Consider the following 113,471-nt stretch of genomic DNA (forward strand, 5'->3'; position numbering starts at 1 on the left):
GGCGTCCAGGTGCCCGGCGGCCGGATGCCCGGCGCGTGCTTCAAGGTGACTCATGTACGCTTATTTTCCGTATTGTTCACAAATCTGGTTGATGGCGTCGACCACGCGACGCACGTCGCCGTCCGTCATCTGCGTGAAGAGCGGCAGCGTGACGGTCGACGCGCCGTACCGTTCGGCGTGGGGGAACATGCCCTCCTTGAAGCCGCGTGCACGGTACAGCGTGAAAAGATGGATCGCCGGGTAGTGGATGCCCGTGCCGATGCCGCGCTCCTTCATCTGCGCCATGAACTCGGCGCGGGTGATCGTCAGGCGCTCGAGCGGCAGCGTGATCAGGAACATGTGCCAGTTGCCGTTCTCGAATTCGGCGATCGGCAGGCCGACGCCGAGCTTCACGGCTGCACTGCCGTCGAATGCGGCGAAGTAGGCACGCGCAAGCGCGCGGCGCTGCGCAGTGAAGCGTTCGATGTGCGGCAGCTGGCCGAGGCCGACGCGCGCGGCCACGTCGGTCAGGTTGTACTTGCCGCCGAGCACGTCGCAGTCCATCCCGTCGAAGCCCGTGCGCGTGATGCCCTGCAGCCGGTACTTCTGCGCGAGCGTCGCTTCTTCCTCGTTGTTCAGCACGAGTGCGCCGCCTTCGATCGTCGTCAGGTTCTTGTTCGCGTGGAAGCTGAACGACACGATGTCGCCGATCGCGCCGATGCGCTTGCCGTTCCACGTCGAGCCGAACGCCTGCGCCGCATCCTCGATCACGCGCAGCTTGTGCGCGCGCGCAATGGCGTACAGGCGGTCCATGTCGACCGGCAGGCCGGACAGGAACACGGGGATGATGGCCTTCGTGCGCGGCGTGATCGCCTGCTCGAGCTTGTCGAGGTCGATATTGCGCGTGACGGGATCGATGTCGGCGAACACGGGTGTCGCGCCCGTCTCGAGGATCACGTTGCTGGTCGAGACCCACGACGCCGGCGTCGTGATCACTTCGTCGCCAGGGCCGACGCCCGCGATGCGCAGGCCGATTTCCAGCGTGCAGGTGCCCGAATTGAACGCGCGGACCGGACGGCCGCCGCAGTACTCGGACAGCGCCGCCTCGAATTTCTGGCTCTGCGGGCCGGTGGTGATCCAGCCCGAGCGCAGCACGTCGACGACGCCCTGGATGGTTTCCTCATCGATCTCGGGGCGGGTGAACGGCAGAAACGGAGCGGTAGTCTGGCTCATGTACGCTTTTGGCCTGTAATGGCGTGTAATAAAAGGGTCGGGCGATCCCGGCCGAAACCGGCATTAAAACACCGGTTGGCGGAATCGCACCGTGATTTTTTGTAGGCAGACGCTTAATGCGCGCGGCGGGCGTGCTCAGCTTCGCGCGAGCACCAGCACGCCGATCAGGATGATGCCGATGCCGACGAGCCGCTGGACCGACAGCACTTCGCCGAACAGGTACCAGGCCGCGAATGCGTTGACGACGTAGCCGAGCGACAGCATCGGGTACGCGATCGACACGTCGACCCGCGACAGCCCGACGATCCAGACCACGACGCTCAGCACGTAGCAGCCGAGGCCGCCGATGATCGGCAATTGGGTCGCGATCTTCAGGCCGACCGGGATAATGTTCGCACGGCTGAATTCGAAGTGTCCAACGGCGTTGACGCCGGCTTTCAGCAGAAGTTGCGCACAGGCGTTGAGCATCACGCCGGTGATGATGCAGACGAACGAAACGGGATTCATGCAGCGGGCGTCCTTACGATTGCGGTTTCTCGACGATCACGCGGCGGTTGTCGCGTGCAACCACGCGCATCGGCACGCCTTGCTTGACCAGGTTGTCGTACTCGCCGGGCGGCATGATCGCGAGCGCATGGGTTTCCTGCTTCCAGCGCGTGATCCACTCGTCGACGGTCGGAATCCACTTGTTCGGCTCCATCGAGATCCCGAACGCGAGCTCGTCCTGGCGCTGGACCATGATCGTCGTGTGGCCCATGTAGAACGGGAACGTGTGATCGAGCATCTCGATCGAGTAGAACGGCGTGTCGGCCGGCAGTTTCGCCAGTTCGGCGCGCACGGTGGGCGCGAGCAGTGCGCCGGAGCTGTAGCGGCCGAATTCGTCGTGACCGGTGCCGCCGATCGTGCCGAACGCGAGCCACGCGGCGCCGAAGGCGGCGAGCGCGGCGGCCGCGTCCGCGCGGCGGTTCAGCCATGCGGCCGCGAGGGTCAGCACGGCCGCGACCGCGAGGCCCGCGTACAGCCACATCTGGAACGCGCGGTACAGCGCGTTCGGCGTACGGGCATCGCCCTGATACGCAAGGAAGATGATCCCGAACGCCGCGACGACGAGGAACACGAGATAGCCGAGCAGGTGGCGGCGGAACCGGTCGGCGCTCATCAACGGCAGGTACGCGCCGATGATCAGCGCGAGCGCCGGCGCGACCGGCAGCACGTACGAGATCAGCTTCGAATGCGACGCGCTGAAGAACAGGAAGATGAATGCGCTCCAGATCAGCAGCACGAGCATCGGCGAGAAGCCGTTCGGCTGGCGCGGCATCCGCAGCGCATGGCGGATGCTCTGCCACGCGACCGACAGCCACGGCAGGAAGCCGACCAGCAGCACGGGCACGAAGTAGTAGAGCGGGCCCGGGCGGTTCTGTTCCGGGGTCAGGTACCGGCGGAACTGCTGGACGATGAAGAAGAAGTTGAAGAACTCGGGGTTGCGCTGCTGGACGAGCACGAACCAAGGCGTGACGATCGCGAAGAAGATCACGAGTCCGCTCACCAGGTACAGGCGCTTCCACAGCGCCCAGTCGCGTGCGATCAGCGTATAGAGCACGAGCACGGCACCGGGCAGGATCAGGCCGACGAGGCCCTTCGACAGCACCGCGAACGCCATCGCGGCCCAGCATGCCCACATCCAGCCGCGTGCCGCGGCCGGGCGCAGCCCGGGCCGCTGCGCGAGCAGCAGCGAGCACAGCGACAGCGCCATCCAGAACGCGAGCCCCATGTCGAGCGCGTTGAAGTGGCCCATCAGGTTCCAGTACGGCGACGACGCGAGCACGACGGCGGCGAGGAAGCCCGACAGCGGGTTGAACAGGCGCGCGCCGGTGTAGCCGACCAGCAGGATGCCGGCGAAGCTCGCGACGGCCGTGTAGAGGCGCGCCTGCCATTCGCCGATGCCGAACCACGCGAACGTGAGCGCGTTCAGCCAGGTCTGCAGCGGCGGCTTCTCGAAATACTTGTAGCCGTTGTAGCGCGGCGTGATCCAGTCGCCGGTGACGAACATCTCGCGCGCCATTTCCGCATAGCGGCCCTCGTCGCTCGGGATCAGGTGGCGCAGCCCGAGCGGCGCGAACCAGACGATCGCGAGCGCGATGACGAGGAGGACGAGCGTGATGCGATTGAGCGGTAGCCTCGACGGCGTATCGTTCATGGATTTTCAGCCTGTTGGTTATTGTGACGGGCCGCCGGCGGGTTGCGCCGGGGGCGGGCGGCCTGGCCGGGCCGATCCGGGGGATCGACCCGCTGCGCCGGCCCGAGTTTTACCGCATCCGGGATTAACGTTCAATTAAGAGCGCGGCGGCGACTTTGCGGCCCTCGGCCATCAGGATGTTGTAGGTGCGGCAGGCCGCCTGGAAATCCATCGTCTCGACGCCGATCCGCTTCGCCGTGAGCGCCGCGACGAGCCGCGGGTGCGGGAAGCGCAGCCGCGCGCCGCTGCCGAAGATCACGAGTTCGGGTGTCGGGTCGAGCAGCATCGCGAAATGCTCGGGCGCGAGCGCGTCGAACGACGACACGGGCCATGCCTGGACCGGCGCGCCGGGCAGCACGATGACGCTCGTTTCATGGCGTTCGAGATTGACGTCGACATAATCGGGGCCGTAGCCGGTGACGGTGTTGAGCGCGCCGCTCGTGTCCTGGTGCAGTTTCAAATCGGTATTCCGCGGTTCCGTAGGGGGAAGGTATCGCAGGGCCACACGGGCCCGGATGGCCGGTTTCGCTTGCCCGGGCACGCGGGACGCCTGACGGCGCGGGCCCGGCGCGGCTTTGGTGCATTGCGAAAGTCAGCCAAAATCCGCTAAATTATAACTTTTTGGTCGCCCCCGGGCGCCACTTGCGTCGCGCGTCGCCACAAGCCGCGCCCGACCGCCCGCTTTTTCCCCAGTCTAGACAGCGCGCACAGACCGGCCGCTTTCCAGTTTTGATCCCGTCCCCCGGCCGCAAGGCCAACCCAGGAACCGTGTCGTCGTGAAACCGATTCAGAAGTCGAACAAGCTGCTCAACGTCTGCTACGACATCCGTGGCCCGGTGCTCGAGCACGCGAAGCGCCTCGAGGAAGAAGGCCACCGCATCATCAAGCTGAACATCGGCAACCTCGCGCCGTTCGGTTTCGACGCGCCGGACGAGATCATCCAGGACATGATCCGCAACCTGCCGACGTCGTCCGGCTATTCGGATTCGAAGGGCGTGTTCTCGGCGCGCAAGGCCGTGATGCACTACACGCAGGAAAAGGGCGTCGTGGGCGTCGGCCTCGACGACATCTACATCGGCAACGGCGCGTCCGAGCTGATCGTGATGGCGACCCAGGCGCTCTTGAACGACGGCGACGAAGTGCTGCTGCCCGCGCCCGACTACCCGCTGTGGACGGCGGCGGTCAGCCTGTCGGGCGGCACGCCGGTGCATTACGTCTGCGACGAGCAGAACGCGTGGATGCCCGATCTCGACGACATCCGCCGCAAGATCACGCCGAATACGAAGGCGCTCGTCGTGATCAACCCGAACAACCCGACGGGCGCGCTTTATTCGGACGAATTGCTGCTCGAACTGCTCGAGATCGCGCGCCAGCACGGGCTGATCGTGTTCGCCGACGAGGTGTACGACAAGATCGTCTACGACGGCCTCGAGCACACGGCGCTGGGTTCGCTGTCGGAGGACGTGATCACCGTCACGTTCAACAGCCTGTCGAAGAGCTATCGCTCGTGCGGCTATCGCGCGGGCTGGATGGCCGTGTCGGGCCTCGGCGGTGACAACCGCCGGCACGCGAAGGATTATCTCGAGGGGCTCGGCATCCTGTCGTCGATGCGCCTGTGCGCGAACGTGCCCGGGCAGTTCGCGATCCAGACGGCGCTCGGCGGCTACCAGAGCATCAACGAGCTGATCGTGCCGAGCGGGCGCCTGTACAAGCAGCGCGAGCTCGCGTACGACATGCTCACGTCGATCCCGGGCGTGACCTGCGTGAAGCCGCAGGCCGCGCTGTACATGTTCCCGCGCCTCGACCCGAAGCTCTATCCGATCCAGAACGACCAGCAGTTCATTCTCGACCTGCTGCTCGAGGAGCGCGTATTGCTCGTACAGGGCACGGGCTTCAACTGGACGACGCCGGATCACTTCCGCGTGGTCTTCCTGCCGAACCTCGACGACCTGACCGATTCGATCAACCGTATCGCACGCTTCCTCGACGGCTACCGCAAGCGCCATTCGGCCTGAGCGGCACGGCCACACGGAACTCACTAATTCTTACTCATTCGATCACACGCAGCATGGAACCGATCAAAGTTGGCCTGTTGGGCTTCGGCACGGTGGGCAGCGGCACCTTCACGGTGCTGGGCCGCAACCAGGAAGAAATCAAGCGACGCGCGGGGCGCGGCATCGAGGTGACGCGCATTGCGGTGCGCAACCCGGCGAAGGCGCTGGCCGCGCTCGGCGGCGATGCCGGCGCCGCGCAGATCACCGACGATTTCAATTCGGTCGTCGATGATCCGTCGATCGCGATCATCGCCGAGATGATCGGCGGCACGGGCATCGCGCGCGAGCTCGTGCTGCGCGCGATCGCGAACGGCAAGCACGTCGTGACGGCCAACAAGGCGCTGCTCGCGGTGCACGGCACCGAGATCTTCGAGGCCGCGCGCGCGAAGGGCGTGATGGTCGCGTTCGAGGCGGCCGTCGCCGGCGGCATCCCGATCATCAAGGCGCTGCGCGAAGGCCTGACCGCGAACCGCATCCAGTACATCGCGGGCATCATCAACGGCACGACCAACTACATCCTGTCGGAAATGCGCGATCGCGGGCTCGACTTCGCGACCGCGCTGAAGGCGGCGCAGGAGCTCGGCTACGCGGAAGCCGATCCGACCTTCGACATCGAAGGCGTCGACGCCGCGCACAAGGCGACGATCATGAGCGCGATCGCGTTCGGCGTGCCGGTGCAGTTCGAGCGCGCGTACGTCGAGGGCATCAGCAAGCTCGACGCGACCGACATCCGCTACGCGGAAGAACTCGGCTACCGGATCAAGCTGCTCGGCATCACGCGCCGCGCCGAAAACGGCATCGAGCTGCGCGTGCATCCGACGCTGATCCCGGAGAAGCGCCTGCTCGCGAACGTCGAAGGCGCGATGAACGCGGTCGTCGTGCACGGCGACGCGGTCGGCACGACGCTGTACTACGGCAAGGGCGCGGGCGCGGAGCCGACCGCATCGGCCGTGGTCGCGGATCTCGTCGACGTCACGCGCCTGCACACGGCCGACCCCGAGCATCGCGTGCCGCATCTCGCGTTCCAGCCCGACAGCCTGTCGAACACGCCGATCTTGCCGATCGAGGAAGTGACGAGCGGCTACTACCTGCGCCTGCGCGTCGCCGACCAGACCGGCGTGCTGGCCGCGATCACGCGCATCCTCGCCGAATCGGGCATCTCGATCGATGCGTTGCTGCAGAAGGAGTCGGAGCAGGTCGACGGTGCGAACGGCGAAACCGACATCATCCTGATCACGCACGAAACGGTCGAGAAGAACGTCAATGCGGCGATCGCGCAAATCGAGAGCCTCGCGACGGTCGTGTCGAAGGTGACGAAGCTGCGCATGGAAGCGCTGAACTGAGCTGAGGGCGACATGAACTACATCTCCACGCGCGGCGCCGGCATCGGCGAGCGCCACACGTTCTCCGACATCCTGCTCGGCGGTCTTGCGAAGGACGGCGGGCTCTACCTGCCGGCCGAGTATCCGACGGTGTCCGCCGACGAGCTCGCGCGCTGGCGCACGCTGTCGTACGCGGATCTCGCGTTCGAGATCCTGTCGAAGTTCTGCGACGACGTGCCGGCCGACGACCTGCGCGCGATCACGCGCCGCACGTACACGGCCGACGTGTACCGCAACACGCGCCATGGCGAGAACGCGTCCGACATCACGCCGCTGAAGACGCTCGGCACCGAGAACGGCGCGCCGATCTCGCTGCTCGAACTGTCGAACGGCCCGACGCTCGCGTTCAAGGACATGGCGATGCAGTTGCTCGGCAACCTGTTCGAGTACACGCTCGCGAAGCACGGGCAGTCGCTGAACATTCTCGGCGCGACGTCCGGCGACACGGGCAGCGCGGCCGAATACGCGATGCGCGGCAAGGCCGGCGTGCGCGTGTTCATGCTGTCGCCGCACAAGAAGATGAGCGCGTTCCAGACGGCCCAGATGTTCAGTCTGCAGGATCCGAACATCTTCAACCTCGCGGTCGAAGGCGTGTTCGACGATTGCCAGGACATCGTGAAGGCCGTGTCGAACGATCACGCGTTCAAGGCGCAGCAGAAGATCGGCACGGTCAACTCGATCAACTGGGCACGTGTCGTCGCGCAGGTCGTGTACTACTTCAAGGGTTACTTCGCGGCCACCCGGTCGAATGACGAGCGCGTGTCGTTCACGGTGCCGTCGGGCAACTTCGGCAATGTCTGCGCAGGCCACATCGCGCGGATGATGGGGTTGCCGATCGCGAAGCTCGTGGTCGCGACCAACGAGAACGACGTGCTCGACGAGTTCTTCCGCACGGGCGCGTATCGCGTGCGCAGCGCCGAGAACACCTATCACACGAGCAGCCCGAGCATGGACATCTCGAAGGCGTCGAACTTCGAGCGCTTCGTGTTCGACCTGCTCGGCCGCGATCCGGCGCGCGTGATGCAGCTGTTCCGCGACGTCGAGGAGAAGGGCGGCTTCGATCTCGCGGCGAGCGGCGATTTCTCGCGCGTCGCCGAGTTCGGTTTCGTGTCGGGCCGCAGCAGCCACGCGGATCGCATCGCGACGATCCGCGACGTGTTCTCGCGCTACGACACGATGATCGACACGCATACGGCCGACGGCGTGAAAGTCGCGCGCGAGCATCTCGACGCGGGCGTGCCGATGGTCGTGCTCGAGACGGCGCAGCCGATCAAGTTCGGCGAAACGATTCGCGAAGCACTCGATCGCGAAGCCGAGCGGCCGGCCGCATTCGACGGTCTCGAGGCGCTGCCGCAGCGTTTCGAGGTCGTGAAGGCCGACGCGCAGCAGGTGAAGGACTTCATCGCCGCCCATACGGGCGCATGACGCACGGCCGGGCCTGCGGGCCCGGTTGAGCAGGACGGCCGGAACGCCGATTCGTCGAACGGATCGGGGTTTCGGCCGTTTCGTTTGGCGGTGCCGCGCGGCTATCGACGCGCTACACCGAAACAAGTGTCAGACCGGCGTGCTCGCGCGAATCACAGTTTCCGCATGTCGGCCATATCGCGCGCCCGCGCGACGGCGTCGCTACAATGACGTATTGAATCCAACGATCCCCGATTCCATCGATGTCGAACCCGAATCCCGCGGCGCCGCGCGCGCCGATGCTGTCGACCGCCGAGGCGCTCGCCGCGCTGCTCGATGCCGCGAAGCCGTTGCCCGGCGCCGAAACCGTCGCCACGCTCGACGCGCTCGGCCGCGTGCTGACGGCCGACGTGAGCTCGCCGCTCGACGTGCCGCCGATGCATACGAGCGCGATGGACGGCTATGCGGTGCGCGTCGCCGACCTGCTGCATGGCGAGCGGCGCTTGCCGGTGTCGCAGCGTATTCCGGCCGGTCATCCGGCCGCGCCGCTCGCAGCCGGCACGGCCGCACGGATCTTCACCGGCGCGACGGTGCCGCCGGGCGCCGACGCCGTCGTGATGCAGGAGCAGGCGTCGGCCGACGGCGATGCGGTCGAGATCCTGCACACGCCGAAGGCCGGTGAATGGATCACCGCGCAGGGCGCGGATATCCGGCAGGGCTCGGTGATCCTGCCCGCCGGCACGCGGCTCACGCCGCAGGCGCTCGGCCTGGCCGCGTCGGTCGGCTGCGCGCAGTTGCCGGTTGCGCGGCGGATTCGCGTCGCGGTGTTCTTCACCGGCGACGAACTGACGATGCCGGGCGAGCCGCTGAAGCCCGGCGCGATCTACAACTCGAACCGCTTCACGCTGCGCGGGCTGCTGGAGCGGCTCGGCTGCTACGTGACCGACTACGGGATCGTGCCCGATTCGCTCGCCGCGACGCGCGACACGCTGCGCGAGGCTGCACGCGATCACGACGTGATCCTGACGAGCGGCGGCGTGTCGGTCGGCGACGAGGATCACGTGAAGCCGGCCGTCGAGGCCGAAGGGCGGCTCGCGCTGTGGCAGATCGCGATGAAGCCCGGCAAGCCGCTTGCGTACGGCGCGGTGCGCCGTGGCGACGAACGCCCCGATGCGCACTTCATCGGACTGCCCGGCAACCCGGTGTCGAGCTTCGTCACGTTCCTGCTGTTCGTGCGGCCGTTCCTGCTGCGCCTGTCCGGCGTGCGCGACGCCGCACCGCGCGCGCTGTCGCTGCGTGCCGACTTTTCGCAACACAAGGGCGACCGGCGCAACGAATTCCTGCGTGCGCGCGTCAACGCGGCCGGCGGCCTCGACCTGTTCCCGAACCAGAGCTCGGCCGTGCTGACGTCGACGGTGTGGGGCGATGGCCTGATCGACAATCCGCCGCAGCACGCGATCAGCGCCGGCGAGACCGTGCGTTTCATTCCGTTTTCCGAACTGCTGTCGTAACGCGACGGCTTCCCGAACCATGAAGATTCAACTGAAATTTTTTGCAAGCGTGCGCGAGGCACTGGGCGTTGCCGACGAGCAGGCCGACGTGCCGGACAGCGTCACGACCGTCGGCGATGTGCGCGCGTGGCTGCGCGTGCGCGGCGGGGCGTGGGCCGAGACACTCTCGGAAGGGCGCGCACTACGCATGGCGTGCAACCACGAGATGACCGATCCCGATACGCGGCTGACCGAAGGCTGCGAAGTCGCGTTCTTTCCGCCGGTGACGGGCGGTTGAGGCACCGGCGATGGCAACGGTACGAATCCAGACCGACGACTTCGACCTGAACGCCGAGGTCGCGGCATTGCGTGCGCGCAACCCGAAGATCGGCGCGGTCGCGTGCTTCGTCGGCACGGTGCGCGACCTGAACGAAGGCGATTCGGTGGCCGCGATGGAGCTCGAGCACTATCCGGGGATGACCGAGAAGGCGCTCGAGAAGATTGCCGCCGAGGCCGGCCGGCGCTGGCCGGGCATCGACGTCGCGATCGTGCACCGCGTCGGCAGGCTCTTGCCGCTCGACCAGATCGTGATGGTCGCAACGGTGGCGTCGCACCGCGGCGATGCGTTCGCGTCGTGCGAGTTCGTGATGGACTACCTGAAGACCGAAGCGCCGTTCTGGAAGAAGGAAACGACGCCGGATGGCGAGCGCTGGGTCGATGCGCGCAGCACCGACGATGCCGCGCTCGCGCGCTGGGGCATCGAATCGGGCAATACGCGGCGCTGAGCACAGCGTCGGGGGCGTGCGGCGCTATGCCGCATAAGCGCCAAGCGTCGCGCGTGACGGCTGCCCGTTACGCGTCCGGATCGCTGGTGCGCCCGATGATCTTCGTCGGAAACGGCTCGCCGCGGGCACGCGAGGGCAACGCGTGCGGATCGTCGCCTGCATCGCGACGGCGCGGCGCGATCGCGTCGAGCAGCGCCTGCTGCTCGGGCGGAATCGGGTAGTCCCAGCCGAACCGGCTCAACTGGAGGCTCTGCGCGATCCGCAGCGCCGGCTCCATGAAGCGGATCGCCGCGGGCGGCGCGTAGCGCGTCTCGACGGTCTTCAGGAACAGCGACAGCCAGCGGCTGAAATGGGCCGGCTCGATCCCGTCGAGCGGCTGGTGCGCCTGCTGCACGTTGCCGCGATAGCCCTTGGTGCCGAGCACGAGGCTCGACCAGAACGTGACCATCTTCGGCAGGTGGTCGTCCCAGCGGCCGGCCAGCTTCGCGTCGAACACGGGCCCGAGCAGCGGATCGGCGCGCACGCGGTCGTAGAACGCGTAGACGAGATCGCGGATGTTCGCTTCGGTCGGCTCGGTGTCGCGTGGGCGGGCCGGTGCGGTATCGGGAGAGGCGGGCAGGACGGTCATGGCAAAAGGGCCGGCAGAAATAGGCAACGACAGCGGCGGCGCGGGCATCGAGTAGGACACCGGCCGAATTTTGACGCAAAATAGCGTCCAACACCCCTGAAAAACGTGTAAGTGTCACGCATCTTATTGCGCGCGCGCCATCCCGGCAACCCGGGGCCGCGGAGCAGGGCCGTCAGCCGGCCTCGTGCGCATCCCGGTCGGCCCGGCTCACGTCATCGGGGCACGATCGATTTTTTCCGTATTCGCCCATGAGACTCACCGACTACACCGACTATTCGCTGCGCGTGATGCTGTACCTTGCCGTGCGCGGCGAGGGGCTCGCTACGATCCAGGAGATCTCGGACGCCTACGGCATCTCGAAGAACCATCTGATGAAAGTCGTGCAGCAGCTCGGCGAGCTGGGGTGGGTCGACACCGTCCGCGGTCGCAATGGCGGGCTGCGGCTGTTCCCGGAATCGTTGCAACTGACCGTCGGCGAGGTCGTGCGTGCGACCGAGAGCGATTTCGCGCTGGTCGGCTGCTTTTCGGCCGAGGGCGAATCGCGCGGCTGCGTGATCGAGCCGCATTGCCGGCTGAAGGGCGTGCTGGCGGCCGCGCGCGATGCATTTTTCGCCGAACTCGACCGTCACACGCTCGGCGAACTGATCGAGCCCGCTTCGCCGCTCGCCGCGTTGCTCGGCATCCACCCGGTCGTGCGCCTGCGCGCCGAGCCTTTGCCGGAAGACGCACCAGCGTCCGTCGAGCCGCCGTCGACGGCCGGCTGATACGCGCTCGCCGAGCGTCTCGATCCGGCCATGGCCCGTGCCGGGGCCGCTTCAAGGTTATCCATCGATTTTTGCGCTGAATCAACCCGAATTTCGCTTGAAAGCCGCATAACCATCCTCATCTTGGTGGTAATCGAAAATTGGAGGTCTCGACTAAATGAGAATCGACAAGCTCACCACCAAGTTCCAGGAAGCACTCGCGGACGCGCAAAGCCTCGCGGCAGGCCGCGACAATCAATACATCGAACCCGTTCACGTTCTCGCGGCGCTGGTCGCGCAGCAGGACGGTTCAGCCCGCTCGCTGATGTCGCGCGCGGGCGTTCACATTCAGGCGCTGCAAGGCGCGCTGAACGAGGCCATCTCGCGCCTGCCGCAAGTGACGGGCACGGGCGGCGACATCCAGATCGGCCGTGAACTGGCCGGGCTGCTGAACCAGGCCGACAAGGAAGCGCAGAAGCTCAACGACACGTTCATCGCGAGCGAGATGTTCCTGCTCGCCGTGTCCGACGACAAGGGCGACGCCGGCAAGCTCGCGCGCCAGCACGGCCTCACGCGCAAGGCGCTCGAAGCCGCGATCGCCGCGGTGCGCGGTGGCTCGCAGGTGCACAGCCAGGACGCCGAAAGCCAGCGCGAGGCGCTGAAGAAATACACGGTCGACCTGACCGAGCGCGCCCGTGCGGGCAAGCTCGATCCGGTGATCGGCCGCGACGACGAAATCCGCCGTTCGATCCAGATCCTGCAGCGCCGCACCAAGAACAACCCGGTGCTGATCGGCGAGCCGGGCGTCGGCAAGACGGCGATCGTCGAAGGGCTCGCACAGCGGATCGTCAACGGCGAAGTGCCCGAGACGCTGAAGGGCAAGCGCGTGCTGTCGCTCGACATGGCCGCACTGCTCGCCGGCGCGAAATATCGCGGCGAATTCGAGGAGCGCCTGAAGGCGGTGCTCAACGACATCGCGAAGGACGAAGGCCAGACGATCGTCTTCATCGACGAAATCCACACGATGGTCGGCGCGGGCAAGGCCGAAGGCGCGATGGATGCGGGCAACATGCTGAAGCCGGCGCTGTCGCGCGGCGAACTGCACTGCATCGGCGCGACCACGCTCGACGAATACCGCAAATACATCGAGAAGGATGCCGCGCTCGAGCGCCGCTTCCAGAAGGTGCTCGTCGACGAGCCGAGCGTCGAGGCGACGATCGCGATCCTGCGCGGGCTGCAGGAGAAGTACGAACTGCACCACGGTGTGGACATCACCGACCCGGCGATCGTCGCCGCGGCCGAGCTGTCGCACCGCTACATCACCGACCGCTTCCTGCCGGACAAGGCCATCGACCTGATCGACGAAGCCGCTTCGAAGATCAAGATGGAAATCGATTCGAAGCCCGAAGAGATGGACAAGCTCGACCGCCGCCTGATCCAGCTGAAGATCGAGCGCGAAGCCGTGAAGAAGGAGCAGGACGAAGCGTCGCAGAAGCGCCTGCAGCTGATCGAGGAAGAGATCGAGCGTCTCGGCCGCGAATATGCGGACCTCGAGGAAATCTGGACCGCCGAGAAGGCCGCGGTGCAGGGCAGCGCGCAGTTGAAGGAAGAGATCGAGAAGGTGCGGGCGGACATCGCGCGGCTGCAGCGTGAAGGCAAGCTGGAGAAGGTTGCCGAGCTGCAGTACGGCAAGCTGCCGCAGCTCGAGGCGCAGCTGAAGCAGGTCACGCAGGCCGAAGAGCAGGAGCAGCACAACCCGACGCGGCCGCGCCTGCTGCGCACGCAGGTCGGTGCGGAGGAAATCGCGGAAGTCGTGTCGCGTTCGACCGGGATCCCGGTGTCGCGGATGATGCAGGGCGAACGCGAGAAGCTGCTGCACATCGAGGAAAAGCTGCACGAGCGCGTGGTCGGCCAGGACGAGGCGATCAGCGCGGTGGCCGACGCGATCCGTCGTTCGCGCGCCGGTCTCGCCGATCCGAACCGTCCGTACGGCTCGTTCCTGTTCCTCGGCCCGACCGGTGTCGGCAAGACCGAGCTGTGCAAGGCGCTGGCGTCGTTCCTGTTCGACTCGGAAGAGCACCTGATCCGCATCGACATGAGCGAGTTCATGGAGAAGCACAGCGTCGCGCGGCTGATCGGCGCGCCGCCGGGCTATGTCGGCTACGAGGAAGGCGGCTACCTGACGGAAGCCGTGCGCCGCAAGCCGTACAGCGTGATCCTGCTCGACGAGATCGAAAAGGCGCATCCGGACGTGTTCAACGTGCTGCTGCAGGTGCTCGACGACGGCCGCATGACGGACGGGCAGGGGCGCACGGTCGACTTCAAGAACACGGTGATCGTGATGACGTCGAACCTCGGCTCGCAGGTCATCCAGGCGATGACGGGTGCGCCGCAGGAAGAGATCAAGGACGCCGTGTGGCTCGAGGTGAAGCAGCATTTCCGCCCCGAGTTCCTGAACCGGATCGACGACGTCGTCGTGTTCCATGCGCTCGACCGCAGCAACATCGAGTCGATCGCGAAGATCCAGCTCGCACGCCTGCACGATCGGCTCGCGAAGCTCGACATGGCGCTCGACGTGTCGCCGGCGGCGCTCGAACAGATCGCGAAGGTCGGCTACGACCCGGTGTTCGGTGCGCGGCCGCTGAAGCGCGCGATCCAGCAGGAGATCGAGAACCCGGTCGCGAAGCTGATCCTCGCGGGCCGCTTCGGTCCGAAGGACGTGATCCCGGTCGACGTCAACGACGGCCAGTTCGTGTTCGACCGCGTCGTTCACTGATCGCAGGCCTTCGGCCGCCGCCCGGTTCGCGCCGGGCGCGCAAAAACAAACACCCCGCCTCGGCGGGGTGTTTGCTTATGGCGCGTCGCAACGACGCAGCGCGTCAGCCCTGCTTGTTGCCGCCGAACATGCCGGCGATCTGCGACAGCGAGCCGAGCACGTTCGACGGGTCGACCTGTGCCTGGCCATCGGCCGGCACTGCACCGTCCGGCGTCGCGTGGTTGACGACGTGCGGCAGCACTTGCGCGAGGACGGTCGAGGCCATCGACGGATCGACACCGAACTTGCTCGCGAGCGCACCGATCGCGTCCGAGCCGAGCACGTTCTGCAGTGTGTCCGGCGAGATCGGCTGGTTCTGGCCGGTGCCGACCCACGAGCCGATGATGTCGCCGGCGCCGCCGGCCTTGAACTTCTCGATCAGGCCATTCAGGCCGCCCGGCTGGTTGTTGATGAATTCGAGCGCGGTCGTGATCAGCGCGCTTTGCGAGTTGCCGCCGGCCTGGCCGCCGAGCAGACCGCCAACGATGTCGAGGAGACCCATGGTTCTTCACCTTTACCGATAAGGGCGCCACGCCGTGGGCGCCCGTTGAACGAATGCCGCGCGCACGCCGTCGCGCGCGCGGCGCACATCAGGCGCCCGACGCCGCGGCGGCGGAGGCTGCCTTGTCCTTCTTGCTTTTCTTCTTCGAACCCTTCGTCGCTTTTGTCGACGACGCGGCGGCCGGTGCGCTCGCACCCGCATCGGCGGATGCCGCCGCTGCTGCGGCCGCTTTTTCCTTCTTCGTCATGCGCTTGGCCTTGGCCGGTTTCGCCGCCGTATCCGGCGCGCTTGCCGCCGGTGCCGCCGGTGCCGGCGCGGTGGCCGTCGTGCCGGCCGTCGCGGTCGTGGACGTCGACGCCGTGCCTGCCGACGTCGTGGCCGACGTGGTAGCCGATGTCGTCGCGGCCGGCTTCGACAGCTTCACGCCCTTCGGCGGCGTCGACGCGCCGCCGATCGTCAGGCCGTTTTCCTCGAGATGCCCGACCGACTTCGTGCCGAGGCCCTTGACGCGATTCGCGAGATCGTCCGCGTCCTTGAACGGGCCGTTCTTGGTGCGTTCGTCGATGATCGCCTTCGACTTCACGGGTCCGAGACCCTTTACGGACTCGAGCGCGGCCTGGTCAGCCGTGTTGACTTCGACGGCCGCGGCAAGGCCTGCGGCGAGCGACAGCGATAGCGCGACGAACAGCATCAGCAGCTTTTTCAGCATGGCAAAGGCTCCCTGGTTCTGACGGATGAATGGCTGTTGCAACGGACGGCGGCGTGACGCCCGGCCGGGCGTCGCCGTTAAGCATAGGACAAATGCGTGCCCTTTTTAAGACAGGCTGACCGAATCTTGCTGAAGGCTTGCGGCGCTGTAAAGACCGAAACCTGCGCCGGGCGGCGGTTTTGACCATTCTTTACGGTGTCGCCGGGGTGTCGCCGATGATCGTCGTACTGGCTGTTCGATAGCGCTTGACTTAGAGTGAACTCTAACTCCTAACCTTGTTCCTGCCATGTCGAAAACCGTAACCCAACCTTCCTCTGCCTCTGCCGGTCCGCTGACGATCGGCCAGGTCGCCGAAATGACCGGCCTGTCGACGCATACGCTGCGGTACTACGAGCAGGCCGGCCTGCTGCGCGCGATTTCGCGCACGGCGGCCGGGCACCGGCTCTATGCGCCGGCCGACCTGGACTGGCTGGCCTTCGTGATGCGCCTGAAGGCGACCGGCATGCCGATTGCGCAGATGCAGGCGTTCGCGGCGCTGCGCGCGCAAGGCGAGTCGACCTTCGGTGCGCGGCGCAGCCTGCTCGTCGCACATCACGAGGCAGTGCGCGCGCATATCGCGGAGCTGCAGGCGAGCCTCGATGTGATCAGCGACAAGATCGTGAACTATGAGGCACAGGAGCGGGAGATGGCACGACGGGCAAGACCTTCTCACTCTTTCTCGGAACAGGACGGACACAATGGAACGACTGGTTGAAGACCGCTACACGCGTGGCTGGAACAAACTGAAGGAAATCGACGGCGAAGTGGGCGAGCGCGTGATCGCGGCGCTCGCGCCGATCGCGCCGGACTTCGGGCGACTCCTGGTCGAATTCAGCTTCGGCGACATCTACAGCCGGCCGCAGCTCGACCTGAAAGCGCGCGAGATCGCGACGATCGCGGCGCTGGCCGCGCTCGGCAATGCGCAACCGCAGCTGAAGGTGCATATCGAGGCCGCGCTGAACGTCGGCTGCACGCGCGACGAGATCGTCGAGGTGTTCATGCAGATGGCCGTGTACGCGGGGATGCCGGCCGCGCTCAACGCGCTGTTCGCCGCGCATGAAGTGTTCACGCGGCGCGATGAAGCGGCCGGTGACGCGGCAGGCGCGAACGAAGCGGCCGGGCAGCCCGCATGACGAAGCGCGCGCCGGCGCGTCACGCGCGGTGCGGCGCGACGATCCGGTGCTTCGCGATGCGCCGGTACAGCGTCGCGCGCGAGATGCCGAGCGCCTGCGCGGCCGCGTCGGGCCGCCAGCGATGCGCGGTGAGCGCCGCGACGATGCGGCCGCGTTCGTCGTCGGGCAGCGTGCCGGGTACGACGCCGCCGAGTTGCGCGGCGATCTCGGCCGGCAGATCTCGCCGCGTCACGCGCGCGGCGTCGCACACCGCGCACGCATAGCGCAGCACGTTGCGCAATTGCCGCACGTTGCCGGGCCACGGATACGCGGCGAGCTGTTCGGCGAGCGTCGCATCGAGCGTCAGCACGTGGCCGGTGGCCTGCGCTTCCTCGGCGAATACGGCGGCGATCACGTCGCGCACGTCGGCACGCTCGCGCAGCGGCGGCAGTTCGAACGTCGCGCCGCTCAGCCGGTAGTAGAGGTCCTCGCGGAACGTGCCGTCGGCCACCATGCGTGCGAGATCGCGGTGCGTCGCGCAGATCACGTCGAGATCGACGCGCACGGGCGTATCGCTGCCGAGCGGCATGACTTCGCCATCGGCGAGCACGCGCAACAGGCGCGTCTGCAGCGCGAGCGGCATGTCGCCGATTTCATCGAGGAACAGCGTGCCGCCGTCGGCGAGCGCGATCTTGCCGCGTGCGCCATGCTTGCGTGCGCCGGTGAACGCGCCGGCCGCATAGCCGAACAGTTCGCTCTCGATCAGCGCTTCCGGCAGCGCGCCGCAGTTGACCGCGACGAACGGCCGCGCACGCCGCGCGCCGGCATCGTGGATCGCACGCGCGAATACTTCCTTCCCCGCACCGGTTTCGCCGAGTACGAGAATCGGCAGCCGCTTGCTTGCGACACGCAGTGCGAGTTCGGCCTGCTGCGCGATATGCGCATCGCTGCTGTGCAGAAACGGCGTCAGCGCGCCGACGTGGCGTTGCGCGCTTCCCGGGCGGCGCGAGGCCGTGCCGGGCTCGCGGCCGGTGCGCCGTAGCGGCGCACGCAGCCGCGCATAGAGCGGCGCGCCGGTCGCGCGCAGCCGCAGCGCGACGATCGCATCGAGCCGCGCGGCATCGCGCAGCGGCATCTCGGTCGCATCGAAGATCTCGTCGATATGGCGCGGTTCGCGCAGCGCCGGCAGCGCGTCGCGCGCCTGCCGGTTCGCGGCGACGATGTTGCCGCATTCGTCGAACGCGATCAGCCACTCGGGTTGCGCTTCGACGTAGTGACGATTCGGATGCCCGAACAGGATCCAGTGCTGCGTGGTGCTGTGCACGAAGTAGCCGTCCTCGATCAGCGCCGCGCTCTGCCGCACGAGCTGATAGACGAGACGCTGGCTGTCGCGGCCGTCGGGCGAATGAACGGCCGACGCGTCGAGCACGCCGATCAGCTCGCCGCCCGGCGAGAAGATCGGCGCCGCGCTGCAGGTGAGCGTCGTGAACGCCGCGCGAAAGTGATCCGTCTTGTGCACGGTGATCGGCGCGAGATCGGTCAGCACGTTCGCGACACCGCAGGTGCCTTCCTCGCTTTCCGACCAGCACGAGCCGATGTGCAGCCCCGCATGGCGGAAGTCGTTACGGCGCTCGCGGTCGATCCGGTAGTCGATCGTCACGCCGTGCGCGTCGGTCAGCATCACGCAGTAGTCGGCGACGCGGATCATGTCGTGCAGCCGCGTCAGGCACTGGCCCGACGCGCGCAGGAAGGCCTCCTCCTTGTCGCGCACTTCGCGCAGCTCGGCCGCGGTCAGCACGCGCGGGCCGATCGACGAAGCGGGGTCGAGGCTGTAACGCTCCAGCGACCGCTGCCACGACGACACGAGGCGCGTGGAGTCGGCCGGCGCGGGCAGGCGTCCGGCGAGCGCGCCGAGCACGCGGTCGGCGTGCTGGGTCTGGGGGACGGCGTAGGGCATGGTCGGCTCCGGTTCCGTACGGCGGGGATGCGATGTTCTTGTAGCACATCCCGTTCGACGGATCACATTGCATCGCAGCACGCGGCGAGCCTGAGACGTTCGTCTCACGGTATCGGGGGCTGTCTCGTGTCGTTGAGACGCGTTCATGTGCGACAGGCGGAGACCGTCCGGCATGACGCGGCCTGCGCGGCACCGCGATATGGCGGGGTTTGCGGGCAGGGCGGTGCGCTTGTGCCGGCGTCGCGGCGGCCGTTTCGTCGTATCGACGCGGTGAGACGAGCGGGCCGAATGGCCGCGCGCGCCGTCCTTCCCGCGGCGATTCCGGAACACCGGCATCCCCGTCGCGTCAGCATTCACAAGGGTTTCACGTTCATCGCACGCAGGGTGGCACGCCGCTTGCAGAGATCACGGGCAAGTCGGCGCGGTCGCGTCGACGACGATCCGCCGCCCGGCGATGGCAGCGGACGAGACAGGCAGAGTCGCGGCACGCCAACGCGCCGCGACAGGCCAACTGGATGGAGACGAACCCGTGACGATGCCCGTTACCGTCGGCGTGATCGCGAACCCCGCATCGGGGCGCGACATCCGCCGCCTCACGACGCATGCCTCCGTGTTTCCGACGGCGGAGAAGGCAAACATGATCGTGCGCCTGCTGGCCGGCCTCGGCGCGATGGGCGTCGAGCGCGTGCTGACGCTGCGCGACCGGACGGGCATCGCGACGCTGCTGCTGCGTGCGATCGACACGCACCGTGCGGTCGCGCCGCACGAGCGCTGGCCCGAGGTCGAATTCGTCGACCTGCCGATCACCGACACCGTCGCCGACACCCAGGCCGGCGCCGCGTACCTGCACCGGATGGAAGTCGCGCTGATCGTCGTGCTCGGCGGCGACGGCACCCATCGTGCGGTTGCAGCGCACTGCGGCGCGACGCCGCTCGTCGCGCTGTCCACCGGCACCAACAACGCATTTCCCGAGCATCGTGAAGCCACGGTCGCCGGCGTCGCGGCAGGACTCGCCGCGACCGGCGCGGTGCCGGCCGAAGTCGCGTTCACGCGCAACAAGCGGCTCGTCGTGCGCTGCGTGGCGGGCGCGCAGCCGGGGCGCGAGGAGATCGCGCTCGTCGACGTATGCGCCGCGCGGCAGCGCTTCATCGGCGCCCGCGCGATCTCGGGGTCCGCCGACATCGATTCGCTGTACCTGACATTCGCGGAACCGGACGGGATCGGTCTGTCCGCGCTCGGCGGCGCGTGGGCGCCGCTCGAACGCAGCGCGCCGCACGGGCTTGCGATGCGCTTCGCGGCCGATGGCGAGACCGCCGGCACGCCGCTCGTCGCGCCGATTGCACCGGGCCGCGTGGACCGCGTCGTGATGCGCAGTTGCGAGCGGCTCGAGCCGGGTGCGTGGCAGACGATTCCGTTCGAGCACGGCACGCTCGCGTTCGACGGCGAGCGCGAGATCGAGGTCGCGCGCGGCGATCGCTACGAGATCTCGCTCGACTGGTGCGGGCCGTTGACGGTCGACGTCGGGCGCACGCTGCGCTACGCGTCGTCACGCCAGCTGCTACGCGATGCCGGCGAGTGGCGCTATTGAGCAATGTTTTACCGAGTGACATTTCGACATCCATAACGATCGACAAGGAGACATCGCGATGACAGCCCCACTCGAAGGACAGGTCGCCATCGTCACGGGCGGCGCGCGCGGCATCGGCCGCGGCATTGCCCTGACGCTTGCCGGTGCGGGCGCCGACATCCTGCTGGCCGACCTGCTCGACGACGCACTCGACGCCACCGCGCGCGAGGTACGCGCGCTCGGCCGCCGGGCGGCGGTTGCGAAGGTCGACGTCACGCAGGCCGCGCAGGTCGACGCGATGGTTGCGCAGGCGCTCGCCGACCTCGGCCGGCTCGACATCCTCGTGAACTGCGCGGGCGTGATCAGCATTCATCCGGTCGGCGAACTGACCGAGCGCGACTGGGATTTCGTGATGGACGTGAACGCGAAGGGCACGTTCCTCGGCTGCCGGGCGGCGCTCGCGCCGCTGAAGGCGCAGGGCCGCGGCCGGATCATCAACGTCGCGTCGATCGCCGGCAAGGAGGGCTTTCCGAATCTCGCGCATTACAGCGCATCGAAATTCGCGGTCGTCGGCTTCACGAACGCGCTTGCGAAGGAGGTCGCGCGCGACGGCGTGACCGTCAACGCGATCTGCCCCGGCATCGTGCGGACGTATATGTGGGACCGGCTGTCCGACGAATGGAAGACCGACGGCGAATCGGTCGAGGAATCGTGGCAGCGGCACCAGTTGACGCTGATTCCGCAGGGCCGTGCGCAGACGCCGGAGGACATGGGCCGGCTCGCGCTGTTCTTCGCGACGATGGACAACGTGACGGGCCAGGCCGTGAACGTCGACGGCGGCTTCACGTTCCACTGACGGCCGCCGGCCGTGCAATCCGTCGCCGCGGCCCGGCCGCGGCGGCATTCGCAGTCAGACCTACTCAGGAGACACACATGACCGCTTCGACACAGCTCAGCAGGGACAAACTGCTGGACGCCTACCGGCTGATGCGCACGATCCGCGAATTCGAGGAGCGCCTGCACGTCGAATTCGCGACCGGCGAGATTCCCGGCTTCGTTCACCTGTATGCGGGCGAGGAGGCGTCCGCGGTCGGCACGATACTGCACCTCGGCCTCGACGACTACGTCGCGACCACGCACCGCGGCCACGGGCATTGCATCGCGAAGGGCGTCGACGTGCACGGGATGATGGCCGAGATCTACGGCAAGAAGACGGGCGTCTGCCACGGCAAGGGCGGCTCGATGCACATCGCCGACCTGTCGATGGGGATGCTCGGCGCGAACGGGATCGTCGGCGCGGGCGGCCCGCTCGTCTGCGGCGCGGCGCTCGCGGCGAAGCACAAGAATACCGGCGGTGTCGGCGTGTGCTTCTTCGGCGACGGCGCATCGAACCAGGGCGTGATCTTCGAATCGATGAACCTTGCGTCGGTGTGGCGGCTGCCCGCGATCTTCGTGGCCGAGAACAACGGCTATGCGGAAGCGACGTCGTCGAGCTGGTCGGTCGCGACCGACAACATCGCCGATCGCGCGAACGGGTTCGGGATGCCGGGCGTGATCGTCGACGGCTTCGACTTTTTCGCGGTACATGAAGCGCTCGGCGAAGCCGTCGAACGCGCGCGCAATGGTGGCGGTCCGACGCTCGTCGAGGTGAAGTTCACGCGCTATTTCGGCCACTTCGAAGGCGATGCGCAAACCTATCGCGCACCGGGGGAAGTGCAGAAGCTGCGCGACGAGAAGGACTGCCTGAAGCATTTCGAAACGCGCGTCGTGCGGGCCGAGGCGCTGACGACCGCCGACCTGCGCGCAGTCGATGCCCAGGTGAAGGCCCTGATCGACGATGCGGTCGCGCAGGCCAAGGCCGCGCCGGTACCCGACGCCGCCGACCTGCTGACCGACGTCTACGTGTCGTACCCGTGAGCGCGGCCTGATACCGCGGCCGGCACGGCGAACCGAACATTCCAGGAGACAGACATGGCAAGGAAGATCACTTATTCGCAGGCGATCAACGAAGCGCTCGCGCAGGAAATGGCGCGCGACGACAGCGTGATCGTGATGGGCGAGGACAATGCAGGCGGCGCGGGCGCGCCGGGCGAGGACGACGCGTGGGGCGGCGTGCTCGGCGTGACGAAGGGGCTGTTCCACAAGTTTCCGGGCCGCGTGCTCGATACGCCGCTGTCGGAGGGCGGCTACATCGGCGCGGCGGTCGGTGCTGCCGCGTGCGGGATGCGGCCCGTCGCGGAGCTGATGTTCATCGATTTCATGGGCGTGTGCTTCGACCAGATCTTCAACCAGGCCGCCAAGTTCCGCTACATGTTCGGCGGCAAGGCCGTGACGCCGGTCGTGATCCGCGCGATGTACGGCGCAGGCCTTCGCGCGGCCGCGCAGCATTCGCAGATGCTGACGTCGCTGTTCACGCACATTCCTGGGCTGAAGGTCGTGTGCCCGTCGACGCCGTACGACGCGAAGGGGCTGCTGATCCAGGCGATCCGCGACAACGATCCCGTGATCTTCCTCGAACACAAGCTGCTTTATACCCGCGAAGGCGACGTGCCGGAGGAGTCCTATGCGATTCCGTTCGGCGAAGCGAACGTGATGCGCGACGGCGACGACGCGACGATCGTCACGTACGGCCGGATGGTGCATCTCGCGATGGACGCGGCCGCGAAGCTCGCGAAGGACGGGATCCAGGTCGACGTGATCGACCTGCGCACGACGTCGCCGCTCGACGAAGAAACGATCCTCGAAAGCGCGGAGCGCACCGGACGCGTGGTGGTCGTCGACGAAGCGAACCCGCGCTGCTCGATCGCGACCGACATCGCCGCGCTCGTCGCGCAGCGTGCGTTCCATGCGCTGAAGGCGCCGATCGAGCTGGTGACCGCGCCGCATACGCCCACGCCGTTCGCGAGCGTGCTGGAAGACCTGTATATCCCGTCCGCTGATGCGATTGCGCAGGCGGTCCTGAAGACGAGGAGCTGACACGATGTCGATTCACATGATCACGATGCCCAAGTGGGGGCTGTCGATGGAGCAGGGGCAGGTCAACGGCTGGCTGAAGGCGATCGGCGAACGCGTGACGAAGGGCGATGAAGTGCTCGACGTCGAGACCGACAAGATCTCGTCGGGCGTCGAATGCGCGTTCGACGGCACGCTGCGCCGGCAGGTCGCGCAGGAAGGCGAGACGCTGCCGGTCGGCGCGCTGCTCGGCGTCGTCGCGGCCGCCGACGCGAGCGATGCCGACATCGACGCGGCGATCGCCGAATTCCAGCGCGATTTCGTGCCGAGCGCGGCGTCCGACGAAGCCGCGGGCCCGCAGCCCGAGAAGGCGCAGATCGGCGGCCGGACGGTGCGCTTCCTGAAGCTCGGCGAAGGCAGCGGCACACCCGCCGTGCTGATCCACGGCTTCGGCGGCGATCTCAACAACTGGCTGTTCAATCACGCCGATCTCGCCGCGCACCGGCCGGTGTGGGCGCTCGACCTGCCCGGTCACGGCGAGTCGGGCAAGGCGGTCGAGACGGGCAGCCTCGATGAACTGGCCGACGCGGTGCTCGCGCTGCTCGATGCGAAGGGCATCGACCACGCCCACCTGATCGGCCATTCGATGGGCGGTGCGGTCGCGATGGCGGCGGCCGAGCGCGCGCCGCAACGGGTCGCGTCGCTGACGCTGATCGCGAGCGCGGGGCTCGGCACCGACATCAACCGCGCTTACATCGACGGCTTCGTCGCCGGCAACAGCCGCAATACGTTGAAGCCGCACCTTGGCGCGCTGTTCGCGGACAACGCGCTGGTCACGCGGCAGCTCGTCGAGGATCTCGTCAAGTACAAGCGCCTCGAAGGCGTGCAGGCCGCGCTGGAGAAGATCGCGCATGCCGCGTTCGACGGTGCCGCGCAGCGGCGCGTGTTCCGCGACCGGCTCGCGACGCTTGCGCCGCGCACGCTCGTGATCTGGGGCGAGCACGACCAGGTGATCCCGGCGCAGCACGCGCAGAGCTTGCCTGACGGCGTGCGTGCCGAGGTGATCGCCGGCAGCGGGCACATGGTGCAGATGGAGGCGGCCGCCGACGTGAACCGCCTGATCGTCGCGTTTCTCGGAGACTGACGGTGGCCGCCGCGCTCGAACGACCCAGCCTTACCGCGCTCGGCCAGCCGGGCGCGAGAAGCCGTGACAAGCTCGCGCGCATTCCGGTGCGCGTCGAGCCCGCGGCCGGTGCGGCGTTGCCGAAGCCGCCGTGGCTGCGCGCGCGGCCGATGATGAGCGCGGCGGTCGCCGACATGGCGGCCGTGCTGCGCGATCATCGGCTGCATTCCGTCTGCGAGGAGGCGATGTGCCCGAACATCGGCGAATGCTTCGCGCAGCGCACGGCGACTTTCATGATCATGGGCGGCCTGTGCACGCGGCGCTGCCCGTTCTGCGACGTCGCGCACGGCCGTCCCGAACCGCTCGATGCCGACGAGCCCACGCGGCTGGCCGATGCGGCCGCGGCGCTCGGGCTGCGCTACGTCGTGATCACGTCGGTCGATCGCGACGACCTGCGCGACGGCGGCGCCGCGCATTTCGCCGCATGCATCGCGGCGGTGCGCGCGAGCGTGCCGGGCATCGGCGTCGAAGTGCTGACACCGGACTTCCGCGGCCGCGTGGCCCGCGCACTCGATGCACTGTCGACGGCCTGGCCCGACGTGTTCAACCACAACATCGAGACGGTGCCGTCGCTGTATCGCGCGGCGCGGCCGGGCGCCGACTATCGCGGCTCGCTCGAACTGCTCGCGCAGGCGAAGCAGGCACGGCCGGAGTTGGTGACGAAATCGGGGTTGATGCTCGGCCTTGGCGAGTGCGACGACGAAGTGCGCGACACGCTGCGCGACCTGCGTGCGCATGACGTCGACGTGCTGACGCTCGGCCAGTATCTCGCGCCGTCCGCGCACCATCTGCCCGTGCGGCGCTACGTGAGCCCCGACGCATTTGCCGCGTGGCGCGACGAGGCGCTGTTGCTCGGTTTCAGGGAAGTCGTCGCCGGCCCGCTGGTGCGGTCGTCGTATCACGCGGCCGACGTGCTGGAGGAGACGTAGCGGGCGGCGCGTCAGGCGGACGTGGAAGCAGCGGCGTGCGCACGACTGACGCGGCGCAGGTACAGCACGAGCCCGGCGCCCGCGAGCATCAGGCTGATCGTGTTCGCGAACCAGAAGCCGCGCGCGCCGGTCAGCCATGCGGGCGCGATGCCGCCCACGTCGAAACCGAGCACGTAGCCGCCGCTGAGCCCGACGCCCCACAGCGCGACCGCATAGATCACGGTCGGCACGACCGCGACCTTGTAGGCGCGCAGCACGAACGCCGACGTGACCTGCAGCGCATCGAAGACGTGGTAGCACGCGACGATCGCGACGAGCGGCATCGCGGCCGCGGCGACGGCCGGGTTCGGCGTATAGCCGCCGATGATCAGCGGGCGCAGCACGAACACGAGCAGGCCGTAGGTCGCGGCGATGCCGCACGCGAAGATCACGCTGTGCCGGCCGAGCAGCCGGGCTTCCTCGGGCCGTCCGGCGCCGAGCGCGCGCGCGACCAGCGTCGACGCCGCCACGCCGATCGACAGCGGCGTCATGTACAGCACCGCGCCGATGTTGCCGGCGATCTGGTGGCCGGCGAGCGTCGTCGTGCCGAACTGCGCGATGAACAGCGCCATGCACGTGTACGACGTGACCTCGATCAGGTACGACAGGCCCATCGGCACGCCGAGTTTCAGGATCGCCTTCTGGCGCTCCCAGACCGGCCAGCAGAAGCGCGAAAAGATCGCGAGCGGCGCGAACACGTCGAGCTTCGCGAGCAGCGTGTAGCCGATCAGCGCGAGTGCCCAGTTGATCAGCGTGCTCGCGAGCCCGCAGCCGGGGCCGCCGAGGGCCGGCACGCCGAACCCGCCGAAGATGAACCACACGTTGAGCGGGAACTTGAGCAGCAGCGCGCCGATCTGCAGGATCATCGCGAGGCGCGGCTTGCCGGCCGCGTTGGTCAGCGCGTTGTAGATGCGGAAGACGAGGCTGGCGGGCAGCCCGTACGACAGGATGCGCAGATAGTCGACGGTGCGGTCGTGCAGCGCGGCAGGCGTGTGCGCGACGCGCAGCAGCGGTTCGGGAAAATGCAGCAGGAGAAAGCCGGGCACCGCGAGCAGCAGCGCGAGCCACAGCGCCTGGCGCACTTCCTCGCCGATCTCGGCATAGCGCCGCGCGCCGTACAGCTGCCCGGTGATCGGCTGCAGTGCGGACAGGATGCCCGTCAGGCCGATATAGATCGAAATGTAGATCGACGAACCGAGCCCGAGCGCGGCGAGATCGACGGCCGAGTAGCGCCCGACCATCGCGGTGTCGATCACGCCGAACGCGATGATCGCGAGCTGGCCGACGAGCACCGGCCACGCGAGCCCGACGATCCGGCGGATGTCGCCAAACATCGTCAATCGGCCGGCTGGCGGCGCGGCGGACGCCGCTTGACGGGCGTCTTCGGCCGTTCGATGCGCTCGTACAGGCGGAAGCGCTCGTCACGGTCGGCGGCGCGGCGGCCTTCCCACACGAGACGCCACACGTATTGCGACATCGAGCTCGGCTCGCCGAAGTCCGAGCGGTCCTGGCGCAGGATCACGTCGCAGTCGCCGGAGAAATCGAAGCGCATGTTGCCGAAATACGCGAAGGTCGCGATCTGCGCGTCACCGAGCCGTACCGGCGAGATGCACTCGTAGTCGGACGGCAGATGCACCGCGATCTGCTGCGCGACGTCGCGATAGGTCCGGCCGTAGTTGACGATCGGCAGCCACAGCGTCATCAGCAGCACCCACATCAGCGTGGTGCCCGCACCCGACAGCACGACGCTGCGCCACAGCACTTTCGGCTGCCGCGAGATGCGCCAGCGCACCAGGAAGCACCAGCACACGGTGGCGATCACCGCGCAGATGAACGACAGGATCTTGAAGTGCGGCTCGTAGCCGGGCACGAGGCGGGCGAGGTTGCGCGCGAGCGGATGCGGGAAGCCGGTGATCGATGCGAGCCACACGAGCCACACGAAGGTGCCGAGAATGGTGAAGCTCAGCACCGCGAACCAGTCGATCGCGTTGATCGCGCCGCGCTTGAGGGTCGGCAGCGCGAACGTCGCGAGCACCGCGAGCGGCGGCAGCAGCAGCATGTACATGCGGTTCGACTGCTGGCTCTGCAGGATCACGAGCGCGACGAGCGGTACGGCGACCGACAGCGGAATCGCGACGTGCGCACGGCGGCGCATGCCGGCCCAGCTCCACCATGCCCAGATGGCGAGCGGCCACGCGGGCCACGTGAACAGCGGCAGGTTCTTCGCCGCATAGCCGAGCACCGCGGTCGGCGGACCGGAAAAGCGCATCAGGCTGCCGTGGATCCACTGGTTGAAGAACCATGCGGCATCGTCGGGCGCCGCGACGAATGCGGCCAGCGGCCACAGCGCGAAGATCGCTGCCGCGAGCGGCACGCCGACCAGCGGCAGGCGCAGGTTGCGCATCTCGGGCGTGACGAGCCACAGCACGGCCGTGCCGGCGAGCAGCGCGACGACCAGCACCGGATTGCCGGATAGCGCGACGAGGCCCATCGCGAGGCCCCACCACAGCGCGCCCTGCATCGGCTTGTCGATGCCGCGCACGATCCCGTAGACGAGCATCGCGATCCACGCGAACTGCGCGAGCTGCGGCGTCGTTTCGTGCCCGCGCTCCGCGAGACCGAAGCAGGCGACGAGCACCAGCAGCGCGCCGTCGGCGAGCGTGCGGCCGTAGTCGCGCGGCTCGGGCTCGCCGCCGAATGCGTACTTGAACGGCTGGACCTCGGCACGCCGGCCGAGCAGGTAGGCCGCGTACCAGACGAATGCACACGCGACGCAGAACAGCACGCCGGTATCGACGCGCGACGCGTTGCTTGCGTCGACCCACGGGCCGAGGCCGCGGATCGACAGCGCGCCGAGCCAGTAGCCGAGCGGCCCGTCGGTCGTGATGAACTTGCCGACCAGGTTCGGCAGCAGCCAGTCGTGCCAGCCGCCCTTGGCCATCGTCCACATCACGCCAAAGCCTGCCGCGTCCTCGTTCTTCCACGGGTCGCGGCCGAACAGGCCGAACGCGGCGTAGACGAAGCAGAGCGTGAGCAGCAGCCAGCGCGGCAGCGCGCGCGTGGCGGAGGCGGTGAGACGGACGACAGGCTTCATGCAGATGAGCGATTTGTTATGGGCGGGTGGCCGGCGCGGATGCGCGCGGTCGAGCCGGTTTCGAGCATCCGGCATTGTAGACGCGCCCGCTGTTGCGCGTCAGGTCGATGCCCGGGCGCCGGCTGGCGCCTGCCGGGCGAGCAGAGACAAAAAAGGGCAGCCTGGGCTGCCCTTTTGTGCGGTACCGGTGCAATGCAACCACCGGATGCAGTGCGAAGCTTACTTCGCCTTGCCGCTGGCGCGAACGCCGAACTTGTTCTTGAACTTCTCGACACGGCCTGCCGTGTCCATGATCTTTTGCTGACCCGTGTAGAACGAGTGCGATTCCGACGACACTTCGATCTTGGCGAGCGGGTAGGTCTTGCCGTCGAGTTCGATGTTTTCGCGCGTCTGGATCGTCGAGCGCGTGATGAACTTGAAGCCGTTCGACATGTCTTGGAAGACGACTTCGCGGTAGTTCGGGTGGATGCCTTCTTTCATGGTCTTTCCTTGGTGAGAGCGGTAGCCAACCCGCCGCTTGCCGTGCCGGAACGCGCACATTGCGCAAACCAGACGACGCCAAGCCCGGCGCGAGCCACTTGCCTAAGGTCGAAAAACGGCGATTATGCCAGAAAATCAGATGGTTGACGAATAATTTTCACGGTGCGTCGAGCGCGCCGGTGCCGGCCGGATCCTGCCGGTAGTAGCGCGCGAGCAGCCGGTACAACTCCGGAAATTCGGACTCGAACGCCTTCGGCCGGACGAACAGCGCTTCACTGCATACCGCGAAGAATTCCGACGGGTGGTCGGCGGCATAGGGATCGATCAGCGAGTCCCGCTCGAAGCGTGCCCACGCACGGTCCGGCACCGCGTCGACGCGCGCGCAGAACTGGTCGTACGCGTGCTCGAACACGTCGGCCCAGGCCTGCGCATCGAGGTGGGGCGCGTGCCAGCGGCGAAATAGGGGCGGATAGCCATCGGCCGCGCCGTTGACCATGTCGATCTTGTGCGCGAACTCGTGGATCACGACGTTGTACGCGTCGTGGCCGTCCGTCATCTGCGCGTCTTCCCAGGACAGGATCACGGGGCCGCCTTCCCAGGCCTCGCCGCTTGCGTCCTGCTCGACTTCGTGCACGACCCCGTCCTCGTCCTGCACCGTCTTGCGTATCACGAATTCGCCCGGATACACGACGACGCCGACCCAGCCGTCATACAGCGACAGATCGAGATTCAGCACGGGCAGGCAGGCCTGCGCGGCGATCGAGACGATCATCGCGTCGGTCAACTCGAGCCCGTGCGCGGTCGAGAACGATTTCTTCGCGACGAACAGGCTCGTCAGTTCGCGCAGCCGGCCGAGCGCGTCGGGCGGCAGTGCCGCAAGGAACGGCAGGCGCTCGACGGTTTCCTGCCACAGCGCGTCGGAGATCGGGTGGCTGCGCAGCGCGCGGTCGCGGCGGCGGTCGTCGAACCAGCGGGTCAGTTTCGAGAGCATGAAGGCGGCTCGCGGAAATCCAAAGCCTGTCTTTTAACTCAATCGATCTCTTTTTGCCATGCCGCAAAAAGGCCGCCGACGAGCGCCACGCCCGCCAGGAAGTAAAAGCCGTCGAGCGACGCGAGGAACGACGCCTGTTGCGCGACCATGCGCGCGATCGACGCGATCGCGAGGCCGTGCGCCTCGTTCAGCGCATGGCCGGCGGCGGCATAGCTGTGCGTCAGCGCATCGACGGTCTGCTGGAACAGCGGATCGAACACGTTTGCACGCTCGACGAGCCGCGTCTGGTGCACGGCCACGCGGTGCTGTTCGACGATGATGACCGACGACGTCGCGAACGAGATCGTCAGTTGCCGCACGATGTTCTTCAACCGGTAGCCGTGCGTATATTCGTCGATCGCGAAGATCCGGAATGTCAGGTTGGCCACCGGCAGCACGATGAAGAGCAGCAGCAATCCGCGCAGCAACAGCGGGACGATCAGCGCGGCTTCGCCGACCTGCGGCGTCATCCGCGTCATCCACAGCGCGGCCGTGATGGCGATCGCGAACCCCGGCACGACGAACCACTTCTTGTGCGTGACGAATTTCGCGTAACGCAGGTACGCGAACAGCGCAGTGGCTGAAATCAGCGACATCGTGCCCACCAGCCGCCCGGCGTTCTCGACCGGATAGCCGAGCCCGCTTTCGAGAAAACGCGACGTCAGGTAACTGAAGCCCGTCGACTCGTAGTAATAGAACATGTAGAGCAGCAGCCCGACCTGGAACGTCCGTTCGCGGAACGCGTGCAGGCGCACGAGCGGCGTCGGATGATGCCACTGGTGATACGCGAACCACGCAAGCGCGCCGATCCCTGCGATCGTCAGCAGGATCAGCATCGGCGAGCCGCTATAGAGCTGGTAATGCACCTGCTGCAGCACGATCTGCAGCGCGCCTTGCGCGAGCGCGAACACGACATACGGCCAGAAGTGTCCGGAGCCGCGTTCGTCGTCGGGTGTCCGGCCCGAATCGGGCAGCGTGAGCAGCGCGAGGATCGCGAACGCGATGCCGGCTGGCGCCGAGCACGCAAACAGCGCGCGCCACGTTGAATGTGCGACGAGCAGGCCGCCCACGATTGGCGCGAGCGCGCTGCCGAGCAGGATCATGATCAGGAACGCGCGTGTCGCGGGCGGCCGTTCCTGCGGCTTGAAACTGATCTGGATCAGGATCCGGCAAGCGCCCATCATCGGGCCGATGAAATAGCCCTGAAAGCCGCGCGCGAACGCGAGCTCGAGCGACGTGTCGGCGAGCGCGGCCGCGATCGCGCCGAACGAGAACATCAGCATGCAGCCGGCGACGTAGCGGCGATGGCCGAGCCGGTCGACCCACCATTGCTGCTGCAGGATGCCGAGCACGGCGGTGACCGCGTAGGCGCTCGACGACCACACGAGTTCATCGGGCGATGCGTTGATGCCACCCGCGATGTAGCTCGCGAAGAACGAGAAGATCGCGTTGTCGAAGTAGTCGATGCCGGTAACGAGCGCGAGCGCCCACGGGAACAGGTCCGCGCGCAGGTTCGCGCGGCTCCACAGTGGCGAGCGACCGGGCATCGCGCTCACTCGCGCGCCTTGCGCGTGCGCCGCGTGCCGGCTTCGGCCTGCCGCTGCGCGATCAGCGCATCGGCGTTTTCGCCGGCAAGACGCCGTTCGACGTAGTCGATGTCGTGCTGCAGTTCCTTGCGCAGCGCGACGGCTTCCTTCAGTTCGCGCTGGACGGCCGCGATCCGCCGGTCGAGTGTGTCGACCTGGTCGGCCAGGCCGGTCCGGATGTCGCGCAGCGACGCGTCCGAATAGCGGCGCCGGCCGTCGCCCGTTTCTTCCAGCGGGCGCTTCAGCATCTCGGTGATGCCATGCAGCGAGAAACCGAGCGCGCGCAGCCGCAGGATGCGGGCGAAGCGCTCGAGGTCGGCCTCGTCGTAGAGGCGGTAGCGGCCTTCGCTGCGCGACGGCGTGACGAGCCCGCGCTCTTCGTAATACTTCAGCGTGCGCGGCGTGACGCCGAGCCGTGACGCCGCATCGCTCACGGTCAGCAGCGGGGTGGAGGTGTCATTCGGCATCGGGAGGACGAGGGAGTTCGGACGATGACGCGATTATAGATCAACCTGTACGTTCACGTTCAGGTTGGCACCGAAAAACGGCCGCCGGGCAGGATGCGCGGGCGGCCGTTTTTGGAGTGCGGGGTGACGGTAATCAGCCGCCGCGGCGCATCAGGTCGAAGAACTCGGAGTTGCTCTTCGTCTGGCGGATCTTGTCGAGCAGGAATTCCATCGCTTCGACTTCGTCCATGTCGTGGATGAACTTGCGCAGCACCCAGATCTTCTGAAGGATCTCGGGCTTGATCAGCATTTCTTCGCGACGCGTGCCCGACTTGTTCAGGTTGATCGACGGATACACGCGCTTTTCCGCGAGACGGCGCTCGAGGTGCACTTCCATGTTGCCGGTGCCCTTGAACTCTTCGTAGATCACGTCGTCCATGCGGCTGCCGGTTTCGATCAGTGCGGTGCCGATGATCGTCAGCGAACCGCCTTCCTCGATGTTGCGCGCCGCGCCGAAGAAGCGCTTCGGACGCTGCAGTGCGTTCGCGTCGACACCACCCGTCAGCACCTTGCCCGATGCCGGGATCACGGTGTTGTACGCGCGTGCGAGACGCGTGATCGAGTCGAGCAGAATCACGACGTCGTGCTTCATTTCGACGAGGCGCTTGGCCTTCTCGATCACCATTTCGGCGACCTGGACGTGGCGCGTGGCCGGTTCGTCGAACGTCGATGCGATCACTTCGCCGGCGACCGAGCGCTGCATTTCGGTCACTTCTTCAGGGCGCTCGTCGATCAGCAGCACGAACAGGATCACGTCCGGGTGGTTCTGCTTGATCGCGTGTGCGATGTGCTGGAGCATCACGGTCTTGCCCGACTTCGGCGACGCGACGAGCAGGCCGCGCTGGCCCTTGCCGATCGGCGCGATCATGTCGATGATGCGGCCCGTGACGTTTTCCTCGCCGCGCATTTCGCGTTCGAGCGACAGCGGCTTGTTCGGGTGCAGCGGCGTGAGGTTCTCGAACATGATCTTGTGTTTCGAGGCCTCGGGCGGCTGCCCGTTGACTTTGTCGACCTTCACCAGCGCGAAGTAGCGCTCGCCGTCCTTCGGCGTGCGGACTTCACCTTCGATGGTGTCGCCGGTGTGCAGGTTGAAGCGGCGGATCTGCGACGGGCTGATGTAGATGTCGTCGGTGCTCGCGAGGTACGACATTTCCGGCGAGCGCAGGAAGCCGAAGCCGTCCGGCAGCACTTCGAGCGTACCGTCGCCGAAGATCGTCTCTCCCGTCTTGGCGCGCTTTTTAAGAATGGCAAACATCAACTCCTGCTTGCGCAGGCGGTTCGCGTTTTCGATCTCCAGGCCATTGGCCATTTCGATCAGTTCGGAGACGTGCAGAGACTTGAGCTCGGATAAATGCATACGGAGAACCCGCCAGGGAGGAGACGACGAAAGAAATAAAGGGAGGAGGGCGAGCGGAAGCGCTCAGAGACTTAAATGCGTCTTGTAGACGTTTTTTAATTCTAGCATAGGCCGATTCGCGCTTGAGCGAGCGATCGGCGGCTTGTCGACGGACGTGTTGCCGGCTGACAACACGTCCGCGGAACTGCCTGTATTACAGGTGGCTGTCCAGGAATGCGGTGAGCTGCGACTTCGACAGCGCGCCGACCTTCTGCGCGGCGGCCGCGCCGTTCTTGAACAGGATCAGCGTCGGGATGCCGCGCACGCCGAATTTCGCGGGCGTTGCCTGGTTGTCGTCGACGTTGATCTTCGCGATCTGCAGCTTGTCGCCGTAGTCCTTCGCGACTTCGTCGAGGATCGGGGCGATCATTTTGCACGGGCCGCACCATTCGGCCCAGAAATCGACGAGCACGGGCTTGTCGGATTTGACGACGTCCTGTTCGAACGATGCGTCGCTGATGTGTTTGATCTGTTCGCTCATTGGGTCAATACCTCTTACGGTTCGGGGACTGCCTGCTTGCGCGTTGCGGCGTACCGGCTGCCGTGGGCGGCCGGCCGCTGCGGCAGGTCACTCCACTCTCCGGAAAGGAGGCGTGTAAGCGCTGCATGCCGCGGCTCGCGGGTCGTTCGGGCGTCATATTAGCCTAAATTGCTATCTGCTGCGGGCGGCGATAGTAGCCGCTACGCGAGTAGGGGTACGACGCGACGTTCGACCGTTGTGTCCAGCAGGTGGAGGCCGGCTCGCAAATTACAAGGGGGGACGTGCAGGCCATCGGCGTCGGGTGAGCTTCGTGGCCCGGTGCGCGTCGGTTTGTCGGGTCATATTCGCATTGGTGCGAACAAACGGTCGCATTCATCCGGAAGCGGTGATAGAATATGCCGTGACGGGCCTCCTCGCATGGTGGGGCGGTGAACCTGGTCAGGTCGGGAACGAAGCAGCCACAATCGTTTTCCGCCAGTGCCGAGGGTTGGGCTCGTCACCTTCCATCTCGCCCCGTTCGCCGGGCGTTTTTTATTTCTGCATCCCACTCCGTTTTACCTGCGCGTTTGCCTGTCTTCCGCACCGTTTCGCGTGTCGGCGCGACGCAGCGTTACTGATACAATTTCCCGATGACCTATCAAGTTCTCGCACGCAAGTGGCGTCCGAAGGATTTCGCTTCGCTCGTCGGCCAGGAGCACGTCGTCAGGGCGCTCACGCACGCGCTCGACGGCGGGCGTCTCCATCACGCCTATCTGTTTACCGGAACCCGCGGTGTCGGCAAGACGACGCTGTCGCGGATCTTCGCCAAGGCACTCAATTGTGAAACCGGCGTCACGTCGCAGCCGTGCGGCGTGTGTCGCGCCTGTCGCGAGATCGACGAAGGGCGTTTCGTCGATTACGTCGAGATGGATGCCGCAAGCAACCGCGGCGTCGACGAAATGGCCGCGCTGCTCGAGCGCGCGGTGTACGCGCCCGTCGATGCGCGCTTCAAGGTCTACATGATCGACGAAGTGCACATGCTGACGAATCACGCGTTCAACGCGATGCTGAAGACGCTCGAAGAGCCGCCGCCGCACGTCAAGTTCATCCTCGCGACCACCGATCCGCAGAAAATCCCCGTCACCGTGCTGTCGCGCTGCCTGCAGTTCAACCTGAAGCAGATGCCGGCCGGGCACATCGTGTCGCATCTCGAACGGATCCTCGGCGAAGAGCAGATCACGTTCGAGCCGCAGGCGCTGCGCCTGCTCGCGCGCGCCGCGCAGGGCAGCATGCGCGACGCACTGTCCCTCACCGACCAGGCGATCGCCTATTCGGCCAACGAGGTGACCGAGTCGGCCGTGTCCGGCATGCTCGGCGCACTCGACCAGACTTACATGGTGCGCCTGCTCGACGCGCTCGCCGCGGGCGGCGGCCCGGAAATCCTCGCGATTGCCGACGAGATGTCGCTGCGCAGCCTGTCGTTCTCGACCGCGCTGCAGGATCTCGCGAGCCTGCTGCATCGCATCGCGTGGGCGCAGTTCGCGCCGGGCTCGGTGCTCGATGAATGGCCCGAAGCGGGCGACCTGCGCCGCTTCGCCGAGATGCTGAGCCCCGAGCAGGTCCAGTTGTTTTATCAGATCGCGACGGTCGGTCGCGCCGAGCTCGGCCTGGCGCCGGACGAGTACGCCGGTTTCACGATGACGCTGCTGCGGATGCTTGCGTTCGAGCCGGCGGTTGCCGCCGGCAGTGCGCCGGTCGGCCAGCCGTCCGCGCCGCGTGCGGTGCCGGGCCCGCGCGTGGCGGCGGCATCGGCCGCTGCGGCGAAGCCGGTATCGGCTGCACCTGCCGAAGCAGTGCGGTCGCAGGCTATTGCCCCGGCAGCGCCCGCGGCACCGGTTGTGCGTGCGGCGCCGGTGCAGTCCGGCGACGAAACAGATCGGCCGGCCGTGAAACCGGCTGCCGTCGAAGCAGCCGCGCCGGCCCCGGTTGACGCGCCAGTCATCGAAACGCCGCAGCCGCAGACGGCCGCAGCACCGCAAGCGGAGCCGGCCGGCGATCCCCCGACGCCTGTTCGCAAGGAACCCGAGCCGCCTGCTGCCGTTGCGCAGCGAAGTGACGAGCCGGCTGCGCCGGCCGAACCGATGCCGCGTGCTGCGCCGCCCGAGCCCGTCGCGCGTCCGGCGGCGCGTTCCGGAGGCGCCGCCGCCGCGCTCGACGTGTTGCGCAATGCGGGGATGCGCGTGTCGTCCGACCGCGGGCGTGCAGGCGCCGCCGCCGTGAAACCGGCAGCCCAGCCGGCCGCCGAGAAGCCGGCTGCGCCGCGTCCCGCCGCCGTCCAGGTGCCGACGCCGCGCGCTGCGGCCCGTGCGCCGCAGGCGGCCGATTCGCGCCAGGCGTCGCCGCCGTGGGAGGACATCCCGCCCGACGACTACGTGCCCCTCAGCGCCGACGAAATGTTCGGTGGCCCGTCCGACGATGGCTTCGTGCCGGTGTTCGACAGCGGCCCCGACGACGTGCGCGTCACGCCTCGGCCGGCGGAAACCCGTCCGTCCGCACCGGTCGACACGCGTCCGTTGCCGCCCGCGATCGCACTCGATCCGGTCGGTTTCGACGGCGAATGGCCGGCACTGGCCGCGCGGCTGCCGCTCAAGGGCGTCGCGTACCAGCTCGCGTTCAACAGCGAACTGACGGCCGTCGACGCGACGACGTTGAAACTTTCCGTGCCGGTGCCGCAATATGCGGACGCCGCGCAGGTGGCGAAGCTGAAGGCCGCGCTGGCCGATGCGCTCGGCAAGCCGGTCGAGGTGGCCGTCGAAGTCGGGCCCGCACGGCGTACGGCGGCGGCGCTCGATGCGGCCGCGCGCGCGGCGCGCCAGCGCGAGGCCGAGCAGGAGATTCACGGCGATCCGTTCGTGCAGCAGCTCGTGCGCGATTTCGGTGCGCGTATCGTCGAGGGTTCGGTGCGCCCGCTCGCCGACGCGGCGCCGGACGGGCCGCCGCCGACGCTGCATTGAACTGAGCGCCCCGCGACAGGCACAATCACGCCCACACATTGGCCGGCACGCGCCGCGTGCCGGTTTTCACACGATCAAGAAGGAGTATTCCCATGTTGAAAGGCAACCTCGCCGGACTGATGAAGCAAGCGCAGCAAATGCAGGAAAACATGAAGAAGATGCAGGAGCAGCTTGCGCTGATCGAAGTCGAAGGGCAGTCGGGCGCCGGTCTCGTCAAGGTGACGATGACGTGCCGCAACGAAGTGCGTCGCGTGTCGATCGACCCGAGCCTGCTCGCGGACGACAAGGACATGCTCGAGGATCTCGTCGCGGCCGCGTTCAACGACGCCGTGCGCAAGGCCGAAGCGACGTCGCAGGAAAAGATGAGCGGCATGACGTCGGGCCTGCCGTTGCCCCCGGGCTTCAAGCTGCCGTTCTGAGCGTAGCGTCCGTGTCATTTTTTGCTGCCGTATGAAACAGCCGTCCGCCCTGTCCGCGCTCGTCGAAGCGTTGCGCGTGCTGCCCGGCGTCGGGCCGAAATCCGCCCAGCGCATGGCGGTCCACCTGATGCAGCACGATCGGGAGGGCGCGGAGCGGCTCGGCCGGTCGCTGTTGTTCGCGACCGAGCACCTGCAGCACTGCGAGAAGTGCAACACGTTCACCGAAGCGCAGATCTGTGAGGTCTGCAGCGACGAAGAGCGTGATCCGACGCTGCTGTGCGTCGTCGAGACGCCTGCCGACCAGATCATGCTCGAGCAGACGATGACTTACCGCGGGCTGTATTTCGTGCTGATGGGCAGGCTGAGCCCGCTCGACGGGATCGGCCCGAAGGAAATCCATTTCGACCGCCTCGTGCGGCGCGCGTCCGATGGTGTTGTCAAGGAAGTCGTGCTCGCGACCAACTTCACGAACGAAGGCGAAGCCACCGCGCACTACCTCGGCCAGACGCTGAAGGCGCGCGGGCTCGCGGTCACGCGCCTCGCGCGCGGCGTGCCGGTGGGCGGCGAACTCGAGTACGTCGACGCGGGCACCATCGCCCGCGCGATGCTCGACCGCCGCACGATGTAAGCCGGGCGCCGCCGGCGGCGGCGCCGTTCCTCATGCCAGGGAGACACATGAGCACCAGCCAGGGCCCGCTCGCGGGCGTCAAAGTGCTCGAATTCGGAACGCTGATCGCGGGGCCGTTCGCGTCGCGGCTGTTCGCCGAATTCGGCGCGGAAGTGATCAAGATCGAGGATCCGAACGGTGGCGACCCGCTGCGCAAGTGGCGCAAGCTCCATCCGGAGCAGGGCGGCACGTCGCTGTGGTGGTCCGTCCAGGCGCGCAACAAGAAATCGGTCACGCTCAACCTGAAGGCCGACGCCGGCAAGGCGATCGCGCGGCAACTCGCGCGCGAAGCCGACATCGTGATCGAGAATTTCCGCCCGGGCCTGCTCGAAAAGCTCGGGCTCGGCTACGACGTGCTGTCGGCCGAGAACCCGGGCCTCGTGATGGTGCGCCTGTCCGGTTACGGGCAGACCGGCCCGTACCGCGACCGGCCCGGCTTCGGCGCGATTGCCGAATCGATGGGTGGGCTGCGTCACATCACCGGCTATCCCGAGCTGCCGCCGCCGCGCATCGGCATCTCGATCGGCGATTCGATCGCCGCGCTGCACGGCGTGATCGGCGCACTGATGGCGCTGCATCACCGCAAGGTCAACGGCGGTGCGGGGCAGGTGGTCGACGTTGCACTGTATGAAGCCGTCTTCAACATGATGGAAAGCGTGGTGCCCGAATACGGCGTGTACGGGATGGTGCGCGAGCGCACCGGCGCGTCGCTGCCGGGCATCGTGCCGTCGAATACGTATGCGTGCCGCGACGGCAGCATCGTGATCGGCGGCAACAGCGACCCGATCTTCAAGCGGTTGATGAAGGCGATCGAGCGCGACGACCTCGCCGACGATCCCGCGCTCGCGCAAAACGACGGGCGCGTGCCGCGCACACAGGAAATCGACGACGCGATTGCCGCGTGGCTTGCGCCGCGCACGATCGAAGAAGCACTCGTCGTGCTCAATGCGGCCGACGTGCCGGCCGGGCGCATCTACAGCGCCGCCGACATGTTTACCGATCCGCAGTTCGTCGCGCGGCAGATGATCCAGCGCTTCAAGCTGGCCGACGGCACCGACATCCCGCTGCCGAACATCACGCCGAAGCTGTCCGACACGCCGGGCGAAACGCGCTGGCTCGGGCCCGAACTCGGCGAGCATACGGACGAGGTGCTGCGCGGCCTCGGCTACGACATGCCGGCGATTGCCGCACTGCGCGAAGCGGGCGCGATTTGAGCATCCTCGGGCCTGTCGCTTCGCGCCGGGCTCCCGGAACTGGGCATTCCCCAACGGCGACCCGTTAGCGGGGGAAAACCCGGGGCGGCGCGGCGTTTTCCTGAGCACGGGGAACGCCGCGCCGCAACGCGGCGACGCAGCGTGTCCGGGTGCCCGCAGCCGTCCATCCGCAGTCGCCGGACTGTCGCTCTCGCGCCATCTTTCCTCGGTTACAATCGCCGGATGCGAATCCTACTCAGCAACGACGACGGCTATCTCGCCCCCGGTCTCGCCGCGCTCAGCGACGCGCTGCAGCCGCTGGCCGAGCTCACGGTGATCGCGCCCGAGCAGAACTGCAGCGGCGCGTCGAATTCCCTCACGTTGTCGCGGCCGCTGTCGGTGCAGCGCGCGGCGAGTACGGGTTTCTTCTACGTGAACGGCACGCCGACCGATTCGGTACACGTCGCGTTGACGGGGATGGCCGACGCCAGGCCGGACCTCGTCGTTTCCGGGATCAACAACGGCCAGAACATGGGCGAAGACACGCTCTATTCGGGGACAGTTGCGGCCGCCACCGAAGGCATCATGTTCGGCGTGCCGGCCATCGCATTCTCGCTGGTCGACAAGGGCTGGGCCCATCTGGCGGACGCCGCGCGCGTCGCCGCGGAAATCGTCGAGCACTCTCTCGCGCATCCGCTGCCGGGCCAGCCGCTGCTCAACGTCAATATTCCGAACCTGCCGTACGACGAACTGAAAGGCTGGAAGGTCACGCGCCTCGGCAAGCGTCATCCGTCGCAGCCGGTGATCCGCCAGACCGACCCGCGCGGCGAACCGATCTACTGGATCGGCGCGGCGGGCGAAGCGCTGGACGCCAGCGACGGCACCGATTTTCACGCAGTGGCAAACGGTTTCGTGTCGATCACGCCGCTGCAGCTGGACCTCACGCACACGCAGATGCTGCCCGCGACGCGCGAATGGGCGCGCGCCGGAGGGCGGGCTTCATGAGCGGCGAGCGCGCGAAGCGGTTCCCGCTCGCGCTCGAAGATCTCAAGCGAGCGCCACGCAAGTCGGACGGTCGGGCCGGCGAACGCCATGCGGCGGTTGCGGTATCGAAGGCCGCCGACAAGCCTGCGGCCGTGCTGAAACCGGTTGCGGTGAAGCCTGCTGCGACGCGATCGGCGTTGCCCGGCTCCGCCGCCGCGAAGCCGGCGACCGCGCCGAAGCCGACCGCACTGAAGCCCGCGATGCCGAAGCCGGCCGCACCGAGCGTCGCGCCGGCCGGCGCGTTCGCGCTCACGTCGGAACGTGTGCGCGAACGGATGGTCGAACGGCTGCGCGCGAACGGTGTGACCGACGCGCGTGTGCTGGAAGCGATGGCCGCGGTGCCGCGACACATGTTCGTGGATCCGGGGCTCGCAACGCAGGCCTACGAGGATTCGGCGTTGCCGATCGGCCACCAGCAGACCATTTCAAAGCCGTCGGTCGTCGCGCGCATGATCGAGCTTGCGATGGCCGGCCGCACGCTCGAGCGCGTCCTCGAGATCGGCACGGGCTGCGGCTATCAGGCCGCCGTGCTGAGCCACGTGGCACGCGACGTGTATTCGATTGAACGCATCAAGCCGCTCTACGAGCGCGCGAAGCTGAACCTGCGGCCGCTGCGCGTGCCGAACATCCGTCTGCACTACGGCGACGGGCGTGTCGGCCTGCCGTCCGCGGCCCCGTTCGACGCGATCGTGATCGCGGCGGCGGGGCTCGACGTGCCGCAGGCGCTGCTCGAGCAGCTCGCGATCGGCGGGCGGCTCGTCGCGCCGGTCGGCGCGCAGAGCGGGCAGCACCAGGTGCTCACGCTCGTCGAGCGCGTCGCGCATGCGCAATGGCGAGAGTCACGGCTTGATCGCGTTTTCTTTGTCCCTTTAAAATCCGGAGTAATTTGAAACCGATGAGTATGTTGCGCGCGATGCAAAACAACCGTTCCAGGGAACCGCTCACGCTCGCCCAGCGGGCGATCTGCGTAGCTGCGTTCTCCACGCTTCTGGCCGCCTGTGCGACGCGGCTCGACAACGCGCCCGTCGTCGATCGCTCCGGTTCGCTCGGCACGACCGGCACCGCGCAGCCCGCGGCGCCGCTTCCGCCGGCTCCGCCGGGTTACTACCGGGTGAAGCCGGGCGACACGCTGTACCGGATCGCACTCGAAAACGGGCAGAACTATCGCGACATCGCCGCGTGGAACAACCTGGCGAACCCGAATCAGATTGAAGTCGACCAGCTGCTGCGCGTTTCGCCGCAGGCCGGTGCCGCCGTTGCGGGCACGCAGGTCGCCGCACCGATCGCGGGCGCCGCCGTTGCGACCGCGCCGCTCAGCAGCGGCCCGGCAACGCCGGCCGCCGGCACGTCGTCGTCGGTCGCGACGCCGCCGGCCGCAGCAGCCGCATCGAGCGATACGGCTGCCGCGCCGAGCGGCCCCGTGACGTTCGCATGGCCCGCGCGCGGTCCCGTGCTGAACGGTTTCGACGACGCGAAGAACAAGGGCGTCAATATCGGCGGGTCGGCCGGCGAGACCGTGAAGGCGGCGGCCGACGGTCGCGTCGTCTACTCGGGCAATGGCCTGCGTGGCTACGGCAACCTCATTATCATCAAGCACGATGCAACTTACCTCACGGCGTATGCACACAATCGCGCTTTGATGGTAAAAGAGGGGGACGCGGTAACGAAGGGGCAGAAGATCGCCGAGATGGGGAACAGCGATTCCGACCGCGTGATGCTGCATTTCGAGGTTCGCCGGCAGGGTAAACCTGTCGATCCGCTGAAGTATTTGCCGCCTCAATAACCGAGACGACCATGCCGAAATCGAAGCGCCACGAGCCGCAAGCCGAGTCTGAGAAAATCAGTCGAGCCACGCAAGCATCGGTGGGGCGAGCTGGTGCTTCGACGGACGACGAAGACGACGTCGCGGACAACGAGCGTGACCTCGAGGCACGCGACGCCGACGCGGACGGTGGCGACGACGAGCGCGAAGGCCGTGCCGAGGCGGCGCCCGATGTCGACGATTTCCGCACGATGCTGCAGGCCGAGCTCACGGCCGACACGATCCAGCATTACCTGAACCGCATCAGCGTGAAGCCGTTGCTCACCGTCGAGGAGGAGCAGCGCTATTCGCGTCTGGCCAAGGCCGGCGAATTCGAGGCGCGGCAGGTGATGATCGAGCGCAACCTGCGTCTCGTCGTCAGCATCGCGAAGGGGTATCTGAACCGTGGCGTGCCGCTGCTCGACCTGATCGAGGAAGGCAACCTCGGCCTGATGCATGCCATCGAGAAGTTCGACCCGACGCGCGGCTTCCGTTTCTCGACCTACGCGACGTGGTGGATCCGGCAGAGCATCGAGCGCGCGATCATGAACCAGGCCCGCACGGTGCGCCTGCCGGTGCACGTGATCCGCGAACTGAACCAGGTGCTGCGCGCGAAGCGCCACCTCGAAAAGAACTCGATGTCGACGGGTGAAGCGGCTGAGCGCCGCGAAGCCAGCATCGACGACATCGCCTATCTCACCGGCAAGACCGCCGAGGAAGTCACCGACATCCTTGCGCTCAACGAGCACACGGCGTCGCTCGACGCGCCGCTCGACCTCGATCCCGCGAGCAGCCTGCTCGACCTGCTGCCCGACGACCAGAGCCAGTCGCCCGACGCGGAGGTTCAGCACCGCGAGCTCGAGACGCTGACGCGCGCGTGGCTGTCGCGGCTGTCCGACAAGCATCGGCATGTGATCGAGCGCCGCTTCGGCCTGAACCACATCGAACCGGCAACGCTCGAGGAGCTGGCCGACGAAATGGGGCTCACGCGTGAGCGCGTGCGCCAGATCCAGCAGGAAGCGCTGGTGCGCCTCAAGCGGTTTTTCGCCTCCAACGGCGTGCGCAAGGACGCCGTTCTGTAACTGATGACTCCGATTCTTGTTTTTGACATCGAGACGATTCCCGATGTCGACGGCATTCGCCGTCTGGAAGACCTGCCCGCGACACTCGACGATGCCGCGGTGGCCGAGCATGCATTCGCGGCCCGCCGCGAGAAGACCGGCGGCGATTTCCTGCCGCACCACCTGCAGCGCATCGCGGCGATTTCATGCGTGTTCCGCGACAACAACGGTTTTCGTGTGCGCTCGCTCGGCACGCCGCAGGACAACGAAGCGACGCTGATCCAGTCGTTCTACCGCGTGATCGAGAAATACACGCCGCAGCTCGTGTCGTGGAACGGCGGCGGTTTCGATCTGCCGGTGCTCCATTACCGCGCGCTCGTACACGGCATCCCCGCGAGCCGCTACTGGGATCTCGGCGAGGACGATCGCGATTTCAAGTGGAACAACTACATCTCGCGCTACCACTCGCGGCACACCGACCTGATGGATGTGCTCGCGATGTATCAGGCGCGCGCGAATGCGCCGCTCGACGCGCTCGCGAAGATGTGCGGCTTTCCGGGCAAGCTCGGCATGGACGGCAGCCAGGTGTGGCCGGCGTTCCAGGCCGGGCGGATCGAGGAAATCCGCAACTATTGCGAAACCGACGTCGTCAATACCTACCTGCTGTACTGCCGGTTCCAGTTGATGCGCGGCGGCCTGACGCCGAGCGAGTATGCGGACGAGATCCTGCTCGTGAAGAACTCGCTTGCACAGGAGCCCGCGTCGCACTGGGCCGAATACCTGGCCGGTTTCGACGCATAGCGCGGGCGAGGTGCGCTGCGGCCGGCGGCGCGATCATGCCAGGTCGAGCAGCACCGGCTGGTGATCGGACGCGCGCACGTCGCCGTCGATTTCACAGCGCGTAACGCGCGGCAGCAGCGTATCGGTCACGAACACGAAATCGCACGCGAGCGGCCCCTCCGACCATTGCACCGTGTCGTAGACACCCGCCGTCGGCGGTGGCATGCGGCCCGGGTGTCGCGCGACCCATGTGTCGATGAAGCACGGCGCGTCCGGGATCGGCTCCAGGAGTCGGCAATAGGCGTCACTGCCGAACGCGCTGTTGAAGTCGCCGCAGACGATCGCATCGCATGGCTGGCCGGTTGCGCTGAACGGCCCCTCGGCGGTTTCGGCGGGCGCCGGTCGTGCCGCATGCGCGCAGGCCTCGCGGTGCCGGTCGCGCAATGCGTCGACCTGGGCGAGCCGCTGGCGCGCCGAATAATATTCCAGATGCGTGGTGACCACCCGCAGTGGCCCGAAGGGCGTCTGCAACTCGACGTCGAGCGCGACGCGCGGCATCGACGGCGCGCCGGCGTCGGCCGGCCACGGCAGCAACTGGCGGAGCACGCGCCCGACCGGCAGGCGGGTCGCGATTGCGTTGCCGAACTGGCGGCGCGGTGCGCCGGTTTCAATGGGCGGCAAGTCGGCACCGATCGCGTCGACGATCGTATATCCGGGCAGCAGCGCCGCGAGTTCGGCGAACTGGTCGGCGCCGGGCCGCCCGGGCAGTGCGCCAAAGCCGCGCGTGACTTCCTGCAGGCACAGCACGTCGAAGTCGCCGAGCGCGCGGATCGCCGCGACGGTACGCGACAGATCGACGATGCCGTCCGCGTCCCGACCCCATTGGATGTTCCAGTCGATCAGTTGCATGGTCGAATCTCCTGTCGGGCGGATCTCGAGCCAGGGCGTACCTGAGTCGGCGCCGCGGTCCACGTGGCCGCTGGCGCTCTCGGGCCCGCCTGTCCGGCCGTTCCGGCGCCATCCCGGGCCGTCTATGCTTAAGTATCGGCGCTTGGCGCATGCAAAGCGGGCGATGCGGGCCCGCGTCGTCTACAATCTCGCCTTCTTCAACGTTTGTCAGGAAAAGCTGGTGTCCGAAGCCGCCCCCACTTCTGCGCGCAAATCAAGAAACGCGCCCGTCGCGCCCGGAATCGCCCCGGTCCTCGAGATCGAATCGCTCGACATGGAAGCGCGCGGTGTCGGCCGCACGATCACCGAGGACGGCGAACCGGGCAAGGTCATCTTCGTCGAGGGCGCGCTGCCGGGCGAGCGCGTGACCTATTCGAGCTTCCGCCGCAAGCCGAGCTACGAGCAGGCGACGGTCGTCGACATTCTGCGCCCGAGCGTGATGCGCACGAAGCCGAAATGCGCGTTCTTCGGCACCTGCGGCGGCTGCTCGATGCAGCATCTCGACATGCGTGCGCAGGTGGCGGTCAAGCAGCGCGTGCTCGAAGACAATCTGTGGCACCTGGCGAAGCTGCGCGCGGAAACGATGTTCGCGCCGATTCACGGCCCGTCGTGGGGTTATCGCTACCGCGCCCGCCTGACCGTGCGCAACGTCGCGAAGAAGGGCGGCGTGCTGGTCGGGTTCCACGAGAAGAAGAGCAGCTACGTCGCCGACATGACGAGCTGCGAAGTGCTGCCGCCGCACGTGTCGGCGATGCTCGTGCCGCTGCGCCGGCTGGTCGAGGGGTTGTCGATCCGCGATCGGATGCCGCAGATCGAGCTCGCGGTCGGTTCGGAAGTCACGGCGCTCGTGCTGCGCGTGCTGGAGCCGATCAACGCGGACGACGAAGCGCTGCTGCGCGCGTTCGCGGACGAGCACAAGGTGCAGTTCTGGCTGCAGCCGAAAGGGCCGGACACGGTGACGCCGTTCTATCCGCTCGACGTGTCGCTCGACTACACGCTGCCGGAATTCGGCATCCGCATGCCGTTCAAGCCGACCGATTTCACGCAGGTCAACCATCAGATCAACCGCGTGCTGGTGGGCCGCGCGCTGCGCCTGCTCGCGCCGTCGCGCGACGACCGCGTGCTCGACCTGTTCTGCGGGATCGGCAACTTCACGCTGCCGCTCGCGCGGCTGTCGCGCGAGGTGATGGGCATCGAAGGCAGCGATACGCTGACGACGCGCGCGCTGGCGAATGCGCGCGAGAACGGTGTCGACGGCCACACGACGTTCGCATGCCGGAACCTGTTCGAAGTGACGGGCGACGACATGCGTGCGCTCGGCGCATTCGACAAGTTCCTGATCGACCCGCCGCGCGAAGGCGCGCTCGCGGTGTCGAAGGCGCTGGCCGAGATCGCGCAGAGCGGCGAAGGTCCGCTGCCGAAGCGCATCGTGTACGTGTCGTGCAACCCGTCGACGCTGGCGCGCGACGCAGGCCTGCTCGTGCACGAGGCCGGCTACCGCCTGAAGGGCGCCGGTGTCGTGAACATGTTCCCGAATACGTCGCACGTCGAATCGATCGCGCTGTTCGAGCGCGACTGAGTCAGGCGGCGGACGTAAAAAAACCGGCCCGCGGGCCGGTTTTTTCATGGCGTGTAGCGAACGTCAGTTGCGGTTGCCGCCGAAGATGCCGAGCAGTGCGAGCAGGTTCGTGAACACGTTGTACAGGTCGAGGTAGATCGCGAGCGTGGCCGAGATGTAGTTCGTCTCGCCGCCGTTCACGACGCGCTGGACGTCGAACAGCATGTAGGCGGAGAAGATCGCGATCGCGAGCACCGACACGGTGAGCATCAGCGCGGGGAGTTGCAGGAAGATGTTCGCGACCGATGCGAGCAGGATCACGATCACGCCCATGAACAGCCACTTGCCGAGCCCCGAGAAGTCACGCTTGCTGACGGTGGCGATCGTCGCCATCGCGGCGAAGATGATGCCGGTGCCGCCGAACGCGAGCATGATCAACGACGGGCCGTTCGAGAAGCCGAGGATGAAGCTCAGCAACCGCGACAGCATCAGGCCCATGAAGAACGTGAAGCCGAGCAGCACGAATACGCCCGCTGCGCTGTTTTTGGTCCGCTCGATCGCGAACATGAAGCCGAACGCGATCGCGAAGAACGCGAGCAGGCTCATCATCGGGCTCGTGGCCGCGAACAGCGAGAAGCCCGTCGCGACGCCGACCCAGGCGCCCAGCACGGTCGGCACCATCGACAGCGCGAGCAGCCAGTACGTGTTCCGCAGCACGCGGTTGCGAACCTCGGCGGTGCTGACGGAACCGCCGCGGCCGAAATTGTACGGATAGTCGTTCATGGTTTCTCCTAACATTGAACGCGTGGGCGTCCGGGGCCGGTTCGGCACACGCGGTGTGCGGCGCAGCAAACCGGAGCAGCTATGGCTAAGATACGTTCCGTGCCGGGAGGTTTCAATGGCCAGGCGGCACAAAACATATGGATTCGGAACCTTTCACGTGTGTAAGGGTTCAATCGCAATGATACACGGGATCGTGCTACAATAGCGGATTCATTTGAACCTGTAACTTCTTAATTTTTTGGAGTTTTTATGGCAATCGAGCGCACCCTGTCGATCATCAAGCCGGATGCGGTGGCAAAGAACGTGATCGGCCAGATCTACAGCCGTTTCGAAGGCGCCGGCCTGAAGATCGTCGCATCGCGCATGGCACACCTGTCGCGTGCTGACGCAGAGAAGTTCTACGCGGTTCACGCAGCGCGTCCGTTCTTCAAGGACCTCGTCGATTTCATGATCTCGGGCCCGGTGATGATCCAGGTTCTGGAAGGTGAAGGCGCGATCCTGAAGAACCGCGACCTGATGGGCGCAACGGATCCGAAGAAGGCAGAAAAGGGCACGATCCGCGCCGACTTCGCCGACAGCATCGACGCGAACGCCGTGCACGGCTCGGACGCTGCTGAAACGGCAGCGGTCGAAATCGCGTTCTTCTTCCCGGAAATGAACGTTTACTCGCGCTAAGCCCTGGCTGGCAGCAAGTAGGCAGGATTCAGCGCACGCGGCAAGGCAGCACATCATGACGAGCGAAACTTCCGTCAATCTTCTCGACTTCGATGCCGAGGGTCTTGTCGCGTACTGCGGCAGCCTCGGCGAGAAGCCGTTCCGCGCCAAGCAGTTGCAGCGCTGGATCCACCAGTACAACGCTGGCGACTTCGACGGCATGACCGATCTCGCGAAGTCCTTGAGAGAAAAACTCAAGGGCCGCGCGTCGATCGGCATGCCCGAGATCGCCAGCGATCACGTTTCCGCCGACGGCACGCGCAAGTGGCTGATCGACGTCGGAAACGGCAATGCGGTCGAAACCGTGTTCATCCCGGAAGAGACGCGCGGCACGCTGTGCGTGTCGTCGCAGGCCGGGTGTGCGGTCAACTGCCGCTTCTGTTCGACGGGCAAGCAGGGCTTTTCCCGCAATCTGTCGACAGCTGAAATCATCGGCCAGCTCCGGATGGCCGAATTTGCGTTGCGAGCGTCCCTGGGCCGCGCGCCCGGCCCGAACGGCAAGGCCGAACGGGTCGTCACCAACGTGGTGATGATGGGCATGGGCGAGCCGCTGCTGAATTACAGCGCGGTCGTGCCGGCGATGCGGCTGATGCTCGACGACAACGCGTACGGCCTGTCGCGCCGCCGCGTCACGCTGTCGACGTCCGGCGTGGTGCCGATGATGGACCGCCTCGGCGCCGAGCTGCCGGTCGCGCTGGCCGTGTCGCTGCACGCGCCGAACGATCCGCTGCGCGACGAGCTGGTGCCGCTCAACAAGAAGTATCCGCTGCGCGAGCTGATGGCGGCTTGCCAGCGTTATCTGAAAGTCGCGCCGCGCGACTTCATCACTTTCGAATACTGCATGCTGGACGGCGTCAACGACACCGAAGCGCATGCACGCGAACTGCTGGCCGTCACACGCGACGTGCCGTGCAAGTTCAATCTGATCCCGTTCAATCCGTTTCCGGAATCGGGCCTCATCCGCTCGAAGCCGGAGCAGATCAAGCGCTTTGCACAGGTCCTCATCGACGCGGGTGTCGTCACGACCGTGCGCAAGACGCGCGGCGACGACATCGATGCCGCGTGCGGCCAGCTGGCCGGCGCAGTGAAGGACCGCACGCGCCTCGCGGAACGGACGGGCGCAGCAGGAAAAATCATCGAAGTTCGGGCGATTTGACAGGGATGCCTGGCCGGGGATGCCAGGGCCTTTAAGCGGTACAACACGCGAATAGCGATCGGTCGCGGCGCCTCGGCGTCGCGCATGGTATGGACAGTTGCGGGTGCCGGCCGGCGGGAACCGGCGGCGGCCGCCAGTGAAGAAGAATCGACGCGAGGACAAGGATGAGTGAGCCGCAGCCGTCTAACGGCGCAGAGACGAATGGCGCGAAGCCGGCACCGGCAGGGTTGGAATCGCTTGCGGCAGTCGGCAGCCGACTGGCGCAGCTTCGGGAGACGCGGGGTTGGACCGTCGACGACGTGTCGGCGCGACTCAAGGTCGCACCGCAGAAGCTGCGGGCGCTCGAGGCCGGTGACATCAGCCATTTGCCCGGCGTGACGTTCGCGCTCGGTGTCGTGCGCAGCTACGCGAAGATGCTCGGCGTCGATCCGGAACCGTTCGCGCAGGCGTTGCGCCGTGAGCGCGGGGTGCCGGAAGTCGACCTGTCGATGCCCGCGTCGTCGGGCACGGATCTGCCGCGCGGTCGCGTGTCGATTCCGCTGGGCGGGTCGTCGCGGCATCACCCGTGGCTCTGGGGCACGGGGATCGTCGTCGTCGCGGTGGTTGCCGTACTGATGTGGCACACTGGCGGCGATTCGTCGAGCCTGCTCGCGCGCTTCAAGAGCGGCGATGCGGAGCATGCGTCGGCCGCGAGCGCGCCGGCGGCATCGTCGTCATCCGTCGAAGGGGCGGTTTCGAGCGGTGCGTCTGCGGCAGTCGCGAATGAGGTTCCGGCCCCGGCTGCTGCGTCTGCAGCCCCGGCGCCGGCAGTTGCGTCGGCTGCTCCGGCGCCTGCGCCCGTGGCGCCGGTCGTGACGGCAGCCGCATCGCAGCCCGTCGTGGCAACGTCGGCGGCAAGCACCGCCGCGCCGGCCCAGCCGGCGAGCGTCGCGGTGGCGGCCGGCCAGTCGATGATCGAACTGAAGGTCAAGCAGGACAGCTGGTTCAGCGTGCGCGACAAGAGCGGCAAGGAGCTGTTCTCCGGGCTGGTGCACGGCGGCGAGGCGAAGCAGGTCGCCGGCGACGGTCCGTTCAAGGTCACGATCGGCAACAAGGCGGGCCTCGACGCGATCGCGTTCGACGGAAAACCTGTCGATCCGGCAAAATATTCGGCAGCGCGGGGTAATGTGGCGCGGTTCACGTTGCCCTGACGTCAAGCGCCGTGGCGAAGGCCTGTCGTCGATATCGGCAGGCCGCGAGGGCACGGCGCTTTTTCAATTCATGCGCCGCGTCGCGGCGCATTCCGCGTAAATGGATCTATCGATGCAATCCGAAGCTCAATCCCCACGCAGCAGTCAGATTTGTTCAACCGAGCCGGTGTTCGGCGGGCACCAGCCGCGCCGCGTATCGCATGCGGTGGATGTCCGCTGGGGCGGGCAGCTCGTGACGATCGGCGGCGACGCGCCGGTGCGCGTGCAGTCGATGACGAATACCGACACGGCCGACGCGATCGGCACGGCAATCCAGATCAAGGAACTCGCGAACGCGGGTTCCGAACTGGTGCGCATCACGGTCAACACGCCCGAGGCCGCGGCCGCCGTGCCGGCGATCCGCGAGCAGCTCGATCGCATGGGCGTGACCGTGCCGCTCGTCGGCGATTTCCACTACAACGGCCACCTGCTGCTGCGTGACTACCCGGGCTGCGCCGAGTCGCTGTCGAAGTACCGGATCAACCCGGGCAACGTCGGCCAGGGTGCGAAGCGCGATACGCAGTTCGCGCAGATGATCGAGGCGGCGGCCAAGTACGACAAGCCGGTGCGGATCGGCGTGAACTGGGGCAGTCTCGACCAGGACCTGCTCGCGCGCATGATGGACGAGAACGGTGCGCGTTCGCAGCCGTGGGATGCGCAGAGCGTGATGTACGAGGCGCTGATCCAGTCGGCGATCGGCTCGGCGGAGCGTGCGGTCGAGCTGGGCCTCGGCCGCAACCGCATCATTCTGTCGTGCAAGGTCAGCGGCGTGCAGGACCTGATCGCCGTGTATCGCGAACTCAGCCGCCGCTGCGGCTTTGCGCTGCACCTCGGGCTGACCGAGGCCGGCATGGGCTCGAAGGGCATCGTCGCGTCGACGGCGGCACTCGGCGTGCTGCTGCAGGAAGGGATCGGCGACACGATCCGTATCTCGCTGACGCCGGAACCGGGCGCGTCGCGCACGGGCGAAGTGATCGTCGGCCAGGAAATCCTGCAGACGATGGGCCTGCGCTCGTTCGCACCGATGGTGATCGCGTGCCCGGGCTGCGGCCGTACGACGAGCACGCTGTTCCAGGAACTCGCGATGCAGATCCAGACCTACCTGCGCGAACAGATGCCGGTCTGGCGCAAGGCGTATCCGGGCGTCGAGAAAATGAACGTCGCGGTGATGGGCTGCATCGTCAACGGCCCGGGCGAATCGAAGCACGCGAACATCGGCATCAGCCTGCCGGGCTCGGGCGAGAACCCGGCCGCGCCGGTCTTCATCGACGGCGAGAAGGTCAAGACGCTGCGCGGCGAGCGGATCGCCGAGGAATTCCAGCAGATCGTCAGCGACTACGTCGAACGCAACTACGGCCGCGCTGAGGCCACGAACTAATTCGTCCACACACACGATGACTGAACAAAAACGCAAGATCGAGAAGCTCACCGGCGTCAAGGGCATGAACGACATCCTTCCGCAGGATGCCGGCCTTTGGGAGTTCTTCGAAGCCACGGTGAAATCGCTGCTGCGCGCCTACGGTTACCAGAACATCCGCACGCCGATCGTCGAGCACACGCAGCTCTTCACGCGCGGCATCGGTGAGGTCACCGACATCGTCGAAAAAGAGATGTACAGCTTCACCGACGCGCTGAACGGCGAGAACCTGACGATGCGCCCGGAAAATACCGCGGCCGTCGTGCGCGCGTCGATCGAGCACAACATGCTGTACGACGGCCCGAAGCGCCTGTGGTACATCGGCCCGATGTTCCGTCACGAGCGTCCGCAGCGCGGCCGCTATCGTCAGTTCCACCAGGTCGGCGTCGAGGCGCTCGGCTTCGCGGGCCCTGATGCGGACGCCGAGATCATCATGATGTGCCAGCGCCTGTGGGACGACCTCGGCCTGACCGGCATCAAGCTCGAGATCAATTCGCTCGGCCTTGCCGAAGAGCGTGCCGCGCATCGCGTCGAACTGATCAAGTACCTCGAGCAGTTCGCCGACGTGCTCGACGAGGATGCGAAGCGCCGCCTGTATACGAACCCGCTGCGCGTGCTCGACACGAAGAACCCCGCGCTGCAGGAAATCGCGCAGAACGCGCCGAAGCTGATCGACTTCCTCGGCGACGAGTCGCGCGCGCACTTCGAAGGGCTGCAGCGCCTGCTGCTCGCGAACAACATTCCGTTCAAGATCAACCCGCGTCTCGTGCGTGGCCTGGACTACTACAACCTGACCGTGTTCGAGTGGGTCACCGACAAGCTCGGCGCGCAGGGCACGGTCGCAGCCGGCGGCCGCTACGATCCGCTGATCGAGCAGCTCGGCGGCAAGCCGACCGCCGCGTGCGGCTGGGCGATGGGCATCGAGCGGATCCTCGAGCTGCTGAAGGAAGAGGATCTCGCACCCGAGCAGGAAGGCGTCGACGTGTACGTCGTGCACCAGGGCGAGACCGCGCGTGAACAGGCGTTCATCGCGGCCGAGCGCCTGCGCGACACGGGCCTCGACGTGATCTTCCACTGCAGCGCCGACGGCGCGCCGGCGAGCTTCAAGTCGCAGATGAAACGGGCCGACGCAAGCGGCGCCGCGTTCGCGGTGATCTTCGGTGAAGAAGAGGTCGCAAACGGCACGGTGGGCGTGAAAGCGCTGCGCGGTGCGGGCGGAGACGGGGAAAAGAACGTTCAGCAGACCGTACCGGTCGAAGGCTTGACCGAATTCCTAATCAATGCGATGGTTGCATCCGCCGAAGACGGCGACGACTGATCGCGCTGGCATCCGCTCGACAAGAAAAGCCTGAACAGGAAGGAATCGCTCGCCGATGAGTTACCACGACGAACAAGAATCGATTGAAAGTGTCAAGGCGTGGTGGGCCCGCTGGGGCAACCTCACCACGTGGATCGTGCTCGCGGCGCTCGTCGTCGCGGCCGGTTTCAACGGCTGGAACTACTGGCAGCGCCGTCAGGCTGCCGAGGCGTCCGGGCTGTACGAACAGGTCCAGAAGGCCGCCGCCGCGAACGACAAGGCGACGATCGCTCGCGCGGCCGCCGACATGGAAGACAAGTTCGGCAGCACGCCGTATGCGCAGATGACTGCACTTTCCGCTGCGAAGACGCTGTACGCAGCCGGCGACTCGGCCGGTGCGAAGGCACAGCTGCAATGGGCCGTCGATCACGCCAAGGATGACGAGTACAAGCAGATCGCGAAGCTGCGTCTCGCGTCGCTGCTGCTCGACGAGAAGGCGTACGATGCGGGCCTCGCGCTGCTGTCGGGTACGCCGGTCGATGCATTCAAGGGCCTCGTGGCCGATCGCCGCGGCGATCTGCTTGCCGCGCAAGGCAAGACCGACGATGCGCGCGCGGCGTACAAGCTCGCGCTCGACGGCCTGTCGAAGGACGACCAGTCTGCGCGTCAGCTCGTGCAGTTCAAGCTGGACGCGCTCGGCGGCTGAACCCCGGTCCCCTCAACCTCTTAACTCTGCTTCGCTAACCGATGAATTTGCTGAAACGTTACGCTGTGCCCGTTGCCTGCGCGGCGGCTGTCCTCGCACTGGCGGCCTGCTCGTCGTCGAAGGACGCGCGCCGCGTGCCGACGCCGCTCACCGAGTTCAAGCCCGTGATGGACGTGCAACAGGTCTGGAAGGCGAGCGTCGGCAAGGGCGGGCGCTACCTGTTCTCGCCGGTGGCCGTGGGCGACGCCGTCTATGCAGCGGGCGAGAACGGTTCGGTCGAGAAGATCGACGCGAAGACGGGCCAGACGCTCTGGCGCGCGAAGGTCGGCTCCGACCTGTCGGCCGGTGTCGGCAGCGATGGCAACCTGACCGCGGTCGGCGCGCTGAAGGGCGGCGTGTTCGTGCTCGGCCCGGACGGCAAGCAACTGTGGAAGACCACCGTGCAGGGCGAGATCTTCTCGCCGCCGCTCGTCGGCAACGGCCTCGTGGTCGTCCGCACGATCGACGGCCAGGTGATCGCGTTCAATGCGCAGACGGGCGAGCAGAAGTGGAACTACCGCAACCGTGCGGTGCCGCTGAACCTGCGCGTGTCGGCCGGCATGACGTTCGCGGGTGACGCGGCGGTGCTGGCGGGCTTCCCCGGCGGCGGGCTGGTCGCGATCAACCTGCAGACGGGCGAGCCGTTCTGGCAGACGCCGGTATCGTTCCCGAAGGGCGTGACCGAGGTCGAGCGCATCAACGACGTCAGCGGTCCGCCGACGCTCGTGGGCGCGGAAGCCTGCGCGGTGACGTTCCAGGGGCAGCTTGGCTGCTTCGATGCGAACTCGGGCCGCCCGCTGTGGGAAAAGGCGTTCTCGAGCCGCAGCGGCCTCGCGCAGGACGATTCGGTGGTCGCCGGCGGCGACGACTGGTCGGTCGTGACCGCGTACGACGCTGCGTCGGGCAACCAGCTGTGGCGCAACGACAAGCTGAAGAGCCGTGACGTCGGCGTGCCGTATCTGCTCGGGCATGCGGTCGTGTTGGGCGACTACAAGGGCTTCGTGCACTTCCTGTCGCGCGAAGACGGCAGCTTCATCGCACGGATGAAGACCGACGGCAGCGCGATTACGGCGGCGCCGGTCCTCGCGGGCAATACGCTCGTCGTGCAGACGAAGGACGGCGGCCTGTACGGATTCCGTCCGCGCTGACGCGCAGGAAACATGCGCGGCCGCGGCGCGACGGGCTGGTCCCGTGCGCCGCGGCCGCGTGACTTGAAGGCGGCCGGTGCTCCCGGCCGCTCGGTATTTGAAAGGCAGTTCGAGACGAAAGACGATGGCGTGCAACGCGCGCCAGGCGCGCGCATCCGGCGCGGCGCGAATTCGTGATATTTTCATTCAGCGCAGCCGCCCGCAGCAGCGGGCCTCCCGCTGCTGCGCTTCACCGTAGAAAACACAGATGAAACCGGTCATTGCCCTCGTTGGGCGCCCCAATGTGGGGAAATCCACGCTGTTCAACCGGCTCACGCGCTCGCGCGATGCGCTGGTCGCCGACTTGCCGGGCCTGACGCGCGATCGCCATTATGGCGAAGGGCGCGTCGGCGAGCGGCCGTACCTGGTCGTCGACACGGGCGGCTTCGAGCCCGTCGCGAAGGACGGCATCCTGCACGAGATGGCACGCCAGACGCGGCAGGCCGTCGAGGAAGCCGACATCGTCGTGTTCATCGTCGACGGCCGCAACGGCCTCGCGCCGCAGGACAAGTCGATCGCCGACTACCTGCGCAAGACCGGCCGGCCGATCTTCCTCGTCGTCAACAAGGCCGAGGGGATGAAGTACACGGCGGTCGCGACGGACTTCTACGAGCTCGGGCTCGGCGATCCGCGCGCGATCTCGGCTGCGCACGGTGACGGCGTCACCGACATGATCAACGAGGCGCTGGATGTCGCCTATGCGGACCGTCCGGAGGAAGAGGACGAGAACGATCCTTCGCGCGGCATCAAGATCGCGATCGTCGGCCGCCCGAACGTCGGCAAGTCGACGCTCGTGAACGCGCTGATCGGCGAGGATCGCGTGATCGCGTTCGACATGCCGGGCACGACGCGCGATTCGATCTACGTCGACTTCGAGCGTAACGGCAAGAAATACACGCTGATCGACACGGCCGGCCTGCGCCGCCGCGGCAAGGTGTTCGAGGCGATCGAGAAGTTCTCGGTCGTGAAGACGCTGCAGTCGATCTCCGACGCCAACGTGGTCATTCTTCTGCTGGATGCGCAGCAGGACATTTCCGACCAGGACGCACACATCGCCGGCTTCGTCGTCGAACAGGGCCGCGCGCTCGTGATCGGCGTCAACAAGTGGGACGGGCTCGACGAGCATGCGCGCGATCGCGCGAAAGCGGATTTGACCCGCAAGCTGAAATTCCTCGACTTCGCGAAATCGCACTTCATTTCGGCGACGAAGAAGACGGGCATCGGCACGCTGATGCGCTCGGTCGACGACGCGTACGCGGCGGCGATGGCGAAGCTGCCGACGCCGAAGCTCACGCGCGCGCTGATCGAGGCGGTCGAATTCCAGCAGCCGCGCCGTCGCGGCCCGGTGCGTCCGAAGCTGCGCTACGCGCACCAGGGCGGCCAGAATCCGCCGATCATCGTCATCCACGGTAACGCGCTCGACGCCGTGACGGAAACGTACAAGCGTTACCTGGAAAACCGGTTCCGCGAAACTTTCTCGCTGACAGGGACTCCATTGCGCATAGAGTTCCGTTCGTCGAACAATCCGTACGCGGACAAGAGCTGAAGACGTCTGTTACACGCGTCACGCAAGGGGTTGGCCGCAAGGCCTATGCCCCGGGCGGGCCAGGCAAAATCGGCTATAGTGTAGCGATTGGCGCCGGATCTCTTTTTCTTCGCCGCCAGTCCAGATCAACCTGCAAAAAAAGATGGAGTACGCCATGAGCAACAAAGGGCAATTGTTACAAGACCCGTTTTTGAACGCACTGCGCAAAGAGCACGTTCCCGTTTCGATCTACCTCGTCAACGGCATCAAGCTTCAAGGGAACATTGAATCGTTCGACCAGTACGTCGTGTTGCTCCGTAATACGGTGACCCAGATGGTGTACAAGCACGCCATCTCGACGGTCGTGCCGGCGCGCCCGGTGAATTTCCACCCGGACGCGGAAGCCTCGTCCTAACCTATCGCAGCGGCCGGCATCCGGTCGCCGCGAGCGACCGATGCCAGCCGCCTTATCTTGACACCTGAAAATTTGATCAACGCAGCGCTCGTCGGCATCGATTTCGGCAAGACCGATTTCGAAGCCAGTCTCGAAGAACTCAGTCTTCTCGCCTCCAGTGCGGGGGCCCGTCCCGCAGTCACCCTCACGGGTCGTCGCTCCAGTCCCGATGCCAAGATGTTCATCGGCAGCGGCAAAGCCGAAGAACTCCGGCTCGCCTGCGACGCGCACAACGTCGAAATCGTCATCTTCAACCACGCATTGGCGCCGGCCCAGCAACGTAATCTGGAGCAGGCACTTAACAGGCGCGTGGTCGATCGCACCAGCCTCATCCTCGACATCTTTGCCCAGCGTGCCCGCAGCCACGAAGGCAAGCTGCAGGTCGAGCTCGCGCAGCTTCAGTACCTGTCGACGCGGCTCATTCGCGCATGGACCCACCTTGAGCGGCAGAAGGGTGGTATCGGCCTGCGCGGCCCCGGTGAAACCCAGCTCGAAACCGACCGCCGGCTGATCGGCGAACGCATCAAGATGCTGAAGTCGCGGCTCGACCGGCTGCGTCGGCAACACAGCACGCAACGCCGCCAGCGCGCGCGCAGCGGCACGATGTCGGTGTCGCTCGTCGGCTATACGAACGCGGGCAAGTCGACGCTGTTCAATGCGCTGACGAAAGCGCAGGCCTACGCGGCCGACCAGCTGTTCGCCACGCTCGATACGACGTCGCGGCGCGTGTACCTCGGCGACGAGGTCGGCCAGATCGTCGTGTCGGATACGGTCGGGTTCATTCGCGAGTTGCCTCACCAGCTGGTCGCCGCGTTCCGCGCGACCCTCGAGGAAACGATCCACGCGGATCTGCTGCTGCACGTGGTCGATGCGTCGAGCGCGGTCAGGCTTGAACAGATCGAGCAGGTCAATGGCGTGCTGCACGAGATCGGCGCGGACACGATCCGCCAGGTGCTGGTGTTCAACAAGATCGACGCCGTGCCTGAGCTGGCGGCCCGCGGCGACGCGGTCGAGCGGGACGAGTATGGTAATATTTCGCGCGTCTTTTTGAGCGCGCGCACCGGTCAGGGTCTTGACGCGTTGCGTGCCGCCATCGCCGAAATCGCCTCCGCGGAACACCTTTCCAGCGCGACGTTACCCAACGGCGCGCTCGACGGCGCCCCCGCTGAACCACACGAAGACCACACGATTTCCGAACACGGGCGCTAACCGGTCCCGGCCGGTTCGTCGGCGTCTAATCTGGTGAACAAACTCTGGTGAACGAATACAACGAGCGGAGTACCTGGCGGCGGATGCGCGCCTTGCTGTCGATCAACGATCCCCGCTGGGGACGCGGCGAAGGCAATGGCAAAGACGGATCCCGTCCCCGCCCGAACGAATCGAAGCGTCCGCAAGGCGGCGACGGCGATGGTCCGCCCGATCTCGACGAGATGTGGCGCAACTTCAACCGGCGGCTGAACGGCCTGTTCGGCGGCAAGGGCGGCAACGGCTTCCGTCCTGACAACGGGCGAGCCGCGCGCGTCGGCGTCGGCATCGTGATCGGCGTGCTGGTCGCGGTCTACGCGGGCAGCGGGCTGTTCGTCGTGCAGGAAGGGCAGACGGGCGTCGTGCTCCAGCTCGGCAAGCTGTCGGGCACGGTCGGCCAGGGCGTGCACTGGCGTGCGCCTTATCCGTTCGCGTCGCACGAGATCGTCGATACGTCGCAGGTCCGCTCGATCGAAATCGGCCGCAACAACGTCGTGCGTCTCGCGAACGTGAAGGAAGCGGCGATGCTGACGCGCGACGCCGATATCGTCGACGTGCGCTTCATCGTCCAGTACCGCATCCGTTCCGCGACCGATTACCTGTTCCGCAGTGTCGACCCCGAGCGCAGCGTCTCGCAGGCCGCCCAGGCCGCGGTACGTGCGATCGTCGGCACGCGCAGCGCGGCCGACGTGCTGAACCAGGACCGCGACGCGCTGCGCGAGCAGCTCTCCGCCGCGATCCAGCGCGATCTCGATCGCTACCAGTCGGGGCTCGAGGTGACGGCCGTCACGATGCAGAGCGTTGCGGCGCCCGAGCAGACGCAGGCCGCGTACGGTGAAGTCGCGAAGGCGCGTGATGAGCGCGAGGCCGCGAAGCGCGCCGCGCAAGCATATGCAAACGACCTGCTGCCGAAGGCGCAGGGCGATGCGGCGAAGCTGGTCGACGAAGCGAAAGCGTATGCCGATCGCGTGGTCACGGAAGCCGAAGGCGATGCCGATCGCTTCAAGCAGGTCTATGCGCAGTACTCGAAGGCGCCTGCGGTGATCCGCGAGCGGATGTATCTCGAGACGATGCAAGAAATCTATTCGAATTCGACGAAGGTGTTCGTCGGCAACAAGGGCGGCAACAGCGTCGTGTATCTGCCGCTCGACAAGCTCGTCGAGCAGGGGCGACAAAACGCCGCGACGTCCACGGGCGCATCTGCACCCGACGCCGCGTCGGCACCGGCGGCTGCCGCGCCGGCTGCGGCGGCGCCCGCGAGTGCGGCGTCGGCCGTGGCGGCGTCGGGCACCGACGTGCTGCGATCGCGCGAGGCGTTTCGCAGCCGGTCGCGCGAAGACGATCTGAAGTAACGGGAGCGCAGAACATGAACCGAATCATTGCGCTCGTCGTCGCAATCGTGATCGTTGCCTTCGCGGCATCGTCGACCGTCCTTACCGTCGATCCGCGCCATGCGGCCGTGCTGTCGGGGCGCGATGGCGCGCAACCCGAACTGGCGGGCCCTGGCATCCATTTCAAATTGCCGCCGCCGCTGCAGACGGCCACGCTGATCGACACGCGCCTGCAATCGCTCGAGTCGTCGGATCCGCTGCAACTGGCAACGGAAGACAAGCGCGACCTGCTCGTCGCCTACGCGGTGAAGTACCGGATCAGCGATCCGATGAAGTATTTCACGACGACGGGCGGTGACCCGTCGGCAGCCGGCGATCGTCTCGCCGGCGCGCTGAAGAGCGCACTCGGTGACGCGTTCGGCAAGCGCGCGCTCGACGACGCGCTCGGCGGCCAGCGTGCGATCGCCGATGCGGCCCGCGACGAAGTGAAGGCGAAGGCGTCCGGTTTCGGCGTCGACGTGGTCGACGTCCAGCTGACGCGCGTCGACTTGCCGGCCGCGCAGACCGATGTCGTCTATCAGCGGATGATCGGCGCGCTGCGCGATCAGGCGGCGCAGGTGCGTGCGCAAGGCGCGGCCGACGTCGAGCAGATCAAGGCGGACGCCGAACGCGAACAGCAGGCCGTGCTCGCGAACGCGTACAAGTCCGCGCAGACGATCAAGGGCGAGGGCGACGCGAAGGCCGCGACGATTGCCGCCGACGCGTTCGGCCGCGATCCGCAGTTCTACCAGTTCTACGCGAGCCTGCAGGCTTACCGGAACACGTTCAAGCGCAACGACATCATCGTCGTCGACCCCGACAGCGAGTTCTTCCGCTTCATGCGCAGCCCGACGGGCGGTGCCGCACCGGCGGCGCCTGCTCCCCGCAAACACTGACCTTGGGGCGCCGCGTCGAGCGGCGCCGTCGCTCGCATGGACCTGGCTGGCTCGTTGTTGCTCGCAGTAGCGCTGATGCTGATCATCGAGGGGGCGTTCCCCTTCGTGTTTCCCGTCGCCTGGCGCGACACGTTTCGTAGAATAGCTGAGCGGCCGCCGCATCATATCCGGATCGGCGGGCTGATCGTGATGGTGCTCGGGCTCATACTGCTGCTGCTCGCGACCTGACCGCAGACTTGATCCGGACGGCTTATCCGCCGTTCGTCCCGCCCGAATTCAGAATTTCCGATTCATATCGCGGCGCGCGTGTCGCGCGCTGTTTCCCGTCGTAGGACCGTACCGATGTCGACCTGGTTACTTCCCGAGAATATCGCCGACGTACTGCCGTCGGAAGCGCGCAAGATCGAGGAGCTGCGCCGCAGGCTGCTCGACCGCTTCCGTTCGTATGGCTACGAAATGGTGATGCCGCCGCTGCTCGAGTATCTCGAATCGCTGCTGACGAGCGGCGGTGCAGATCTGCGCCTGCGCACCTTCAAGCTGGTCGACCAGCTGTCGGGTCGCACCCTCGGCCTGCGTGCGGACATCACGCCGCAGGTCGCGCGGATCGACGCGCACCTGTTGAACCGCCAGGGCGTGACGCGCCTCTGCTATGCGGGCCACGTGATGCATACGCGTCCGCGCGGCCTGCACGCGACGCGCGAGCAGATCCAGATCGGCGCCGAAATCTACGGGCATGCCGGGCTGGAAGCCGACCTCGAGATCCAGCAGCTGATGCTCGACGCGCTGCATCTCGCGGGCCTGTCGCGCATTCGTCTCGACCTCGGCCACGCGGGCGTGCTCGCGGCGCTGCTGGCGCGCGATGCGCAGGCCGCCGAGCGCGGCGAGTCGCTGTACGACGCGCTGTCGGGCAAGGACGTGCCGCTGCTGAACGAGCTCACCGACGATCTCGGCGCCGATACGCGCGCCGCGCTGCGCGCGCTGCCGCATCTCTATGGCGACGCAAGCGTGCTCGCCGAGGCGCGCACACGCTTGCCGGTGCTGCCCGAAATCACGCGGGCGCTCGACGATCTGGCGCAGCTCGCGGCACAGGCGAAAGGTGCCGAAGTGGCGATCGATCTCGGCGACCTGCGCGGCTATGCATATCACAGCGGTGCGATGTTCAGCGCCTACATCGACGGCGTGCCGAACGCGATCGCGCGGGGCGGCCGCTACGACCACGTCGGCCAGGCGTACGGCCGCGCCCGTCCCGCTACGGGCTTCTCGCTCGACCTGCGTGAGCTCGCGCGGATTTCGCCGGTCGAGGCGCGCGGCACCGCGATTCTCGCGCCGTGGGCGCAGGACGACGCGCTGAGCGCGGCCGTCGCGGCGCTGCGCGATGCGGGTGAGGTCGTGATCCAGGCGCTGCCGGGCCACGATCATGTGCTCGACGAGTTCGCATGCGACCGTTCGCTCGTCGAGCGCAACGGCGCATGGGTGGTCGAACCCCGATAAACAGGCGTTCGCGGGACGTGCTTCGGCGTGCATATCGTTGAAGCGAAACGGAAAAATTCGGAATCGCCCGCGAACATAGGTAGAATACGTTTTTAACCAGCTAACGAATCAACATGTCTGCCAGCGCAGTGAACGTGACTCCCGGGCGCAATGTCGTCGTCGTGGGAACGCAATGGGGTGATGAAGGCAAGGGCAAGATCGTCGACTGGCTGACGGACCACGCTCAGGGCGTCGTGCGTTTCCAGGGCGGTCACAACGCCGGCCACACCCTCATCATCGGCGGCAAGAAAACGATCTTGCGCCTCATTCCGTCGGGCATCATGCGTGAAGGCGTCGCCTGCTACATCGGCAACGGCGTCGTCCTGTCCCCCGAAGCACTGTTCAAGGAAATCGGCGAGCTGGAAGAAGCGGGCGTGAACGTGCGCGATCGCTTGTTCATTTCCGAAGCCACGACGCTGATCCTGCCGTACCACATCGCGATCGACCAGGCGCGCGAAGCGCGCAAGGGCGCGGGCAAGATCGGCACGACGGGCCGCGGCATCGGCCCCGCGTACGAAGACAAGGTCGGCCGCCGCGCGCTGCGCGTGCAGGACCTGTTCGACGCGAAGACCTTCGCTGACCGCCTGCGTGAAAACCTCGATTTCCACAACTTCGTGCTGACCCAGTACCTGGGCGGCGCGGCTGTCGATTTCCAGGCCACGCTCGACACGATGCTGGGCTATGCAGACCGCCTGAAGCCGATGGTGGCCGACGTGTCGCGCCGCCTGTACGACGCGAACAATGCGGGCCAGAACCTGCTGTTCGAAGGCGCACAAGGCACGCTGCTCGACATCGACCACGGCACCTATCCGTTCGTCACGTCGAGCAACTGCGTCGCAGGTGCGGCATCGGCTGGCGCGGGCGTGGGTCCGCAGAAGCTCAACTACATCCTCGGCATCACGAAGGCCTATTGCACGCGCGTCGGCTCGGGCCCGTTCCCGAGCGAACTGTACGATGCGGACAATCCGCAGCGTCAGGACCAGGTTGGCGTCACGCTCGCCAACGTCGGCAAGGAATTCGGTTCGGTCACCGGCCGTCCGCGCCGCACCGGCTGGCTCGACGCAGCCGCGCTGCGCCGCTCGATCCAGATCAACGGCGTGTCGGGCCTGTGCATGACGAAACTCGACGTGCTCGACGGCCTCGACGAAGTCAAGCTGTGCGTCGGCTACAAGATCGACGGCAAGGATGTGGACATCCTGCCGCGCGGCGCCGCTGACGTGGCACGTTGCGAGCCGGTATACGAAACGTTTGCCGGCTGGAAGGAAAGCACGGTCGGCATCAAGACGTGGGAAGCACTGCCGGCGAACGCGCAGGCTTACCTGACCCGCGTCCAGGAAGTGGCTGGCGTGCCGGTCGACATGGTGTCGACGGGTCCGGACCGCGACGAAACGATCCTGCTCCGCCATCCGTTCAAGGTGTAATTTTCAGATGACGCAGCAAATCACGATGACGGCGGCAGACTTGATGACCGATCCGCGCAACGACGACAAGAACCTGTGGGTAGGCTGGGACGAGTATCACCGTCTCATCGAGCTGCTCGCGCTCCAGGTGCATGCATCGGGCTGGAAGTTCGACCAGATCCTGTGCCTTGCGCGCGGCGGTCTGCGCGTCGGCGATCAACTGTCGCGTATCTACGACGTGCCGCTCGCGATCCTCGCGACGAGTTCGTACCGTGAAGCGGCCGGCACGGAGCAGGGCGACCTCGACATCGCGCAGTACATCACGATGACGCGCGGCAACCTGGCGGGCAACGTGCTGCTGGTCGACGATCTCGTCGATTCGGGCGTCACGCTTGCGCGCGTGCAGGAGCATCTGAAGGAGCGCTATCCGTCGGTGACGGCCGTGCGCTCGGCCGTGCTCTGGTACAAGGGTTGCTCGAAGGTCAAGCCCGACTATCACACGCAGTTCCTGCCGACGAATCCGTGGATTCATCAGCCGTTCGAGGAGTGGGACACGGTTCGCCCGCACAACCTCGAGGCGTGGATCAAGCGCGGTCGCGCGCAGCGCGACGGCTCGGGCGCATAAGCGGCCGGCCAATCGACGAAAAGCCTTGTACGGCGCCGCTTGCGGCGCCGTTTTTCATTGGGGCGCCATCCTTGCCGGCACCGCGCGAACCGTGGATCCGGTAGGCAGGCGCCGCTGCCCCGGCTATGATTGGCAGCCCTGCCACAGCTCGCGCCGGATTGCATGCGCAGCGTGGATCACGTGGTGACAAGGCAACAGAGCAGGGCGGCGTTTCACGGGGGCGCGAGTAGAATAGCGCTCGTTTTGTCCGACCCGGACCCGATTATTACGCTTCATATGAACGACACGATCCACGCGACCGACGCAGCACACGCGCCGCATTCGACGCAACAACACTCGATGCGGGCGCTAGCGATAGCAGCCATCGGCGTCGTGTTCGGCGACATCGGCACCAGCCCGCTGTATTCGCTCAAGGAGGCGTTCAGCCCCGCACACGGCATTCCGCTCACCGAAGGATCGATTCTCGGCGTGATCTCGCTGCTGTTCTGGGCAATCATCCTGGTGGTCGGCATCAAGTACCTGCTGTTCGTGATGCGCGCGGACAACAACGGCGAAGGCGGCGTGCTCGCGCTGATGGCGCTGTCATTGCGGCCGCTCGACTCGAAGACCCGCGTCGCGGGCGCGCTGATGGCGCTCGGGATCTTCGGCGCGTGCATGTTCTACGGGGACGCGGTGATCACGCCGGCGATCTCGGTGATGTCGGCGGTCGAAGGTCTCGAAATCGCGACACCACACCTGTCCCATCTCGTGCTGCCGATCACGATCGTGATCCTGATCGCGCTGTTCTGGATCCAGCGTCACGGGACCGCGCTGGTCGGGAAGCTGTTCGGCCCGATCATGGTGCTGTGGTTCGTCGTGATCGCGGCACTCGGCGTGTACCACATCGTGCGCGTGCCGGGCATCATGGCCGCCATCAACCCGTATTACGCGGCGTCGTTCATGGCCGATCACCTGCTGCAGGCGTACGTCGTGCTCGGCTCGGTCGTGCTGGTGCTGACCGGTGCGGAAGCGCTCTACGCGGACATGGGCCACTTCGGCGCGAAGCCGATCCGCATCGCCGCCTACGGGCTCGTGATGCCGTCGCTCGTGCTGAACTACTTCGGCCAGGGCGCGCTGCTGATCCAGAACCCGAAGGCGATCGAGAACCCGTTCTTCCTGCTGGCACCCGAATGGGGGCTGCTGCCGCTCGTCGTGCTGTCGACGGTCGCGACCGTGATCGCATCGCAGGCGGTGATCTCGGGCGCGTATTCGCTGACGTCGCAGGCCATCCAGCTCGGCTACGTGCCGCGCATGAAGGTGCTGCACACGTCGGAACTCGCGATCGGCCAGATCTACGTGCCGGTCGTGAACTGGCTGCTGCTGTTCGTGATCCTCTGCATCGTCATCGGCTTCAAGAGCTCCGACAACCTCGCGGCCGCGTACGGTATCGCGGTGACTGCGACGATGGTGATCACGACCGTGCTCGCCGCGGTCGTGATGGTGAAGGTGTGGAACTGGAACCGGCTGCTGGTCGGCGCGATCATCGCGGTGTTTCTCGCAGTCGACCTCGGCTTCTTCGGCGCGAACCTGCTGAAGGTCGCGCAGGGCGGCTGGTTGCCGCTCGGCATCGGCGCGCTGCTGTTCTTCCTGCTGATGACCTGGTACAAGGGGCGTCACATCGTCAAGGAGCGCACGGCGGCCGACGGTATCCCGCTCGAGCCGTTCCTGCAGGGGCTGCTCGCGCATCCGCCGCATCGCGTGTCGGGTACCGCGATCTACCTGACCGGCAACGACAAGCTCGTGCCCGTCAGCCTGCTGCACAACCTGAAGCACAACAAGGTGCTGCACGAGCGCACCATTTTCCTCACGTTCGTCACGCGCGACTTTCCTTACGTGCGCGACGACAAGCGTCAGTCCTCGCGTGATGCGGGCGGCGGGCTGTATATCGTCAAGGCCGAGTACGGCTTCAACGAGACGCCGGACGTGAAGGCCGTGCTCGAGGAATTCGGCCGCACGCACGACATGACGTTCGAGCTGATGGACACGTCGTTCTTCCTCGCGCGCGAAACGGTCGTGCCGACGCATCTGCCCGGGATGTCGATCTGGCGCGAGCGCGTGTTCGCCTGGATGCACCAGAATGCCGCGAAGCCGACCGACTTCTTCTCGATCCCCGCAAACCGCGTGGTCGAACTCGGGACGAAGATCGAGATCTGACACAAGGTGTGGCGCGTAGGCCGTCGGGCCGCGCGCCGTGTTTGCCGAAGTCGTAAAAAAGCCCGCCTTTCGGCGGGCTTTTTTATCTGTCGCGCAGGGGCTTGCGGGTGCTCAGCGCTTCAGCTTCGCGAATGCCGCGGCCATCGCGCCTGCCGGTTCCGGCTCGCGCGAACGCTGCTGCGGGCGGGCCGCGCCGCGCCCCGCGTTGCCGCGATCCTGGCCGCCGCGCGACGACATGCCGGGCGCCGCCGCGTCGTCGTCGAGGCGCATCGTCAGCGCGATGCGCTGGCGCTTCACGTCGACGTCAATCACCTTCACCTTGACGACCTGGCCGGCCTTCACGACTTCGTGCGGATCCTTGATGAACTTGGTCGACATCGCGGATACGTGGACGAGGCCGTCCTGGTGGACGCCGATGTCAACGAACGCGCCGAACGCGGCGACGTTCGTCACGACGCCTTCGAGCGTCATGCCGGGCACGAGATCCGACACCTTTTCGACGCCTTCGCGGAACGTCGCGGTCTTGAATTCGGGGCGCGGATCACGGCCCGGCTTCTCCAGTTCGGACAGGATGTCGCGCACGGTCGGCAGACCGAAACGGTCGTCAACAAATTCCGTCGGGGACAGGCCCGACAGCGCTTCCCGGTTGCCGAGCACGTCGTCGATGCGCTTGCTGATCTTCGCGAGCATCCGCTCGACGACCGGATACGCTTCCGGGTGCACCGACGAGCGGTCGAGCGGATTCTCGCCGCCGTTGATGCGCAGGAAGCCTGCGGCCTGCTCGAAGGTCTTGTCGCCGAGGCGCGGCACCTTGCGCAGGTGCTCGCGCGACGGGAACGGGCCGTTCGCATCGCGGTAGTCGACGATGTTGCGCGCGAGCGTCGCGTTCAGGCCCGATACGCGGGCGAGCAGCGGGGCCGACGCGGTGTTCGCGTCGACGCCGACCGCGTTCACGCAGTCCTCGACGACCGCGTCGAGCGAGCGGGCGAGTTCGCGCTGGTTCACGTCGTGCTGGTACTGGCCGACGCCGATGGCCTTCGGCTCGATCTTCACGAGCTCGGCGAGCGGATCCTGCAGGCGGCGTGCAATCGAGACGGCGCCGCGCAGCGACACGTCGAGCTCCGGGAATTCCTTCGCGGCCAGCTCGGATGCCGAATAGACCGAAGCGCCGGCTTCCGACACGACGATCTTCTGCAGGCGCAGCTCCGGGTGTTTCGCGATCAGTTCGCCCGCGAGCTTGTCGGTTTCACGTGACGCCGTGCCGTTGCCGATGCTGATCAGCTCGGCCTGCGTCTGCGCGGCGATGCGTGCGAGTTTCGCGATCGAGCCATCCCAGTCGCGGCGCGGCTCGTGCGGGTAGATCGTGTCGGTCGCGAGCACCTTGCCGGTGCGGTCGACGACCGCGACCTTCACACCCGTGCGCAGGCCGGGGTCGAGACCGATCACGGCCTTCGGGCCGGCCGGCGCGGCCAGCAGGAGGTCGTTCAGGTTGCGTGCGAACACGCGGATCGCTTCCGTTTCGGCCGTTTCGCGCAATTGCGTGAGCAGCTCGTTCTCGATGTGCGGCTGCACCTTCACGCGCCAGCACCAGCGGCATACGTCGGACAGCCACTTGTCGGCCGGGCGGTTCTGGTTCGCGATGCCGAAATGGCGCGCGATCATCGCCTCGCCGGGATGCGGCACCTGCGCGTCGAGTTCTTCGCCGAGCCCGAGCTTGACCGTCAGCACGCCCGCGTTGCGGCCGCGGAACAGCGCGAGGGCGCGGTGCGACGGCACGGTCTTGATCGTTTCCGCGTAGTCGTAATAGTCGCGGAATTTCTCGCCTTCCTCGTTTTCCTTGCCCTCGACGACGGCCGACGACACGACACCCTGGTTGTGCAGATAGTCGCGCAGCTTGCCGAGCAGCTCGGCCGTCTCGCCGAACTGTTCGGACAGGATGTCGCGCGCGCCGTCGAGCGCGGCCTTGATGTCGGCGACGCCCTTGTCGGCGTCGACGTACGCGGCTGCCTCGGCCTGCGGGTCGAGCAGCGGGTTCGCGAGGAGCGCCTGGGCGAGCGGCTCGAGGCCGGCTTCGCGGGCGATCTGCGCACGCGTGCGACGCTTCGGCTTGTACGGCAGATAAAGGTCTTCGAGCACCTGCTTGCTGTCGGCCGCGTCGATCGCGGCGCGCAGTTCGTCGGTCAGCTTGCCCTGTTCGTCGATGCTCGACAGGATCGACGCACGGCGATCCTCGAGTTCGCGCAGATACAGGAGGCGTTCCTCGAGCTGGCGCAACTGCGTGTCGTCCAGGTTGCCGGTCACTTCCTTGCGGTACCGGGCAATGAACGGAACGGTCGAGCCTTCGTCGAGGAGTTGCACGGCCGCCGCGACCTGGCGCGGCTGGACGGACAGTTCGGTGGCGATGCGCTGTACGATCTTGAGTGCTACGGTTTCCGTCATGTCGTGGATGATCTGCCTGCTGAAATCGCGGCGGGGGCCGGCAGGCCCGAAGCGACGGGCTGCGTGGCGGGCCCGACGGGCCGGATGCCGCGGGTGAGTGAAGCGGGGCATTTTGCCATAAATGGCGGAGCGCCCAGCCGGGGGTGATAGAATTTGATACATGTCCCGCAGCTTTCCTACGACGTTGCCAACTTCCCGAATTTCTCTCGTCGCGCTCGGCGCAGCGCTCGCCGCGGCTTTGTCTGCCGGGCTTTCCAGCGCGTTCGCGCAAGCTTCGGACGCAACCGCGCCGGCCGCCGCCGCGGCGGCGCCCGTGACGGCCACGGCCGCACCGGATTTCGACGCCCGTCAAAAAGTGCTCAATCAACGCTCCGCAGAAAACGATTATCGTTATGCGGTGGCCGAGCACGATTGCTACAGCAAGTTCTTCGTCAATCACTGTCTCGGCAAGGCGCGTGAAAAGATGCGCGACGAGCGGGCGAGCATCCGCCAGGAGCAGCTCGCACTCAACGACGAGCAGCGGGCGGTGCGTGCGCAGCAGCGCGACCAGCAGCAGGCGCTGAAGGCGGCGCAGAACGCGGCGGAAGCACCGCAGCGCGCGGCGAACGATGCGGCAAACGAGGCTGCGTTCCGCGACAAGCAGGAGCAGAATGCGCTGAAGCAGGCGCAGCGTGGCGCGGAAGGGCCGCAGCGCGCGGCGAACAAGCAGGCATACGACCAGAAGCAGGGCGACTTCCAGCGCAAGCTCGACCAGGCGCACCAGCAGGCCGCGCAGAAGGCGCAGGAGCGGGCGGACAACGCCGCGCGCTACGAGCAGAAGCAGAAGGAAGCCGTGCAGCACAAGGCCGATGTCGAGCAGCGTCAGAAGGAAGCGGCCGAGAAGGCGCAGCAGAAGCAACAGCAGGGGCAGTAACGTGTTGGATTGATCGAGATCAGTCTCGGGCGCGCCGGCACGCCAGTCGGCGCGCTGCTTCGATGAGGAGGCAAGTATGCAAAACCGTCACACGGAACAGCAGCAGGAATTGCACAACCGTTTGGCTGCATTGCAGGAGCAGCACCAGCAGCTCGCTCGGGAGATCGAGCTGAAGGAAGGGCACTCCGACATCGACGACATCACGCTGCACCGGCTGAAGAAGGAAAAGCTGGCGGCCAAGGACAAAATCATTTTGCTGCAATCGCAGCTGGAACCGGATAAGCGCGCCTGAGCGCGGCCTGGCAAGCGCCGGCGCCGCCCGGGCGCTGGACACAGGAACGCTTGCCTTGAATTCACCGCTTGAAGCCACCCCCGATGCCCGGCGCGACGTGTCGCCCGCCGGGCGCGCTCGTGCGCCCGAAGGCACCTTTGAGCTCAGCCGCAAGCGCGTCGACGAACTCGACACGATCTTCGGCGAAGGCGGATTGCTGGCGCGTGCGCTCGACGGCTACCGGCCGCGACAGTCGCAGATCGAGATGGCGCGCGCCGTCGCGTCCGCGATGGAAGCGTCCGCGCGCCGGATGCCCGAACCCGAGATCTTCGAAACCCGCAAGCGGCCGGCACGTCGCCTCGGCGACGGCGGCAAGGCGGCCGAAACGGGCGCGGACGCCGCCGCGGCAGCCGAAGTCGACGGCGATGCCGGCGACAACACGCTGATCGTCGAGGCCGGCACGGGTACCGGCAAGACCTATGCGTACCTCGTGCCTGCGATGCTGTGGGGCGGCAAGGTGATCGTGTCGACCGGCACGAAACACCTGCAGGACCAATTGTTCGCGCGCGACATCCCGACCGTGCGCAACGCGCTGGCGGTGCCGGTGTCGGTCGCGATGCTGAAGGGCCGGGCCAACTACCTGTGCCACTACTACCTGCAACGCACGGCCGACAACGGCCGGTTGCCGTCGCGGCAGGATACGGCGTATCTGCAGGAAATCGTCCGCTTCGCGAAGATCACGAAGAGCGGCGACAAGGCCGAGCTCGCGAGCGTGCCGGAAACGGCGCCCGTGTGGTCGATGGTCACGTCGACGCGCGACAACTGCCTCGGCCAGGAATGCCCGCATTACAAGGATTGCTTCGTGATGCAGGCGCGGCGCGAGGCGCAGCAGGCCGACGTCGTCGTCGTCAACCACCACCTGTTCTTCGCGGACATCATGCTGCGCGATACGGGGATGGCCGAGCTGCTGCCGAACGCGAACACGGTCATCTTCGACGAAGCGCACCAGTTGCCGGAAACGGCGACGCTGTTCTTCGGCGAAACGCTGTCGACGACGCAGATCCTCGAGCTCGCCCGCGACACGGTGGCGGAAGGCCTGAGCCATGCACGCGACGCGGTCGAGTGGGTGAAGCTCGGCGGCGATCTCGAGCGCGCGGCGCGCGACTTGCGCCTGGCGTTCGCGAACGACCAGATCGTCCGCATGTCGCTCGCCCAGCTCGGCGACGATCACCCGATGTTCGGTGCGCTCGACGCGCTCGAGGCTGCGCTCGACGCGCTGGCGTCGGCGCTTGCCAGCCAGGCCGAACGGGCGGAATCGCTCGGCGCGTGCCTGCGGCGCGCACGCGAGCTGCAGGACCTGCTGGCCGGCTGGGTCGCACCCGGCGCGACGGAAGCGGCGGCGAAGGCCGACGCAACCGCGGCCGGCGACAAGGCGGCATCCGACGGCGATCCGAACGAGAAGGTGCGCTGGGTCGAAGTGTTCGCGCATACGGTCCAGCTGCACGAAACGCCGCTGTCGGTCGCGCCGATCTTTGCCAAGCAGCGCGCGGGCGTGCCGCGTGCCTGGGTGTTCACGTCGGCCACGCTGTCGGTGCGCGGTGACTTCACGCACTATGCGGCACAAATGGGCCTCAGCTCGCGTCGCTCGATGACGCTCGCGAGCCCGTTCGACTACCAGTCGCAAGGGTTGCTGTACGTGCCGCGCAACCTGCCGCAACCGTCTTCGCCGGCGTTTACCGATGCCGTCTTCGACGCCGCGCTGCCGGCGATCGAGGCGTCCGGTGGCGGCGTGTTCATGCTGTGCACGACGCTGCGCGCGGTTGACCGGATCGCGTCGAAGCTGCGCGACGTGATCGAATCGCGCGGCTGGAACATGCCGCTGCTCGTGCAGGGCGATGCAAGCCGCACCGAACTGCTCGACCGTTTCCGTGCGTATGGCAACGCGATCCTGGTCGGCAGCCAGAGTTTCTGGGAAGGCGTCGACGTGCGCGGTGACGCGCTGTCGCTCGTCGTGATCGACAAGCTGCCGTTCGCGCCGCCGGACGATCCGGTGCTGGCCGCGCGGCTCGACGCGCTGACGAAGAAGGGGCTGAGCCCGTTCGCCGTGCACCAGTTGCCGCAGGCCGTGATCACGCTGAAGCAGGGCGCGGGCCGGCTGATTCGCGCGGAGACGGATCGCGGCGTGCTGATGATCTGCGACACGCGGCTCGTCGACAAGCCCTACGGGCGCCGGATCTGGCAGAGCCTGCCGCCGTTCAAGCGGACCCGCGAGATCGCGGTCGTCCAGGACTTCTTCGACGAGCACCGTTCGGCAAAGCGCACGTGACGTTGCGTGCGGCGATCGTCGCGCGATTGCACCGGCGCCGCCCGAATGCGGCGCCAATAAAAAACCCGGCTCGATGGCCGGGTTTTTTGTTCGTGCAGCGCGTGCTGCACGCTGCTTGCGTCAGAACTGCCACCACGACTTCTTCGTACCGGGGCGCGAGTGGCCCGTGACGTACGGGCTGTCGGGGAACGTGCCGGCGAGCACGCGCTTCGTGTCCTCGGCGAGTTCCGGCTGGTTCAGCTTGCCGTACGACAGGATCATGATGTGCAGTGCGTCCTCGATCGCCGGGGCGCCCTTGTAGTCCTTGATCGCGAGCTGCGCACGGTTGATGGCCGCGACGTAGGCGCCGCGCCGGTAGTAGTAGTCGGCCGCGTGCACTTCGTGCGACGCGAGCGCGTTGACGATGTAGCGCATCCGCGCGGCGGCGTCGGGCGCGTACTTGCTCTTCGGGAAGCGGTCGACGACGACCTTGAACGCATCGTACGATTCGCGCAGTGCCTGCGGATCGCGCTCGCTCATGTCCTGGCCGGAGAAGCGGCCGAACAGGCCGAGATCGTCGTTGAAGTGGATCATCCCCTTCAGGTAGTACGCGTACGGGATATCCGGATGATCGGGGTGGAGCTGGATGAAGCGATCGACGGCCTGGTCGGCGGCGGCCGCTTCGTTATCCTTCCAGTTGCAGTATGCAACGTTGATCTGTGCTTGCTGCGCAAAATGGCCGAACGGATCGCGACCTTGCAGCGATTCGAAATATTTCGCGCACTTGCCCCAGTCGCCGCCGGACAGTGCGTCCTGGGCCTCTGAGTATAATTTGTTGTTCGACCAGGTAGCCGTCTCGTCCTGCTTCTGCGGCAAGCCGTGGCAGCCGGCGATGAGGGCCGCGGCCGCTACCGCCGCAGCCCGGGCGGCGACGGTTCTGGCCGTGCGTTTGGTCGAATTCATCATGCTCGCATGTCCTAGCTTCAAGTCTCGGTGACCCAGTCTAAATGACCCGTTCAAGTTCGCAGAATGCCCAGCCGGGCACACCAAATCGCGAAGATTATAGCCCAAGCGATCGGCCCGCCGACGCCGCCTCGGGGGATTCCCTCGATGACGATCTGATCGGCGACGCAATGCAGCCGCCCGTCGTGCCGTCCGCGGCGGTCGATGAAGCGCCGCGCGTCGTCGAAGTGCCGATGTCGCTCGCGGGCGAACGCCTCGACAAGGCGCTCGCCCAACTGTTCCCCGAATTCTCGCGCAGCCGCCTGCAGAGCTGGATCGAGGCGCAGCGCGTGCTCGTCGACGGCGCGCCGGCAAAGATCCGCCAGCCGGTGCCGCTCGGCGCGAAGATCGAACTCGTGCCCGACCTGCTCCCCGAGCAGCTTGCCTTTACGCCGGAGCCGGTGCCGCTCGACGTGATCTACGAGGACGACGCGCTCGTCGTCATCAACAAGCCGGCCGGCCTCGTCGTGCATCCGGCCGCCGGCAACTGGAGCGGCACGATCCTCAACGGGCTGCTGCATCGCTACGGCGACGCGGCGGCCGGCCTGCCGCGCGCAGGGATCGTCCACCGGCTCGACAAGGAAACGTCGGGCCTGATGGTGGTGGCGCGCACGCTGGCCGCGCAGACGGACCTCGTGCGCCAGCTGCAGGCGCGCACGGTGAAGCGCCGCTATTTCGCGCTCGTGTGGGGCACGATGCCCGAGGAAGGCACGATCGACGCGCCGATCGGCCGCGATCCGCGCGAACGCACGCGCATGGCCGTCGTCACGGGGGCATCGGGCAAGCCCGCGCGCACGCATTTCCGCACGGTTGACACATGCCTGTGGCAACGTCAGCCGGTTTCGGCGATCCAGTGCGATCTCGAGACCGGTCGCACGCACCAGATCCGCGTGCACTGCGCGCACGCCGGGCATCCGCTGCTCGGCGATCCCGTGTACGGCCGTGCGCGCGGCAAGCGCTCGGTCACGCCGCTGCCGGACGGCTTCGCGCGACAGGCGCTGCATGCGTGGCGGCTCGGCCTCGTGCATCCGGTCACGGGCAAGGCGATGCAATGGCGCTGCCCGCTGCCGGACGACATGAACACACTCGTCGCGGCGCTCGGCTTCGGGCAGGGCGACGAGGAATTCGACGACGATGACGGTGTCTACGACGATGACGATTTCGGCGGCGAGTATCACGATGACGAGCCGGACCTGGACGATGAGGAGGAGTGAGTGCCGATGACGAACCTGGCGCCGTTGACGTGGCAGGACTGCGTGCAGCCCGACTGGCAGGTGTCGCCGCGCGTGCGCGCGCTGATCACGACGCGTGACGGCGGCGTGAGCGAAGGCCCGTACGGGCGCTGGCAGCGCGGCGACGCGCTGCCGGGCGGGATGAATCTCGGCCTGCATACCGGTGACGACCCGGCCCATGTGGCAGGGAATCGCGCACGCTTGCTGGCGCTGGCAGGCCAGTCGAGCGCTGCGTGGCTCGAGCAGGTTCACGGCGCGCAGATCGTGCGTGCGGACGAGGTGATCGCGGCGGCGCCGATGGCGACGGCGCCGGTGCAGGCCGACGCGAGCGTCACCGACCGGGCGGGTGCCGTCTGCGTCGTGATGGTCGCGGATTGCCTGCCCGTGCTGCTGTGCGACACGCAGGGCCGTGCCGTCGGCGCAGCCCATGCGGGCTGGCGCGGGCTGGCGGCCGGCATCGTCGAGCAGACCGCGACGCGTGTCGCGGCACTCGCGGGCGGTGCGACGGACGCGCTGCATGCATACCTCGGGCCGGCGATCGGCCCGCGGGCGTTCGAGGTCGGCGCCGACGTGCGTGACGCGTTTCTCGACACGGCCCCGCAGTCGGAGCATGATGAAACCCGGCTTGCGTTCGTCGCGATCGATGGCGCGCCCGGCAAGTTTCTCGCCGATCTCTATGCGCTCGCGCGCCTGCGTCTCGCGCGTGCGGGCGTTGCGCACGTGAGCGGTGGGACGGCCTGCACGGTCACCGAGCAGGCGCGCTTCTATTCGTACCGGCGCGATCGCGTGACGGGCCGCATGGCAGCAGCGATCTGGCTGGCCGATTAACGGAATGCGCATGCGCGTGGATTTTGGTGCGCCGCAAAATCGGGTTATCTCGATATTTCGGCCGCTATGCCGCACTGGATGCGCGAGTGAATGAAAAATCCCGAAGTCAAGTCAACCAAAATGTTTTATGTTTCGCCGGAACCCTTGTCCCGTCTGTTGTGCGAGGATTATCTCCGTACGGAAATGTTCAGCGGTTTGACATGGCGCTTCACATGGGGAAAACGATAATGATAAAAATACCGCACTGCGGCAGAATCTGGAGACGCCTCTCCAGAGCATGACGGCCCGGCTCGCAGCCGGCACGCCGCGCGCGAGCAGGATTTCACGATAGACGCTCACGAATCACCGGTAAGGCAGGTAATGACAGCATCGAAAAAATCGTCGACGTCCGCTCAGGCGGGCACTTCCCCGGGCAGCATTGGTTTCGATCCGGCCGCCCAGCCGATGCAGCAGATGTTCGAGTCGTGGTTGAACGCGTGGCGCGGTTTTGCAGATCCGGCACGCGCCGCGACTGCGTCGGCCACCGTGAATCCGTTCGCGACATTCCAGTTTCCGACATCGTTCCCGTTCCAGATGCCGTCGATGCCCGATTTCGGCGCGATGGCGTCGCCGTTCGCCGGGTTGAAGCTGCCGGCCGCCGCGATTCCGCCCGAGCGGCTGCAGGCGCTGCAGGCCGACTACGCGCGTGACTGCATGGCGCTGATGCAGCAGGCTGCTGCGGCGAAGCTCGAGTCGCCCGAGCTGAAGGACCGCCGTTTCAGCGGCGATGCGTGGAAGGCGTCGCCGGCGCATGCGTTCGCGGCGGCCTGGTATCTGCTCAATGCGCGCTATCTGCAGGAACTGGCCGACGCGCTGCAGACCGATCCGAAGACGCGCGAGCGCATTCGTTTCACGGTCCAGCAGTGGACGGCCGCGGCCGCGCCGAGCAACTTCCTCGCACTCAATCCCGACGCACAGAAATCGATCCTCGAAACGCAGGGCGAAAGCCTGCGGCAAGGGATGATGAACCTGCTCGGCGACATGCAGCGCGGCAAGATTTCGCAGACCGACGAATCGCAGTTCGTGGTCGGCAAGAACCTCGGGTGTACCGAAGGTGCGGTCGTCTACGAGAACGACCTGATCCAGCTGATCCAGTACACGCCGAAGACGGACAAGGTGTTCGAGCGGCCGCTGCTGATCGTGCCGCCTTGCATCAACAAGTTCTACATCCTCGACCTGCAGCCCGAGAATTCGCTCGTCGCGCATGCGCTGTCGAGTGGCCATCAGGTGTTCCTCGTGTCGTGGCGCAACGCGGACGCATCGGTCGCGCACAAGACGTGGGACGACTACATGAACGAGGGGCTGCTCGCGGCGATCGACGCCGTGCAGCAGGTCAGCGGCCGCGAGCAGATCAACACGCTCGGCTTCTGCGTCGGCGGCACGATGCTCGCGACCGCGCTCGCGGTGCTTGCCGCGCGCGGCGAACATCCGGCCGCGTCGATGACGCTGCTCACCGCGATGCTCGACTTCACCGACACCGGCATTCTCGACGTGTTCGTCGACGAGGCGCACGTGCAGATGCGCGAGCAGACCATCGGCGGCAAGAACGGTACGCAGCCGGGGCTGATGCGCGGCGTCGAATTCGCGAACACGTTCTCGTTCCTGCGGCCGAACGACCTCGTGTGGAACTACGTCGTCGACAACTACCTGAAGGGCCGCACGCCGGCGCCATTCGACCTGCTGTACTGGAACAGCGATTCGACGAGCCTGCCGGGGCCGATGTACGCGTGGTACCTGCGCAATACCTATCTCGAGAACAAGCTGCGCGAACCGGGCGCGCTGACCGTGTGCGGCGAGTCGGTGGACCTGACGCTGATCGACGTGCCGACCTTCATCTACGGTTCGCGCGAGGATCACATCGTGCCGTGGCAGACGGCCTATGCGTCGACGTCGATCCTGTCGGGCCCGCTGAAGTTCGTGCTCGGCGCGTCGGGGCACATCGCGGGCGTGATCAATCCGCCGGCGAAGAAGAAGCGCAGCTACTGGGTCAACGACAGCGACCTGCCCGAATCGGCGGACGACTGGTTCGCCGGTGCAACCGAGCACCCGGGAAGCTGGTGGACGACCTGGGTCGAATGGCTCGACCAGTACGGCGGCCGCAAGGTGGAGCCGCCCACCCAGCCCGGTACCGCGCAGTTCCCGGTGATCGAGCCGGCGCCGGGCCGCTACGTATTGCAGCGCGATTGACGAAAACCGGACAGCGGCGCAGGCTGTTCGGCGCACCGCAGTTTTTTTAACAGGGCCGGTAGCGATGCGCCGTGTCGTGCGGGCCTGGAGGAAAGGGAAATGACGGACGTAGTGATCGTATCGGCCGCGCGGACCGCGGTCGGCAAATTCGGCGGCTCGCTTGCGAAGATTGCGGCGCCCGAGCTGGGCGCGACGGTAATCCGCGCGGTGCTGGAGCGTGCGGGCGTGAAGCCCGAGCAGGTCAGCGAAGTGATCATGGGCCAGGTGCTGACGGCCGGTTCCGGGCAGAACCCGGCACGGCAGTCGCTGATCAAGGCCGGGCTGCCGACGGCAGTGCCGGGGATGACGATCAACAAGGTGTGCGGCTCGGGCCTGAAGGCCGTGATGCTGGCCGCGAACGCGATCGTCGCGGGCGATGCGGAGATCGTGATCGCGGGCGGCCAGGAGAATATGAGCGCGTCGCCGCACGTGCTGCCGGGCTCGCGCGACGGGTTCCGGATGGGGGACGCGAAGCTGGTCGACACGATGATCGTCGACGGCCTGTGGGACGTGTACAACCAGTACCACATGGGCATCACGGCGGAGAACGTCGCGAAGGAATACGGGATCACGCGCGAAGAGCAGGACGCGTTCGCGGCGCTGTCGCAGAACAAGGCGGAAGCCGCGCAGAAGGCCGGCCGCTTCGACGACGAGATCGTGCCGGTGGCGATTCCGCAACGCAAGGGCGAGCCGCTGCAGTTCGCCACCGATGAATTCGTGCGTCACGGCGTGACGGCGGAATCGCTGGCCGGGCTGAAGCCGGCGTTCTCGAAGGACGGCTCGGTGACGGCGGCGAACGCGTCGGGGCTGAACGACGGCGCGGCGGCGGTGCTGGTGATGTCGGCGCAGAAGGCGGCGGCGCTGGGCCTGACGCCGCTGGCGCGGATCAAGGCGTACGCGAACGCGGGCGTGGATCCGAGCGTGATGGGGATGGGCCCGGTGCCGGCATCGCGCCGGTGCCTGGAGCGCACGGGCTGGACGCCGGGCGACCTGGACCTGATGGAGATCAACGAGGCATTCGCGGCGCAGGCGCTGGCGGTGCACAAGCAGATGGGCTGGGACACGTCGAAGGTGAACGTGAACGGCGGAGCGATCGCGATCGGCCACCCGATCGGCGCGTCGGGTTGCCGGATCCTGGTGACGCTGCTGCACGAGATGGCCAAGCGCGATGCGAAGCGCGGGCTGGCGTCGCTGTGCATCGGCGGCGGGATGGGTGTCGCGCTCGCGGTCGAGCGTCCGTAAGCGGCCCTCCGTAACCGGCAGTCCGTCAGCGGTCGTTCGCCACAAGCGAACCGAATTCGTGTGCCGGCCGATTGCGGCTTCGGCCGGCGTCACGTGAAGTCAGAGGGGGCCTCCGGCAGCTCTCGAAACCAAAAAATGGAGTGAGATTTATGTCTCAGCGAATTGCGTACGTAACGGGCGGGATGGGCGGCATCGGCACCAGCATCTGCCAGCGCCTGTCGAAAGACGGCTTCAAGGTGGTCGCAGGTTGCGGCCCGAACTCGCCGCGCCGGGTGAAATGGCTCGAGGAGCAGAAGGCGCTCGGGTACGATTTCATCGCGTCGGAAGGCAACGTCGGAGACTGGGACTCGACCAAGGAAGCGTTCGACAAGGTCAAGGCCGAAGTCGGCGAGATCGACGTGCTGGTCAACAACGCGGGCATCACGCGCGACGTCGTGTTTCGCAAGATGACGCACGAAGACTGGACCGCCGTGATCGACACCAACCTGACGAGCCTGTTCAACGTGACGAAGCAGGTGATCGACGGGATGGTCGAACGCGGCTGGGGCCGGATCATCAACATTTCGTCGGTGAACGGCCAGAAGGGGCAGTTCGGCCAGACCAACTACTCGACCGCGAAGGCCGGCATCCACGGCTTCACGATGTCGCTCGCACAGGAAGTCGCGACGAAGGGCGTGACGGTCAACACCGTGTCGCCGGGCTACATCGGCACCGACATGGTGAAGGCGATCCGCCCGGACGTGCTCGAGAAGATCGTCGCGACGATTCCGGTGCGGCGTCTCGGCGGGCCGGAGGAAATCGGTTCGATCGTCGCGTGGCTCGCGTCGAACGATTCCGGCTTCGCGACGGGCGCAGACTTCTCGCTGAACGGCGGCCTGCACATGGGCTGAGCGTCCGCGCTGCGCGGGCCGGGTGGCCGCGCAGCCGGGCGTTTTCCGAAGGCCCCCGCCTCCCGGATTCGGGCGGCGGGGATTCGTCACTTCCGCTACGCTGCACTCAAAGGCGTTACATGACTACTACAAAGAAGACGGCCGAACGGCTCATCAAGAAGTACCCGAACCGTCGGCTCTACGATACCGAGACAAGCACGTACATTACGCTGACCGACGTGAAGCAACTCGTGCTGGAGCAGGAGGACTTCAAGGTCGTCGATGCGAAATCCAACGAAGACCTCACGCGCAGCATCCTCCTGCAGATCATCCTCGAAGAGGAAAGCGGCGGCGTGCCGATGTTCTCGTCGTCGATGCTGTCGCAGATCATCCGTTTCTACGGGCATGCGATGCAGGGCATGATGGGCACGTACCTGGAAAAGAACATCCAGGCGTTCATCGACATCCAGAACAAGCTCGCGGATCAGTCGAAGAACCTGTACGAAGGCAATGCGATGAATCCGGAAGTCTGGTCGCAGTTCATGAACATGCAGGCGCCGATGATGCAAGGGATGATGACCAGCTACATCGAGCAGTCGAAGAACATGTTCGTGCAGATGCAGGAGCAGATGCAGAACCAGGCAAAGTCGATGTTCAGCACGTTCCCGTTCAAGCAGCCGGGCGCGTCGGAGCCGGAAAAGAAGTAACGGTTTCGCGGCGGACCGACCGCGGCGGCCAACCCGTCGGGCGTCGGCGCCGTGAAGCGGCGCGGGTCGGCCGATCGTGCATTCGGCGCGACGATGTGCGGCCGCCGCCTGCCGGATCCTCTCGCCGACGGTCGTTCATGACCGTCGGCACCGAATGCGCATGCCGGGTTCGGGCGTGCGTGGCCGTTGTCCAGTCGATCGAGATCCCGTCACTTGCGAAGGAACACCGGGACGTGTCGTGCCTGGTGGTGCGCGTTCGTGCAGGCGCGCGTACCATGAGCGGCGCTGCGCGGTGTGGCGTGGAAGCTGCGTTCGGCGAAATGCAATGACGCCGCCCGGGCACGACAGGCCATGATGCGCGATGCCGCATCGAGGCAACGCGACCAAGAAAAACCGACTGAGAGAAAGCATGCGTGGGATTCGAGTGGCACCAGCCCGCCGGCTGGCTGGCTTGGCTTCGATGTTCATGCTAGGCGTTGGCGTGGCGGTGCCTGCCTTTGCGATGGATTGCGCGAAAGCCGTGCAGTCGATCGAGAAGCGCATCTGCGCGAACTCCATCCTGCGCGCAGCCGACTCGCGGATGAATTCGGCGTACGCGGGTGCGCTGAAGGCCGCACCGGACACGGCGATCCGCGACATGCTGGTGCGCAGCCAGCGCCGCTGGATCAGCGCGCGCAACAACCGTCTCGACGCCGATTACGAAGGTCGTCCGCTCGCCGTCGACGAAGTGCGCAAGGCAATCGATCGGCGCACCGCCGTACTGGCCGATCAATCGAACAAAGGGCTGATCGCGCGTGCGCAGGCCGAGCGCCAGTGGCTCGCGAAATACACGGGCGGCCCGCTTACCGGTTTCGATGCAAACTGCGACTTCATTCCCGACGATGCGACTGGCGCGCACGTTTCCTACGCATGTTTCGGCGCGGTCCATGTGCAGCATCGTGCGCGGGTCTGCAGCCAGAGTGAGGACTGGGCGACCGGGGCGGTCTATCAGTACCGGTCGGTGAGCACGGCCGATGGCGGGAAGGTGCGACCCGTTGCGTACTGCGAAGCGCAGGCCCATGGGAGTGCGTGCGACACCGGTGGCGCGCACTCGGCGTGGATGCGTGCGGGGGCGTCCGGAGGCGATAACCGCGCGTCAGCGCCGGTAGCCGGGCTGCCGCAACTCGATGCGGAAATGTGACCGATCGGCGATGGAGACGATGCATTGTGGTTCGATCGATGCCTGAAGGCGTCGGTGTTTCCGGACACGCGGTGACGCATTCCTCGCACGAGCACGGCCCGCCATGGCGGGCCTTTTTGTTTTTTGAGCCCGAGCGTCGTGCGCAGCGGATGTCGATCAGGCGGCGCTTCGATGCCGGGTGCGAAAGGGCGGCAGGCAACCGCACAGCGGTGAAGCGGGGCGGACGGTATAGTCGGAACCCCGTAACGTTCGAATGTCACTCATGGGACACAACCTGCTGCGCGTCGTCGTGATCGGTGGTGGCATCGTCGGTGCATCCACCGCATGGCATCTTGCGCGATCGGGCGCACAGGTCACGCTGCTGGAACAGCAGACGGTGCCCGCGGGCGGCGTGACTCACTGGTCGTTCGGCTGGGTGGGTACCGGCAGCGCGCTTCCTTCTGAAAACCCGCCCGGATTCTCGCGCACGCTCGGAGCGCTCCCGGAGTTCGCGAGGCTCGAGCGTGAGCTGGGTTCGTTGCCGGTGACGACGCGCGGGGCACTTGTCTGGCTGGACTCGGATGCGCGGACCGCTGCCCTGATCGACGAGCAGCGCGCGGCGGGCGTGCACATGGAAGCGTTGGGGCGTCGGGAGGTGGCGCGGATGGAGCCGCGTCTTGCACGGCTTCCAGAGTTGATCGCATGGGCACCGGATGATTTCGTGGTCGAGCCGATCAACCTCACGCATCAGTTGCTGGCGGGTGCACAAGCGGCCGGCGCGGAGATCCGGTGCGGTTGTGCAGTCGAAGCGGTCGACACGCGCAATGGGCACGCTGTCGGTGTGCATACCGTGCACGGGCATGTGCCTGCGGATGTCGTCGTTCTGGCGAATGCGGCTTCCGCGGTTGCCATTGCCGCAGGCCTTGGTGTGTCGTTGCCGGTTCGCGAGGAGCCGGCCGTGTTGATGCGTTTTGCTGCCAAGCCCGGTCTCATCAGCCACTTGCTCTATGGACAGGATCTTGAAGTGCGGGTCGGCCCGTCGGGGAGCCTGCTGTCAGCCGCGGATCCTCCGGAAGAGGGGGACAGTGGGCTTGCAGCGCTTGCTGTGCGTACGGCCTCGGACATTTCGGCGCTGTTTGCCGAGCCGCCGACCCTCACGCCGCTCTCCGCGAAATTGGCGTTGCGGCCGATGACGAGCGACGGGGTGCCGATCAACGGATTTTTGCCCGGTGTTGCAGGCGTTTATGCCGTTGTCGCGCATCCCGGCGTGATCCTGGCGCCCCAGCTTGGGCGATTGGCGGCGAACGCGATCATGGATGCGTGACGGGGCACGCGTCTCGTCGTCCGTCAGTGCGTCTGATCGAAATCCTGCTCGCCGTCCGACGGAGGAAGGTCGAGCACGAGCTTGACGGCGCTGTAGTTGGCCTTGAGCGAAAACACGCGGCCGATCACGAGAAATGTCTGGCGCGAGTTCTCGAGCTCGACGAAGTCGCCCGGTTGCGGTACGTGCGCGCCTTGATCGTAGGAGAAGCTGGTGCTGGTTTGCTCGCCAATAGCTTCGGCTGCGTGTTCGGTGAATTCGATCGTGATGTGGGTGGTCATGCGAGCCCCGTTGGGTAATGGAAGAGAGGGAAGAGCGTGGACACTGCGATTTTCGCATAGCGACGGGGCGGTTCCGGCGGAATTGTCGGGAAGCGACGCGTGCGGGTGGATCCCCGTCACTTCGCCGATTTCCGGTCGAAGGTGGACCGCACGGTTTTGGCCAGCACGTTGCGCAGCGCCAGCCAGAGCAGCTTGATCGCCGCCTCGTCGTTCGGGAAGTTGCCACGCGTCTTGCCGCACATGGCGTTGACGGTAAGCCGATAGCCCCTCATCCCGCATCAAGCCGACGCGGTCGGCGCGCACGTTTCCTCTGCGTGTTTCGGCGCGGTCCATGTGCAGCATCGTGCACGGATCTGCAGCCGGAGCGAGGACTGGGCAACGGCGCGGATTATCAAAACCGGTCGGATTGCGACCGTCGGCGGGAAGCCGCATCCCGTGGCGTTCTGCGCAGAGCAGGCGCACGCACGATCGTGCGATGGCAGCGGCCCGGCCGAAGCCGGGCGGGGCACGGAACGAAGCGAGGCTGCGGTTATTTCTCCGCAAACGTGCCTGCTTCCACCAACGTCATCTTGTCGGGGTCCAGGTACGTGCGGATGGCGGTGTTGACCTGCTCGACGGTCAACGCGCGGACGCGCTCGGGATAAGTGTCCAGGTCACTCAGCGGGCGGTCCTGGAGCACCGTCTGGGCGATCATGGCGGCCATCTGCCCGGTGGTTTCCATCGCAACTTGATGGCGGCCGATCATGCCGTCCTTGCGTGCATCCAGTTCCGCTTGGGTCACGCCCTGTTTCCACCAGGCATCCAGAATCCGCCGCGTGCTGGCGACGCCCTTGTTCAGCAGGGGCGGGGCGAAGCTGCTGGTGATGACGAATCCGCCGTCCATCAGGGAGAGCCCGGACAGGCCGGCGCGGATGCCATAGGTCAGGCCCTCCTTGTCGCGGACCCCTGCCATCAGGCGGCCGGTGAAGCCGTTGCCCAGGATGTTGACACCCGCGCTGAGGGGCAGATAGTCGGCATCGTTGGCGCGCAGGTCGATGGCCTGACCCAGCATCACGCTGACGGATTCCTTGTCCCCCATGGCGATGCGCTGCGTGTCGGGCCGGCTTGCTTTGCGTGGCGGGCCCTGTCGCACGAGTGCCCGGCCCCCGCTCCAGCCCGCGAAGGCTTCGGTCACCATGGACTGCAGGCGGCGAGGGTCCGCGCCGCCGACCACGACCAGTGTCATGTGGGCGGGCCCGTAATAGGCTTGATGAAAGGCCTTGATGTCGTCCAGCGTGGCAGCGGCGATCGCGTCGAGCATCCGTTCGCGCGGCACCGGTGCGTTGAGGTGGGCAGCGGGGTAAATGGACCGATTCAGCGCCTCGGTGGCCCGAGCCGACGGGTTTTCTGCGGCGTTACGGATCGCGGCCTCCAGCCGGCTCTTGGCCTTGGCCAGCTCCTCCGGCTTGAAGGCCGGCAGGCGCAACTGCTCGGCCATCAGGTCGATCAGCGTCGGCAAATCCTTGGTCAGGCTTTGGCCGTGTATGCCGACATAGCCGCCGTCGGTCTGGAACGACAACTGAGCACCCAGGCTTTCCAGCAGCGCGGAGATCGCCACCTTGTCGCGACGGGTGCTGCCCTCCTGCAGCAACATGCCCGTCAGCAACGGCACGGCGGGATTGGCCGCCTTGCTGGCGGTGTCGGCATCGCCCAGGGGCATCACCCCGGTCAGGGAGACCATTTCCTGCGGCGACATCGAATAGGTCAATAGCGTGATGCTGCCGGCCTGGGCGCGCACGACGCGCTCGGCGATGCCTGCCTGAGCCGCGACAGGCAGCCATAGCACGGCGAACCACACGAGCCACGTCCGCAGAGGGTTGAAACGAACCTGCTTCATTACGATTTCTCCGGGACGAACCAGCCGGTGGTGCTCTGGTTTTCAACGAGGTACTTGCGGGCGACGCGCTGCACATCGGCGGGCGTCACCTTTTCCAGTTCTTCAAGCTCGGTGACGAACCGTGTCCAGTCGCCCAGCGAGACCGCGTGGCCCAATCGGGCGGACGTCGCGCGGACGCCGTCACGCTGGTAGACCTGATCGGCCCGGTAAGGGCCCAGCACCCGCTGGATATCCTCGCGAGTGACGCCCTCGGTCTTGATCCGCTCCAGTTCGGTCCAGGCGATTTTCTCGGCCTGCTCGTGTTTCGCGTCGGGCGGCAGGCTGACCGTCACGACGAACGGACCGGGATCGCGCAGCGCATGGAAGCCGGCGCCGGCTTGCGTGGCAACCGTGGTGTCGACCAGTGCGCGATACAGCCGGCTGCTCTTGCCCTGGCTCAATACCAGGCCCAGTACGGTCAACGCAGCCGCATCGGGGTCGAGCGCGCGCGGCCCCTTGAAGGCGATGATCAGACTGCCCGTTGCGCCCGCGCGTTTGAGCACCAGCCTTCGCGGCCCTTGCTGCGGCGGCTCTTCGGTCGTGACAGCGGGAATGGCCTTGGGCGCGCGCGGGATGCCGCCGTAATACTGCCTGACCCACCCCAACGCCTGGTCCGGCCGGAAATCGCCGACCAGGATGACGGTGGCGTTGTCCGGCCAGTAGAAGGTGTCGTAGAAACGGCGCAGCTTGTCCACGCTCGCATGCTCGATGTCGCTACGCCAGCCGATGGTGGGATGGTGGTAGGGATGCGCCTGGTAAGCCGTGGCCATGACCTGCTGGAACAAGGCGGTGAAAGGACTGTTCTCGCCTCGCTCGTACTCGTTGCGTACGACCGTCATCTCGCTGGCCAGGTCTTCCGGGCGCAGCAGGAGGTTGCGCATGCGGTCGGCCTCGATCGCGATGTAGCCTTCCAGCGCATCGCGCCCGAGCGTGCCGAAGTAGTTGGTGCGGTCCATCGACGTGGTGGCGTTGAAGGTCGCGCCCACGCGCTCCATGTAGCTGTTCAGTGAATTGCCGAGCGCCTTGTTGTAGTGCCGGCTGCCCTTGAACATCAGGTGCTCGAGCAGGTGAGTGTCACCGGTCGTGCCCGCGGCTTCGTTGCGTGAACCCACCTGGTACAACACCTGGAAACTGACCACCGTCGCGGCGGAATCGGGCGCGGCAAGCACGGTAAGGCCGTTGGCATCCAGACGGTATTCGTCGATGCCGCCCACGGAGCGCACGTGGGTAAAGCCCGGTACCTCGACGGGTTGGGCCATCGCCGTGCCTGCAATCAACGGGCACAGCGAGAGCCACGTGCATATCAAACGTCGTACTGACATGTAGCGTCCTTTTGTATAGGCAGGATGAACGCGGAAGATCGGGTGCCGGCCCGGCGGTCAGTTGACTGCGATGCGTCGAGCGCGGCGAGCGTGAAGTTTTTCATACTTTTCGATGCGTGTTGACCGAGGGCGCGTTGCGGGGATATTGCTGCCGTGATGCGCTCGTCGACGGCCATGCGTGGCTTGGCCGTCGACGCGTAGCGACAGACAGCGCGATTTCAAATTGAAAGGGACGCATCGGGCAGCCGTCGCATGACGGCCCGCCGGCGCGTCGCGCATCCGATTCGACGGTCGATGCCGCCGCCGATCGCCTGTTTTGCCTCGCCACCCCTAAATGGCTGTAAACTCACGCTTTTGCTGCCACGCCCCCACATTCCAGATGTCCCAATCCCCCAAAGTAGGGTTCGTATCCCTCGGGTGCCCGAAGGCGCTCGTCGACTCCGAACAGATCATCACGCAACTGCGCGCCGAAGGTTATGAAATCTCCGGCACCTACGACGGTGCCGACCTCGTCGTCGTGAACACCTGCGGCTTCATCGACGAAGCCGTGCAGGAAAGCCTCGACGCGATCGGTGAAGCGCTGACCGAGAACGGCAAGGTGATCGTCACCGGCTGTCTCGGCGCCAAGTCGAGCGCCAGCGGCTCGAACCTGATCGAGGAAGTCCACCCGAAGGTGCTCGCCGTCACCGGCCCGCACGCGGTGGGCGAAGTGATGCAGGCCGTGCATTCGCACCTGCCGAAGCCGCATGACCCGTTCACCGATCTCGTGCCCGCGGCCGGCATCAAGCTTACGCCGCGCCACTACGCGTACCTGAAGATCTCCGAAGGCTGCAACCACCGCTGCACGTTCTGCATCATCCCGTCGATGCGCGGCGACCTCGTGTCGCGCCCGGTCGCGGAAGTGATGCTGGAAGCCGAGAACCTGTTCAAGTCGGGCGTGAAGGAACTGCTCGTGATCTCGCAGGACACGAGCGCGTACGGCGTCGACGTGAAGTACCGCACGGGTTTCTGGAACGGCAAGCCGATCAAGACGCGCATGACCGACCTGGTCGCCGCGCTCGGCGAACTCGCCGCGCAGTACGGCGCATGGGTGCGCCTGCATTACGTGTATCCGTATCCGAGCGTCGACGAAGTGATTCCGCTGATGGCCGAAGGCCCGTTCAAGGGCCACGTGCTGCCGTACCTCGACGTGCCGTTCCAGCACGCGCACCCGGAAGTGCTGAAGCGCATGAAGCGTCCGGCGAACGCCGAGAAGGTGCTCGAGCGTGTGCAGAAGTGGCGCGAGATCTGCCCGGACCTGACGATTCGCAGCACGTTCATCGCGGGCTTCCCCGGCGAGACGGAAGAGCAGTTCGAAACGCTGCTCGACTTCATCCGCGAAGCGGAACTCGATCGCGTCGGCTGCTTCGCGTATTCGCCGGTCGAAGGCGCGACGGCGAACGAACTCGACGGCGCGCTGCCGGATGAAGTCCGCGAGGAACGCCGCGCGCGCTTCATGGAAGTTGCCGAGGAAGTGTCGGCGAACCGCATCCAGCGCAAGGTCGGCAAGACGCTCAAGGTGCTGATCGACGAAGTCAGCGAGGAAGGCGGGATCGGTCGCACGGCGGCGGATGCGCCGGAGATCGACGGCGTCGTTTATGTCGAGCCGGCGGCGAAGGCATCGAAGCGCTACAAGGTCGGCGATTTCGTGTCCGTGAAGATCACGGGCGCAGACGGCCACGATCTGTGGGGCGAGGTGTAAGCGATGGCCGCCGCATTTCCGGAGATCCTCGCGCTCGGCGAGGCGATGATCGAATTCAACCAGTCGCAGCCGGGCCGGCCTGAATTCCTGCAGGGCTTTGGCGGCGACACGTCGAACTTCTGCATCGCCGCCGCGCGCCAGGGCGCATCGACGGGCTTCGTGTCGGCGATCGGCGACGATCCGTTCGGCCGCCTGCTGGCCGACATGTGGCGCGCGGAACGCGTCGACACGACGTACGTGCGGATCGACCGCACGGCGCCGACCGGCGTGTACTTCGTCACGCATGGCGCCGATGGTCACCAGTTCGACTACCTGCGCGCGGGCTCGGCGGCGAGCCGTTATGCAACAGGTGATCTGCCGCTCGACGCACTGGCCGCCGCGAAGGCCGTGCACCTGTCGGGCATCAGCCTCGCGATCAGCACGGCCGCGTGCGACGCCGCGTTCGCGGGGATCGACCACGCGCGCCGCCACGGCGCGAAGGTCAGCTTCGACACGAACCTGCGGCTGAAGCTGTGGCCGTTGCCGCGGGCTCGCGCGGTGATGCGCGAGGCGCTGCGCCAGACGGACATCTGCCTGCCCAGCTGGGACGACGTGACGGCACTCACGGGCGCGAACGATCGTGATGCAATCGTCGATGCGATGCTCGAACACGGGCCGCAGGTCGTCGCGTTGAAGCTCGGCAAGGAAGGCGCTTACGTGGCGACGCCGAACGAGCGGCGCGTCGTGCCGGGCTTCGCGGTCGAAGCCGTCGACGCGACGGGCGCGGGCGATTGCTTCGGCGGTGCGTTCGTCGCGCGGATCGTCGCGGGCGACGATCCGTTCGCGGCGGCGCGTTATGCGAACGCCGCGGCGGCGCTGTCGACGACGGGCTACGGCGCGGTTGCGCCGATTCCGCACCGCGATGCGGTGGAGCGCCTGATGCAGGGCTGACGCGGCATGCGCACGCCGGCCACGGCAACGCGCTCGTGACGATGTGCATGGGCATCGCCGCGATTTTCGAGCGAATCTGAAGCAAGGAGCAACACACGGTGGGTCGATATTCGCAATGGCAACGGGCGCTCGTCGTCGCGGGCGCGCTGGCGGCGGGCATGGTGATGCCGGGCGTCGTCGCGGCGCAGGCTGTCGCGCCGGGCGCGCAGCAGGATGAACCGGCAATGGCGCGGCCGCTGAAGCCGAATCCCGAGTTCGCCCGCCTGCCGCGCTACGAAGGCACGCTCGGTGACCGGCCGATCGTCGTGCATCTCGGCCCGAAGACGGACGAGGAAGGCGTGCACGGCGAATACCAGTTCGCCGATACGGGCGAGGTCGTGCTGCTCGCGGGCGATCGCGACGGCGACACGCTCGAAATCGAGGAATCGAACGACGGCACGAACATCACGGGCGTGTGGATCGGCCGCTTCGACGCGACGGGTGCCCTGAAGGCCGACCGGATGAATTCTGACGAGTCGGATCCGCAGCCCGTCGTGCTGCGTCTCGCGCCGGGCAAGCGTGCGGCGCTGCAGGTGCGCGACGGCCGCGTGCAGGAAATCGAGACGGTGGGCGGCGTCGTCAACCTGCGCACCGACGACTGAACCCGCGCTGGCTCGGTGCGTGCGGCGCGCATTGTACCGGGCCAATTGCGCCGATTTTGGCTAATCTAGCTGCATATTCCGCAACCGAACGGCCTCGTGCCCGGCTTCCCGTCATGACTGCATCCACTCCCAAGCGCGCACTGCAAACCCGCATCGTTCAACCCGACGACGTGATCCCGGAAGGCTTCCGTTCGTTCGTGCCGCCGGTCGCGCGCGCGTCGACGGTCGTGTTTCCCGATCTCGCGACGATGCGTGCGCTCGTCTGGCACAACGACAACCAGTGGCGCTACGGCCTGCATGCGACGCCGACGTCGCTCGCGCTCGCGCAGCGGCTTGCCGAGATCGAGGGCGGCACGCATGCGCTGCTGCAGCCGTCGGGCCTCGCGGCGATCATGAACGTCTACTTCGGGATCGTGAAAGCCGGCGACGACGTGCTGATTCCGCACAACGTGTACGGGCCGAACGCCGATTTCGGCAACTGGCTCGCGAAGGATTTCGGCATCACCGCGCGCTTCTACGATCCGCTGATCGGCGCCGGCATTGCCGACCTGATCCAGCCGAACACGCGGCTGATCTGGATCGAGGCGCCGGGCTCGGTGACGATGGAAGTGCCGGACGTGCAGGCGATCACGGCGGCCGCGAAGGCGCGCGGCATCGTCACCGCGATCGACAACACCTTTTCGGCCGGGCTCGCATTCAAGCCGTTCGAACACGGCGTCGACATCTCGGTGCAGGCGCTGACCAAGTACCAGTCGGGCGGCAGCGACGTGCTGATGGGGGCGACGATCACCGCGAACGCGGCGCTGCATGCACAGCTGAAGCTCGCGCGGATGCGCTGCGGTGTCGGCGTGTCGGTCGACGATTGCTCGCTCGTGCTGCGCAGCCTGCCGAGCATGCAGGTGCGTTTCGACGCGCACAGCAAGAGCGCGCTTGCGCTCGCGCAATGGCTGAAGGCGCGGCCGGAGATCGCGGCGGTATTGCACCCGCAGATCGCCGATTGCCCGGGGCACGCGTCGTTCATGCGCGATTTCACCGGCGCGGGCGGGTTGTTCTCGGTGGTGTTCGACGAACGCTACAGTGCGGAGCAGGTCGACCGCTTCGTCGAGTCGCTCGAGCTGTTCGCGATCGGCTGGAGCTGGGGCGGCGCGTGCAGCCTCGCGATGCCTTACGACGTCGCGTCGATGCGTCCGGACTGGGCGCATCGCGGCACGCTGGTACGTTTCTATGTCGGCCTGGAAGACGAGGGCGACCTGCGTGCGGACATCGAGCGCGCGATGCAGGCTGCGCTGGGCTGATCGCCCGCTGACAACGTTCGGCAGAAAAACAAGACGCCGGCGCGATGTTGCATCGCGCCGGCGTTTTTCATTTCGGATTCCGCGGGATCAGAACAGCCGCAGCAGCCCGTCGAGGCCGACGTGATCGAACGCGACCGTCGCCGCATCGCGCACGACGGGCTTCGCGTGGTACGCGACCGACAGCCCGGCTTCGGCCATCATCTTCAGGTCGTTCGACCCGTCGCCCATCGCGATCGCGCGACGCGGCTCGAGGCCGAGCGACGCGCACGTCTCGCGCAGCAGGCGCGCCTTTACGTCGGCGTTGACGATCTCGCCGAGCACCTTGCCGGTCAGCTTGCCGTCGACGATCTCGAGCGTGTTCGCATGCGCGTAGTCGAGGCCGAGGCGCGCCTTCAGCCGTTCGGTGAAGAACGTGAAGCCGCCCGACACGAGCAGCGTCTTCATGCCGGCGGCCTTCACGCCGGCGAGCATCTTCTCGGCGCCCGGCGACAGTTGCAGCCGTTCCTCGTACACGCGTTCGAGCGCGTGCGCGTCGAGCCCGGCCAGCAGCGCGACGCGGCGCGTGAGGCTTTCGTTGAAGTCGCGGATTTCGCCGCGCATCGACGCTTCGGTGATCTCGGCGACCTGCGTTTTCAGCCCGCAGAAATCGGCGATCTCGTCGATGCACTCGATCGTGATCAGCGTCGAATCCATGTCCATCACGGCGAGCCCGAAATCGCCGAGCGAGAGGCCGGCCTCGACGAACGCGAAGTCGAGCGCGTGCGTGCCGCAGTAAGCATCGATGTCGAGGCGTTGCGCCGGGTTCGCGTTGTCGATCCGCAGCGCATGATCGTCGGTCTGCACGATGCGGGTGCCGCGCGACAGCGCGAGCAGCGGTTTGTGATGGGTGTCCGACAGCGGCGCAAGACTCTGGATGACGAGGTTGTGGGTCATGACGGGATGGTTGGGAAACGAATGAAATGCGTAGGCGGCCAACGGGCGGCCGCCTGCCGGTGCGGGCCCCGTCCGGCGTCGGGCCCTTGCGTGGCGAACGCGCCATTGTAGCCGGTTGGCCGCACGCGGCGGCGGGGGGCGGATCGAAACCGTGCGCGGCGGGGCGGTCATGGCCCGTCCGCGCGATCCCAGTACGGCGGGTCGCCGAAATGCTCGGCCAGGAACGTGATGAAGGCGAGCGTCTTCAGCGGAACGTGCGCGCGGCTCGGGTAGACGGCCCAGATCGCGATGTCTTCCGCGAACGGATAGTCGTCGAGCACCGTGACGAGCGCGCCGCTCGTGAGCAGCGGGCCGACGTCCCAGGTCGACTTGATCGCGATCCCGAAGCCGTCGACGAGCGCTTCGCGGATCGCCTCGCCGTTGCTCGCGACGAGCCGGCCGCCCACCCGCACGGTGAGCGGGCCTTGCGGCGTGGCGAACGACCAGTCGCGCTGGTCGCCGAGGATCACGCACTCGTGCTGAGCGAGGTCGGCCGGATGGCGCGGCGTGCCGTGTGCGGCGAGATACGCGGGCGAGCAGCACAGCACGCGGCGGTTCGTCGCGAGCTTGCGCGCGACGAGCGTCGAATCCTTCAGCGCGCCGAGGCGGATCGCGACGTCGTAGCCGTCGTCGACGAGGTCGACGATCTCGTCCGACAGCCGCAGGTCGAGCGACACGGACGGATAGCGGCGCAGGAACGCGGGAATCACCGGCGCGACATGCTGGCGACCGAACGACGACGACATCGACACCTTCAGCCGCCCGTACGGCTCGGAGCGGCCGTGGCCGACCGATGCGCGCGCGGCATCGGCGGCCGACAGCAGCGTGTCGGCGTGCGCCATGAAGACTTCACCGTCCTGCGTGAGGCTGATGCGGCGCGTGGTGCGATGCAGCAGCCGTGCGCCGAGCTGGCGTTCGAGTTGCGCGATGCGCGCGCTCGCGACCGCGGCCGACACGCCGAATTCACGGCCGGCCGCGGTGACGTTCGCGAGCAGCGCCGCGCGCACGAACAGCGCGACGTCGAGCAGGTCGAGCGGCTTGTCGGGGGCCGGAATCGGATCGGAGGCCATTATTCTGAAATTCCTGAAAATGTTTCAGGAAATATAGCGCTTTTCTCGAATGATCGGGTTGCCTACGATGACGTTCATGGGGCTGCGCCGCGGCCCACAGGTTTCCTTGAAGGAGTGTCGTGATGAAAGCCGTTGGACTGACCCGTTATCTGCCGATCGACGACCCGCAAGCGCTGCTCGACGTGGAGCTGCCGCAGCCCGTGCCGGGCTCGCGCGACCTGCTCGTGAAGGTCGAGGCGATTTCCGTGAACCCGGTGGACTTCAAGGTGCGCGCGCCGAAGCCGCAGGTCGAGGACACGCCGCGCGTACTCGGCTGGGATGCGGCCGGCACGGTGGTCGCGGTCGGCGCCGATGTCACGCTGTTCCGGCCCGGCGACGAAGTGTTCTACGCGGGCAGCATCACGCGGCCGGGCGCGAACAGCGAATTCCATACGGTCGACGAGCGGATCGCCGCGCTGAAGCCGCGCACGCTCGATTTCGCCGCATCCGCGGCGCTGCCGCTCACCGCGCTGACCGCGTGGGAAGCGCTGTTCGACCGGCTTCGCGTGTCGCCGCAGGGCGCGGACGCCGGCAAGTCGGTGCTGATCATCGGCGGCGCGGGGGGCGTGGGTTCGATCGCGATCCAGCTCGCGAAGGCGCTCGGCAAGCTGCACGTGATCGCAACTGCATCTCGGCCGGCGTCGACCGAGTGGGTGCGCTCGCTGGGCGCGGATATGGTGGTCGACCATTTCGGCGACCTGCCTGCGCAGCTGCGCGAGGCCGGGTATCCGAATGTCGACTACGTGCTGATTTTCAACGACACGGATCGTCACTTTCCTGCCGCTGCGGAGGTCATCCGGCCGCAGGGCGGCATTTGCACGATCGTCGAGAACGACAAGCCGGTGCCGGTCGAACTGCTGAAGGCGAAGAGCGCGGCGTTTCATTGGGAATTCATGTTCACGCGCGCCATGTTCGAGACGCCGGACATGATCGAGCAGCACCGGATCCTCGGCGAAGTCGCCCGGCTCGTCGACGGCGGCACGCTGCGCACCACGGTCGGCGAACAGCTCGGCACGATCAACGCGGCGAACGTGCGGCGCGCGCACCAGCTGCTCGAGGCCGGACGCTCGATCGGCAAGCTCGTGCTGAGCGGCTTCTGAGCCGGCCTCGCGTTTAAGGTTGCGGCGCCGCGAACGCAAGCGGGGTAACACCCGATGCGTTTGCGGCGCATTGCATGCCGCTTGGCGGTAGACTGGCAGCGCATCATGCATCGAAAACCGCGCGGCACGCGCGTGCCGCCGCATACCAAGGAGGTCAGCATGAGCCAACGCAGCTTGTCAGTCGCCGCAACGTGGTCGGTCGTGTTCGCGGCGGCGTGCATCAGCGCGAGCGTATTCGCGGCGCCGCCGGTCAAGGGCAGCCTGAAGGGCGGCGGTACCGGGCAGCTCGAATACACCGTCAAGGTCGACTCGAAGAGCTTCGGCAATACGCAGGAGACCCGCAAGATCCGCTCGGGCGAGACGGACGACTTCAACTGGAAGTCGGTGCCGCCGAGCGGGGCGGTCGCGATGCCGGACGGTTGCCCGAACGCCGACAACCTGCCGCGCGACGAGAACGGCGCGATGGTGCGCCAGACCCAGGTGCGGCTCGCGCCGTCGATCGACGCGAAGGGGGTCGCCAACGTGCAGCTGAGCTTCCAGGCGGCCGCGCCGAAAGGCACGCGCAACGTGACGGCCGGCGGCAAGTCGCTGCAGTGTCCGGACGTCGTGTCGGTGAGCCAGGTGAAGTGGGTGTCGATCCCGACCAACGGCGGGTCGAAGTCCGTCACGATGAGCGATGGCTCGAAGGTGACGGTGTCGATCAAGCGCTGAACGGTGCGCGCGGGCCGGCGTCGGAGCGGGTGCGCGCGCAACGGATTCGACTTGCGGTACCACGCGGCGACACGTGACCGTTTCGTGTCGCCGTCACCATGCTTTCTCGCGACCTGCTTCAACGGCATGGCAGCCGTTCGCCGTGCGACGGCCGTAGCGACCCGCATGACGTCATGAGCATGTCACGCCATGCTCGCCCGCATCATCACCTTCCTGTCACGACATCCCTATGAAATACCGAATGCGCGCGTTGCTGTACGTCATTGCGTTCGTTGCCGCACACGCGCACGCGGCCGACGATTGCGGCTTCGTGAAGAAAGTCGGGCTGCCGTCGCGGCAGCAGGTGGCGGTCGTGTCGAGCGGCGCGCTCGAACCCTGCTCGACCGGCAGCTACGCGGTGCGCGTGTATTCGACCGCGCATGCCGCCCCCGGCTTCGATACCGACGATTACGTGACGGGCGCGCTGCATGCGCGTGATGGTACGGTCACCGATGCATTCGTGGCCGACCTCGGTGCACGTGCGCCGCAGGCGCTCGTCGTGACGACGCGCTCGGCCGGCAGCGGCGGCTATGTCAGCGCGCACGCCTATGTGACGACACCGCGTGCGGTAAGGCTCGTCGCGTCGGTCGACGGGCTCGCGCCGGACACGGACATCGCAGCCGCGTTGCGGCAGGCACTCGGCAAGCGCCGCAGCGCGCGCTGACTGGCGAACCGCGCGAACGCATCGCGCGATGGGGCCGCGTGTCAGTGCGCGCGTTCTTCGAGCCGCGCGGCGAGAAAGCGGTGATCCGCCGAGAACAGCCGGCGATAGGTCATCAGCACCGCGCCGACCGTGCCGAGCGCGGAGGCCGCGGCGATCAGGAACATGATCACGATCTGGTAGCGCACGGCCTGCAGCGGCGACTGGCCGGCCAGCACCTGACCCGTCATCATCCCCGGCAGGCTCACGACGCCGACGACGGCCATCTGGTTCAGCGTCGGCAGCATGCCGGCACGCACGGCCTGGCGCGCGGCGTCCTGCGCGGCTTCCCAGCGTGTCGCGCCGAGCGCAAGCGCGGTTTCGACGCGGTCGCGGCGCGCCGTGAGTTCTTCCATCATCCGCTCGACACCGAGCGACACGCCCGTGAGCGTATTGCCGAGAATCATCCCGAGGATCGGAATCGCGTATTGCGGCGCGTACCACGGATGGATGCGGATCACGACGAACAGGCCGACCGCCGCGACGAACCAGCTGCTGAACCAGATCGACGCGATGCTGTCGATGCGCTGGCCGCGATACGTGCGCTTGCCGCGCTCCGCGCCGGCGAACCCGGCGATCAGCGTCATCAGCGCGGTGAGCGGCAGCACGATGTACCAGTGAGGATGACCGAACACCCAGCCGAGCACGTAGCCGATCGCGAGCAACTGCACGACGGTGCGCACGGCCGCGAGCGCGAGCTTGCGGCCGAGGCCGAGCGACAGGGCCATCGAGATCGCGCCGTTGACCGCGACGAGCGCGGCGGCGATGCCGACGTCGACGAGGCTCAGGTCCTGCAGGGCGGGGCTCACTGCGCGGCCTCCGTCGGGTTGGCCACGTGCATCACGCCGGCCTGCATCACGAGCCGCATCGTGCCGATCCGCGCGGCCTGGGCCGGATCGTGCGAGATCCACAAGTACGCGCGGGCGTCGGGCGCCGCGTCGAACCATGCGCCGACGAGCGCTTCGATCGCGCGCGCCGATTCGGGATCGAGCGCGGACGTCGGCTCGTCGAGCAGCAGCACGTCGGGATCGAGCTGCAGCACGCGCAGCAGCGCGGTGATCTGCGCTTCGCCGCCGGACAGGTCGCTCGCGCGCTTGTCGAGAAAGTCGGGACCCCGGCCGGCCTGCGCGGCGAGCGCTTCGGCGCGCGCGCGATCGAACGCAACGTCGCGATAGATCGCGAGCGAATACGGATAGCGCAGCTGCGATTCGACGGTGCCGTCCATCTGCGCGGGGCGCTGACGCACATAGGCGACGCTGCGCCGGTAACGCGGGATCGCATTGCGCCGGATCCGTTTGCCGCGCCACAGGATGTGGCCGCCGTCGAGCGGGTCGAGCAGCGCGAGCGCGCGCAGCAGCACGCTTTTACCCGACCCGGACGGCCCGGTGATAGCAATTCGCGATCCCGCCGCGAGGCTGAAATCGGTCGGGGCGAGCAGGGTCTTGCCGCTGCTGGCATCGCGCCGCGTGATGCGCGCTGCATCGATGAGGCCGGTGGGGGCTGTCATGTCACAAATGAAAAAAAGCGTTAATGGCGCCGAAACGTCACCATGGCGTGCGTCATAATACCGATTGAAAAGCCGCGGGTGTCGTGCGCCGTTCGTCCACGCAAGCGGCCCGGCATGGTGCGGCAACATTTCAGAACAACAACGGAACCGCCATGACGCTAGCCCGAGCCATCGGCAAATCGGCTGCATGGATCGTCGGTATCGTCGCGGTGCTCATCGCGGCGGCCGGCGTCTTTCTCTTTATCTTCGACTGGAACCGCGCGAAGCCGTGGGTCAACGAGCAGGTCACGGCCGCACTCGGCCGCCCGTTCGCGATCAACGGCGACCTGAAGGTCGGCTGGCGCCGCCCCGACGGCGAAACCGGCTGGCGCGCCTGGGTGCCCTGGCCGAGCTTCACGGCCACGCAGCTCGAGATCGGCAACCCCGACTGGGCGAAGATGCCCAAGTTCGTCACGCTCGATGCCGCGCACTTCGATCTCGCGATCCTGCCGCTGCTCGCGCATGAAATCGTGATCCCGTCGATCGACGTCGTGAATCCGGCCGTCGACCTCGAGCGGCTCGCCGACGGCCGCAACACGTGGACCTTCCAGTTCAAGCAATCGTCGCAGCCGTCGCCGTGGAAGGTGCGGCTCGACAGCTTCGGCTTCGCGAAGGGCACCGTCACGTACCGCGACGCGATCACGAGGGCCGACCTGACCGTCGCGATCGATACGCTCGGGCAGCCGATTCCGCTCGGCGACGTGCTGAAGGAGCAGGAGCAGACGTCGCGCGCGGCATCGGCGCAGCGGGTCGGCAAGCATGGCGCCGCGCAATTGAGCGCGAAGGCCAACGCGGAGGCCGCGTCGAGTGCGTCCGCTGCGCAGGCTGTGAGTTCGGCGTCGGCAACGGGTGCTGCGGCCGTGTCTGCCGTGGTGCCGGCGTCGTCTTCCTCAGCTACCTCTTCGGCGTCGTCTTCCTCAGCTACCTCTTCGGCATCGGCTGCCGCTGCCGCATCGGGTGCAAGCAGCGTCTCAGCGCCCGCGAAGCCGTCCGGCCCGACCTATGCGTTCGGGCTGAAGGTCGACGGCCGCTACAAGAACGTGCCGATCAGCGGCACTGGCAAGCTGGGCGGCGTGCTCGCGATCCAGGACGCATCGCGGCCGTTCCCGTTGCAGGCTGACGTGAAGGCCGGCGACACGCGGCTCGCGATCGTCGGCACGCTGACCGACCCGATGCATCTCGCGGCCATCGATCTGCGACTGTGGCTGCAGGGCACGTCGATGTCGCACCTTTACCAGCTGACCGGCATCACGCTGCCCGATACGCCGCCTTACGCGACGGAAGGGCGACTGATCGGCAACTTCAAGCGCAAGGCCAGCACCTTCCGTTACGAGAACTTCAACGGTCGCGTCGGCGGCAGCGATCTCGGCGGCACGCTCGTCTACGAGCAGCGCGAGCCGCGGCCGAAGCTGTCGGGCGAACTCGTGTCGAACCTGCTGCAGTTCTCCGACCTCGCGCCGGTGATCGGCGCGGATACGGCCGCGAGCAAGGCCAAGCGCGGCGACACGACGAAACAGCCGTCGGGCCGCGTGCTGCCGGTCGAGACGTTCCGCACGGACCGCTGGCGTGCGCTCGACGCGGACGTCAAGTTCACCGGCCGCAAGCTGGTCAAGAGTTCGGACCTGCCGATCACCAACCTGTACACGCACATCGTGATGACGGACGGCGTGCTGTCGCTCGAGCCGCTGCAGTTCGGCGTCGCGGGCGGCACGCTCGCGACGACCGCGCATCTCGACGGCAGCGGTGCGCCGCTGAAGGGCCGCTTCACCGTGGCGGCGCGGCACCTGAAGCTCAAGCAGTTGTTCCCGGCGCAGAAGGTCATGCAGTCGGCGCTCGGCGAGATCAACGGCGATGCGTCGCTGTCGGCGACCGGCAACTCGCCGGCCGCGCTGGCCGCGACGTCGACCGGCGAGGTGAAGGCGCTCGTGACGGACGGCCGCATCAGCCGCCTGCTGATGGAAGCGGCGGGGCTGAACGTCGCGAACGTCGTCTACGAGAAGCTGTTCGGCAACAACGACGTGAAGATCAACTGCGCGGCGATCGACTTCGTCGCGACCAACGGCATTCTCGACCCGAAGGTGTTCGCGCTCGATACGGACGACGCGCTGATCAACGTCGACGGCCCGATCAGCCTGCGCGACGAAACGCTGAACCTGAAGATCCATCCGCACACGAAGGGTTTCCGGATCTTCTCGCTGCGCTCGCCGCTGTATGCGAAGGGCACGTTCAAGAACCCGAACGTCGGCGTCGACGCGGGCGCGCTCGCGCTGCGTGCCGGCGCGATGGTCGGCCTCGGGCTGATCAACCCGTTCGCGGCCCTGATTCCGCTGATCGCGCCGAGCAACAACCGCGACGTGCCGTGTTCGGAGCTGTTCGGCCAGATGAACGCGAAGGCGGCGCAGCGGGCGGCGGCGAAGGCCGGCAAGTGACGGGCATCAGCGGCCCGCGCGCACCCAGAGCAGCACGGCATCGACTTCCCGGCCGTCGATCCGTACCGGGGCGGCCGTGCCGAGCTGCAGGCGATCGCCGTCGAGCCTGACGGCGCGCTGCTGGACGTTGCCGATCCAGTTCGGGAACAGGCTGACGTCCATTTCGTGGGTCAGCGTGCCGTCGTCGGCGACCTGAAAGGGGCCGGAATACGCAATGTAGCCGCCGGCGGCCGCCGCGCGCTCGTCGGCGGTGCCGCCCTGCAGGTCGCCGTCCGCGTAGGCCGGCCGGCCGGCGGCCATCAGCTGGGCGGACATGTAGCCGTCCGGCGTGTACAGGATCCAGCCGCGCGCGTCGCGGCCGAGCGGATAGGTGACCGCGCTGCCGTCGCGCGGGCGGATTTCGTAGGACACGAGGCGCCACGCGCCGACGAGTTGTTCGCGAAGCTGGCTGGCAAGCATGCGGGCTTCCGGTAAGGCGGCGGTGGGGCGCGTGCCGTCGTGTTGGCGGGCCGCCGGGCGGCAGGCCGAGGGGGCCGGAAATGCGCTGCCGGAACGGCGTGGTCGGCAGTTTCTCCGACACCTGCTAAAATACACGGTTTTCCGTCGATTTATCCTTTAACGGGACCTGCCGTGCTTTCTACTGCCAACATCACGATGCAATTCGGGCCGAAGCCCTTGTTCGAGAATATCTCGGTCAAATTCGGCGAGGGCAACCGCTATGGTCTGATCGGCGCGAACGGCTGTGGCAAGTCGACGTTCATGAAGATCCTCGGCGGTGACCTCGAGCCGAGCGCCGGCAACGTCGCGCTGGAGCCGAACGTGCGTCTCGGCAAGCTGCGCCAGGACCAGTTCGCGTACGAAGACGTGCGCGTGCTCGACGTCGTGATGATGGGCCACACCGAGATGTGGGCCGCCATGACCGAGCGTGACGCGATCTACGCGAACCCGGAAGCCACCGACGACGACTACATGCACGCCGCCGAGCTCGAAGGCAAGTTCGCCGAATACGGCGGCTACGACGCCGAGGCGCGCGCGGGTGCGCTGCTGCTCGGCATCGGCATCGAGGAGAAATTCCACAACGGCACGATGAGCGACGTCGCGCCGGGCTGGAAGCTGCGCGTGCTGCTCGCGCAGGCGCTGTTCTCGAAGCCGGACGTGCTGCTGCTCGACGAACCGACCAACAACCTCGACATCAACTCGATTCGTTGGCTCGAGCAAACGCTCAACGAGTACAACTCGACGATGATCATCATCTCGCACGATCGTCACTTCCTGAACTCGGTGTGCACGCACATGGCCGACATGGACTTCGGCACGCTGAAGGTCTGGCCGGGCAACTACGACGACTACATGCTCGCGTCGGCACAGGCGCGCGAGCGCCAGGCCGCGGCGAACACGCGTGCGAAGGAGCGTGTCGCGGAACTGCAGGACTTCGTGCGCCGCTTCTCGGCGAACAAGTCGAAGGCCCGTCAGGCGACCAGCCGCGCGAAGCAGATCGACAAGATCAAGATCGAGGAATTCAAGCCGTCGTCGCGCCAGAACCCGTTCATCCGTTTCGAGTTCGAGAAGAAGCTGCACAACGTCGCGGTGGTCGCTGAAGAGATCACGAAGAAGTACGAGCGCACGATCTTCCAGAACTTCAACCTGTCGGTTCAGCCGGGCGAGCGGATCGCGATCATCGGCGAGAACGGCGCGGGCAAGACGACGCTGCTGCGTTCGCTGCTCGGCGCGCTCGAGCTCGAGCACGGCACGGTGAAGTGGTCCGAGAACGCGAACGTCGGCTACATGCCGCAGGACACGTACGAGGAGTTCCCGAACGACATCACGCTGATGGACTGGATCGACCAGTACCGCAAGGACGGCGACGACGAAACGATGGTGCGCGGCACGCTGGGCCGCCTGCTGTTCACGTCGGACGACATCAAGAAGTCGGTGAAGGTGCTGTCGGGCGGCGAGAAGGGCCGCATGATCTGGGGCAAGCTGATGCTCGGCCGCCACAACGTGCTGCTGATGGACGAGCCGACCAACCACATGGACATGGAGTCGATCGAGTCGCTGCAGATCGCGCTCGAGCAGTTCGAAGGCACGCTGATCTTCGTGTCGCACGACCGCGAGTTCGTGAGCGGGCTGGCAAACCGGATCATCGAAGTGCGGACGGATGGCACGCTGTTCGACTTCGGCGGCAATTACGAGGAGTTCCTGACGAGTCAGGGGCAGGAGTAAGTGTCCTGACGCTTCCGTTCATGTGTTGCGGTCCGGCCGTGGTACGAAGCTGGAGCGCATAGCAACGCGAAGCCGCGAGAAGCGCATCGGGCCCGCATCGACAGTATTGTCGATGCGGGCTTTTTCATGTCCGTGCGGGTGAAGCGCGGGGGTGTCGCACATTCCCGTTTCCTCCCCTCAATCGACTTCGGGTAAATTACGCTCCGGATACCACCCTCAATTCCGACCAGGAGCCGCCCCCTCGATGCAGGACCATCCTCTCCCGCTCGATTTATCCGGCCTTGCGCCAAGTCTCTATGCACAGGGCACCGAGGAAGGCATCCTGTCGCGCCTGATGGAGCGGATCGCACCGACCAACCGCTTCTGCGTCGATATCGGCGCAAGCGACGGCCTGCGCAACAGCAACACCGCGCGGTTGCTGCGCGAACGGGATTGGTCCGGCGTGCTGGTGGAAGGTAGCGCGTACCGCTTCGGCAAGCTTGCCGCCCACTACGCGGGAGCGGAACGCGTTCGCTTGCACCATGATCGCGTCCAGCCCGACACGATCGACACGTTGCTCGCCGATGCCAACACGCCAACCGACTTCGACCTGCTGTCGATCGACATCGACGGCAACGACTACTGGGTCTGGCGCGGCTTGCAAGCATTCCAGCCGCGTATCGTCGTGATCGAATACAACCCGTACTACACGCCGCCCGAGCGCTGGGTCATGTGCTTCAATCCGGACCACGAATGGGACGGCTCGACGTATTACGGCGCGAGCCTCGAATCGCTCGTCCATCTCGGCCGGCAGAAGGGTTATGAACTCGTCTGCTGCGACGACATGGGCAACAACGCGTTCTTCGTGCGGCAGGACCTGTACCCGCTGCTCGGCATCGCGAACAACGCGCCTTCGGTGCTGTTCCGCCCGGCGATGTACAAGGTGCGCTACGTCGGGCACAACACGTTCCTGAGCGGCCATCCGTATCGATACGGGCCGGCCGAGCACATCTGAATGGACTCGCTCGCCGCGACCTTCGACGAGATCCGCGATGCCTATGCGCTGGGCCGCAGCGGGCCGCCGCGCCAGGTCGGCGAACGCGTGTGGCGCCTGCCGACCGATGACGGCGGTGTAGCGGTCAAGCTCTACGCGTCCGAACATCATGCGCGTGCGGCCAAGGAGGCCGCCGTGCTCGCTCACCTGGAAACGCATCGCGATCCCCGATTCCATGCGCAGATGCTGAAACGCACGACGTCCGGCGAGCCGCTGTGGACGGGACAAGGCTCGCACGCGATGCTGACGCGCTGGGAAGCCGGGCAGTTCAGAACCTACGACACGTTTTCGCCGGCCGAATGGGATGCGCTCGGCGCGAGCCTGGCCGCATTGCATCTGAGGCTCGAGCAGCTTCACTTGCCGCAGCTCGACACGATCCGCGCACGCCTGACCGCGATCGACGCGGACGCAGTGCGCCGCAGCCTGCATGATGCACTCGATCGCGCACGCGCGAACCACGCCGCCGACAACCTGCGCCGCTACGTCGATCTCGCGCTGCGCCTGCTCGACCGCTACTATCCGGGCAGCATCGACGCGTTTCCCGCCGACGATCCGCAGCACCCGATCCACAACGACTACAACCAGTTCAACTATCTGTTCACGGGCACGCTGCCGCCGCTCATTCTCGACTGGGAAGCGTCGATCGGCGCACCGCGTGAATACGAACTGGTGCGTTGCCTGAACCATCTGCCGCTGGAGGCGCCGCATCTGGCGGAAGCGTTCGTGCTGGCCTATCGGCGGACCCGGCCGGTCGATCCCGCGCGCATTGCCTGGGCGGTCGATGCCGCGTGTCTGCAGCACGCGCTCAAGCTCTGGATCGTGCAAGGCTGGCTCGACGATCCGTCGCGCTTTGCATCGCATCTGAACGGCGCGGTGACGATGGCCGCCGCGATGGTGGATGCGCGCGACCGTCTGGTCGATTTCTTTTCCCGTTGTGTGGAAGCAGGACGCTGAAGTGAATGCCAATCTGAACCGGATGTCGAAGCCGACGCCGCCCACCGAGCGGCAGCATGTGTTTCCGCCGCCGCTCGATCGCGATTACCGCGTCGAAGACGGGCGCGTGCTGACGCGCTCGCTCGAAGCGCACATCGTCGATCACTGCAACCTGACCTGCGCGGAATGCTGCTCGCTGTCGCCGTTGCTGCCCGAGTGGTATGCAAGCCCCGCGTCGATCGAAGCCGATCTGCGCCGCGCCGCGAAGGTGCTGCGCCCGCGCATGTTCAAGCTGGTCGGCGGCGAGCCGCTGCTGCATCCGGCGCTCGTCGAACTCGTCCAGCGCGTGCGCGCCACGGGCATCGCGCCCGTGGTCTCCGTCACGACGAACGGCCTGAAGCTCGGCGAGATGACCGATGCGTTCTGGCAGGCGGTGGATGCGCTGACGATCTCGCGCTATCCGAAGCCGTCGCTGTCGCCCGACCTGGTCGCGCACATCGAGCGCCAGGCCGCGCGCTTCGACGTGCGCCTGAACTGGAAAGTGCAGGACGTGTTCACGACGATGAACCGTGCGCAGCCCGGCACCGATCGTGACGCAGCGCAGCGCCTTTATCACGATTGCTGGATCCGCGAGCGCTGCCATATGATTCGCGACGGCATGTTCTACACCTGCACGCGTCCGGCGCATTTCCATACGCTCTACCAGGGTGAGAAGGATTTTCAGTCCGACGGCCTGCCGCTGTGCGACGACGCTGGCATGCTCGACGCGATGCTTGCCTATCTGCAACGCGAGGCGCCGCTCGAAGCGTGCCTGCATTGCCAGGGCGGCAGCGCGCCGGTGGCGCCGCATCGCATCCTCAAACGCATTGAAGTGGACGCCTTGAAGGCGCGTTATCCATGATCGTCGGCACGCGCGACCTGTTCGGCTTCGACCGGCTTCACTACCATCCGCGCAGCGGTGCGGCGGCGTCCGGCATCCGGGCCGTCCTGCACGCGTCGGGGCAAGCGGCAGGCGAGCCGGACGCGGCGGCCATCGCCGGTTACCTGAGCGGCGAGCGGCTGGTCGGCCGCACCGTGTTGCGCGACGTGCGCGCGGTGCCGCCCGGCCATGCGCTGATCCGTTCGCCGCAAGGGCTGACCGTGCAGCCGGCACCCGGGCAGCCGCAGCGCGCCGATCTGGAAACCGTGCTGCGCGCGTCGCTGCAGCGCGCGCTCGACAGCGGCAAGCGCGTCGCGCTGGCGCTGAGCGGCGGGCTCGATTCGGCGTTGCTGCTCGCGTTGCTGCGCGAACTCGGCGCGCAGCGGCACGTGACGTCCTATGTCCTCGTGACCGACATGCCGGACTATTGCGAGCGCGATGCCGCACTCGAACTGGCCGCGCAGATGCAGGCGAACGTGAAGATCGTGCGCGCGAACGAGGCCGATTTCGTCGCGGCGCTGCCGAGAACGACGCATGCGGTCGAGGAGCCGATGTTCAACCTGCATCCGGTCGCGAAGCTGCTGCTCGCCGAGGCGATGGCCGCGGACGGCGTCGAGGTGGCCATCACCGGCGACGGCGCGGATCAGGTGCTGCGACGCGATCAGTCGGCCAACTATCTGCCGCTATGCCATGCATTGTTCGATGCGGCGTCGGTCGATCTGCATCCGCCGTTCGTCGACGCTGCCGTCGTCGCGCATCTGACGAGCATCGCGCCCGACCCGGACAAGCAGTGCCTGCGCGATCTCGGCGCGCGTCTGAACCTGCCGGACCGTCTCGTGCACGGCCCGAAGCGCGGGCGGCTCGCCCCGGCAATGGATCTCGCGGCGCTGCTCGATCGCGACCGCACGCGCGCGCTGGCCGACACGCTCGGCCTGGCCGCGCCCACGCTGCAGGCGGATACCGAACGCGTGCTGTGGACGACGCTGTCGCTGATCCTCGATCATTTCGACCACCTCGATGCCGCGCATCGCCCAACCTGAATCGTTCATGAAACGCATCCTGTTCTGCGTGGTGCCCGAAAAGGGGCACGTCAATCCGTGTATCGGCCCGGCCCAGCATCTGCGCACCGCCGGGTGCGACGTCGCGTTCTATGCGCCGGCCGACATCAGTGCGCAGCTCGACGGCGCCGGCGGCTTCGAATTCGTCGGGCCGCGCGAGACGCCCGAGCGCCATGACCTGTCACGCGGCGCGAGCTTCGCCGCGAACATTCGCGACGCGGCCTGGCTGCGGCACTGGATCCGCACGCTGCTGATCGATCTCGCGCCCGCGCAAGTAGACGGCATTCGCGCGGTGCTGCGTGACTGGCGGCCCGACGTGGTCGTGATCGATCCGCTGCTCTATGCGGCGGCAATTGCCGCCGAACTGGAAGGGCTGCCGTGGGTCTCGATGTCGAATTCGCTGAATCCGGTGCTGCCGGACGATCTCGATTCGGAACTGCTGCGCACGGTGCGATGGCTCACGCCGGAACGCACGCGGCTGTTCGCGCGCTACGGGCTCGACGCGCGTTTTCGCGGATGCGACATCCTCTCTCCGCACCTGACGCTCGCATTCACGACCGACGCGCTGGTCGGTGCGCCGCCGCCGGGTGTCGAGCTGGTCGGCCCGGCAATGCCGTCCGGCCCGCGCGGCGACGAGACGCCGTTCCCGTGGGAACGCCTCGATGCGGATCGTCCATTGGTCTACATGTCGCTCGGCAGCCAGCTTTACTACCATCCCGACGTGTTTGCGAAGGTCATCGAGGCGACGCGCGCGACGTCGGCGCAACTGGTGCTGTCGGTGGGCGAGCTGGTCGATTCGGATCTGTTGCCGGCCGATGACGAGCGCGTGGTCGCCGTGCGTTACGTGCCGCAACTGGCACTGCTGCAGCGCACGCACGCGTTCGTCAGTCACGGCGGCGCGAATTCGGTGATGGAGTCGCTTGCGAGCGGCGTGCCGATGCTGCTGTCGCCGTTCTGCAATGACCAGTTCCATTCGGCGCACTTCGTCGAGCGGGCCGGCGCGGGGTGCGTGCTGGATCTGCAGCAGGCCGGCGTGGCCGACATCGCCGCTGCGCTCGAACGCCTGCTGCGGCCCGGGACGTTGCGCGAGCAGGCGGCGCGGATCCGCGCGAGCTACGCGTCGCGCGACGGTTCTGCCGAGGCGGCGCGCCTGATCAGCGCACTCGCTTCAGGAAGCCGCCGGGCGACAGCGTCATGAGGACGCGGTCCTCGATGTCGTAGTCGACCTCGAAGCGCTTGTCGCGAGCGAGGAATTCATGCGCGGCGGTGGCCGGGTTGTTGCCTTTGCCGTACGGCTTGCCGTCGAACATTGACGCGGGCAGGTACTCCATGATGGTGTCCATCACGATCGCGTAACTGCCGGGCGTCACGAGCGGCGCGTAGCATTCGAGTTCGCGCAGCACGTGCGCGTGGGTGTGCGTGAGATCGAGGATCGCCATCACGCGTGCGCCGTCATCGATCTGCGCACGCACCGAGGCGAGCGTGTCGGCCGCGCATGATTCGCCTTCGATCAGCGTCATCCGGTGGGCGAGCCGGTGCGATTGCAGGCGCTGCCTGACCTCGTCGCGCAGGCGCGGCTCGATCGCGACGACGCGGCCGCTGTCGCCGGCCAGTTCCAGCATCGACGCGGAGAATACGACGCCGCCGCCCGCCGCGATCCCGGTCTGCACGATGCAGTCGGGACGCTCGCGCCAGATCAGCTCCTGGAGCACGAGCATGTCGCCGGGCAGGTGGAAGAAGCGCTCGCCGAGCCAGCGCGTCTGGAATAGATGGTCGAATTCGGCAGCGCGCGTCAGCCATTCGATATTGATGTCCCGCATGCGGGTCGAGGGACGCTCTGACATGGTCAATGCAATGAGTAGGAGTGACGTGAAAACGCTGGAACCGTGGCTTCACCGGTACTGGAACATCGGGCCGGCGCACCTGCAGGCGCTGGCGTCGGGCCATACTAACAAAACGTATCTCGTCGAGTGCGATGCGGGGCCTACGGTGCTGCGCGTATCGTGGCCCGGCAAGGCGGTCGAGCAGGTGCATCGCGAGGCGGCGATGCTCGGCCATCTCGGCCGCTCGCGTGCGGCCGAGATGCTGCCTGCATTGCCGAAGCTGCGGCCGACCGTTGAAGCACAGTCCGGTGTGCAACTGCCCGACGGAAGCTGGCTGCATCTGTTCGAGCATATCGACGGCCGCCCCGGCCTGCCGGACGAAGCGGAGGCGGGCGCGATCGATGCGATGCGTGCGCTTGCGCATCTGCATGCGGCGATGGCGGCGATACCCGTGACCGAATCGGCGCCGCTCGCCTGGCTGTCTGCGCGCCACGCACGTGTCGCGGCGCGCGCTGCGCCGTCGTTGCCGGGTGACTTGAGCGGCCACTACGAGACGATGATTCACTGGATCGGCGCACATCTCGATGCTGCTGCCCGCTGGCTGACGGGGGCGGTGCACTGGCTGCACGGCGACTATCACGCGGGCAACCTGCTGTATGTGGGGCACGCGGTGAACGGCGTGCTCGATTTCGACGATGTCGGGCAGGGCGCGCAGTGGCTCGAAGCGGCTTTTGCGTTGTTCGCGCTGTCGCGCGATGCAGGCAGGGACGACCACTTCGTATTCGATGCGCAGCGCTGGGATGCTGGCCTGCAAGCCTATGCCGCGACGCGGCCCGATGACGTGCCGGACTGGATGCATGATCGACGCGATGCGCTGATGGCCCTGTTCTGCGCGGACCAGACGCTGATCCATCTCGAAGCCGCACAACGCGGCCTGTGGACACTGGGGCCGGGCATCGGCTTTCTCGGCGGCTGGAGGCAGTTGCTCGGTGGTGCGGCGCCGGTACGCTAACCGGCTGCTTTATCAGCGCGGCCGATTCAGGAACAGGCGTACCGCTTCGACCGTATGGGGCCGCGCCTCGCCGTGCCGCGATCCGTCGTGCATGCAGAACAGCACGTCACGTTGCCGTGCCGCGCTGGCGTCGACGTGCGCGCACATCGCGTCGAACAGCGCCTGCGGCGACGGCGCCGGCCGGTGCCAGTCGTCCAGTATCGCGGTCCAGCCCGTGTGTTCGCGCTGCAGCCGCGCCAGCACGCCGGCGCGGCTGTCCTCCGGCATCAGGCCGTAAGGCAGGCGCAATGGAATCGTGTCCGGCGCTGGAACGCCGGCTCGACGATAGGCTTCGCGAATCAGCGCGTCGGTCGTCTCGATCTCGTCGATCAGTGCATCGTTCGCCAGCGCGCCCGGCCTCGCGTGCGAATGCGTGTGATTGCCGAGCAGGTGGCCTTCGCTCGCCATTCTTGCCGCGACGTCGAGTGCGCCTGCGAGATTCCGGCCGAGCAGGAAGAAGGTCGCGTGGCAGGACGCGGCGTGCAGAACATCGAGCAAGAAGGGTGTCGAGGGGCCGGGCCCGTCGTCGAAACTGAGGCGAATGGACATCGCGGATGGGTGCGCCGTTCAAGGTGTACCGGAGCAACGATAGCGCAAGTCGCGGCGAGCGGCGGCATGCGCATCCATCGGTCGGCTACTGAAGCGGCTCGATCGCCAGCGGACAGGTGCCGATCCGACGCAACTGCGTGCCGGTCCACGCGTAGAAGAACCGGGCGGCCTTCGCGCTGTTGTCGTCGCATTCGTCGTTGAAGCAGCCCGCGACGATCAGCAGCCTGCTGCCGGGACGGAAATCGACGCGCTCCTCGTCGTTGCCCATCACGCCTGCGATGGCCTGCACGCCGGGCATCGTGTACGTCGCGCCCGTGTACTTGTCGACGATCGCGAAATTCCGGCAATCCGTTCCGCAACCCCAGACCGCGACCCGGTAGTGGCCGGCAAAATTGGCCGGTTGCGTGAATTCGTCGCGAATGACGGTGCGGTAGCGGCGGGTTTCCCTGGTGGTCAGGCGGGGTGCCGCGGCCGGCTTGCGCGGCGCGCTCGCAGCGAGTGCCGGATAGCGGTCGAACGAAGGCGACGGGCATGCGGCGGCGGCCGTCGCCGTCGCCGTCGCCGCGCGGGCGGTGCCGGAACCCCAAAGCAGCGCGGCCGATGCGCCGGCGATCAGCAGCAGTCGATGGGCAAGCATCACGCGAGCATCCTTCAGGTTCGGGATGGGGATCGGGCCGGAGGGTCCGAACGGCCGGCGACGACGATTCTATGCCGCTTCACGCGCGCCGGCGACCTGGCGCAGCGATCGCGAGCCTGCGCCAAACCGACGTTCCGCACACGGCTCGCCGTCAAGCTTTGTCAAATTGCGGCGATATCACGATGCCTGACGTTTCAGGCCGCCTTCGAAGGCTGTCAGGCACGGGTCGATTGCGTATCCTTGGATTCGATTCGCGGTACTCATGTCATCACAACCGGGAGGCTTCATATGAATGCACGTCTATACCGCGCGACCGTTGCCGGCGCGCTGATCGGATTGCTCGCGCCGTTTTCGGTGGCGCATGCGCAGTTGGGCGATGTCCTGAAGCAGGTCGGCGGCGGTGGCGATGCAGGCGGCAGCGCGGGCGGTGCGCTCGGCAATCTCGGCGGCCTCGGCGGTGCATTGACGGGCGGGGGCGGTGCGTCGCTGATGCCGGGCAGCACCGGGAACGTCGCCGGCCTGCTGCAGTTCTGCATCCAGAACAACTATCTCGGCGGGGCGTCCGGCGGCGCGTCGTCGGTGAAGGACGCGCTGATGGGCAAGCTCGGCGGCAACGCATCGTCCGACAGCGGCTATACCAGCGGCGCGAGCGGGGTGCTCGATGCCGGCAACGGCAGCAAGCTCGACCTGAGCGGCGGCGGCCTGAAGCAGCAGGTGACCAAGCAGATCTGCGACAAGGTGCTGACGCAGGCGAAGTCGCTGCTGTAAGTGTCGCGGTGCTTGGCGGCGCAGGGGGGCGGTGCGATGCGTACCGCTTCCGCAGGCCATTCCGGCCGCCCCGCGCACATCATCGATGAGAAGACGGGCGGCCGCGCGCTGTCGCGGCCCGCACGTATGGACTCAATCGGCCAGCCGCTTGTCGGCAAGCGCCTTGCAGCAGTCTTCGTAGACCCATTGCACGAGTTTCGCCCGATAGTCGAGATCGTCGGTATCGACGATTTCCTCGACCGCGTCGCGCGCCCATGACGCATCGACGAACCCGGCATGCCGCTTTGCGATGTCCTGCGCGAGCGCCGCGAGCTTGGCAACGGCCAGCCAGTCGGCCTGACGACGATGGCGGTCGAGCCAGCGGTGCGCGGCCTGGACCTGGAACGTGGCGTCCGGCCACGATTCGTTGAGGTAAAACGCGCCGAGATTGCCGCAGGTGAGCCAGCAAAGCAGTTCCAGGCGATCTTGCGAGCCGAGGATATGGGGTGCGTCGGACATGGCAGCGCTCACGAAATACGTCGATTCCGGGCGGCGCCGGTTGCATTGGGCCGGTGCCGATAATAAAAACATAGCACGATGCGGGCCCGACCGCGCACCCGGGCGGATGCTGACATGGCCGTGGTGAAACGGACGCCGCGCCGGCGAGGATCGCCGACGGCGAAGTGAGGGGGCAGCGGGAACGGAAAGTGCGCAAGCGCGTGAGGCGCGGCGCGGGATGAGGCGGCCGGGGAACGGCCGTCGGCACCGTGAGGCGGGCCCGTTGCTGGGCCCGCCGCCGCCCGGCCCGCGAGCCCGGCTGCCGGTGAGTGAACTCAGGTCGTCGTGTGCGTGGCGCGCGCGATCGAGCGGATGCTGCGCTCGACGCGGATCAGGATGATCAGCACCGCGAGCGACACGAACGAATACAGCGCGACGAGCGCGGCGACGCCCGCGTAGCGCGCGGTCTGGCCGTTCTCGGCAGCGGTTTCTTCCGCGGCCTTCTTTTCGTCGTCGATCGCGGTGCGGCGTGCGTCGTAGCGCTCGGAGAAGTCGCGCATGACCGTCGACACGACGTCGGTGTACGCCTGCTCGCGCGCATATTCGTCGCCGTGAGCGGTGACCTTCTTCTTGACGCTGGCCGCGACGTCCGGGCGCGACAGCACCTTGTCGAGATACGCGATCTGCTGCTCGTAGTACGCGACGTCCGGATGGTCGTCGTCGCCGAGCACGCGCTGGAACGACGGCTCGTATGCGTCGCGATCGACCGCGTAGTCCGGCGACAGGGCCGCGCGGCCGTGCTTCTGCACGATGCCCGACAGTTGCGTCGACAGGCGCAGCGCGGGCGACGCATCGTCGTCCTTGGCTGCGGCGCCGCCGGCGGCCGGCGTGGCCTTGACGGGCGCATCGTTCTCCCACGCGAACGATGCGGGATCGACCTGGATGGCCGAATCGACCTTCGGCGGTTTCGACAGGCGCGCATCGAGTGCGACCGCGCCGAATATGACCCCGCCGATCAGGACTGCGGTCGCGAACAACAGCACGATCACGCGCAATACCTGAAGATAGCCGCCCTCGATTTTGGTCAGGATGCTCAAGGCATTCTCCTTTCTTATGATGAATGAGGCGCCGAGGCTAAAGACCTTTCGAATGGCTGTCAATCGTCACGCCGGGTCACACCGGCGGACGGAAACGCTCGCTAGAATGTCGGCTTTCCTGGAGGCGGAAAGCGATGAAAATCTACGACCAGTTCTATATCGACGGCGCGTGGCGCAAACCGGCCGGCACCGGCACGATCGACGTGATCGACTCGGGCACCGAGGCCGTGATCGGCCGGATTCCGGAAGGTGTCGCGTCCGACGCGCAGGACGCGATCCGCGCGGCGCGCGCAGCCTTCGACGCGTGGGCGGCCACGCCGCCCGCGACGCGCGCAGGCTACCTGCGCAAGATCGTCGAGCATCTGCAGGCGCGCAGCGAGGAACTCGCGCAGTCGATCACCGGCGAAGTCGGGATGCCGATCAAGCTGTCGCGCGCGATCCAGGTCGGCGGCCCGATCTACAACTGGAAGGCGTATGCGAAGCTCGCCGAGTCGTTCGAATTCGAGGCACAGGTCGGCAACTCGCTCGTCGTGCGCGAGCCGGTCGGCGTCGTCGCGGCGATCACGCCGTGGAACTATCCGCTCAACCAGATCACGCTGAAAGTTGCGCCGGCGCTCGCGGCCGGCTGCACGGTCGTCCTGAAGCCGTCCGAAGTCGCGCCGCTCAACGCGTTCATGCTCGCCGAAGCGATTCACGCAGCCGGGCTGCCGGCCGGCGTGTTCAACCTCGTGTGCGGCTATGGCCCGGTCGTCGGTGAAGTGCTGGCCACCGATCCGGATGTCGACATGGTGTCGTTCACGGGCTCGACGCGCGCCGGCAAGCGCGTGGCCGAGCTGGCGGCCGCGGGCGTCAAGCGCGTCGCGCTCGAGCTGGGCGGCAAGTCGGCGTCGGTGATCCTCGACGATGCCGATTTCGCGACGGCGGTGAAGGGCACGGTCAACGCGTGCTACCTGAACGCGGGGCAGACCTGCTCGGCGCACACGCGCATGCTGGTGCCGGAAGCGCGCTACGACGAAGCGCGTGAGATCGCGAAGGCGGCGGCCGAAACCTACGTCGCCGGCGATCCGCGGCAGGATGC

Annotated in this window: 106 protein-coding genes and 1 other RNA gene (2 of these 107 running past the window's edge); 72 read left to right on the plus strand and 35 right to left on the minus strand. The window is 66.7% G+C overall.

The window, feature by feature from the left end:
* From QZM35_RS10380 to QZM35_RS10400, 5 genes are all read right to left on the minus strand, one after another.
* Positions 1-54 carry the start of a glycosyltransferase gene (locus QZM35_RS10380; protein WP_089425587.1) on the minus strand. 984 nt of this gene lie to the left of the window's left edge, so only the first 54 of its 1,038 coding nucleotides appear in the window; its start codon is at positions 52-54; its stop codon lies off the left edge, out of view.
* A 6-nt stretch (positions 55-60) separates the two neighbouring features.
* A complete protein-coding gene (locus QZM35_RS10385) occupies positions 61-1,212 on the minus strand; it encodes a DegT/DnrJ/EryC1/StrS aminotransferase family protein (protein ID WP_089425586.1) in 1,152 nt (383 codons plus the stop codon).
* A 135-nt stretch (positions 1,213-1,347) separates the two neighbouring features.
* On the minus strand, positions 1,348-1,719 hold the full coding sequence (locus QZM35_RS10390) for an EamA family transporter (RefSeq protein ID WP_011352303.1): 372 nt from the start codon (positions 1,717-1,719) through the stop codon (positions 1,348-1,350).
* Positions 1,720-1,732: 13 nt separating this feature from the next.
* A complete protein-coding gene (locus tag QZM35_RS10395) occupies positions 1,733-3,409 on the minus strand; it encodes a glycosyltransferase family 39 protein (protein ID WP_301775873.1) in 1,677 nt (558 codons plus the stop codon).
* 124 nt (positions 3,410-3,533) lie between these two features.
* Positions 3,534-3,908, minus strand: coding sequence for an Mth938-like domain-containing protein (locus tag QZM35_RS10400; protein WP_012328660.1), 375 nt, complete (start codon positions 3,906-3,908; stop codon positions 3,534-3,536).
* A 316-nt stretch (positions 3,909-4,224) separates the two neighbouring features.
* Here QZM35_RS10400 and QZM35_RS10405 point away from each other — a divergent pair, with 316 nt between their 5' ends.
* The 6 genes from QZM35_RS10405 (at position 4,225) to QZM35_RS10430 (ending at position 10,563) form a co-directional block, all read left to right on the plus strand.
* On the plus strand, positions 4,225-5,463 hold the full coding sequence (locus tag QZM35_RS10405) for a pyridoxal phosphate-dependent aminotransferase (protein ID WP_089425584.1): 1,239 nt from the start codon (positions 4,225-4,227) through the stop codon (positions 5,461-5,463).
* A gap of 53 nt (positions 5,464-5,516) precedes the next feature.
* A complete protein-coding gene (locus QZM35_RS10410; RefSeq protein WP_046545878.1) occupies positions 5,517-6,845 on the plus strand; it encodes a homoserine dehydrogenase in 1,329 nt (442 codons plus the stop codon).
* A gap of 12 nt (positions 6,846-6,857) precedes the next feature.
* The gene (gene thrC / locus QZM35_RS10415; RefSeq protein WP_089425583.1) at positions 6,858-8,309 is read left to right on the plus strand and encodes a threonine synthase; all 1,452 of its coding nucleotides are present in this window, start codon (positions 6,858-6,860) and stop codon (positions 8,307-8,309) included.
* Positions 8,310-8,551: 242 nt separating this feature from the next.
* Positions 8,552-9,799, plus strand: a complete 1,248-nt coding sequence (gene glp / locus QZM35_RS10420) for a gephyrin-like molybdotransferase Glp (RefSeq protein WP_301775874.1) — start codon at positions 8,552-8,554, stop codon at positions 9,797-9,799.
* A 19-nt stretch (positions 9,800-9,818) separates the two neighbouring features.
* Complete coding sequence (gene moaD / locus QZM35_RS10425) at positions 9,819-10,076, plus strand: molybdopterin converting factor subunit 1 (protein ID WP_089425581.1); 258 nt, start codon at positions 9,819-9,821, stop codon at positions 10,074-10,076.
* A 10-nt stretch (positions 10,077-10,086) separates the two neighbouring features.
* Entirely contained in the window at positions 10,087-10,563 is a 477-nt protein-coding gene (locus QZM35_RS10430; RefSeq protein ID WP_043188206.1) for a molybdenum cofactor biosynthesis protein MoaE, read from the plus strand.
* Between the two features lie 67 nt (positions 10,564-10,630).
* Here QZM35_RS10430 and QZM35_RS10435 read toward each other — a convergent pair whose 3' ends face one another.
* A complete protein-coding gene (locus QZM35_RS10435; RefSeq protein ID WP_301775875.1) occupies positions 10,631-11,191 on the minus strand; it encodes a group III truncated hemoglobin in 561 nt (186 codons plus the stop codon).
* Positions 11,192-11,439: 248 nt separating this feature from the next.
* On the opposite strand from QZM35_RS10435, the gene QZM35_RS10440 reads away from it, so the two are divergent.
* Together QZM35_RS10440 and clpB are read left to right on the plus strand one after the other, a co-directional pair.
* Positions 11,440-11,955 (plus strand): Rrf2 family transcriptional regulator, encoded by a 516-nt coding sequence (locus QZM35_RS10440; RefSeq protein WP_089425579.1) that lies wholly within the window; start codon positions 11,440-11,442, stop codon positions 11,953-11,955.
* Positions 11,956-12,112: 157 nt separating this feature from the next.
* A complete protein-coding gene (gene clpB / locus QZM35_RS10445; protein WP_069248128.1) occupies positions 12,113-14,710 on the plus strand; it encodes an ATP-dependent chaperone ClpB in 2,598 nt (865 codons plus the stop codon).
* A gap of 103 nt (positions 14,711-14,813) precedes the next feature.
* Here the strand turns inward: clpB and QZM35_RS10450 are convergent, their stop codons facing one another.
* Both QZM35_RS10450 and QZM35_RS10455 read right to left on the minus strand, forming a co-directional pair.
* Positions 14,814-15,251, minus strand: a complete 438-nt coding sequence (locus QZM35_RS10450) for a YidB family protein (protein ID WP_069248127.1) — start codon at positions 15,249-15,251, stop codon at positions 14,814-14,816.
* 88 nt (positions 15,252-15,339) lie between these two features.
* Positions 15,340-15,960 carry a helix-hairpin-helix domain-containing protein gene (locus tag QZM35_RS10455; protein WP_089425577.1) on the minus strand — a complete coding sequence of 207 codons (621 nt, stop codon included), beginning with the start codon at positions 15,958-15,960 and terminating at the stop codon, positions 15,340-15,342.
* 286 nt (positions 15,961-16,246) lie between these two features.
* On the opposite strand from QZM35_RS10455, the gene QZM35_RS10460 reads away from it, so the two are divergent.
* On the plus strand, positions 16,247-16,714 hold the full coding sequence (locus QZM35_RS10460) for a MerR family transcriptional regulator (protein ID WP_089431170.1): 468 nt from the start codon (positions 16,247-16,249) through the stop codon (positions 16,712-16,714).
* Entirely contained in the window at positions 16,698-17,132 is a 435-nt protein-coding gene (locus tag QZM35_RS10465) for a carboxymuconolactone decarboxylase family protein (RefSeq protein ID WP_301775876.1), read from the plus strand. Before QZM35_RS10460 ends, QZM35_RS10465 begins: the two co-directional genes overlap by 17 nt.
* 19 nt (positions 17,133-17,151) lie before the next feature.
* On the opposite strand, the gene QZM35_RS10470 is transcribed toward QZM35_RS10465, so the two are convergent.
* Positions 17,152-19,068, minus strand: a complete 1,917-nt coding sequence (locus tag QZM35_RS10470) for a sigma-54-dependent Fis family transcriptional regulator (RefSeq protein ID WP_301775877.1) — start codon at positions 19,066-19,068, stop codon at positions 17,152-17,154.
* Positions 19,069-19,597: 529 nt separating this feature from the next.
* Here QZM35_RS10470 and QZM35_RS10475 point away from each other — a divergent pair.
* The 6 genes from QZM35_RS10475 (at position 19,598) to lipA (ending at position 25,699) form a co-directional block, all read left to right on the plus strand.
* Positions 19,598-20,656, plus strand: a complete 1,059-nt coding sequence (locus QZM35_RS10475) for an ATP-NAD kinase family protein (protein ID WP_089425574.1) — start codon at positions 19,598-19,600, stop codon at positions 20,654-20,656.
* Positions 20,657-20,714: 58 nt separating this feature from the next.
* On the plus strand, positions 20,715-21,491 hold the full coding sequence (locus QZM35_RS10480) for an SDR family NAD(P)-dependent oxidoreductase (RefSeq protein WP_089456336.1): 777 nt from the start codon (positions 20,715-20,717) through the stop codon (positions 21,489-21,491).
* 77 nt (positions 21,492-21,568) lie between these two features.
* Complete coding sequence (locus tag QZM35_RS10485) at positions 21,569-22,552, plus strand: thiamine pyrophosphate-dependent dehydrogenase E1 component subunit alpha (RefSeq protein WP_089425572.1); 984 nt, start codon at positions 21,569-21,571, stop codon at positions 22,550-22,552.
* Positions 22,553-22,606: 54 nt separating this feature from the next.
* Positions 22,607-23,611 carry an alpha-ketoacid dehydrogenase subunit beta gene (locus QZM35_RS10490; protein ID WP_043188229.1) on the plus strand — a complete coding sequence of 335 codons (1,005 nt, stop codon included), beginning with the start codon at positions 22,607-22,609 and terminating at the stop codon, positions 23,609-23,611.
* Positions 23,612-23,615: 4 nt separating this feature from the next.
* The gene (locus tag QZM35_RS10495; RefSeq protein WP_301775878.1) at positions 23,616-24,731 is read left to right on the plus strand and encodes an acetoin dehydrogenase dihydrolipoyllysine-residue acetyltransferase subunit; all 1,116 of its coding nucleotides are present in this window, start codon (positions 23,616-23,618) and stop codon (positions 24,729-24,731) included.
* 2 nt (positions 24,732-24,733) lie between these two features.
* The gene (gene lipA / locus QZM35_RS10500; protein WP_174972739.1) at positions 24,734-25,699 is read left to right on the plus strand and encodes a lipoyl synthase; all 966 of its coding nucleotides are present in this window, start codon (positions 24,734-24,736) and stop codon (positions 25,697-25,699) included.
* Between the two features lie 11 nt (positions 25,700-25,710).
* Here lipA and QZM35_RS10505 read toward each other — a convergent pair whose 3' ends face one another.
* The 8 genes from QZM35_RS10505 to trxA form a co-directional block, all read right to left on the minus strand.
* A complete protein-coding gene (locus QZM35_RS10505) occupies positions 25,711-27,072 on the minus strand; it encodes an MATE family efflux transporter (RefSeq protein ID WP_301775879.1) in 1,362 nt (453 codons plus the stop codon).
* 2 nt (positions 27,073-27,074) lie between these two features.
* The gene (locus tag QZM35_RS10510) at positions 27,075-28,907 is read right to left on the minus strand and encodes a glycosyltransferase family 39 protein (RefSeq protein ID WP_089425568.1); all 1,833 of its coding nucleotides are present in this window, start codon (positions 28,905-28,907) and stop codon (positions 27,075-27,077) included.
* Positions 28,908-29,051: 144 nt separating this feature from the next.
* Positions 29,052-29,312, minus strand: a complete 261-nt coding sequence (locus QZM35_RS10515) for a type B 50S ribosomal protein L31 (protein WP_006753671.1) — start codon at positions 29,310-29,312, stop codon at positions 29,052-29,054.
* A gap of 157 nt (positions 29,313-29,469) precedes the next feature.
* Positions 29,470-30,303, minus strand: coding sequence for a zinc-dependent peptidase (locus QZM35_RS10520; protein ID WP_089425567.1), 834 nt, complete (start codon positions 30,301-30,303; stop codon positions 29,470-29,472).
* A 38-nt stretch (positions 30,304-30,341) separates the two neighbouring features.
* Complete coding sequence (locus QZM35_RS10525; protein WP_089425566.1) at positions 30,342-31,898, minus strand: MFS transporter; 1,557 nt, start codon at positions 31,896-31,898, stop codon at positions 30,342-30,344.
* Positions 31,895-32,395 carry a MerR family transcriptional regulator gene (locus QZM35_RS10530; protein ID WP_089431164.1) on the minus strand — a complete coding sequence of 167 codons (501 nt, stop codon included), beginning with the start codon at positions 32,393-32,395 and terminating at the stop codon, positions 31,895-31,897. The genes QZM35_RS10525 and QZM35_RS10530 overlap by 4 nt, the downstream gene beginning before the upstream one ends.
* 133 nt (positions 32,396-32,528) lie before the next feature.
* Positions 32,529-33,791 (minus strand): transcription termination factor Rho, encoded by a 1,263-nt coding sequence (rho, locus tag QZM35_RS10535; RefSeq protein WP_006478662.1) that lies wholly within the window; start codon positions 33,789-33,791, stop codon positions 32,529-32,531.
* Between the two features lie 193 nt (positions 33,792-33,984).
* A complete protein-coding gene (gene trxA, locus QZM35_RS10540; RefSeq protein WP_006402348.1) occupies positions 33,985-34,311 on the minus strand; it encodes a thioredoxin TrxA in 327 nt (108 codons plus the stop codon).
* A 402-nt stretch (positions 34,312-34,713) separates the two neighbouring features.
* Between trxA and ffs the strand changes: the two genes are divergently transcribed.
* From ffs to QZM35_RS10590, 10 genes are all read left to right on the plus strand, one after another.
* An RNA gene (gene ffs / locus QZM35_RS10545) (signal recognition particle sRNA small type) lies at positions 34,714-34,812 on the plus strand.
* Positions 34,813-34,940: 128 nt separating this feature from the next.
* On the plus strand, positions 34,941-37,304 hold the full coding sequence (locus tag QZM35_RS10550) for a DNA polymerase III subunit gamma/tau (RefSeq protein WP_301775880.1): 2,364 nt from the start codon (positions 34,941-34,943) through the stop codon (positions 37,302-37,304).
* 92 nt (positions 37,305-37,396) lie between these two features.
* A complete protein-coding gene (locus tag QZM35_RS10555; protein ID WP_006482124.1) occupies positions 37,397-37,723 on the plus strand; it encodes a YbaB/EbfC family nucleoid-associated protein in 327 nt (108 codons plus the stop codon).
* Positions 37,724-37,754: 31 nt separating this feature from the next.
* Positions 37,755-38,351, plus strand: a complete 597-nt coding sequence (recR, locus tag QZM35_RS10560; RefSeq protein ID WP_006478665.1) for a recombination mediator RecR — start codon at positions 37,755-37,757, stop codon at positions 38,349-38,351.
* Positions 38,352-38,398: 47 nt separating this feature from the next.
* Positions 38,399-39,604, plus strand: a complete 1,206-nt coding sequence (locus QZM35_RS10565; RefSeq protein ID WP_301775881.1) for a CaiB/BaiF CoA-transferase family protein — start codon at positions 38,399-38,401, stop codon at positions 39,602-39,604.
* 222 nt (positions 39,605-39,826) lie between these two features.
* Positions 39,827-40,588, plus strand: a complete 762-nt coding sequence (gene surE, locus QZM35_RS10570) for a 5'/3'-nucleotidase SurE (protein ID WP_089425562.1) — start codon at positions 39,827-39,829, stop codon at positions 40,586-40,588.
* On the plus strand, positions 40,585-41,517 hold the full coding sequence (locus QZM35_RS10575) for a protein-L-isoaspartate(D-aspartate) O-methyltransferase (protein WP_089425935.1): 933 nt from the start codon (positions 40,585-40,587) through the stop codon (positions 41,515-41,517). The genes surE and QZM35_RS10575 overlap by 4 nt, the downstream gene beginning before the upstream one ends.
* A gap of 5 nt (positions 41,518-41,522) precedes the next feature.
* The gene (locus tag QZM35_RS10580) at positions 41,523-42,410 is read left to right on the plus strand and encodes a peptidoglycan DD-metalloendopeptidase family protein (RefSeq protein ID WP_069248110.1); all 888 of its coding nucleotides are present in this window, start codon (positions 41,523-41,525) and stop codon (positions 42,408-42,410) included.
* Positions 42,411-42,421: 11 nt separating this feature from the next.
* The gene (rpoS, locus tag QZM35_RS10585; RefSeq protein WP_089425561.1) at positions 42,422-43,510 is read left to right on the plus strand and encodes an RNA polymerase sigma factor RpoS; all 1,089 of its coding nucleotides are present in this window, start codon (positions 42,422-42,424) and stop codon (positions 43,508-43,510) included.
* Positions 43,511-43,513: 3 nt separating this feature from the next.
* A complete protein-coding gene (locus QZM35_RS10590) occupies positions 43,514-44,290 on the plus strand; it encodes a 3'-5' exonuclease (protein ID WP_039360281.1) in 777 nt (258 codons plus the stop codon).
* Positions 44,291-44,323: 33 nt separating this feature from the next.
* Here QZM35_RS10590 and QZM35_RS10595 read toward each other — a convergent pair whose 3' ends face one another.
* Entirely contained in the window at positions 44,324-45,178 is an 855-nt protein-coding gene (locus QZM35_RS10595; protein WP_089425560.1) for an endonuclease/exonuclease/phosphatase family protein, read from the minus strand.
* Between the two features lie 163 nt (positions 45,179-45,341).
* Here QZM35_RS10595 and rlmD point away from each other — a divergent pair, with 163 nt between their 5' ends.
* A complete protein-coding gene (gene rlmD, locus QZM35_RS10600; RefSeq protein ID WP_306427029.1) occupies positions 45,342-46,796 on the plus strand; it encodes a 23S rRNA (uracil(1939)-C(5))-methyltransferase RlmD in 1,455 nt (484 codons plus the stop codon).
* 63 nt (positions 46,797-46,859) lie between these two features.
* Here the strand turns inward: rlmD and QZM35_RS10605 are convergent, their stop codons facing one another.
* Positions 46,860-47,558 (minus strand): Bax inhibitor-1/YccA family protein, encoded by a 699-nt coding sequence (locus QZM35_RS10605; RefSeq protein ID WP_006761414.1) that lies wholly within the window; start codon positions 47,556-47,558, stop codon positions 46,860-46,862.
* 249 nt (positions 47,559-47,807) lie between these two features.
* Here QZM35_RS10605 and ndk point away from each other — a divergent pair, with 249 nt between their 5' ends.
* The 17 genes from ndk to QZM35_RS10690 all read left to right on the plus strand — a co-directional run bounded on the left by ndk (position 47,808) and on the right by QZM35_RS10690 (position 66,541).
* Positions 47,808-48,233: a nucleoside-diphosphate kinase gene (ndk, locus tag QZM35_RS10610; protein ID WP_006478674.1), complete on the plus strand. Its 426-nt coding sequence runs from the start codon at positions 47,808-47,810 to the stop codon at positions 48,231-48,233.
* Between the two features lie 55 nt (positions 48,234-48,288).
* Complete coding sequence (gene rlmN / locus QZM35_RS10615) at positions 48,289-49,428, plus strand: 23S rRNA (adenine(2503)-C(2))-methyltransferase RlmN (RefSeq protein ID WP_046545853.1); 1,140 nt, start codon at positions 48,289-48,291, stop codon at positions 49,426-49,428.
* 164 nt (positions 49,429-49,592) lie between these two features.
* Positions 49,593-50,618, plus strand: a complete 1,026-nt coding sequence (locus QZM35_RS10620; protein WP_301775882.1) for a helix-turn-helix domain-containing protein — start codon at positions 49,593-49,595, stop codon at positions 50,616-50,618.
* 112 nt (positions 50,619-50,730) lie between these two features.
* Complete coding sequence (ispG, locus tag QZM35_RS10625; protein ID WP_089425933.1) at positions 50,731-52,035, plus strand: flavodoxin-dependent (E)-4-hydroxy-3-methylbut-2-enyl-diphosphate synthase; 1,305 nt, start codon at positions 50,731-50,733, stop codon at positions 52,033-52,035.
* Between the two features lie 16 nt (positions 52,036-52,051).
* The gene (hisS, locus tag QZM35_RS10630) at positions 52,052-53,392 is read left to right on the plus strand and encodes a histidine--tRNA ligase (protein ID WP_039360260.1); all 1,341 of its coding nucleotides are present in this window, start codon (positions 52,052-52,054) and stop codon (positions 53,390-53,392) included.
* A 55-nt stretch (positions 53,393-53,447) separates the two neighbouring features.
* A complete protein-coding gene (locus QZM35_RS10635) occupies positions 53,448-54,077 on the plus strand; it encodes a tetratricopeptide repeat protein (RefSeq protein ID WP_039360256.1) in 630 nt (209 codons plus the stop codon).
* Positions 54,078-54,118: 41 nt separating this feature from the next.
* Positions 54,119-55,264 (plus strand): outer membrane protein assembly factor BamB, encoded by a 1,146-nt coding sequence (gene bamB, locus QZM35_RS10640; protein ID WP_089425558.1) that lies wholly within the window; start codon positions 54,119-54,121, stop codon positions 55,262-55,264.
* 247 nt (positions 55,265-55,511) lie between these two features.
* The gene (gene der, locus QZM35_RS10645; RefSeq protein ID WP_046545849.1) at positions 55,512-56,849 is read left to right on the plus strand and encodes a ribosome biogenesis GTPase Der; all 1,338 of its coding nucleotides are present in this window, start codon (positions 55,512-55,514) and stop codon (positions 56,847-56,849) included.
* A gap of 154 nt (positions 56,850-57,003) precedes the next feature.
* Positions 57,004-57,243, plus strand: coding sequence for an RNA chaperone Hfq (hfq, locus tag QZM35_RS10650; protein WP_006399927.1), 240 nt, complete (start codon positions 57,004-57,006; stop codon positions 57,241-57,243).
* A gap of 72 nt (positions 57,244-57,315) precedes the next feature.
* On the plus strand, positions 57,316-58,491 hold the full coding sequence (gene hflX, locus QZM35_RS10655; protein WP_174946413.1) for a GTPase HflX: 1,176 nt from the start codon (positions 57,316-57,318) through the stop codon (positions 58,489-58,491).
* A 47-nt stretch (positions 58,492-58,538) separates the two neighbouring features.
* Positions 58,539-59,879 (plus strand): FtsH protease activity modulator HflK, encoded by a 1,341-nt coding sequence (gene hflK / locus QZM35_RS10660; protein WP_089425556.1) that lies wholly within the window; start codon positions 58,539-58,541, stop codon positions 59,877-59,879.
* Positions 59,880-59,893: 14 nt separating this feature from the next.
* Positions 59,894-60,793 (plus strand): protease modulator HflC, encoded by a 900-nt coding sequence (hflC, locus tag QZM35_RS10665; RefSeq protein ID WP_089425555.1) that lies wholly within the window; start codon positions 59,894-59,896, stop codon positions 60,791-60,793.
* A gap of 36 nt (positions 60,794-60,829) precedes the next feature.
* Entirely contained in the window at positions 60,830-61,021 is a 192-nt protein-coding gene (locus tag QZM35_RS10670; protein ID WP_011352254.1) for a DUF2065 domain-containing protein, read from the plus strand.
* Between the two features lie 114 nt (positions 61,022-61,135).
* The gene (locus QZM35_RS10675) at positions 61,136-62,284 is read left to right on the plus strand and encodes an ATP phosphoribosyltransferase regulatory subunit (protein ID WP_011352253.1); all 1,149 of its coding nucleotides are present in this window, start codon (positions 61,136-61,138) and stop codon (positions 62,282-62,284) included.
* A 113-nt stretch (positions 62,285-62,397) separates the two neighbouring features.
* A complete protein-coding gene (locus tag QZM35_RS10680) occupies positions 62,398-63,744 on the plus strand; it encodes an adenylosuccinate synthase (RefSeq protein ID WP_039360238.1) in 1,347 nt (448 codons plus the stop codon).
* Positions 63,745-63,751: 7 nt separating this feature from the next.
* Positions 63,752-64,348, plus strand: coding sequence for a phosphoribosyltransferase (locus tag QZM35_RS10685; protein WP_011352251.1), 597 nt, complete (start codon positions 63,752-63,754; stop codon positions 64,346-64,348).
* A gap of 276 nt (positions 64,349-64,624) precedes the next feature.
* Complete coding sequence (locus tag QZM35_RS10690; protein ID WP_069248096.1) at positions 64,625-66,541, plus strand: potassium transporter Kup; 1,917 nt, start codon at positions 64,625-64,627, stop codon at positions 66,539-66,541.
* Between the two features lie 111 nt (positions 66,542-66,652).
* Here QZM35_RS10690 and QZM35_RS10695 read toward each other — a convergent pair whose 3' ends face one another.
* The gene (locus tag QZM35_RS10695) at positions 66,653-68,980 is read right to left on the minus strand and encodes a Tex family protein (protein ID WP_089425554.1); all 2,328 of its coding nucleotides are present in this window, start codon (positions 68,978-68,980) and stop codon (positions 66,653-66,655) included.
* 160 nt (positions 68,981-69,140) lie between these two features.
* On the opposite strand from QZM35_RS10695, the gene QZM35_RS10700 reads away from it, so the two are divergent.
* The 3 genes from QZM35_RS10700 (at position 69,141) to QZM35_RS10710 (ending at position 72,490) form a co-directional block, all read left to right on the plus strand.
* Positions 69,141-69,893 carry a hypothetical protein gene (locus tag QZM35_RS10700; protein ID WP_301775883.1) on the plus strand — a complete coding sequence of 251 codons (753 nt, stop codon included), beginning with the start codon at positions 69,141-69,143 and terminating at the stop codon, positions 69,891-69,893.
* Between the two features lie 76 nt (positions 69,894-69,969).
* Positions 69,970-70,185, plus strand: a complete 216-nt coding sequence (locus QZM35_RS10705) for a YdcH family protein (protein WP_006478692.1) — start codon at positions 69,970-69,972, stop codon at positions 70,183-70,185.
* Positions 70,186-70,240: 55 nt separating this feature from the next.
* The gene (locus QZM35_RS10710; protein ID WP_301775884.1) at positions 70,241-72,490 is read left to right on the plus strand and encodes an ATP-dependent DNA helicase; all 2,250 of its coding nucleotides are present in this window, start codon (positions 70,241-70,243) and stop codon (positions 72,488-72,490) included.
* A gap of 120 nt (positions 72,491-72,610) precedes the next feature.
* Here QZM35_RS10710 and QZM35_RS10715 read toward each other — a convergent pair whose 3' ends face one another.
* Positions 72,611-73,435, minus strand: a complete 825-nt coding sequence (locus QZM35_RS10715) for an outer membrane protein assembly factor BamD (protein WP_046545840.1) — start codon at positions 73,433-73,435, stop codon at positions 72,611-72,613.
* 41 nt (positions 73,436-73,476) lie between these two features.
* On the opposite strand from QZM35_RS10715, the gene QZM35_RS10720 reads away from it, so the two are divergent.
* From QZM35_RS10720 to QZM35_RS10755, 8 genes are all read left to right on the plus strand, one after another.
* On the plus strand, positions 73,477-74,685 hold the full coding sequence (locus QZM35_RS10720; RefSeq protein WP_089431153.1) for an RluA family pseudouridine synthase: 1,209 nt from the start codon (positions 73,477-73,479) through the stop codon (positions 74,683-74,685).
* Between the two features lie 6 nt (positions 74,686-74,691).
* Positions 74,692-75,531 (plus strand): peptidoglycan editing factor PgeF, encoded by an 840-nt coding sequence (pgeF, locus tag QZM35_RS10725; RefSeq protein ID WP_089425932.1) that lies wholly within the window; start codon positions 74,692-74,694, stop codon positions 75,529-75,531.
* Positions 75,532-75,891: 360 nt separating this feature from the next.
* On the plus strand, positions 75,892-77,757 hold the full coding sequence (locus QZM35_RS10730) for an alpha/beta hydrolase (RefSeq protein WP_301775885.1): 1,866 nt from the start codon (positions 75,892-75,894) through the stop codon (positions 77,755-77,757).
* 99 nt (positions 77,758-77,856) lie between these two features.
* On the plus strand, positions 77,857-79,038 hold the full coding sequence (locus QZM35_RS10735) for an acetyl-CoA C-acetyltransferase (RefSeq protein ID WP_301775886.1): 1,182 nt from the start codon (positions 77,857-77,859) through the stop codon (positions 79,036-79,038).
* 149 nt (positions 79,039-79,187) lie between these two features.
* A complete protein-coding gene (locus tag QZM35_RS10740) occupies positions 79,188-79,928 on the plus strand; it encodes a 3-ketoacyl-ACP reductase (RefSeq protein WP_027784565.1) in 741 nt (246 codons plus the stop codon).
* A 119-nt stretch (positions 79,929-80,047) separates the two neighbouring features.
* Positions 80,048-80,614: a polyhydroxyalkanoate synthesis repressor PhaR gene (phaR, locus tag QZM35_RS10745; RefSeq protein ID WP_006485265.1), complete on the plus strand. Its 567-nt coding sequence runs from the start codon at positions 80,048-80,050 to the stop codon at positions 80,612-80,614.
* 361 nt (positions 80,615-80,975) lie between these two features.
* Positions 80,976-81,794 carry a lysozyme inhibitor LprI family protein gene (locus QZM35_RS10750; RefSeq protein WP_301775887.1) on the plus strand — a complete coding sequence of 273 codons (819 nt, stop codon included), beginning with the start codon at positions 80,976-80,978 and terminating at the stop codon, positions 81,792-81,794.
* A 262-nt stretch (positions 81,795-82,056) separates the two neighbouring features.
* Positions 82,057-83,097, plus strand: a complete 1,041-nt coding sequence (locus QZM35_RS10755; RefSeq protein WP_301775888.1) for an FAD-binding oxidoreductase — start codon at positions 82,057-82,059, stop codon at positions 83,095-83,097.
* Positions 83,098-83,120: 23 nt separating this feature from the next.
* On the opposite strand, the gene QZM35_RS10760 is transcribed toward QZM35_RS10755, so the two are convergent.
* The 4 genes from QZM35_RS10760 to QZM35_RS10775 all read right to left on the minus strand — a co-directional run bounded on the left by QZM35_RS10760 (position 83,121) and on the right by QZM35_RS10775 (position 86,549).
* Positions 83,121-83,375 carry a hypothetical protein gene (locus tag QZM35_RS10760; protein WP_069248086.1) on the minus strand — a complete coding sequence of 85 codons (255 nt, stop codon included), beginning with the start codon at positions 83,373-83,375 and terminating at the stop codon, positions 83,121-83,123.
* Between the two features lie 116 nt (positions 83,376-83,491).
* Positions 83,492-83,647, minus strand: a complete 156-nt coding sequence (locus QZM35_RS10765) for a hypothetical protein (protein ID WP_174972608.1) — start codon at positions 83,645-83,647, stop codon at positions 83,492-83,494.
* Between the two features lie 257 nt (positions 83,648-83,904).
* Positions 83,905-85,251, minus strand: coding sequence for a pitrilysin family protein (locus QZM35_RS10770; RefSeq protein WP_089425546.1), 1,347 nt, complete (start codon positions 85,249-85,251; stop codon positions 83,905-83,907).
* A complete protein-coding gene (locus QZM35_RS10775; protein WP_256976620.1) occupies positions 85,251-86,549 on the minus strand; it encodes a pitrilysin family protein in 1,299 nt (432 codons plus the stop codon). The genes QZM35_RS10770 and QZM35_RS10775 overlap by 1 nt, the downstream gene beginning before the upstream one ends.
* A 442-nt stretch (positions 86,550-86,991) precedes the next feature.
* Here QZM35_RS10775 and rimO point away from each other — a divergent pair, with 442 nt between their 5' ends.
* From rimO to QZM35_RS10795, 4 genes are all read left to right on the plus strand, one after another.
* On the plus strand, positions 86,992-88,353 hold the full coding sequence (rimO, locus tag QZM35_RS10780) for a 30S ribosomal protein S12 methylthiotransferase RimO (RefSeq protein ID WP_027787268.1): 1,362 nt from the start codon (positions 86,992-86,994) through the stop codon (positions 88,351-88,353).
* 3 nt (positions 88,354-88,356) lie between these two features.
* Positions 88,357-89,283: a sugar kinase gene (locus tag QZM35_RS10785; protein WP_089425544.1), complete on the plus strand. Its 927-nt coding sequence runs from the start codon at positions 88,357-88,359 to the stop codon at positions 89,281-89,283.
* Between the two features lie 98 nt (positions 89,284-89,381).
* Complete coding sequence (locus QZM35_RS10790) at positions 89,382-89,924, plus strand: hypothetical protein (RefSeq protein WP_089425543.1); 543 nt, start codon at positions 89,382-89,384, stop codon at positions 89,922-89,924.
* A 113-nt stretch (positions 89,925-90,037) separates the two neighbouring features.
* On the plus strand, positions 90,038-91,219 hold the full coding sequence (locus QZM35_RS10795; RefSeq protein ID WP_069248082.1) for a cystathionine beta-lyase: 1,182 nt from the start codon (positions 90,038-90,040) through the stop codon (positions 91,217-91,219).
* An 87-nt stretch (positions 91,220-91,306) separates the two neighbouring features.
* Here the strand turns inward: QZM35_RS10795 and serB are convergent, their stop codons facing one another.
* Both serB and QZM35_RS10805 read right to left on the minus strand, forming a co-directional pair.
* Positions 91,307-92,152 carry a phosphoserine phosphatase SerB gene (gene serB, locus QZM35_RS10800; protein ID WP_089425542.1) on the minus strand — a complete coding sequence of 282 codons (846 nt, stop codon included), beginning with the start codon at positions 92,150-92,152 and terminating at the stop codon, positions 91,307-91,309.
* A 167-nt stretch (positions 92,153-92,319) separates the two neighbouring features.
* Positions 92,320-93,261: a LysR family transcriptional regulator gene (locus QZM35_RS10805; protein WP_089425541.1), complete on the minus strand. Its 942-nt coding sequence runs from the start codon at positions 93,259-93,261 to the stop codon at positions 92,320-92,322.
* Positions 93,262-93,383: 122 nt separating this feature from the next.
* On the opposite strand from QZM35_RS10805, the gene QZM35_RS10810 reads away from it, so the two are divergent.
* The 3 genes from QZM35_RS10810 to QZM35_RS10820 all read left to right on the plus strand — a co-directional run bounded on the left by QZM35_RS10810 (position 93,384) and on the right by QZM35_RS10820 (position 95,814).
* Positions 93,384-94,400, plus strand: a complete 1,017-nt coding sequence (locus QZM35_RS10810) for a zinc-binding alcohol dehydrogenase family protein (RefSeq protein ID WP_089425540.1) — start codon at positions 93,384-93,386, stop codon at positions 94,398-94,400.
* Between the two features lie 159 nt (positions 94,401-94,559).
* Entirely contained in the window at positions 94,560-95,111 is a 552-nt protein-coding gene (locus tag QZM35_RS10815) for a DUF6013 family protein (protein ID WP_089425931.1), read from the plus strand.
* 229 nt (positions 95,112-95,340) lie between these two features.
* Positions 95,341-95,814, plus strand: coding sequence for a PliI family lysozyme inhibitor of I-type lysozyme (locus tag QZM35_RS10820; protein ID WP_089425539.1), 474 nt, complete (start codon positions 95,341-95,343; stop codon positions 95,812-95,814).
* 41 nt (positions 95,815-95,855) lie between these two features.
* On the opposite strand, the gene fetB is transcribed toward QZM35_RS10820, so the two are convergent.
* Both fetB and QZM35_RS10830 read right to left on the minus strand, forming a co-directional pair.
* A complete protein-coding gene (fetB, locus tag QZM35_RS10825; RefSeq protein WP_089425538.1) occupies positions 95,856-96,659 on the minus strand; it encodes an iron export ABC transporter permease subunit FetB in 804 nt (267 codons plus the stop codon).
* Positions 96,656-97,357 carry an ATP-binding cassette domain-containing protein gene (locus tag QZM35_RS10830; RefSeq protein ID WP_089425537.1) on the minus strand — a complete coding sequence of 234 codons (702 nt, stop codon included), beginning with the start codon at positions 97,355-97,357 and terminating at the stop codon, positions 96,656-96,658. Before QZM35_RS10830 ends, fetB begins: the two co-directional genes overlap by 4 nt.
* 152 nt (positions 97,358-97,509) lie before the next feature.
* Here QZM35_RS10830 and QZM35_RS10835 point away from each other — a divergent pair, with 152 nt between their 5' ends.
* Positions 97,510-99,825 (plus strand): AsmA family protein, encoded by a 2,316-nt coding sequence (locus QZM35_RS10835; RefSeq protein ID WP_089425536.1) that lies wholly within the window; start codon positions 97,510-97,512, stop codon positions 99,823-99,825.
* Between the two features lie 6 nt (positions 99,826-99,831).
* Here QZM35_RS10835 and QZM35_RS10840 read toward each other — a convergent pair whose 3' ends face one another.
* A complete protein-coding gene (locus tag QZM35_RS10840; protein WP_089425535.1) occupies positions 99,832-100,284 on the minus strand; it encodes a lipocalin-like domain-containing protein in 453 nt (150 codons plus the stop codon).
* Between the two features lie 171 nt (positions 100,285-100,455).
* Between QZM35_RS10840 and QZM35_RS10845 the strand changes: the two genes are divergently transcribed.
* The 6 genes from QZM35_RS10845 to QZM35_RS10870 all read left to right on the plus strand — a co-directional run bounded on the left by QZM35_RS10845 (position 100,456) and on the right by QZM35_RS10870 (position 107,189).
* Positions 100,456-102,048 (plus strand): ABC-F family ATPase, encoded by a 1,593-nt coding sequence (locus QZM35_RS10845; protein WP_069248073.1) that lies wholly within the window; start codon positions 100,456-100,458, stop codon positions 102,046-102,048.
* Positions 102,049-102,292: 244 nt separating this feature from the next.
* Positions 102,293-103,042 (plus strand): FkbM family methyltransferase, encoded by a 750-nt coding sequence (locus QZM35_RS10850; protein ID WP_089425534.1) that lies wholly within the window; start codon positions 102,293-102,295, stop codon positions 103,040-103,042.
* On the plus strand, positions 103,043-104,035 hold the full coding sequence (locus QZM35_RS10855; protein ID WP_089425533.1) for a phosphotransferase enzyme family protein: 993 nt from the start codon (positions 103,043-103,045) through the stop codon (positions 104,033-104,035). It begins immediately after the preceding gene.
* Positions 104,036-104,057: 22 nt separating this feature from the next.
* Positions 104,058-104,915 carry a 4Fe-4S cluster-binding domain-containing protein gene (locus QZM35_RS10860; protein WP_089425930.1) on the plus strand — a complete coding sequence of 286 codons (858 nt, stop codon included), beginning with the start codon at positions 104,058-104,060 and terminating at the stop codon, positions 104,913-104,915.
* Entirely contained in the window at positions 104,912-105,973 is a 1,062-nt protein-coding gene (locus QZM35_RS10865; protein ID WP_089425532.1) for an asparagine synthase-related protein, read from the plus strand. Before QZM35_RS10860 ends, QZM35_RS10865 begins: the two co-directional genes overlap by 4 nt.
* 7 nt (positions 105,974-105,980) lie before the next feature.
* Positions 105,981-107,189, plus strand: a complete 1,209-nt coding sequence (locus tag QZM35_RS10870) for a glycosyltransferase (RefSeq protein WP_089425929.1) — start codon at positions 105,981-105,983, stop codon at positions 107,187-107,189.
* Here QZM35_RS10870 and QZM35_RS10875 read toward each other — a convergent pair.
* Complete coding sequence (locus QZM35_RS10875) at positions 107,146-107,835, minus strand: cephalosporin hydroxylase family protein (protein ID WP_367620780.1); 690 nt, start codon at positions 107,833-107,835, stop codon at positions 107,146-107,148. The two genes, QZM35_RS10870 and QZM35_RS10875, sit on opposite strands and share 44 nt — an antisense overlap.
* A 25-nt stretch (positions 107,836-107,860) precedes the next feature.
* On the opposite strand from QZM35_RS10875, the gene QZM35_RS10880 reads away from it, so the two are divergent.
* Positions 107,861-108,826: a phosphotransferase gene (locus QZM35_RS10880; RefSeq protein ID WP_301775890.1), complete on the plus strand. Its 966-nt coding sequence runs from the start codon at positions 107,861-107,863 to the stop codon at positions 108,824-108,826.
* Positions 108,827-108,838: 12 nt separating this feature from the next.
* On the opposite strand, the gene QZM35_RS10885 is transcribed toward QZM35_RS10880, so the two are convergent.
* A complete protein-coding gene (locus QZM35_RS10885; RefSeq protein WP_301775891.1) occupies positions 108,839-109,414 on the minus strand; it encodes a polysaccharide deacetylase family protein in 576 nt (191 codons plus the stop codon).
* 85 nt (positions 109,415-109,499) lie between these two features.
* Entirely contained in the window at positions 109,500-110,054 is a 555-nt protein-coding gene (locus tag QZM35_RS10890; RefSeq protein ID WP_301775892.1) for a hypothetical protein, read from the minus strand.
* 285 nt (positions 110,055-110,339) lie between these two features.
* Here QZM35_RS10890 and QZM35_RS10895 point away from each other — a divergent pair, with 285 nt between their 5' ends.
* A complete protein-coding gene (locus QZM35_RS10895; RefSeq protein ID WP_089425527.1) occupies positions 110,340-110,819 on the plus strand; it encodes a DUF2501 domain-containing protein in 480 nt (159 codons plus the stop codon).
* Positions 110,820-110,951: 132 nt separating this feature from the next.
* Here the strand turns inward: QZM35_RS10895 and QZM35_RS10900 are convergent, their stop codons facing one another.
* Both QZM35_RS10900 and QZM35_RS10905 read right to left on the minus strand, forming a co-directional pair.
* Positions 110,952-111,317 (minus strand): hypothetical protein, encoded by a 366-nt coding sequence (locus QZM35_RS10900; RefSeq protein WP_089425526.1) that lies wholly within the window; start codon positions 111,315-111,317, stop codon positions 110,952-110,954.
* 314 nt (positions 111,318-111,631) lie between these two features.
* Positions 111,632-112,393, minus strand: a complete 762-nt coding sequence (locus QZM35_RS10905) for a hypothetical protein (RefSeq protein WP_174972780.1) — start codon at positions 112,391-112,393, stop codon at positions 111,632-111,634.
* A gap of 134 nt (positions 112,394-112,527) precedes the next feature.
* Between QZM35_RS10905 and QZM35_RS10910 the strand changes: the two genes are divergently transcribed.
* Positions 112,528-113,471, plus strand: the 5' portion of a protein-coding gene (locus QZM35_RS10910; RefSeq protein WP_089425524.1) for an aldehyde dehydrogenase family protein. Its footprint extends 493 nt past the window's final position; 944 of the gene's 1,437 nt are visible here — the first part of the coding sequence; it begins with the start codon at positions 112,528-112,530; its stop codon lies beyond the right edge, outside the window.

The organism is Burkholderia sp. AU45274 (assembly GCF_030482505.1).
Taxonomy (GTDB): domain Bacteria; phylum Pseudomonadota; class Gammaproteobacteria; order Burkholderiales; family Burkholderiaceae; genus Burkholderia.

Bases quoted from the DNA above. Each gene is read 5' to 3' on its own strand.
- QZM35_RS10385 (WP_089425586.1), bottom strand. From the start codon at position 1,212: ATGAGCCAGACTACCGCTCCGTTTCTGCCGTTCACCCGCCCCGAGATC.
- QZM35_RS10390 (WP_011352303.1), bottom strand. From the start codon at position 1,719: ATGAATCCCGTTTCGTTCGTCTGCATCATCACCGGCGTGATGCTCAAC.
- QZM35_RS10395 (WP_301775873.1), bottom strand. From the start codon at position 3,409: ATGAACGATACGCCGTCGAGGCTACCGCTCAATCGCATCACGCTCGTC.
- QZM35_RS10410 (WP_046545878.1), top strand. From the start codon at position 5,517: ATGGAACCGATCAAAGTTGGCCTGTTGGGCTTCGGCACGGTGGGCAGC.
- thrC (WP_089425583.1), top strand. From the start codon at position 6,858: ATGAACTACATCTCCACGCGCGGCGCCGGCATCGGCGAGCGCCACACG.
- glp (WP_301775874.1), top strand. From the start codon at position 8,552: ATGTCGAACCCGAATCCCGCGGCGCCGCGCGCGCCGATGCTGTCGACC.
- moaD (WP_089425581.1), top strand. From the start codon at position 9,819: ATGAAGATTCAACTGAAATTTTTTGCAAGCGTGCGCGAGGCACTGGGC.
- QZM35_RS10430 (WP_043188206.1), top strand. From the start codon at position 10,087: ATGGCAACGGTACGAATCCAGACCGACGACTTCGACCTGAACGCCGAG.
- QZM35_RS10435 (WP_301775875.1), bottom strand. From the start codon at position 11,191: ATGACCGTCCTGCCCGCCTCTCCCGATACCGCACCGGCCCGCCCACGC.
- QZM35_RS10440 (WP_089425579.1), top strand. From the start codon at position 11,440: ATGAGACTCACCGACTACACCGACTATTCGCTGCGCGTGATGCTGTAC.
- clpB (WP_069248128.1), top strand. From the start codon at position 12,113: ATGAGAATCGACAAGCTCACCACCAAGTTCCAGGAAGCACTCGCGGAC.
- QZM35_RS10450 (WP_069248127.1), bottom strand. From the start codon at position 15,251: ATGGGTCTCCTCGACATCGTTGGCGGTCTGCTCGGCGGCCAGGCCGGC.
- QZM35_RS10455 (WP_089425577.1), bottom strand. From the start codon at position 15,960: ATGCTGAAAAAGCTGCTGATGCTGTTCGTCGCGCTATCGCTGTCGCTC.
- QZM35_RS10460 (WP_089431170.1), top strand. From the start codon at position 16,247: ATGTCGAAAACCGTAACCCAACCTTCCTCTGCCTCTGCCGGTCCGCTG.
- QZM35_RS10465 (WP_301775876.1), top strand. From the start codon at position 16,698: ATGGAACGACTGGTTGAAGACCGCTACACGCGTGGCTGGAACAAACTG.
- QZM35_RS10470 (WP_301775877.1), bottom strand. From the start codon at position 19,068: ATGCCCTACGCCGTCCCCCAGACCCAGCACGCCGACCGCGTGCTCGGC.
- QZM35_RS10480 (WP_089456336.1), top strand. From the start codon at position 20,715: ATGACAGCCCCACTCGAAGGACAGGTCGCCATCGTCACGGGCGGCGCG.
- QZM35_RS10485 (WP_089425572.1), top strand. From the start codon at position 21,569: ATGACCGCTTCGACACAGCTCAGCAGGGACAAACTGCTGGACGCCTAC.
- QZM35_RS10490 (WP_043188229.1), top strand. From the start codon at position 22,607: ATGGCAAGGAAGATCACTTATTCGCAGGCGATCAACGAAGCGCTCGCG.
- QZM35_RS10495 (WP_301775878.1), top strand. From the start codon at position 23,616: ATGTCGATTCACATGATCACGATGCCCAAGTGGGGGCTGTCGATGGAG.
- QZM35_RS10505 (WP_301775879.1), bottom strand. From the start codon at position 27,072: ATGTTTGGCGACATCCGCCGGATCGTCGGGCTCGCGTGGCCGGTGCTC.
- QZM35_RS10510 (WP_089425568.1), bottom strand. From the start codon at position 28,907: ATGCCGGATGCTCGAAACCGGCTCGACCGCGCGCATCCGCGCCGGCCA.
- QZM35_RS10515 (WP_006753671.1), bottom strand. From the start codon at position 29,312: ATGAAAGAAGGCATCCACCCGAACTACCGCGAAGTCGTCTTCCAAGAC.
- QZM35_RS10520 (WP_089425567.1), bottom strand. From the start codon at position 30,303: ATGCTCTCGAAACTGACCCGCTGGTTCGACGACCGCCGCCGCGACCGC.
- QZM35_RS10530 (WP_089431164.1), bottom strand. From the start codon at position 32,395: ATGCCGAATGACACCTCCACCCCGCTGCTGACCGTGAGCGATGCGGCG.
- rho (WP_006478662.1), bottom strand. From the start codon at position 33,791: ATGCATTTATCCGAGCTCAAGTCTCTGCACGTCTCCGAACTGATCGAA.
- trxA (WP_006402348.1), bottom strand. From the start codon at position 34,311: ATGAGCGAACAGATCAAACACATCAGCGACGCATCGTTCGAACAGGAC.
- QZM35_RS10550 (WP_301775880.1), top strand. From the start codon at position 34,941: ATGACCTATCAAGTTCTCGCACGCAAGTGGCGTCCGAAGGATTTCGCT.
- QZM35_RS10555 (WP_006482124.1), top strand. From the start codon at position 37,397: ATGTTGAAAGGCAACCTCGCCGGACTGATGAAGCAAGCGCAGCAAATG.
- recR (WP_006478665.1), top strand. From the start codon at position 37,755: ATGAAACAGCCGTCCGCCCTGTCCGCGCTCGTCGAAGCGTTGCGCGTG.
- QZM35_RS10565 (WP_301775881.1), top strand. From the start codon at position 38,399: ATGAGCACCAGCCAGGGCCCGCTCGCGGGCGTCAAAGTGCTCGAATTC.
- surE (WP_089425562.1), top strand. From the start codon at position 39,827: ATGCGAATCCTACTCAGCAACGACGACGGCTATCTCGCCCCCGGTCTC.
- QZM35_RS10575 (WP_089425935.1), top strand. From the start codon at position 40,585: ATGAGCGGCGAGCGCGCGAAGCGGTTCCCGCTCGCGCTCGAAGATCTC.
- QZM35_RS10580 (WP_069248110.1), top strand. From the start codon at position 41,523: ATGAGTATGTTGCGCGCGATGCAAAACAACCGTTCCAGGGAACCGCTC.
- rpoS (WP_089425561.1), top strand. From the start codon at position 42,422: ATGCCGAAATCGAAGCGCCACGAGCCGCAAGCCGAGTCTGAGAAAATC.
- QZM35_RS10590 (WP_039360281.1), top strand. From the start codon at position 43,514: ATGACTCCGATTCTTGTTTTTGACATCGAGACGATTCCCGATGTCGAC.
- QZM35_RS10595 (WP_089425560.1), bottom strand. From the start codon at position 45,178: ATGCAACTGATCGACTGGAACATCCAATGGGGTCGGGACGCGGACGGC.
- rlmD (WP_306427029.1), top strand. From the start codon at position 45,342: ATGCGGGCCCGCGTCGTCTACAATCTCGCCTTCTTCAACGTTTGTCAG.
- QZM35_RS10605 (WP_006761414.1), bottom strand. From the start codon at position 47,558: ATGAACGACTATCCGTACAATTTCGGCCGCGGCGGTTCCGTCAGCACC.
- ndk (WP_006478674.1), top strand. From the start codon at position 47,808: ATGGCAATCGAGCGCACCCTGTCGATCATCAAGCCGGATGCGGTGGCA.
- rlmN (WP_046545853.1), top strand. From the start codon at position 48,289: ATGACGAGCGAAACTTCCGTCAATCTTCTCGACTTCGATGCCGAGGGT.
- QZM35_RS10620 (WP_301775882.1), top strand. From the start codon at position 49,593: ATGAGTGAGCCGCAGCCGTCTAACGGCGCAGAGACGAATGGCGCGAAG.
- ispG (WP_089425933.1), top strand. From the start codon at position 50,731: ATGCAATCCGAAGCTCAATCCCCACGCAGCAGTCAGATTTGTTCAACC.
- hisS (WP_039360260.1), top strand. From the start codon at position 52,052: ATGACTGAACAAAAACGCAAGATCGAGAAGCTCACCGGCGTCAAGGGC.
- QZM35_RS10635 (WP_039360256.1), top strand. From the start codon at position 53,448: ATGAGTTACCACGACGAACAAGAATCGATTGAAAGTGTCAAGGCGTGG.
- bamB (WP_089425558.1), top strand. From the start codon at position 54,119: ATGAATTTGCTGAAACGTTACGCTGTGCCCGTTGCCTGCGCGGCGGCT.
- der (WP_046545849.1), top strand. From the start codon at position 55,512: ATGAAACCGGTCATTGCCCTCGTTGGGCGCCCCAATGTGGGGAAATCC.
- hfq (WP_006399927.1), top strand. From the start codon at position 57,004: ATGAGCAACAAAGGGCAATTGTTACAAGACCCGTTTTTGAACGCACTG.
- hflC (WP_089425555.1), top strand. From the start codon at position 59,894: ATGAACCGAATCATTGCGCTCGTCGTCGCAATCGTGATCGTTGCCTTC.
- QZM35_RS10670 (WP_011352254.1), top strand. From the start codon at position 60,830: ATGGACCTGGCTGGCTCGTTGTTGCTCGCAGTAGCGCTGATGCTGATC.
- QZM35_RS10675 (WP_011352253.1), top strand. From the start codon at position 61,136: ATGTCGACCTGGTTACTTCCCGAGAATATCGCCGACGTACTGCCGTCG.
- QZM35_RS10680 (WP_039360238.1), top strand. From the start codon at position 62,398: ATGTCTGCCAGCGCAGTGAACGTGACTCCCGGGCGCAATGTCGTCGTC.
- QZM35_RS10685 (WP_011352251.1), top strand. From the start codon at position 63,752: ATGACGCAGCAAATCACGATGACGGCGGCAGACTTGATGACCGATCCG.
- QZM35_RS10690 (WP_069248096.1), top strand. From the start codon at position 64,625: ATGAACGACACGATCCACGCGACCGACGCAGCACACGCGCCGCATTCG.
- QZM35_RS10695 (WP_089425554.1), bottom strand. From the start codon at position 68,980: ATGACGGAAACCGTAGCACTCAAGATCGTACAGCGCATCGCCACCGAA.
- QZM35_RS10700 (WP_301775883.1), top strand. From the start codon at position 69,141: ATGTCCCGCAGCTTTCCTACGACGTTGCCAACTTCCCGAATTTCTCTC.
- QZM35_RS10705 (WP_006478692.1), top strand. From the start codon at position 69,970: ATGCAAAACCGTCACACGGAACAGCAGCAGGAATTGCACAACCGTTTG.
- QZM35_RS10715 (WP_046545840.1), bottom strand. From the start codon at position 73,435: ATGATGAATTCGACCAAACGCACGGCCAGAACCGTCGCCGCCCGGGCT.
- QZM35_RS10720 (WP_089431153.1), top strand. From the start codon at position 73,477: ATGACCCGTTCAAGTTCGCAGAATGCCCAGCCGGGCACACCAAATCGC.
- pgeF (WP_089425932.1), top strand. From the start codon at position 74,692: ATGACGAACCTGGCGCCGTTGACGTGGCAGGACTGCGTGCAGCCCGAC.
- QZM35_RS10730 (WP_301775885.1), top strand. From the start codon at position 75,892: ATGACAGCATCGAAAAAATCGTCGACGTCCGCTCAGGCGGGCACTTCC.
- QZM35_RS10735 (WP_301775886.1), top strand. From the start codon at position 77,857: ATGACGGACGTAGTGATCGTATCGGCCGCGCGGACCGCGGTCGGCAAA.
- QZM35_RS10740 (WP_027784565.1), top strand. From the start codon at position 79,188: ATGTCTCAGCGAATTGCGTACGTAACGGGCGGGATGGGCGGCATCGGC.
- phaR (WP_006485265.1), top strand. From the start codon at position 80,048: ATGACTACTACAAAGAAGACGGCCGAACGGCTCATCAAGAAGTACCCG.
- QZM35_RS10750 (WP_301775887.1), top strand. From the start codon at position 80,976: ATGCCGCATCGAGGCAACGCGACCAAGAAAAACCGACTGAGAGAAAGC.
- QZM35_RS10755 (WP_301775888.1), top strand. From the start codon at position 82,057: ATGGGACACAACCTGCTGCGCGTCGTCGTGATCGGTGGTGGCATCGTC.
- QZM35_RS10760 (WP_069248086.1), bottom strand. From the start codon at position 83,375: ATGACCACCCACATCACGATCGAATTCACCGAACACGCAGCCGAAGCT.
- QZM35_RS10765 (WP_174972608.1), bottom strand. From the start codon at position 83,647: ATGAGGGGCTATCGGCTTACCGTCAACGCCATGTGCGGCAAGACGCGT.
- QZM35_RS10770 (WP_089425546.1), bottom strand. From the start codon at position 85,251: ATGAAGCAGGTTCGTTTCAACCCTCTGCGGACGTGGCTCGTGTGGTTC.
- QZM35_RS10775 (WP_256976620.1), bottom strand. From the start codon at position 86,549: ATGGCCCAACCCGTCGAGGTACCGGGCTTTACCCACGTGCGCTCCGTG.
- rimO (WP_027787268.1), top strand. From the start codon at position 86,992: ATGTCCCAATCCCCCAAAGTAGGGTTCGTATCCCTCGGGTGCCCGAAG.
- QZM35_RS10785 (WP_089425544.1), top strand. From the start codon at position 88,357: ATGGCCGCCGCATTTCCGGAGATCCTCGCGCTCGGCGAGGCGATGATC.
- QZM35_RS10795 (WP_069248082.1), top strand. From the start codon at position 90,038: ATGACTGCATCCACTCCCAAGCGCGCACTGCAAACCCGCATCGTTCAA.
- serB (WP_089425542.1), bottom strand. From the start codon at position 92,152: ATGACCCACAACCTCGTCATCCAGAGTCTTGCGCCGCTGTCGGACACC.
- QZM35_RS10805 (WP_089425541.1), bottom strand. From the start codon at position 93,261: ATGGCCTCCGATCCGATTCCGGCCCCCGACAAGCCGCTCGACCTGCTC.
- QZM35_RS10810 (WP_089425540.1), top strand. From the start codon at position 93,384: ATGAAAGCCGTTGGACTGACCCGTTATCTGCCGATCGACGACCCGCAA.
- QZM35_RS10815 (WP_089425931.1), top strand. From the start codon at position 94,560: ATGAGCCAACGCAGCTTGTCAGTCGCCGCAACGTGGTCGGTCGTGTTC.
- QZM35_RS10820 (WP_089425539.1), top strand. From the start codon at position 95,341: ATGAAATACCGAATGCGCGCGTTGCTGTACGTCATTGCGTTCGTTGCC.
- QZM35_RS10830 (WP_089425537.1), bottom strand. From the start codon at position 97,357: ATGACAGCCCCCACCGGCCTCATCGATGCAGCGCGCATCACGCGGCGC.
- QZM35_RS10835 (WP_089425536.1), top strand. From the start codon at position 97,510: ATGACGCTAGCCCGAGCCATCGGCAAATCGGCTGCATGGATCGTCGGT.
- QZM35_RS10840 (WP_089425535.1), bottom strand. From the start codon at position 100,284: ATGCTTGCCAGCCAGCTTCGCGAACAACTCGTCGGCGCGTGGCGCCTC.
- QZM35_RS10850 (WP_089425534.1), top strand. From the start codon at position 102,293: ATGCAGGACCATCCTCTCCCGCTCGATTTATCCGGCCTTGCGCCAAGT.
- QZM35_RS10855 (WP_089425533.1), top strand. From the start codon at position 103,043: ATGGACTCGCTCGCCGCGACCTTCGACGAGATCCGCGATGCCTATGCG.
- QZM35_RS10860 (WP_089425930.1), top strand. From the start codon at position 104,058: ATGTCGAAGCCGACGCCGCCCACCGAGCGGCAGCATGTGTTTCCGCCG.
- QZM35_RS10865 (WP_089425532.1), top strand. From the start codon at position 104,912: ATGATCGTCGGCACGCGCGACCTGTTCGGCTTCGACCGGCTTCACTAC.
- QZM35_RS10870 (WP_089425929.1), top strand. From the start codon at position 105,981: ATGAAACGCATCCTGTTCTGCGTGGTGCCCGAAAAGGGGCACGTCAAT.
- QZM35_RS10875 (WP_367620780.1), bottom strand. From the start codon at position 107,835: ATGTCAGAGCGTCCCTCGACCCGCATGCGGGACATCAATATCGAATGG.
- QZM35_RS10885 (WP_301775891.1), bottom strand. From the start codon at position 109,414: ATGTCCATTCGCCTCAGTTTCGACGACGGGCCCGGCCCCTCGACACCC.
- QZM35_RS10895 (WP_089425527.1), top strand. From the start codon at position 110,340: ATGAATGCACGTCTATACCGCGCGACCGTTGCCGGCGCGCTGATCGGA.
- QZM35_RS10900 (WP_089425526.1), bottom strand. From the start codon at position 111,317: ATGTCCGACGCACCCCATATCCTCGGCTCGCAAGATCGCCTGGAACTG.